At 57.5% G+C, this 115,343-nt stretch carries 96 protein-coding genes, 3 rRNA genes and 9 pseudogenes (1 of these 108 only partly in view); 60 read left to right on the top strand and 48 right to left on the bottom strand.

What is annotated here, in order from left to right; translation table 11 throughout:
- Positions 1-105 precede the first annotated feature (105 nt).
- Positions 106-579, bottom strand: a complete 474-nt coding sequence (locus tag ACODNH_RS20905) for an MOSC domain-containing protein (protein WP_434531480.1) — start codon at positions 577-579, stop codon at positions 106-108.
- Between the two features lie 855 nt (positions 580-1,434).
- Between ACODNH_RS20905 and ACODNH_RS20900 the strand changes: the two genes are divergently transcribed.
- The 3 genes from ACODNH_RS20900 (at position 1,435) to ACODNH_RS20890 (ending at position 2,716) form a co-directional block, all read left to right on the top strand.
- Entirely contained in the window at positions 1,435-1,692 is a 258-nt protein-coding gene (locus tag ACODNH_RS20900) for a hypothetical protein (protein WP_434531479.1), read from the top strand.
- Positions 1,693-1,986: 294 nt separating this feature from the next.
- Positions 1,987-2,310 (top strand): toxin-antitoxin system TumE family protein, encoded by a 324-nt coding sequence (locus ACODNH_RS20895; protein WP_434531478.1) that lies wholly within the window; start codon positions 1,987-1,989, stop codon positions 2,308-2,310.
- 244 nt (positions 2,311-2,554) lie between these two features.
- The gene (locus ACODNH_RS20890; protein WP_434531477.1) at positions 2,555-2,716 is read left to right on the top strand and encodes a hypothetical protein; all 162 of its coding nucleotides are present in this window, start codon (positions 2,555-2,557) and stop codon (positions 2,714-2,716) included.
- Between the two features lie 192 nt (positions 2,717-2,908).
- Here the strand turns inward: ACODNH_RS20890 and ACODNH_RS20885 are convergent, their stop codons facing one another.
- The 5 genes from ACODNH_RS20885 to ACODNH_RS20865 form a co-directional block, all read right to left on the bottom strand.
- Positions 2,909-3,298, bottom strand: a complete 390-nt coding sequence (locus ACODNH_RS20885; protein ID WP_434531476.1) for a hypothetical protein — start codon at positions 3,296-3,298, stop codon at positions 2,909-2,911.
- A complete protein-coding gene (locus ACODNH_RS20880) occupies positions 3,298-4,179 on the bottom strand; it encodes a ParA family protein (RefSeq protein WP_434531475.1) in 882 nt (293 codons plus the stop codon). Before ACODNH_RS20880 ends, ACODNH_RS20885 begins: the two co-directional genes overlap by 1 nt.
- A gap of 464 nt (positions 4,180-4,643) precedes the next feature.
- A 5S ribosomal RNA gene (gene rrf, locus ACODNH_RS20875) occupies positions 4,644-4,766 on the bottom strand.
- A 132-nt stretch (positions 4,767-4,898) separates the two neighbouring features.
- A 23S ribosomal RNA gene (locus tag ACODNH_RS20870) occupies positions 4,899-7,830 on the bottom strand.
- A gap of 369 nt (positions 7,831-8,199) precedes the next feature.
- A 16S ribosomal RNA gene (locus ACODNH_RS20865) occupies positions 8,200-9,671 on the bottom strand.
- Together the 16S, 23S and 5S rRNA genes form the textbook arrangement of a ribosomal RNA operon.
- Positions 9,672-10,791: 1,120 nt before the next feature.
- Here ACODNH_RS20865 and ACODNH_RS20860 point away from each other — a divergent pair.
- Positions 10,792-11,148 carry a nuclear transport factor 2 family protein gene (locus ACODNH_RS20860; RefSeq protein WP_434531474.1) on the top strand — a complete coding sequence of 119 codons (357 nt, stop codon included), beginning with the start codon at positions 10,792-10,794 and terminating at the stop codon, positions 11,146-11,148.
- Between the two features lie 731 nt (positions 11,149-11,879).
- On the opposite strand, the gene ACODNH_RS20855 is transcribed toward ACODNH_RS20860, so the two are convergent.
- Positions 11,880-12,980 carry an ABC transporter substrate-binding protein gene (locus ACODNH_RS20855; RefSeq protein ID WP_434531473.1) on the bottom strand — a complete coding sequence of 367 codons (1,101 nt, stop codon included), beginning with the start codon at positions 12,978-12,980 and terminating at the stop codon, positions 11,880-11,882.
- Between the two features lie 161 nt (positions 12,981-13,141).
- Between ACODNH_RS20855 and ACODNH_RS20850 the strand changes: the two genes are divergently transcribed.
- Positions 13,142-14,377: an ABC transporter substrate-binding protein gene (locus tag ACODNH_RS20850; protein ID WP_434531472.1), complete on the top strand. Its 1,236-nt coding sequence runs from the start codon at positions 13,142-13,144 to the stop codon at positions 14,375-14,377.
- Positions 14,378-14,473: 96 nt separating this feature from the next.
- Here the strand turns inward: ACODNH_RS20850 and ACODNH_RS20845 are convergent, their stop codons facing one another.
- The 3 genes from ACODNH_RS20845 to ACODNH_RS20835 form a co-directional block, all read right to left on the bottom strand.
- On the bottom strand, positions 14,474-15,031 hold the full coding sequence (locus ACODNH_RS20845) for a GNAT family N-acetyltransferase (RefSeq protein ID WP_434531471.1): 558 nt from the start codon (positions 15,029-15,031) through the stop codon (positions 14,474-14,476).
- Positions 15,032-15,404: 373 nt separating this feature from the next.
- Complete coding sequence (locus ACODNH_RS20840; RefSeq protein WP_434531470.1) at positions 15,405-15,545, bottom strand: hypothetical protein; 141 nt, start codon at positions 15,543-15,545, stop codon at positions 15,405-15,407.
- A 76-nt stretch (positions 15,546-15,621) separates the two neighbouring features.
- Complete coding sequence (locus tag ACODNH_RS20835; RefSeq protein ID WP_434531469.1) at positions 15,622-16,038, bottom strand: DUF7475 family protein; 417 nt, start codon at positions 16,036-16,038, stop codon at positions 15,622-15,624.
- Positions 16,039-16,531: 493 nt separating this feature from the next.
- Here ACODNH_RS20835 and ACODNH_RS20830 point away from each other — a divergent pair, with 493 nt between their 5' ends.
- Together ACODNH_RS20830 and ACODNH_RS20825 are read left to right on the top strand one after the other, a co-directional pair.
- Positions 16,532-18,097, top strand: a complete 1,566-nt coding sequence (locus ACODNH_RS20830) for an ABC1 kinase family protein (protein ID WP_434531468.1) — start codon at positions 16,532-16,534, stop codon at positions 18,095-18,097.
- Between the two features lie 150 nt (positions 18,098-18,247).
- Positions 18,248-19,486, top strand: a complete 1,239-nt coding sequence (locus tag ACODNH_RS20825; protein WP_434531467.1) for an MgtC/SapB family protein — start codon at positions 18,248-18,250, stop codon at positions 19,484-19,486.
- Positions 19,487-19,934: 448 nt separating this feature from the next.
- On the opposite strand, the gene ACODNH_RS20820 is transcribed toward ACODNH_RS20825, so the two are convergent.
- Positions 19,935-21,122, bottom strand: a complete 1,188-nt coding sequence (locus tag ACODNH_RS20820; RefSeq protein ID WP_306711683.1) for an orc1/cdc6 family replication initiation protein — start codon at positions 21,120-21,122, stop codon at positions 19,935-19,937.
- 882 nt (positions 21,123-22,004) lie between these two features.
- Between ACODNH_RS20820 and ACODNH_RS20815 the strand changes: the two genes are divergently transcribed.
- The 8 genes and pseudogenes from ACODNH_RS20815 (at position 22,005) to ACODNH_RS20780 (ending at position 32,444) form a co-directional block, all read left to right on the top strand.
- Positions 22,005-22,499: a ubiD operon protein gene (locus ACODNH_RS20815; RefSeq protein WP_434531466.1), complete on the top strand. Its 495-nt coding sequence runs from the start codon at positions 22,005-22,007 to the stop codon at positions 22,497-22,499.
- A 3-nt stretch (positions 22,500-22,502) separates the two neighbouring features.
- Positions 22,503-24,008, top strand: a complete 1,506-nt coding sequence (locus tag ACODNH_RS20810; RefSeq protein WP_434531465.1) for a UbiD family decarboxylase — start codon at positions 22,503-22,505, stop codon at positions 24,006-24,008.
- Positions 24,005-25,408 carry a prenyl carboxy-lyase gene (locus ACODNH_RS20805; protein WP_434531464.1) on the top strand — a complete coding sequence of 468 codons (1,404 nt, stop codon included), beginning with the start codon at positions 24,005-24,007 and terminating at the stop codon, positions 25,406-25,408. Before ACODNH_RS20810 ends, ACODNH_RS20805 begins: the two co-directional genes overlap by 4 nt.
- Positions 25,409-25,578: 170 nt before the next feature.
- Positions 25,579-27,259, top strand: a pseudogene (locus tag ACODNH_RS20800) (acyl-CoA synthetase).
- A gap of 45 nt (positions 27,260-27,304) precedes the next feature.
- On the top strand, positions 27,305-28,471 hold the full coding sequence (locus tag ACODNH_RS20795; RefSeq protein WP_434531463.1) for an acyl-CoA dehydrogenase family protein: 1,167 nt from the start codon (positions 27,305-27,307) through the stop codon (positions 28,469-28,471).
- The gene (locus ACODNH_RS20790; protein WP_434531462.1) at positions 28,471-30,255 is read left to right on the top strand and encodes an acetyl/propionyl/methylcrotonyl-CoA carboxylase subunit alpha; all 1,785 of its coding nucleotides are present in this window, start codon (positions 28,471-28,473) and stop codon (positions 30,253-30,255) included. Before ACODNH_RS20795 ends, ACODNH_RS20790 begins: the two co-directional genes overlap by 1 nt.
- A gap of 2 nt (positions 30,256-30,257) precedes the next feature.
- Positions 30,258-31,976 (top strand): acyl-CoA carboxylase subunit beta, encoded by a 1,719-nt coding sequence (locus tag ACODNH_RS20785; RefSeq protein ID WP_434531461.1) that lies wholly within the window; start codon positions 30,258-30,260, stop codon positions 31,974-31,976.
- A 3-nt stretch (positions 31,977-31,979) separates the two neighbouring features.
- Complete coding sequence (locus ACODNH_RS20780) at positions 31,980-32,444, top strand: MaoC family dehydratase (RefSeq protein WP_434531460.1); 465 nt, start codon at positions 31,980-31,982, stop codon at positions 32,442-32,444.
- A gap of 41 nt (positions 32,445-32,485) precedes the next feature.
- Here ACODNH_RS20780 and ACODNH_RS20775 read toward each other — a convergent pair whose 3' ends face one another.
- Together ACODNH_RS20775 and ACODNH_RS20770 are read right to left on the bottom strand one after the other, a co-directional pair.
- Entirely contained in the window at positions 32,486-33,208 is a 723-nt protein-coding gene (locus ACODNH_RS20775; RefSeq protein ID WP_434531459.1) for a class I SAM-dependent methyltransferase, read from the bottom strand.
- Between the two features lie 42 nt (positions 33,209-33,250).
- A complete protein-coding gene (locus ACODNH_RS20770; protein ID WP_434531458.1) occupies positions 33,251-34,084 on the bottom strand; it encodes an HpcH/HpaI aldolase/citrate lyase family protein in 834 nt (277 codons plus the stop codon).
- Positions 34,085-34,298: 214 nt separating this feature from the next.
- Between ACODNH_RS20770 and ACODNH_RS20765 the strand changes: the two genes are divergently transcribed.
- On the top strand, positions 34,299-35,174 hold the full coding sequence (locus ACODNH_RS20765) for an amidohydrolase family protein (RefSeq protein ID WP_434531457.1): 876 nt from the start codon (positions 34,299-34,301) through the stop codon (positions 35,172-35,174).
- Here the strand turns inward: ACODNH_RS20765 and ACODNH_RS20760 are convergent.
- Positions 35,171-35,932 carry an enoyl-CoA hydratase/isomerase family protein gene (locus ACODNH_RS20760; protein WP_434531456.1) on the bottom strand — a complete coding sequence of 254 codons (762 nt, stop codon included), beginning with the start codon at positions 35,930-35,932 and terminating at the stop codon, positions 35,171-35,173. The two genes, ACODNH_RS20765 and ACODNH_RS20760, sit on opposite strands and share 4 nt — an antisense overlap.
- 93 nt (positions 35,933-36,025) lie before the next feature.
- A complete protein-coding gene (locus ACODNH_RS20755; protein ID WP_434531748.1) occupies positions 36,026-36,682 on the bottom strand; it encodes a helix-turn-helix domain-containing protein in 657 nt (218 codons plus the stop codon).
- Positions 36,683-36,788: 106 nt separating this feature from the next.
- Here ACODNH_RS20755 and paaA point away from each other — a divergent pair, with 106 nt between their 5' ends.
- The 6 genes and pseudogenes from paaA to paaE all read left to right on the top strand — a co-directional run bounded on the left by paaA (position 36,789) and on the right by paaE (position 39,687).
- A complete protein-coding gene (paaA, locus tag ACODNH_RS20750; protein ID WP_306711656.1) occupies positions 36,789-37,730 on the top strand; it encodes a 1,2-phenylacetyl-CoA epoxidase subunit PaaA in 942 nt (313 codons plus the stop codon).
- Positions 37,731-37,735: 5 nt separating this feature from the next.
- Positions 37,736-37,915 (top strand): annotated as a pseudogene (locus ACODNH_RS20745) (PacF protein); the annotation flags it as partial.
- A 48-nt stretch (positions 37,916-37,963) separates the two neighbouring features.
- A pseudogene (locus ACODNH_RS20740) lies at positions 37,964-38,263 on the top strand (PacF protein); the annotation flags it as partial.
- Positions 38,263-39,096 (top strand): 1,2-phenylacetyl-CoA epoxidase subunit PaaC, encoded by an 834-nt coding sequence (gene paaC / locus ACODNH_RS20735; RefSeq protein WP_434531455.1) that lies wholly within the window; start codon positions 38,263-38,265, stop codon positions 39,094-39,096. The pseudogene ACODNH_RS20740 and the gene paaC, both read left to right, overlap by 1 nt.
- Complete coding sequence (paaD, locus tag ACODNH_RS20730) at positions 39,089-39,523, top strand: 1,2-phenylacetyl-CoA epoxidase subunit PaaD (RefSeq protein ID WP_434531454.1); 435 nt, start codon at positions 39,089-39,091, stop codon at positions 39,521-39,523. Before paaC ends, paaD begins: the two co-directional genes overlap by 8 nt.
- Positions 39,520-39,687 (top strand): 1,2-phenylacetyl-CoA epoxidase subunit PaaE, encoded by a 168-nt coding sequence (paaE, locus tag ACODNH_RS20725; protein WP_004594293.1) that lies wholly within the window; start codon positions 39,520-39,522, stop codon positions 39,685-39,687. The genes paaD and paaE overlap by 4 nt, the downstream gene beginning before the upstream one ends.
- A 110-nt stretch (positions 39,688-39,797) precedes the next feature.
- Here paaE and ACODNH_RS20720 read toward each other — a convergent pair whose 3' ends face one another.
- Complete coding sequence (locus ACODNH_RS20720) at positions 39,798-41,249, bottom strand: aldehyde dehydrogenase family protein (protein WP_434531731.1); 1,452 nt, start codon at positions 41,247-41,249, stop codon at positions 39,798-39,800.
- Between the two features lie 147 nt (positions 41,250-41,396).
- Entirely contained in the window at positions 41,397-41,855 is a 459-nt protein-coding gene (locus ACODNH_RS20715; RefSeq protein WP_434531730.1) for a MaoC/PaaZ C-terminal domain-containing protein, read from the bottom strand.
- Positions 41,856-41,953: 98 nt separating this feature from the next.
- Here ACODNH_RS20715 and paaI point away from each other — a divergent pair, with 98 nt between their 5' ends.
- Positions 41,954-42,349, top strand: coding sequence for a hydroxyphenylacetyl-CoA thioesterase PaaI (paaI, locus tag ACODNH_RS20710; RefSeq protein WP_434531729.1), 396 nt, complete (start codon positions 41,954-41,956; stop codon positions 42,347-42,349).
- Between the two features lie 3 nt (positions 42,350-42,352).
- Here paaI and paaK (ACODNH_RS20705) read toward each other — a convergent pair whose 3' ends face one another.
- Positions 42,353-43,642 carry a phenylacetate--CoA ligase PaaK gene (paaK, locus tag ACODNH_RS20705; protein ID WP_434531728.1) on the bottom strand — a complete coding sequence of 430 codons (1,290 nt, stop codon included), beginning with the start codon at positions 43,640-43,642 and terminating at the stop codon, positions 42,353-42,355.
- A gap of 132 nt (positions 43,643-43,774) precedes the next feature.
- On the opposite strand from paaK (ACODNH_RS20705), the gene ACODNH_RS20700 reads away from it, so the two are divergent.
- Positions 43,775-44,947 (top strand): thiolase domain-containing protein, encoded by a 1,173-nt coding sequence (locus ACODNH_RS20700; RefSeq protein WP_434531727.1) that lies wholly within the window; start codon positions 43,775-43,777, stop codon positions 44,945-44,947.
- A complete protein-coding gene (locus ACODNH_RS20695; RefSeq protein WP_434531726.1) occupies positions 44,944-46,380 on the top strand; it encodes a zinc ribbon domain-containing protein in 1,437 nt (478 codons plus the stop codon). The genes ACODNH_RS20700 and ACODNH_RS20695 overlap by 4 nt, the downstream gene beginning before the upstream one ends.
- A gap of 9 nt (positions 46,381-46,389) precedes the next feature.
- Here the strand turns inward: ACODNH_RS20695 and ACODNH_RS20690 are convergent, their stop codons facing one another.
- A complete protein-coding gene (locus ACODNH_RS20690; protein WP_434531725.1) occupies positions 46,390-47,532 on the bottom strand; it encodes a thiolase family protein in 1,143 nt (380 codons plus the stop codon).
- Positions 47,533-47,630: 98 nt separating this feature from the next.
- Between ACODNH_RS20690 and ACODNH_RS20685 the strand changes: the two genes are divergently transcribed.
- Positions 47,631-48,515 (top strand): 3-hydroxyacyl-CoA dehydrogenase family protein, encoded by an 885-nt coding sequence (locus tag ACODNH_RS20685; RefSeq protein ID WP_434531724.1) that lies wholly within the window; start codon positions 47,631-47,633, stop codon positions 48,513-48,515.
- Positions 48,512-49,324, top strand: a complete 813-nt coding sequence (locus ACODNH_RS20680) for an enoyl-CoA hydratase/isomerase family protein (protein WP_434531723.1) — start codon at positions 48,512-48,514, stop codon at positions 49,322-49,324. The genes ACODNH_RS20685 and ACODNH_RS20680 overlap by 4 nt, the downstream gene beginning before the upstream one ends.
- A 105-nt stretch (positions 49,325-49,429) precedes the next feature.
- On the opposite strand, the gene ACODNH_RS20675 is transcribed toward ACODNH_RS20680, so the two are convergent.
- On the bottom strand, positions 49,430-50,200 hold the full coding sequence (locus ACODNH_RS20675) for an IclR family transcriptional regulator (RefSeq protein WP_306711623.1): 771 nt from the start codon (positions 50,198-50,200) through the stop codon (positions 49,430-49,432).
- A 112-nt stretch (positions 50,201-50,312) separates the two neighbouring features.
- On the opposite strand from ACODNH_RS20675, the gene ACODNH_RS20670 reads away from it, so the two are divergent.
- On the top strand, positions 50,313-50,639 hold the full coding sequence (locus ACODNH_RS20670) for an EthD domain-containing protein (protein WP_004966576.1): 327 nt from the start codon (positions 50,313-50,315) through the stop codon (positions 50,637-50,639).
- 57 nt (positions 50,640-50,696) lie between these two features.
- Here ACODNH_RS20670 and ACODNH_RS20665 read toward each other — a convergent pair whose 3' ends face one another.
- Positions 50,697-51,167: a VOC family protein gene (locus ACODNH_RS20665; RefSeq protein WP_434531722.1), complete on the bottom strand. Its 471-nt coding sequence runs from the start codon at positions 51,165-51,167 to the stop codon at positions 50,697-50,699.
- Positions 51,168-51,381: 214 nt separating this feature from the next.
- On the opposite strand from ACODNH_RS20665, the gene paaK (ACODNH_RS20660) reads away from it, so the two are divergent.
- The 6 genes from paaK (ACODNH_RS20660) (at position 51,382) to ACODNH_RS20635 (ending at position 60,614) form a co-directional block, all read left to right on the top strand.
- Entirely contained in the window at positions 51,382-52,668 is a 1,287-nt protein-coding gene (paaK, locus tag ACODNH_RS20660) for a phenylacetate--CoA ligase PaaK (RefSeq protein ID WP_434531721.1), read from the top strand.
- A 210-nt stretch (positions 52,669-52,878) separates the two neighbouring features.
- Entirely contained in the window at positions 52,879-55,752 is a 2,874-nt protein-coding gene (locus tag ACODNH_RS20655) for a penicillin acylase family protein (RefSeq protein ID WP_434531720.1), read from the top strand.
- Between the two features lie 105 nt (positions 55,753-55,857).
- Positions 55,858-57,105, top strand: a complete 1,248-nt coding sequence (locus ACODNH_RS20650; RefSeq protein WP_434531719.1) for an ABC transporter substrate-binding protein — start codon at positions 55,858-55,860, stop codon at positions 57,103-57,105.
- A gap of 8 nt (positions 57,106-57,113) precedes the next feature.
- Complete coding sequence (locus ACODNH_RS20645) at positions 57,114-59,138, top strand: ABC transporter permease (protein WP_434531718.1); 2,025 nt, start codon at positions 57,114-57,116, stop codon at positions 59,136-59,138.
- A complete protein-coding gene (locus ACODNH_RS20640) occupies positions 59,131-59,895 on the top strand; it encodes an ABC transporter ATP-binding protein (RefSeq protein WP_434531717.1) in 765 nt (254 codons plus the stop codon). Before ACODNH_RS20645 ends, ACODNH_RS20640 begins: the two co-directional genes overlap by 8 nt.
- Complete coding sequence (locus tag ACODNH_RS20635) at positions 59,892-60,614, top strand: ABC transporter ATP-binding protein (protein WP_306711607.1); 723 nt, start codon at positions 59,892-59,894, stop codon at positions 60,612-60,614. The genes ACODNH_RS20640 and ACODNH_RS20635 overlap by 4 nt, the downstream gene beginning before the upstream one ends.
- Before the next feature lie 259 nt (positions 60,615-60,873).
- Here ACODNH_RS20635 and ACODNH_RS20630 read toward each other — a convergent pair whose 3' ends face one another.
- Together ACODNH_RS20630 and ACODNH_RS20625 are read right to left on the bottom strand one after the other, a co-directional pair.
- Complete coding sequence (locus tag ACODNH_RS20630; RefSeq protein WP_434531716.1) at positions 60,874-61,626, bottom strand: IclR family transcriptional regulator; 753 nt, start codon at positions 61,624-61,626, stop codon at positions 60,874-60,876.
- A 1,074-nt stretch (positions 61,627-62,700) separates the two neighbouring features.
- Positions 62,701-63,832: pseudogene (locus tag ACODNH_RS20625) on the bottom strand (ABC transporter ATP-binding protein).
- A gap of 131 nt (positions 63,833-63,963) precedes the next feature.
- Between ACODNH_RS20625 and ACODNH_RS20620 the strand changes: the two are divergent.
- The gene (locus ACODNH_RS20620) at positions 63,964-65,181 is read left to right on the top strand and encodes an aminotransferase class V-fold PLP-dependent enzyme (protein ID WP_434531715.1); all 1,218 of its coding nucleotides are present in this window, start codon (positions 63,964-63,966) and stop codon (positions 65,179-65,181) included.
- A 103-nt stretch (positions 65,182-65,284) separates the two neighbouring features.
- The gene (locus ACODNH_RS20615) at positions 65,285-65,929 is read left to right on the top strand and encodes a PIG-L deacetylase family protein (RefSeq protein WP_434531747.1); all 645 of its coding nucleotides are present in this window, start codon (positions 65,285-65,287) and stop codon (positions 65,927-65,929) included.
- Positions 65,930-65,968: 39 nt separating this feature from the next.
- Here ACODNH_RS20615 and nagZ read toward each other — a convergent pair.
- From nagZ to ACODNH_RS20595, 4 genes and pseudogenes are all read right to left on the bottom strand, one after another.
- Positions 65,969-67,537: pseudogene (nagZ, locus tag ACODNH_RS20610) on the bottom strand (beta-N-acetylhexosaminidase).
- Positions 67,538-67,612: 75 nt separating this feature from the next.
- Positions 67,613-68,530, bottom strand: coding sequence for a carbohydrate ABC transporter permease (locus ACODNH_RS20605; protein ID WP_434531714.1), 918 nt, complete (start codon positions 68,528-68,530; stop codon positions 67,613-67,615).
- A gap of 1 nt (position 68,531) precedes the next feature.
- Positions 68,532-69,392 carry a carbohydrate ABC transporter permease gene (locus ACODNH_RS20600; RefSeq protein ID WP_373567987.1) on the bottom strand — a complete coding sequence of 287 codons (861 nt, stop codon included), beginning with the start codon at positions 69,390-69,392 and terminating at the stop codon, positions 68,532-68,534.
- A 250-nt stretch (positions 69,393-69,642) separates the two neighbouring features.
- A complete protein-coding gene (locus tag ACODNH_RS20595) occupies positions 69,643-71,010 on the bottom strand; it encodes an ABC transporter substrate-binding protein (protein WP_434531713.1) in 1,368 nt (455 codons plus the stop codon).
- A 246-nt stretch (positions 71,011-71,256) separates the two neighbouring features.
- Here ACODNH_RS20595 and ACODNH_RS20590 point away from each other — a divergent pair, with 246 nt between their 5' ends.
- The 4 genes from ACODNH_RS20590 (at position 71,257) to ACODNH_RS20575 (ending at position 75,893) form a co-directional block, all read left to right on the top strand.
- Positions 71,257-72,264: an SIS domain-containing protein gene (locus tag ACODNH_RS20590; RefSeq protein WP_434531712.1), complete on the top strand. Its 1,008-nt coding sequence runs from the start codon at positions 71,257-71,259 to the stop codon at positions 72,262-72,264.
- 168 nt (positions 72,265-72,432) lie between these two features.
- The gene (gene dgoD, locus ACODNH_RS20585; protein ID WP_434531711.1) at positions 72,433-73,581 is read left to right on the top strand and encodes a galactonate dehydratase; all 1,149 of its coding nucleotides are present in this window, start codon (positions 72,433-72,435) and stop codon (positions 73,579-73,581) included.
- A gap of 52 nt (positions 73,582-73,633) precedes the next feature.
- The gene (locus ACODNH_RS20580; protein WP_434531710.1) at positions 73,634-74,380 is read left to right on the top strand and encodes an IclR family transcriptional regulator; all 747 of its coding nucleotides are present in this window, start codon (positions 73,634-73,636) and stop codon (positions 74,378-74,380) included.
- 454 nt (positions 74,381-74,834) lie between these two features.
- Positions 74,835-75,893: a glucose 1-dehydrogenase gene (locus ACODNH_RS20575; RefSeq protein ID WP_434531709.1), complete on the top strand. Its 1,059-nt coding sequence runs from the start codon at positions 74,835-74,837 to the stop codon at positions 75,891-75,893.
- Between the two features lie 385 nt (positions 75,894-76,278).
- Here ACODNH_RS20575 and ACODNH_RS20570 read toward each other — a convergent pair whose 3' ends face one another.
- Together ACODNH_RS20570 and ACODNH_RS20565 are read right to left on the bottom strand one after the other, a co-directional pair.
- Positions 76,279-76,863 carry an HD domain-containing protein gene (locus ACODNH_RS20570; RefSeq protein WP_434531708.1) on the bottom strand — a complete coding sequence of 195 codons (585 nt, stop codon included), beginning with the start codon at positions 76,861-76,863 and terminating at the stop codon, positions 76,279-76,281.
- Position 76,864: 1 nt separating this feature from the next.
- Positions 76,865-77,584, bottom strand: a complete 720-nt coding sequence (locus tag ACODNH_RS20565; protein WP_434531707.1) for an EthD family reductase — start codon at positions 77,582-77,584, stop codon at positions 76,865-76,867.
- Positions 77,585-77,688: 104 nt separating this feature from the next.
- On the opposite strand from ACODNH_RS20565, the gene ACODNH_RS20560 reads away from it, so the two are divergent.
- Together ACODNH_RS20560 and npdG are read left to right on the top strand one after the other, a co-directional pair.
- Entirely contained in the window at positions 77,689-79,050 is a 1,362-nt protein-coding gene (locus tag ACODNH_RS20560) for an NAD-dependent succinate-semialdehyde dehydrogenase (RefSeq protein WP_434531706.1), read from the top strand.
- Between the two features lie 133 nt (positions 79,051-79,183).
- A complete protein-coding gene (npdG, locus tag ACODNH_RS20555; protein ID WP_434531705.1) occupies positions 79,184-79,855 on the top strand; it encodes an NADPH-dependent F420 reductase in 672 nt (223 codons plus the stop codon).
- A 113-nt stretch (positions 79,856-79,968) separates the two neighbouring features.
- Here the strand turns inward: npdG and ACODNH_RS20550 are convergent.
- The 6 genes and pseudogenes from ACODNH_RS20550 to ACODNH_RS20525 form a co-directional block, all read right to left on the bottom strand.
- Positions 79,969-81,970 (bottom strand): annotated as a pseudogene (locus tag ACODNH_RS20550) (AMP-binding protein).
- A 53-nt stretch (positions 81,971-82,023) separates the two neighbouring features.
- Positions 82,024-82,407, bottom strand: coding sequence for a PaaI family thioesterase (locus ACODNH_RS20545; RefSeq protein WP_434531746.1), 384 nt, complete (start codon positions 82,405-82,407; stop codon positions 82,024-82,026).
- A gap of 165 nt (positions 82,408-82,572) precedes the next feature.
- Positions 82,573-83,577 (bottom strand): LLM class flavin-dependent oxidoreductase, encoded by a 1,005-nt coding sequence (locus tag ACODNH_RS20540; RefSeq protein WP_434531704.1) that lies wholly within the window; start codon positions 83,575-83,577, stop codon positions 82,573-82,575.
- Between the two features lie 91 nt (positions 83,578-83,668).
- The gene (locus ACODNH_RS20535) at positions 83,669-84,937 is read right to left on the bottom strand and encodes a M24 family metallopeptidase (RefSeq protein WP_434531703.1); all 1,269 of its coding nucleotides are present in this window, start codon (positions 84,935-84,937) and stop codon (positions 83,669-83,671) included.
- A 114-nt stretch (positions 84,938-85,051) separates the two neighbouring features.
- Positions 85,052-86,014: an NAD-dependent epimerase/dehydratase family protein gene (locus ACODNH_RS20530; RefSeq protein ID WP_434531702.1), complete on the bottom strand. Its 963-nt coding sequence runs from the start codon at positions 86,012-86,014 to the stop codon at positions 85,052-85,054.
- 61 nt (positions 86,015-86,075) lie between these two features.
- The gene (locus tag ACODNH_RS20525; protein WP_434531701.1) at positions 86,076-87,779 is read right to left on the bottom strand and encodes a thiamine pyrophosphate-binding protein; all 1,704 of its coding nucleotides are present in this window, start codon (positions 87,777-87,779) and stop codon (positions 86,076-86,078) included.
- A 1,258-nt stretch (positions 87,780-89,037) separates the two neighbouring features.
- Between ACODNH_RS20525 and ACODNH_RS20520 the strand changes: the two genes are divergently transcribed.
- The 10 genes and pseudogenes from ACODNH_RS20520 (at position 89,038) to lpdA (ending at position 101,546) form a co-directional block, all read left to right on the top strand.
- A complete protein-coding gene (locus tag ACODNH_RS20520; protein ID WP_434531745.1) occupies positions 89,038-90,237 on the top strand; it encodes an ABC transporter substrate-binding protein in 1,200 nt (399 codons plus the stop codon).
- Positions 90,238-90,421: 184 nt separating this feature from the next.
- Entirely contained in the window at positions 90,422-91,540 is a 1,119-nt protein-coding gene (locus tag ACODNH_RS20515) for a pyridoxal phosphate-dependent aminotransferase (RefSeq protein WP_434531700.1), read from the top strand.
- A 293-nt stretch (positions 91,541-91,833) separates the two neighbouring features.
- Complete coding sequence (locus tag ACODNH_RS20510; protein ID WP_434531699.1) at positions 91,834-92,931, top strand: branched-chain amino acid ABC transporter permease; 1,098 nt, start codon at positions 91,834-91,836, stop codon at positions 92,929-92,931.
- A complete protein-coding gene (locus ACODNH_RS20505; RefSeq protein WP_434531698.1) occupies positions 92,928-94,235 on the top strand; it encodes a branched-chain amino acid ABC transporter permease in 1,308 nt (435 codons plus the stop codon). The genes ACODNH_RS20510 and ACODNH_RS20505 overlap by 4 nt, the downstream gene beginning before the upstream one ends.
- Positions 94,228-95,054, top strand: a pseudogene (locus tag ACODNH_RS20500) (ABC transporter ATP-binding protein). Before ACODNH_RS20505 ends, ACODNH_RS20500 begins: the two are co-directional and overlap by 8 nt.
- Positions 95,051-95,755, top strand: coding sequence for an ABC transporter ATP-binding protein (locus ACODNH_RS20495; RefSeq protein WP_306711558.1), 705 nt, complete (start codon positions 95,051-95,053; stop codon positions 95,753-95,755). The pseudogene ACODNH_RS20500 and the gene ACODNH_RS20495 overlap by 4 nt, the downstream one beginning before the upstream one ends.
- 664 nt (positions 95,756-96,419) lie before the next feature.
- Positions 96,420-97,568 carry a pyruvate dehydrogenase (acetyl-transferring) E1 component subunit alpha gene (gene pdhA, locus ACODNH_RS20490; RefSeq protein ID WP_306711556.1) on the top strand — a complete coding sequence of 383 codons (1,149 nt, stop codon included), beginning with the start codon at positions 96,420-96,422 and terminating at the stop codon, positions 97,566-97,568.
- Entirely contained in the window at positions 97,565-98,581 is a 1,017-nt protein-coding gene (locus ACODNH_RS20485; RefSeq protein ID WP_434531697.1) for an alpha-ketoacid dehydrogenase subunit beta, read from the top strand. Before pdhA ends, ACODNH_RS20485 begins: the two co-directional genes overlap by 4 nt.
- Position 98,582: 1 nt before the next feature.
- A pseudogene (locus ACODNH_RS20480) lies at positions 98,583-100,113 on the top strand (dihydrolipoamide acetyltransferase family protein).
- A complete protein-coding gene (gene lpdA / locus ACODNH_RS20475) occupies positions 100,113-101,546 on the top strand; it encodes a dihydrolipoyl dehydrogenase (protein WP_434531696.1) in 1,434 nt (477 codons plus the stop codon). The pseudogene ACODNH_RS20480 and the gene lpdA overlap by 1 nt, the downstream one beginning before the upstream one ends.
- Before the next feature lie 197 nt (positions 101,547-101,743).
- Here lpdA and ACODNH_RS20470 read toward each other — a convergent pair whose 3' ends face one another.
- Positions 101,744-101,878 (bottom strand): hypothetical protein, encoded by a 135-nt coding sequence (locus tag ACODNH_RS20470; protein WP_434531695.1) that lies wholly within the window; start codon positions 101,876-101,878, stop codon positions 101,744-101,746.
- A 1,245-nt stretch (positions 101,879-103,123) separates the two neighbouring features.
- Between ACODNH_RS20470 and ACODNH_RS20465 the strand changes: the two genes are divergently transcribed.
- Entirely contained in the window at positions 103,124-103,402 is a 279-nt protein-coding gene (locus tag ACODNH_RS20465) for a DUF7576 family protein (protein ID WP_434531744.1), read from the top strand.
- A gap of 85 nt (positions 103,403-103,487) precedes the next feature.
- Here ACODNH_RS20465 and rdfA read toward each other — a convergent pair whose 3' ends face one another.
- Positions 103,488-104,024, bottom strand: coding sequence for a rod-determining factor RdfA (gene rdfA, locus ACODNH_RS20460; RefSeq protein WP_434531694.1), 537 nt, complete (start codon positions 104,022-104,024; stop codon positions 103,488-103,490).
- 204 nt (positions 104,025-104,228) lie between these two features.
- Positions 104,229-105,113: a universal stress protein gene (locus tag ACODNH_RS20455; RefSeq protein WP_434531693.1), complete on the bottom strand. Its 885-nt coding sequence runs from the start codon at positions 105,111-105,113 to the stop codon at positions 104,229-104,231.
- A 358-nt stretch (positions 105,114-105,471) separates the two neighbouring features.
- Between ACODNH_RS20455 and ACODNH_RS20450 the strand changes: the two genes are divergently transcribed.
- From ACODNH_RS20450 to ACODNH_RS20440, 3 genes are all read left to right on the top strand, one after another.
- On the top strand, positions 105,472-105,762 hold the full coding sequence (locus ACODNH_RS20450) for a DUF211 domain-containing protein (protein ID WP_434531692.1): 291 nt from the start codon (positions 105,472-105,474) through the stop codon (positions 105,760-105,762).
- Between the two features lie 6 nt (positions 105,763-105,768).
- On the top strand, positions 105,769-106,350 hold the full coding sequence (locus ACODNH_RS20445) for a VIT1/CCC1 transporter family protein (RefSeq protein ID WP_434531691.1): 582 nt from the start codon (positions 105,769-105,771) through the stop codon (positions 106,348-106,350).
- Between the two features lie 75 nt (positions 106,351-106,425).
- Positions 106,426-106,815, top strand: a complete 390-nt coding sequence (locus ACODNH_RS20440) for a DoxX family protein (protein ID WP_306711540.1) — start codon at positions 106,426-106,428, stop codon at positions 106,813-106,815.
- A 432-nt stretch (positions 106,816-107,247) separates the two neighbouring features.
- Here ACODNH_RS20440 and ACODNH_RS20435 read toward each other — a convergent pair whose 3' ends face one another.
- The 4 genes from ACODNH_RS20435 to ACODNH_RS20420 form a co-directional block, all read right to left on the bottom strand.
- Entirely contained in the window at positions 107,248-108,468 is a 1,221-nt protein-coding gene (locus ACODNH_RS20435) for a Tm-1-like ATP-binding domain-containing protein (protein WP_434531690.1), read from the bottom strand.
- Positions 108,468-108,896, bottom strand: a complete 429-nt coding sequence (locus ACODNH_RS20430) for a cupin domain-containing protein (protein ID WP_434531689.1) — start codon at positions 108,894-108,896, stop codon at positions 108,468-108,470. Before ACODNH_RS20430 ends, ACODNH_RS20435 begins: the two co-directional genes overlap by 1 nt.
- Positions 108,893-109,729 carry a phosphoenolpyruvate hydrolase family protein gene (locus ACODNH_RS20425; RefSeq protein WP_434531688.1) on the bottom strand — a complete coding sequence of 279 codons (837 nt, stop codon included), beginning with the start codon at positions 109,727-109,729 and terminating at the stop codon, positions 108,893-108,895. Before ACODNH_RS20425 ends, ACODNH_RS20430 begins: the two co-directional genes overlap by 4 nt.
- Positions 109,730-109,907: 178 nt before the next feature.
- Entirely contained in the window at positions 109,908-110,102 is a 195-nt protein-coding gene (locus tag ACODNH_RS20420) for a hypothetical protein (protein ID WP_434531687.1), read from the bottom strand.
- 104 nt (positions 110,103-110,206) lie between these two features.
- Between ACODNH_RS20420 and ACODNH_RS20415 the strand changes: the two genes are divergently transcribed.
- The 3 genes and pseudogenes from ACODNH_RS20415 (at position 110,207) to ACODNH_RS20405 (ending at position 111,144) form a co-directional block, all read left to right on the top strand.
- Entirely contained in the window at positions 110,207-110,362 is a 156-nt protein-coding gene (locus tag ACODNH_RS20415; protein ID WP_434531686.1) for a hypothetical protein, read from the top strand.
- A gap of 79 nt (positions 110,363-110,441) precedes the next feature.
- Positions 110,442-110,721: pseudogene (locus ACODNH_RS20410) on the top strand (transposase); the annotation flags it as partial.
- Positions 110,722-110,919: 198 nt separating this feature from the next.
- The gene (locus ACODNH_RS20405; RefSeq protein WP_306711528.1) at positions 110,920-111,144 is read left to right on the top strand and encodes a YgaP family membrane protein; all 225 of its coding nucleotides are present in this window, start codon (positions 110,920-110,922) and stop codon (positions 111,142-111,144) included.
- A 124-nt stretch (positions 111,145-111,268) separates the two neighbouring features.
- On the opposite strand, the gene ACODNH_RS20400 is transcribed toward ACODNH_RS20405, so the two are convergent.
- The 6 genes from ACODNH_RS20400 to ACODNH_RS20375 all read right to left on the bottom strand — a co-directional run bounded on the left by ACODNH_RS20400 (position 111,269) and on the right by ACODNH_RS20375 (position 114,964).
- Positions 111,269-111,667, bottom strand: a complete 399-nt coding sequence (locus ACODNH_RS20400) for a hypothetical protein (protein WP_306711526.1) — start codon at positions 111,665-111,667, stop codon at positions 111,269-111,271.
- An 11-nt stretch (positions 111,668-111,678) separates the two neighbouring features.
- A complete protein-coding gene (locus ACODNH_RS20395; RefSeq protein ID WP_434531685.1) occupies positions 111,679-112,824 on the bottom strand; it encodes an NAD(P)/FAD-dependent oxidoreductase in 1,146 nt (381 codons plus the stop codon).
- A complete protein-coding gene (locus ACODNH_RS20390; protein ID WP_306711522.1) occupies positions 112,821-113,069 on the bottom strand; it encodes a sulfurtransferase TusA family protein in 249 nt (82 codons plus the stop codon). Before ACODNH_RS20390 ends, ACODNH_RS20395 begins: the two co-directional genes overlap by 4 nt.
- Before the next feature lie 323 nt (positions 113,070-113,392).
- Positions 113,393-114,103: a type 1 glutamine amidotransferase gene (locus ACODNH_RS20385; RefSeq protein ID WP_434531684.1), complete on the bottom strand. Its 711-nt coding sequence runs from the start codon at positions 114,101-114,103 to the stop codon at positions 113,393-113,395.
- A 41-nt stretch (positions 114,104-114,144) separates the two neighbouring features.
- A complete protein-coding gene (locus tag ACODNH_RS20380; RefSeq protein WP_434531683.1) occupies positions 114,145-114,717 on the bottom strand; it encodes a DsrE/DsrF/DrsH-like family protein in 573 nt (190 codons plus the stop codon).
- Position 114,718: 1 nt separating this feature from the next.
- Positions 114,719-114,964 (bottom strand): sulfurtransferase TusA family protein, encoded by a 246-nt coding sequence (locus ACODNH_RS20375; protein WP_434531682.1) that lies wholly within the window; start codon positions 114,962-114,964, stop codon positions 114,719-114,721.
- 248 nt (positions 114,965-115,212) lie between these two features.
- On the opposite strand from ACODNH_RS20375, the gene ACODNH_RS20370 reads away from it, so the two are divergent.
- Positions 115,213-115,343 carry the 5' portion of an MBL fold metallo-hydrolase gene (locus ACODNH_RS20370; RefSeq protein WP_434531681.1) on the top strand. Its footprint extends 1,063 nt past the window's final position, so the window shows 131 of its 1,194 coding nt (coding positions 1-131); its start codon is at positions 115,213-115,215; the stop codon falls past the right edge of the window.

The raw sequence follows: 115,343 nt of genomic DNA, 5'->3' as shown, positions 1-115,343 counted from the left end.
AGACTGATTTTGATGCGTGCCGTCGATTCTGATTGAGTACCATCGAAAAAACCGCGTCGTCAGAAATCGGTCAGAATATCAGCCAACTATGGACAGTTCCGCTTTCTACCAAATGACGTCGTCACCGACACTAATCTCCCCAGATTCGATGATCCGTGCGTCAAGACCCCCACGGTGTGTGAGTGCCTCCGCAGCGTTGGGTTGGTCAGCGAGAGACTCCATGTAGCCGCAGGGCTCACACAGACCAGTTCCCTCAAGCACTGCCTCGCCGACTTGGAAGCGTTCCCCAACGAGGTGGTTGAGTGGGACCCCTCGCGTCGTGATATTCCGACGGTGTGCGCCGGGTTCGAAGTCTACGTCGTAATCTTCAGCCGCGGCGTCCAGTGCTTCAGCCTCGATAAGGGTGATGTCACTCGGTTCAAGCTCCTCTCGTTCGTTGTAGATTCCATCGCCCTTGAAATATCGATCCCCTTTGAGACCCCGGCCTGCGACAGCTTCGACGGAATCTCGTGATTTCGGGCCTCCACCCGTTTTCGGGGCTGTATGGATATGCTTGACTGAACCAACCAAGTTTCCCATAGTTGATGGCTGTCCTTCTTGACTCATATCTACTGCTACTTCTTAGGGGAGATCGGTCTCCCTCGATTGAAGAATGCAGCCCTCGTCGAAAAACTATAGCGCATAGACGGGGCGGTTGGCTGAACACACTCTCTGTATTGGCCATAATCGGGCTAGGACTTGCTACCCGCTGAGAAGTTCAACAGAGCTCAACGACGACAAGCGAAATAGCGGGCAACAGCCATCCGGATGAAGTCCCTGAAAGGCACGTCCCCTTCGGACGCCGGGTGTACTATCTGCGAGAATTCTGACCAGTCGCTTGAGCAGAAATAGCGCTGGTTTGTGACCGGCCTTGATCGCGGCCCACGTGGCTAACCAACACAACCGACTACCGGGCGTGTGTTGGTTAGCGTATGTCTGACTGCTCCCATGCCAAGACGGCACTCGAAACGGGGGAGTGTGGATTGGATAATTTGCCTCCCTCTCGTCTCGAGTAATTCACTTGTTTCGCGAAATGATCATCTCTACAGAACTACTGCTGTTATGCGAACCAACGCTCCGGTAACTGCTCTGGTCTGGTGGTTAGCTTTCAGTGAACCCGTGCGAGGCAGCTTTCATTTGCTGCTTGTTCTGTTCGGGCGACGGGTCAGTTGCATCTACAAGCAGGGGCTGACCGATCAAGATATCGAGATACCATCCAACAAGATTGATCTGTTTATAGCCAGTTGTAAAATCTCTAAAGAATTTTGAGCCGGTTTCTCACCGTCGTAAAAAGTGCTAAACTATCCGGCAGACAGTGAAGTGAATCAAATATACGCTGATGGTCTGCGCTTTATATGGGGATGCCAGTGCATTAGAGTAGTACGCGAAACTCCAATGTCGACCTCCGATTCCTCTCTCCCACGCCCACCTGCTATCGAATCGAACTTCCGACCACCGTTGGCGATGCTCGTCGAAACAATCGTCTCCGTCTTCCAGGGAATCGCCTTCTGGGCGAGTATCCCACTCCCATTTGTTATTGTGGGCACACTCGCGACGGACATTGTTGCAGCACAGCCTCTACTGACCGGTGCACTGACTGTATTGAATATCGTCTGTGCTGTCCTCGGCCACACCTACTCCCCGACCGCATGACCTTCTCGATACCCCGCACCAGCGACTCTAACCAGCAATTTTCAAAAACAGCGCTGTTTTGCCCAACCTGCGAGCACGCCAGCCCGATTGACGGAGACTGGATCATGGACGATTCAGTCCACTCCGACCGCCTGCTCTGTCCCCGCTGTAGCACTGTCGTCATTGACCAACCCAAACTGTAGCGCTGGTGTCTCCGCCGTGCTCAGCACTGTGATGACCGCACTCTCGCTTGGGTTGAACCCGGCATCGGAGACTGCGAAAGTGTCACAGATAGTTAACGATTAGTGATGTGTGGTGCGTACCAACACCTGTGACAGGGGAGACGATGCACAGCAAATTATCAACGTCACGCGGGATTTCGACGAGCGCTCCGCTGAGATCACTGCCTATCAGGTCCCCATATCCGACTGCTATCCAGAGGGCATCAAGTACTCGATGCAGTACGGAAACGCAGCCGGCGAGACCATCATCCTGTATAATAACCTTCCCAACCATCCCGATGCAGCACACCATCACAAGCATCGTGCTGATAGCACGGTTGTCGACGTCAAGTTTGATGGCCTCCAACCACTCTTCCAGCAGTTCAAATCAGAGGGGGTTGATCAGGGCCACACCTAGTAATTCCAACACGACCGACCGCACGCTCCATATCCGATTTCAAGAGAGCAGTGACGACGATCTTGAAGATACCCTCGCTGCACTCGATCGAGGCGAAACGCCTGACCCACATCTCGAAGTCGTGTATCACGACCCAGCTGATGTCCATCGAGTCACTCGACCAAAGTCACTCAAGCTCTTGCGAGCGATTGTCCAGCACGACCCTGGCAGCATCCGCGAGACAGCTCGCCTCGTTGAGTGAGATGTGAGTCAGGTTCACCGAAACCTGACCGAACTTGAAGAACTTCACTTAGTTGAGCTCGTCGACGACGGCGAATCGAAGCGATCGTCGGTTTGGTACGAGGCAATTGATATCGGTTTGCCACTCGTGACACCGGATGTCGGGTCGGACGAAGCGACGGCATAGTTGCTAGTACTGGCACTCTGTTTTGGCTGGCTTCATCAATTCAAATCGCATCCGTGCGGGTACTTACTGGGGCGGTATCCTGAGATTCGGGAGTCATATTTCTGGCGCAGCGGGTTCAGGAAAGTCGGGTACTACGTGGAACAGCGAGTGTGGTGTCGGAAGAAATAGCTGAGCGGCATATCGAGGTGGGGCTCACTTTTTCCGTCCGTTTTTGACCAGTTCAGCGAGCCGTTGTGGGTGTTCCATAGCGAGTTTGAGGAGTGCCTCGTGATACTCCCGCTTCGGGATATCCCGCAGGCCAGCGTCGCGGAGTTCGCGCTTCACTTCGAAGTCAAGCGTATCCTCGAACTCGTCCCACGTATCCGAGCGTGGGTAAATAGCCTCCTGAGAAGCATCGTCATAGGGAAACGCCGGTCGACGTTTCCAATCGTCACTGTTGTCTGTAGACTGTTCGGACTGTCGGCGGTCGGCCTGAGTCGTATCTGGCATCGCTCTTGATTCTGCCTCAACCACATCGTCAGCAGTGTCGGCATTGTCACCGTCCTGCTCGGCCGCAGCATCTTCGAGATCGTCGAAACCCATCAGCGACGCACCTCCCCGGTTTCGACGATTTGTGCGAGTTCGTCGTAGCACTGGAGTTGATCACACTCGGCATCGTAGTCACGCAATGGCACGCCCTCGTCGTTTGCATTGTCGATGGCCGCGCGGTGGCGGATACCCGGCAAATCGCCATCATATGAGCCGTTGTCGATGGCGTCCCAGTCCTCCGGTGGAATGTACGCGTAGTTGGGAACGTGCTTTGCGACGGCTTCACGGGTCGTCATCTCTCGCAGAAGTTGGCGGTCACGTGTCTCTTGGTCGATGCGGCCGCTGAGGTCTGTCGGCGTGACGGCGAGGATGTCGAGGTCGAAGTACTCACGAGCCTCGATGACTAGGCGCTGGACCGTATTCGTGAGGCCGGTCTCGTAGCCGTTCTCCGGCCGCAATGGAATGATGATGTTCCCCGTTGCGTACATCGCGTTATCGTTGAGTTTCCCGCGGTTCGCTGGACAGTCGATGATTATGTAGTCGTAGGTTTCGCCAAGCAATTCGCTGACGAGTTCTTCTTTCAGGCGTGTCGTCCCCATTGTTGCCTCCTTGAGCCCGGACTGGACATCCTCCAGGTCGACGTGCGCAGGGAACAAATCGAGACCATCGCTCACCTGCGTAATGTAATCGTGTGGGTCCGCGCCGTCGAGTAGTACATCAGCGGCGTGGTTTGTGTTCCAGCGTTCACCCCGATACGCGTCGTCGTGACCGAGGATGAGCGTCATATGGCCGTTATCATCAAGATCGACCAGCAGCGCGCGCTCGTTCCGGTGTGCAAGTTCGCGCGCTAGGTTGATTGCTGTCGTAGTCTTGCCGAAACCGCCTTTGAGGACGCCGACGCTGACTGCACGTGGCGTCATTGCATCACCACTCATAGCTAACTGAACTACCTTAGGTGACTTAGCTATTTTGCCTTATTTACCTGAGTTGCCTCAGGTGCCTGAGTTTGGCGGCGTAGATTAGGTCGAAGTATACAATGATACCGACAGATAATCTAACCAACACAGTCCCCATGTTACCCCGAAATGGTGATCAGTGAATGAACGATGAGGATTACGCCCCGGGACTCTGTCAGCGCTGGAACGCATCGCCAGCAATGGCCAAGACCAGAACGCTCGCTGATGATCCGATGCTTGTCGTGTGAACTGGTACTGCATCGAAACCCAGCATTTGATCTGTTATATGATGCATCAGAAGAGTAGCAACGTAGCAGAGATCGGAACAATCGTCGCTCACAGATTACGAGAACCAGCCGGTCTTGAGTGATTCAGTTCCATATAAATACGGAAAGCCCACTCGGGAGAGATGACTCTCCAGAGTGGGCTGTGATAGGTATGAATGGTGGCGGCGAACCGGATTTCCCAGAGGCTCGCGCACTCCAGTACTCCCCGGAACGCTGGTGGGCTTATCTTCCGTGTTCGGGATGGGTACGGGAGGCAACCCCACCGCTGTGGCCGCCTAACGTCGAGTCGTGGAATCGAACCACGAGAGTACCAGTCTCGATCGGTCTCCACCGTGTGCTCGTGCGATCCAGTTTGCGCCTGGACTCGTTCAGCGACGAGTTAAATCGTCGGTGAATGAGTCACAGTGCGTATGAATGATGGCTTTGGTCTGTTAGTGCTCGTGGGCTTAACGTCTCGTTACCTCGACGCGCACACCCCGAGTCTATCGACCGCGTCTTATACGCGGGACCTCGGCGGTGTCTCTTTTCCAAGTGGGTTTCGAGCTTAGATGCGTTCAGCTCTTACCCCGTGTGGCGTGGCTACCCGGCACGTGCTCTCTCGAACAACCGGTACACCAGTGGCCACCAACCGTAGTTCCTCTCGTACTATACGGTCGTTCTTGTCAGACACCATAACACACCCAGTAGATAGCAGCCGACCTGTCTCACGACGGTCTAAACCCAGCTCACGACCTCCTTTAATAGGCGAACAACCTCACCCTTGCCCGCTTCTGCACGGGCAGGATGGAGGGAACCGACATCGAGGTAGCAAGCCACTCGGTCGATATGTGCTCTTGCGAGTGACGACTCTGTTATCCCTAGGGTAGCTTTTCTGTCATCAATTGCCCGCATCAAGCAGGCTAATTGGTTCGCTAGACCACGCTTTCGCGTCAGCGTTCCTCGTTGGGAAGAACACTGTCAAGCTATCTTTTGCTCTTGCACTCTTCGCCGGGTCTCTGTCCCGGCTGAGATAGCCATAGGGCGCGCTCGATATCTTTTCGAGCGCGTACCGCCCCAGTCAAACTGCCCGGCTATCGGTGTCCTCCTCCCGGAGTGAGAGTCGCAGTCACCGACGGGTAGTATTTCACTGATGACTCGGTGACCCGCTAGCGCGGGTACCTCTGTAACGTCTCCTACCTATGCTGCACATCGGCGACCACGTCTCAGCGACAGCCTGCAGTAAAGCTCCATAGGGTCTTCGCTTCCCCCTGGGTGTCTCCAGACTCCGCACTGGAATGTACAGTTCACCGGGCCCAACGTTGGGACAGTGAAGCTCTGGTTAATCCATTCATGCAAGCCGCTACTGATGCGGCAAGGTACTACGCTACCTTAAGAGGGTCATAGTTACCCCCGCCGTTGACAGGTCCTTCGTCCTCTTGTACGAGGTGTTCAGATACCTGCACTGGGCAGGATTCAGTGACTGTACGAGTCCTTGCGGATTTGCAGTCACCTATGTTGTTACGTAGACAGTCCGAGCTTCCGAGTCACTGCGACCTGCTCCGTTCCGGAGCAGGCATCCCTTCTTCCGAAGGTACGGGACTAACTTGCCGAATTCCCTAACGTTGGTTGCTCCCGACAGGCCTTGGCTTTCGCCGCCATGGACACCTGTGTCGGTTCTCGGTACGGACATCATGCTCGTCTTTTCATGGGCCCCAGGTTGAATCACGTTTCCCTATACCGCCGTTCGTCCGCTTCGTGCCATTACGGCTTCCACGGAGTTGGACGGTTCGACCGGGCGAATGCCCGGCGTGATCGACCCCAGGGCGTCAACTTTCACTGCATGATGGCACGGGAATATTAACCCGTTTCCCATTTCGTCTCAGTCGAGTTGCGGTGAGACTTAGGACCGGCTAACCCTCAGCTGATCAGCAGTGCTGAGGAACCCTTATCCATTAGGCCGTCGGGGTTCTCACCCGACTATCGCTGCTACTATGGCCAGGATTTTCGTCACTTATCGGTCCACAGGAGCTCTCGCCCCCGCTTCCATCCAATAAGAGCGCCAATCTACTCGATTACCAGTATGAGTGGTACGGACAGGTCTCGGTGGTGGATTTGAGTCCCGATCATTTTGGGCGCCTCAAACCTCGGCCGGTAAGCTGTTACGCTTTTCTTAGAGGGTAGCTGCTTCTAAGCTCACCTCCCGGCTGTCTAGGGCTCGAGACCACCTTCAGAGGATTACACTTAATCCACACTTGGGGACCTTAACCTATCTCTGGGTTGTTCCCCTCCTGGTACACAGGCTTACCCCGCGCACCGGAATCCCCGCGTCAAACAGCGTCTGTAAGTTTGGAGTTTGACAGGTGTGCCGACTCCTCTCGGAGGCGGACACACCAATCGGTCGCTCTACCTCACAGACTACCTCGGCGGAGGTCATGCTTCGACATGTTTCGATTGGAACCAGCTGTTGCCGGACTCGATGGGCCTTTCACCCCTACACATAGATCACGAGAGGGTATTGTAGGACACCAACTCTAACAGACTTCCACGTGCCTTTCGGCACGCTTCATCTTGTCCATGCGTAGATCGTCCGGATTCGGGTCGTGTCCGAATGGCTCCCCGCCCTTGAAGACGGCGGCCCTCGGGCAAAGCCCTGCGGCCATGTCGGTTTCCCTGTGCCTCCCCGGATACTCCGGTTAGACTTGCCATACAGACACACTCCCTGGCTCGTTTTTCAAAACGTACGACAGAACATCGGCTTCCCGTGAGTCTTACTGGAGACTCGCGTCTCGGTCATTCGTCATGGGACCTTGTATGCCCTGTCGCTCGATCGCCAACTGATTTCATGCTCTATTTCGCCTCCCTTCTGAGGGTACTTTGCAGCGTTCGTTCACACTACTTGTTCACTATCGGTCTCAGGTTGTGTTTAGCCTTCGCAGTCGATGCCTGCGTTATTCGCGAGGGATATCCAACCCCCGCTACTCTGGCACTACCGCACGTCGTACTGGTCTCGAGTACGGGGTTGTCACCCTGTATCACGCTCTATTCCAAGAGACTTCGTCGAGACGGTCGGACGATGAGAGGTAGCCCTGACACCACATTGCCCGTGAGGGCTTCGGTTTGGGCTGTATCGCGTTCACTCGCGGTTACTAACGACATCACGTTGCGTTTTCTGTTCCTCCCGATACTGAGATGTTTCAGTTCTCGGGGTTCCTCATTGCGCGAAGCAATTGTTAGAGAGATTCTCATTCGGAAATCTGTGGTTCTTCGCCTCCGTGCGGCTCCCCACAGCTTATCGCAGCTTGGCACGTCCTTCATCAGCGCCTGAGCCGAGCAATCCACCAGCTGGCATAGTAGCCAACGTCGTTGTGACTCGTTCAACTGAACGAGTCCAGTGGACGCCTGGATCGCACGTACACACGGTTTCATATTCGCCCCCAAGGTGGAGATGGTGGGCGAATCGACCCTTCCCAAGCGCGGTTTTACCCGGCTTGGTGCATCTGTCGTCGTACCACAGTCGAACGCCGTCCCACACTTAAGGGGACGGATTCGTCCGTGATACGAAGTACGGACCCGTCGGGAGTTGCACCCGACATCCCCGTGAGGGGATATCCGCCTCGGATAGGTCTTGTGAGCCCAGCGGGCCCATGCAGTAGTCGGCGCTTGCCGACTCGCGGTGACTTGTGGTCACCAGTCAGTGTAGGTGGGTCAGGGCAGAGCCCTGATCCCGGTCAGTAGGAGGTGATCCAGCCGCAGATTCCTCTACGGCTACCTTGTTACGACTTAAGCCCCCTTGCGGAGCCCAGATTCGACCGTCGCATGACGGCCTCATCCGGACCCCACTCGGGTGCTTTGACGGGCGGTGTGTGCAAGGAGCAGGGACGTATTCACCGCGCGCTTCTGACACGCGATTACTACCGAATCCAGCTTCATGCGGGCGGGTTTCAGCCCGCAATCCGAACTACGACTACGTTTGGAGATTAGCTTCGCCTCTCGGCGTTGCATCCCACTGTCATAGCCATTGTAGCCCGCGTGTTGCCCGGTCCATTCGGGGCATACTGACCTACCGTTGCCCATTCCTTCCTCCATTTTAGCAATGGCAGTCCTCCTAGTGTACCCAACCACCGCAGGGGTGTTGCTGGCAACTAGAAGTGTGGGTCTCGCTCGTTGCCTGACTTAACAGGACGCCTCACGGTACGAGCTGACGGCGGCCATGCACCTCCTCTCAGTAGCGTCGAGTAAAGTCGTCAACCTGACTGTCATTACTACTGTCGGGACCGGTGAGATGTCCGGCGTTGAGTCCAATTAAACCGCAGGCTCCTCCGGTTGTGGTGCTCCCCCGCCAATTCCTTTAAGTTTCATCCTTGCGGACGTACTTCCCAGGCGGCTCGCTTATCGTCTTCACTACGGCACATCACGTGCTCATGGCGCGTGACATACCTAGCGAGCATTGTTTACGGCCAGGACTACCCGGGTATCTAATCCGGTTCGAGACCCTGGCTTTCGTCCCTCACTGTCGGGTCCGGTCTCTCAACGTGGTTTCCCCATTGGTGGTCCGTCCAGGATTATAGGATTTCACTCCTACCCCGGACGTACCCGTTGAGTCTCTCGGCCCCAAGCTGTGTAGTTTCCACCGGACGTCGACCAGTTGAGCTGGTCGATTTCCCAATGGACTTACACAGCAAGCTACGGACGCTTTAGGCCCAATAATATCGGCCATCACTTGGACTGCCGGTATTACCGCGGCGGCTGGCACCGGTCTTGCCCAGTCCTTATTCTTGTACCACCTTACGGTACAGAAAAGCGAGGGCTATATGCCCTCACACTCGGAGTCCCCCTATCGCACTGTCGTGCAGTGTAAAGGTTTCGCGCCTGCTGCGCCCCGTAGGGCCCGGTATCTTGTCTCAGATACCGTCTCCAGGCTCTTGCTCTCACAACCTGTACCGATTATCGGCATGGTGGGCCGTTACCCCACCATCTACCTAATCGGCCGCAGCCACATCCTACAGCGCCGGAACGTTTCTAACTCTCTGCACTCCAGCATGAGAGTTATATCCGCTATTGGCCTCAGTTTCCCGAGGTTATTGCGGTCTGTAGGGTAGTTTGGCCACGTGTTACTGAGCTATATGCCACGAGTCTAAACTCGTGCGACTAGCATGGCTAAATCGGACTCCGATAGCAATGGCCTCCGGCAGGATCAACCGGAATGTGCTGATATACATCAGCGGCGGAAGTGGTTGCACTCCGTCGGAAGCAAACACATTGGTTCCTACACCAATGTTGACTACTGCATGGGTCCGTGGGCTCACATCAGATTCCATCTTAACGGCGGACCGCAGGGGTGGAATCCTCATACACGAACACGAAGCCTCGGTGGCCTCGCATTCTAAGCGAGTGACCCAATCCACCACGAGGGTGGCATTGGGGTGTCGTTCCGGGAACGCTGCCCGGCGCGACCTTCGCATTACATCCGATGGGAGGAGAGTATATAAATGGACGGTCTCAGACCCGCCGTGTTCAGGAACCACACGGCACACGTGTAGAATACACACGGATGGGGTTCCAGTAGTGAATTAGACCGAAAAAGTTGAGCGACAGTTAGAAAAGTGTAGTCAGAATTTGAGGAATATTATCTGGATATCGGTGGAGAGTTTCATTGCTCAGGTTAGCACAATCCGCGATTCAGAGGTGAGACCCAAATCAGTTGCGCGGAGGAGGGTTACTCTGTCACTGACGGGAACGGACTCATTACGCTCCAGAGCGGTTGCAGCGATTGCTACATCTTTGCCAATACTAGGTCCTGTACACCTTTCGCGTGTATGCGCGACCCTTCACAACGCTGTCCTCAATCCAATCACTAACGTAATGTTGGCCCTCAACACACATTCCTTCTCAACCGCCGCTTCGACATCGGCGACGATATCCAAAGTGAAGCTCGTATCGCCATCATTCGAATCGCTATGCGACATTACGGACTTCATTGCGGTCACCCTGACCAACTTGCCCGATGGCGTCTCGCATGTCGGCTACCTAGTTCTCATCGAACACACCGCGAAGGTCTCTGGGAGGGCACCCGCCGATGAGCCGTGCCACGGCGTCGCTGAACGACTTATCGTCCACTTGTTTCTTTGATTCGTTCGTAGACAGCGGTCTTAAGACGGATTTGATGGGGTATCTTGCTGACAGCGATAACGCCTGTCGGAATCAACATTTGGGTGTTACAAGTCTGGATATCGGAACTTCCAGCAGCGATCCTACTCTCTGATGTGTTTTATATCGCCCGCGGCCAGATGGGGAAGTATTTTTATTTTGAGGAGTATGTACCACTATGCCACAGACGAACGAAGATGCTGTCCGGACGTACTACACGGCGATCGATGCTGAAGAGTACGATACAGTGTTTGGTCTCTTTGATGAGAATATAGTCTATGAACGCCCTGGGCAAGAAAACATTCGTAATAAAGACGCTCTCAAGGAATTTTATATCAACCAACGACCGCTATCTAATGGGGCGCATGAAATTAGCTCGCTCATCAACGAAGGCGAGACTGTTGCGGTGAGAGGGACATTTAGCGGTATACAAGGTGATACCAAGGTCTCATTTGGGTTTGCCGACTTCTTTGTATTCAATGAGACTGGCCTTATTAAACGTCGGTATACCTACACAGACCGAGATACGGTTTAATTAGTCGCGGCCAGTGGTCATAACTGCGATCAATACGCAGGCCGCCTATTGACAGGAACGGGTACAGTAACTCTGTTAATTTATACAAATTCGAGTGAGGGTACAACAAAGCAGCCGATCCTCTTCGCGTTCGGACTCGTCGGTCTCTGGACGATCTTCGTCGGCCACCATGCCCAGCCGTTCGTCGGTGGCGTCTTCTTCAACAGGCTGTTCGCACCGATCGTAGGAACTGGAGCCATTTTCGTCTCTTTTGAGGTTATTCAGTTACTTTCCTACGAATACACCAACATCAAAGGCGTATCGACACCATAGAGAGATATTTACCCTTCGGTAGCCATATCGGCAGTTATCTACGGTTTCGTCGCGGTTGCCGCGCTGTTTTCGACAGCGTCGGCAATTAACGCCACGCTGTTCGGCACAGCACGACTCGCACATAAGGTAGCGAATGCGGGTGCCCTGCCACAGCTGTTCTCGTTCCGGAACGAGAAGGGGGTCCCTACGTGGAGTTTGCTCATCATCGCCGGCGAGCGCGTCAACCTCGGTGAGACACTCATCGCAGGGGTATGTCGCCACTATGGCGCGCGGATCGTTACGCGTGACAGGCACTTTGACCGCGTTCAGGGCCTAGAATTTCAACAGTACTGATGAGCGAAGATTTCTGACTTGGGGACGCTCTCGCTGCAGTCGCCATCGATGGCACTGATTTCGTAGCAGGCCGTCACCGGAGGCAGTCAGCTATCGCCGTTGATGATGTCCGCCACCCGTTGCCGGTCGAACAATGTCTCATCGGAAAATTCGTCGGAGTAAATCCGCTGGGCCGCGACTTCTGTCTGAAAGAGATTGATGATCGGCCCCTGATCGAGATAGCCACCACGGTAGACCGCGTCGTTCTGGACGGCGCTCAGTTCACTGGCGACAGGGTTGTTCCGTAGCGACTCAACGATAGTCTCCTCGAAAGTCGCCTGATCCTTTTCGACCTGCCCGCGGACCAGCAAGACATCCGGGTCAATATCCAGCAGCGTCTCGAAATCCACTTTGAGACTCGTGTTGCCCGAATAGTGTCCGACGTCGGTCCCCTCGAAAGCGTCCCGGAGCCGTAGATCACGCCAGTGTTTCTTTCCGACACCACCGTCGTAGAGCTGGTAGGGGTAGAACGTCTCCGGTGTCTCGTCTGCGGGGTAGAGCAGTGCCGCTTCTGGAGTCGTTTCGGGCAGTCGCTCCTGGAGGTTCGTCAGGAACTCTTCGTGGAACGACGCGAACTGCTGGTAGCGCTGCTCGCGGTCGAAGACCTGTGCAATCTTCTCGAAGGCCTCATACAGTGAGTAGTACGGGTAGTCGTGCCAGTCGTCGCTCCGCCGCCGGATGAAGTTCCCGAAGAAGGGACCGATGTTTTCTTTGACTTCCTGAATGTCTCGCTCGTCCCAGTCGTACCAGTTGCGTAGCTGGTTTGGTTCCATGAAGTGGACGTCGGCATCCATCTGGTAGAACCGCTCCTTGTCGACACCGTCCTGATTGAGTGTCATCACCGCATCGGGGTCGTAATCGACACCGGGAAGTTCTTCGTAAAACTCGGTGGCATACCGGTATGGCAACTGTATGCCGAGCGTCTGGCCTGCGTCAAGGGCCATTCCCATGTCGGCGTAGCTCGGGAGCAGTGCCACCCAATCTTCGGGAGGCCCATCGAAGGTTACGGGCCCCATAGGTTCCATCGAGACAGTGTAAGAGTCGGCCGCTTCGGGCGTTGACTCACTCTCACTGCTCCCACTACGACAGCCTGCCAGCAGACCACTTGCGATTACTGTTCCACTTGCGAGATAGGTTCGTCGTCGCATATTTTTAGGCCTGCCTAAAACAATAAAAGCCTATTGGAATGTGTCTCCAACTGAAATTAGTCTGCGCTGCTGTGCAGAACCACAGCATCCTCCGCCGGTTGTCGTGACTCCGGCGTGCCCGAAGCACAACGCTTATAATATTTAGGCCAGCCTAAAAATTTATGAATGGCAGCGAGGCGACATCGGTGACGAGGCGTCGCATCCTGCGAACGAGCGTCGGTGCTGTTGGGACGCTGGGGATAGCTGGTTGCCAGTCCGGGGCCGAAGAGGCGGCGTCCGCGACTGGAGATACGCCAGCAGAGAACGAGGGAACGGCGACAGTCACCGATGAGCAGGGGACTACGACCGGGGACGCGGCGACCGCGAGCGGTTCTTACTCGGTGTCGATGGAACCGGTTGGCGAGGTCACCTTCGAGTCCGTCCCCGACCGCTGGATGACCTACTACAGCACGTACGGGGATATAGGGATTGCCCTCGGCCAGCTCGACGGCCTCGGCGGGCTGTTCTACGTCGAGAACTGGCCGACCGTCTTCTACGACTGGCTCCCTGGCGTCGACGTCTCCTTCAAGGACGTCCAGAAGATCAGTGCGAGCGACGGTATCGACCGCGAGGTATTCTACGAGATGGACTACGATATCCATCTGATGGATCCAAATATGCTGACCTGGATCGACGACAACTGGAGCGAGTCCGATGTCGAGGACGTCCGCACCGAGGTCGGCCCCTTCGTGGGCAACCACATCCGTCGTCGCGGGTACGAATGGCATGATTACCGGCCGTACTCGTTGTACGAGGCCTTCGAGACCGTGGCCGAGGTGTTTCAGGAACGCGAGCGATACGATGTCTTGCGCGAGGTTCACGATAGGCTGCTCGCCGACCTGCAGGCGGGCCTCCCGCCGGAGGACGACCGCCCTTCGGTTGGCTTCCTTTCGGTCAACTCCGACATCGAGGCCGGGACGTTCTACGCCTATCCGCTCGGAGCAGGCAACGGCAAGAAACAGTACCGGGACCTCCGTATCGACGACGCCTTCGCGGACGACATTGACGGCGCGTTCGCCGAGTGGGACTACGAACAGTTGCTGTCGGCTGACCCTGATGCACTCGTATTCCTCTATGGTTTCTCACACACGAGCGCCGAGGACTTCGAGTCCGGCGTCGAGCAGTTGCGTGACGACCCGGTCGGAAGCCAGCTAACCGCCGTCGACGAGGACCGACTCTACCGCGGCGGCACCGAGTATCAGGGCCCAATCATCAACCTCTTCCAGACGGAGGCCGCCGCAAAGCAACTGTATCCCGACCAGTTCGGCGCGTGGAATGGCCTCGGGGAACCCCTGCCCGAAGCGGAGCGCCTGTTCGACTACCAGCGCGTTGCGGACGCGATCAACGGCCGGGTCTGAGGCGAAGCGACTGGCGCTGTGTCGGGGCCTACACCTCTTCTCGAGACAGCGATGTTTGGAGCGGTTCTCTGTGCGGTTGTTTCCGACGCGCTGCCCTCACTCGTGATCTCTCCGGTCTTCTACGCTGGCTACCATGTGATACTTTGTCCGCTCGAAACCGAGCTTCTCGTAGAAGGCGTTGGCTCGGTCGTTGTCTACGTGCGGGTCGAGACTGAACTCCTCACACCCGGCGTCGTGTGCCCAGTCTCTTGGACGGTCAAACAGGTCGTCTGCTAGTCCCGTGCCGCGGTATGGTTCGCCAACGTAGATGTCACAGATGAACATTCGGTCGGGGCGGTCAAAAACACTCGGCGCTTCGTCTATTTCGGCCGCGAGATACCCGGCAAACTCACCATCGGTATCGGCAAGCGGAATCCCGTCGGTGAATCCATCGATGGCGATCCATGTCCGATATTCCGCCGAATCGAGGCGGTCGACGCGGAACGGGAGTTCCGCTGTGACGAGGTCAACATCGTCGGCGAGTGAGAACGCATCGACGGTCGCTTCGAGCTCGCGGTAGTACGGGAGCCAGAGCTCCTTGATAAAGCGACGGACAGCAGCCTCCTTTGGGGGAGTTCCACAATCTCCATACCTGTCCGGACCAGTCTCCGGCACTTATTTCTGTTACTCTCGGCGTCGACGGTGGTTGACATGATACCCATATGCTACGTACGCGTCACCTCGAATTGGTGAGGCCACAATGTCACTCGATTGAGGACGACAAACGGTACTCAAGATCTGAACCAATCTATGGGTTGGGACCGATTCACAAATTCGCTGGTTGCCGTGCGGTACCCAGTGTGTCGTTGAACCACCCTCCGTCGTAGATCTCTATGCACAGCCAAGATAGTCGTCTCACGGAGCGGATGTTCTGTATAAGTGGCTCTGTTGAAACCCTAGTTTCGACACTTCTGACGCTGAAACAGCCGTGAGGTGGCTACTGGATATAATACAAAGCTTTCTAAGAAGAACCAATCAACAATATGAATCAATCGTCGTCTTCAATTATCTCCACCACGTTGTTAAGCGGTTCCAGAGCGTGTTCCAGTTCTTTATTCAGTTCAGGGTCGTCTATATCTTCCTTGACAATCCGAATCTGTTTTATTGCTTCCCCCAGTCTGTTTAGCATTTGTGCTTGACAAATCAAACTCCAATCATAATAATGTCTGTGTTTGCTGTATTCACTATAACCGGGTCAGGAATTGTCACCTGTTAAGGGTTTCAGCAGAGCCGTATAAGTAGATGGTACAGAGGGCGAGGGTAGCCTCAGCTGCCTTCGAGACGACAGCCAGCGGATTCAGGCTCCCCTGCATATAGAACGCGTCAAGGCTGAAACCCTGAAATGCAAACAGTGCGAGAATAGTGGCAATGGCATATCCCGCAGCGACAAGAAACAGTTCTGGTCGCCAGTATCGGCTACTGTACAGGAAGATCCCTCCAAGAAATCCAAGCCCATTCAGGATGAACAGCGACCCTAATGTCTGGCTGAATCCCATGACACGTGGACCAAGTAGTAAGTGGATACCAGCAGTGGTAAGCGTAGCTACGATTGCGAGGTACCCCACCGGATGCGATGGGAGCGTAAAAAACGAGTCTTGCCGTTGTGTCGATTGAGCAACCATAATTCAGAACTGTCACCGAAATGTATTAAATCTATGTGAGTTTCCCAACAGTACGGAATCAGGCAGAACGCATATCATCGGCTACGGTACTGGTTCAACACTGGGAGCGAGAAGTTATCAATCCAGACATTTACTGGATGACTATGTAGCTGGTACCCCCCTGCAGGAAGTCGCACCGTTTACCACACGGTGGATTCCATCCCAAGGATTATAAGACGAAATCAGAGACGCTCTATGTCGGTCTTTCGGTCTCTCTGATCGCTCCTATCGAGAGACATTCGATGCATGGGAATTATTGCTTCCGGCTCGTTATCTCCTTGTTCGACTGTCCCATCAGGTTCGGAGATATTCCAGTAAATCAGCACCCAATCCAACATCAAGAGACTGGTTATACGAGGGGCCGTAATTTTCCTCCACCTATATATGCCGCTTGATCGAAAGCAGGGTATGTACTGTCAGTTGACGCCACTCGACCGTTATTCACTCCGATAGAATGAGTGGGTTGTTTCGCCGATATCTAGTCGTTTTCATCCGGTTTCTACCCTTCGCGCTGGCATTTCTCCGCGATCGGCGGCGGTTCATCCTATTTGGCTCACGACGGCAGGTCCCGGACGAGAACCATCGACAACGGGCCGAGGAGATCCGGGACACAATGCTCGAACTCGGGCCGGCATTCATCAAAGTTGGGCAGGTACTCTCGACCCGCCCCGATATCGTCCCGCCGGTCTATGCCAACGTTTTCGGAACCCTCCAAGACGAGGTTCCCGAAGGCGCGGGGGGAGATCCAAAGCACGTCATTGCCGAAGAGCTTGGCGACGAACTCGATCAGTCGACACTCGAGCCGGTCGCTGGCGGGTCGCTCGCGTACGTCTATACCGCTGCCTACCGAGGTGAGCGAATCGCGCTGAAGGTGCGGCGTCCTGAATTGAAGCCCGTGATTACGCGTGACCTTCGAGTCGTCCGGGGACTGGTTCCACTGATTCGCCCCTTCGCTACCGAGCGCCAGCAGTATTCGATCGAAAACGCGGCTGACGATTTTGAGGACATAATCCTAGACGAACTGGATTTTGATCGGGAAGCGACGGTCATGGCTGATATCAGGGAGAATTTCGACGGCGATGAGCGAGTCGTCATCCCTGCCGTCTATGAAGACCTGTGCTCGGAACGGGTACTAGCGATGGAGTATCTGACCGGACAGAAGATAACCGACAGCGACGCCTTCGACGGTATCGACATGACGCCACACGAGATGGCGACACGGATGATCAATGTGTATCTAGAGATGGGGCTCATCGACGGTGTGTTCCACGCTGATCCCCATCCGGGTAACCTCGCCGTCACAGACGACGGCCGGCTGTTGCTCTTCGATTTCGGTATGAGCGAACGCCTTCCACCCACGGTTCAGGAAGATATTATCGCGCTCTATCGGGCACTCGTCCGTCGTGACGTGGACGACTTGGTAGACGCGCTCGTCGCGCTCGATGTCCTCGAGCCACACGTCAACCGTGCCGAGGTCGGTCGGGTGCTTGAACTCGTCATCGAGAACCTCGAAGGCCGCTCAGAGATTACCTGGCGGATGATCATTACGGAATTGACGACGAACCTCCGTGCGTTCCCATTTCGAATTCCGCCGGACGTAATGTTACTCATCCGGGTTGGGACCGTCGGTGAGGGTGTCTGTCGGCAGCTTGATCCGGAGTTTGACTTTCTCACCGCTGTGCGTTCATTCCTCGTCGACCAGGGGCTCATCGAGAGCGAGCTCGACGCACTCATCGAGGAAACGCGGGCAGATATTCGCCGGTCGCTCCCCGCACTGGCACGGGTCCCGTCCCGTGTCGATAGAACGTTGGCCCGGCTTGAGCGGGGCGAACTGGTCGTCCGGACAGACCCTGTCGAAGGACGCGGAACGGGTGAGCAAAAGCTTGGATACGCGGTGATCGCCGGCGCGCTCATCGTGGCCGCAGCGGTTCTGACATTCCATGAGCGCCCGTACGAGATTCCTGCAGTTGCCGTCGCAGCCGGCTTTCTCCTCGTCTATCTCGTCGATATCGAGTCATGACTCCCAGACTCACCGGTTCCCCAGAGGAACAGAGAGCAGCCCGACCTCCAAACAACTCAAACCGAGCACGGTCCCGTAGCAACCACAGCAGACAATTGATTCGGCCCTTACACCCGAAGTTTGACACCTTGGAGGATTGAACTCTAGAGAATGGTCGAGATCATCGACTCACTCCTTCTTCGTCTCCTCGTTGCATTCGGTATTGGCGCTCTCATCGGACTGGAACGGGAACAGGCGAAATCTGGAGGAACGTTTGCGGGCAGCCGGACATTTCCACTGTTTGCCCTCGTCGGCGCAACCGTTCAGGCGTTCTTTCCTGCTCTCTTCCCCGTCACAGTCCTCGCTATTGCGATCCCTCTAACCGTCGCGTATGCCGGGAAAGTTCTGACCGAAGGGGATATCGGACTCACAACGGTGACCGCTGCGTTGCTCACTGTCCTCCTAGGCGCGTTAGCAGTGTCCTCCGAACGAGGGACGCTCTTCGCGATCATTCTCGGCGGAGTTGTCACTGTCCTTTTGTCAGCGAAGCCGACGATCCACAGGTTCGTCGACCAGATTGACGAACGGGAGCGCCGTGCTTCCCTCAAATTCATCCTCGTCGTATTGGTCGTGCTGCCAATCCTGCCTGATCGTGAACTCGATATCCTGTACGGTCTCAATCCACGGTTCATCTGGGTAATGGTCGGCTTCGTCACCGGGCTGAGCTTCGTTGCCTACATTTTGAGCCGGGCTGTCGGAGCCAAGCGGGGAATCGCCCTCACGGGAATCCTTGGCGGATTCGTTTCTTCAACCGCGACGACGGTCTCCGTGGCCGAGCGAATCAGTGAAACTCCCGATCTCTACAGGATCGGCTCGTTTTCGATTGTTGTCGCATCTATCGTCATGTTTCCGCGCGCACTTCTCGAGGTCGCTGTCGTGAACCCGGCACTCCTTCCACAGGTCGCTGTGCCGCTCGGAGTGATGACTGGTGTCGGCGTGTGTATCGCCGGCATCGTCTACTGGCAATCGACCACAGAGTCGGCGGTCGAAAGCGATCTCAAGAACCCGTTTCGACTTCGACCGGCACTGTTTTTCGGCGCTGTCTTCGCGATTGTGCTTCTAGTGTCCGAGTCCGCAAATACCTGGTTTGGCGATTCGGGGATCTATGCAACTGCGTTTCTCTCGGGGCTCGCTGACGTCGATGCAATCACGCTTACGCTGAGCACACTCGAAGCGGACGGTGAGATCTCTGCCACAGTTGCGACTACCGGTATCGTCATCGGCGCTATCGCGAATACGCTCACGAAGGCCGGCCTCGCGTGGCTACTGGGGACGGTCGAACTGGGCCGGCGAGTAACGGTCGCTCTTGGGGCCGTCGCCGCCGCTGGCATTGTTGTCGTCATCCTGTGATTCGCTACACCATCGGAGCCACATCGGCCCGAAAACCGTGCCTGAAAGCCCCTATAGACTGCGGTCACACAGCTCTGGTGTCGAGAAGGTCTCAGAATAGTATGGACGTGAGTGACGGGGTAACGAAACGTCAGGCGTCGACTTGCCGGTCAGGCTTGATCCGTGACAGCCGCATCGCGTTTCCGGTGACGCCAAGGCTCATCCCCATATCGCCGAACGAGTTCTCGGATACGCATCGTATGGAGCGGTTCGATAAAACACGTCAGCACGGGACTGGCCAGCGATGGCGAAGGTCAGAGCACGCCATCGGTATCGGATAGGCCCTGTATTTGCTAGCTCTCGGTGGCGTGTTACCCGCTGTCAGGAATTACGTCAATATGGATAGTATACTCTTGCGCTCCGTCTAACAGCGGAACCAGTGGGGTAGCTAACAGCGGAACCGGTGGGGTTACGGGCTTTTTTTCAGGAGTTCTGACAGCCCTGTTTTGATCGAACTGATGGATTGCTCTAAGTCGAATTCCTTGTACTTGCCACCGCCTTTCCCTCGGTTGTATTCCGTTGAGGACACAATTCCGAGTTGTGTGAGTTCACCGAGATAGTCGCGGACCGAACGCTCTGAAACCGGGTCCAGACCCTCCTCACGTGCTAACTCCTGATACGCACCCAGGATATCTCGTGTCCGGGCCGGTGTGTCATCTTCTTCGGCGAGTCCAGTGAGTGCATAGAGAACGAGCTGGCCGTGATCAGAGTAGTTGCGGATCCCTTCGACGACCTGGTCAGTTTGAAGCCGTTGCCGGGCTTCGCGTACGTGGTGTTCAGTTACGAGCTCATCATCATACTCCCGGGCAAGGTCACCGGCCTCAAGGAGTAGGTCCAGCGCCTGGCGGGCGTCGCCGGAGTCCTTCGCACCGTACGCAGCACACATTTCTATGACGCCGTCATCGAGGACATCATCCTGAAAGGCGACGGCCTCACGCTGTTTCAGAACGAGCTGTAGCTCATTGGCGTTGTAGGCCGAGAACGACACTTCCTTTTCACAGAGACTCGACCGGACTTTCGAGGACAACTGGTTGCGGAAATCGAGATCGTTTGAGATACCGATGACACCAAGTTTCGCTTCGGAGATGTCACCATTCGATCTGGCACGGGGAAGTTTGTACAGTAGCGAATCGTCCTCAATGTGATCGACTTCGTCGAGGACGATAAGTACCGTTCCGCCCAGATCATCAAGTGCATCGAAGAGAAATTGATACACTGAAGCCTGTGGATACCCGGTATTTGAGATTTGATTCGCTGGGTCACGGAGTGTGTTGACGATTGCGACCGCGGCCTGATAGCTCGAATTGAGTCCATCGCAGTTGACTTCGACCGTACTGAGGTCCAGTCCGTCGACATCTGCTGCATCACGTTCTAGAGCGGAGAGAAGGTATCGAGTGGCAGCCGTCTTCCCGACTCCGCTTTTCCCGTACAGAAAGATGTTTGACGGAGTTTCGTTGTTGATGACTGGCTGGAGCGCAGCGTGATACTTCTGGAGCTCCTCGTCACGTCCGACAAGCTCCTCAGGGGTCCACTCTTCAAGTAATGCCTCGCGTCGTTCGAATATTGTGGATGTCGGCGAGAACGTAATATCGCTCATTTGCATGTAGTTGTAACACGAACTGTCTTAACCTTTGGTTCCGCTGCTTCCGCTGTTCGGTTGAGTATATAAATGATCTACCCCGCCACTTCCGCTGTTAGCTGAGAACTGGAATAGCTGCCCTGCTACACCCCCACCCCACTACTTCCGCTGTTAGAGTGGAAATGGAGTGGCTACCCTACGACACACCCACCCCACTGCTTCCGCTGTTAGGACGGTGGCCGGATGGTGCGTTCTTTGAGGAGCGGGACCGGATTAACTATGAGTGGACAGGGAATGGGAGTTCAGTAACAGAGCGACACACCCACCCCACCACTTCCGCTGTTAGCTCGATAATAATGGGAGTGGGTTTGACGCAGTCCGCTGTTTTTACACTCTACATAGGTCGAGCTCCGTGGGTATTGACTCCGAGACGGTTCACTGCCACCGCTGGAACGACTTTGTTGCATGAGGCTGCTGATATCTCAGAACCTCCACCGTGAATCAACAAGACAGAGTCTACTGTATGAGAGAGGACACACCCCACTGCTTCCGCTGTTAGAACTACCACCCAGCGGTGGCCCACTCCAACTACAGCCTCAATATTTCTAGAGCTAGTGAATAACTTCAAGTGTATCGGCAAAAAACCACAACCGTAACACGTTACCACAAAATAGCAAAACACCCCCTCCCATGGGGGTGGTGCCGTCTATTTATCTCCTAACAGCGGAAGCAGTGGGGTGGGGGTGTGAAGCCACTCCAACTACAGATGCCGGGCCCAATCCATTCGAATACACTTCGGAGGCCACTCCCAGCAACCCCAGAACAGTTCGACGACGGTACATATATGCTATTGGAACAAGAGGTTGCTAAGAACATCAGTAAACCAACTGAGGGCAGGTAATGTCGAGCCACTACATCACGTCAACAGACCATCTCCCTGAGGAAGCACAGACAGAAACCACACTACAGATCACGGATGCCAAGACGAAACGCATTTTCGAGGCACGCGTTCGCATCGCCAAGGACCCTGCTGAACTCACTGATCCAGAACCGCTGACAATCGTTGCCGGGCCACACGAGAGCGTTAGCGAGACCAGATACGTCGAACTACTCGATGAGACTGATGCGACCGGTATCGATCATGAGCTAGTGGCCCATCTGGCGGCCGAACAGGAGACGGCGTCGAATATCCTTAACACCCGGTCCGACGATCTGAAGGTACTCTTGCAGTATCTCGTCGAGACTGGCGAGTATAAGTCAACGTCCGATGCGCTTCGCGAGATCGCATTCGACCACCTCGCCACAGAGCGACCGGCCCTGCTTGACGCCTACGCGGAGGTCCGTCGCGAACGTGATGACGACCCACTCATGCGTGTGCTCGAAAAACAGGAGTGATAGATGGCCGTCAATTCGCTCCGCGAGTATCTCGATTTGCTCGACACGACTGGCTGGCTTCGGTCCTTCGACCAACCGGTGTCGTGGGACCTCGAAGCAAGTGCAGCCACAATGCTTGCCAACATCCGTGACGGCCCGATTCCGGTGTTCGAGTCCATCGCAGGGATAGAGACGGAGTCGAAACTGGTTGGCGACCCGTACCGCGGCTCCCAGACTCGTCCCTGGGATCACTTCGCTCAAGCGCTGGGATTCCCAAGTGGCCTTTCAGGCCGTACATACTACGATCGAGTGATTGATCGCCTCAACGCGCCGAAAGCGCCCCAGACCGTCGCAAATCGAAGGGCACCCTGTAAAGAAACAGTGCGGACGGGCAACGAGGTCGACCTCCTCTCGTTCCCGTGGCCGTATATCCACGAGGGCGACGGGGGGCGGTACTCGAATCACCACACCATCGTCGCACCGGACCCCGACACAGAGTGGGGGACTTGGTCGAGCCATCGAATGATGATCCACAACAGCTCTCAGGCCAGTCTGTTGCTACTGGCCGGTGAGCAGGTACCCAACCGCTACTACTACGACTACGAACCGCGGGACGAACCGATGCCAGTCGCGGTCGTTATCGGTGCGGAACCCACCGTCGAGAGTACTGCAGACATGTGGATCCCGACGGGGCGGAGCGAAGCGGCCTTCGCTGGCGGCTTGAAAAACGCGCCTGTGGAGCTTGTCCAGTGCGAAACCAATGATCTGTACGTCCCGGCGACGGCCGAGCTAGTGCTTGAAGGCCACGTTCGGCCTAACGACCGCCTGGATGAGGGACCGTTCGGAGACTACTTCGGATATATGAACGGCCCGCGGCGCTCCATGCCGGTGTTTGAGGTCGATGCGATCACCCACCGCCACGAACCGCGGCTACCGTTTTGCGTCGAGGGGAGCGGTGTCGGATACGGGCAGAACTCGACCAGTACGCTTCGGCTCGTCGCAGCCGGTCCCGACGCGACTGTCGGGCTCCGAGCCGCCGGGTTCGACGTTGCGATGGCGGTCCCATGGCGATTCACCTCCCGCACTGTCTGGGTCATCGCGACGGACCGACCGTATCCGGGGTATCTCCACGAACTGGCGAACTTTATTTTCACGACGTGGGGGATGCTCCACATCGACTTCTTCGTGTTTGTCGACGCTGCTGTCGACCCGCTTGATCCACGGGCAGTCTTGACAGCTATCGCGCTTGAGGCCGATCCAGACGCCGACTTCCACCAGTTCGGCGTCGAGCGGATGCCGAAAGTCCCGCTCAACATCTACCAGACGCCCGATGAGAAGGGAAGTGCAGATGTGGGAACGTCGAAGGCGAAGACGGCCAAAGCCTACATCGACGCAACGACCGACGGTGACGCGACGGACACGACGGCGACCACAGAAACACGGAAGCGAGCTCAGGAGCGGCTGGTCGAAGCGGGACTAGACACCGCGCGGTTCGACCGGCTTGACGAGCGGGAGGGGAAATCACAGTGATACCGTTCACGCAGTACGTCCGCGGACTGGCTGGCGACGACGACCTCGCCCGACTTGACGGCCCATTCGAGGTCTCGATTGACGTGCTTGCGGCGGAGGCCCTCCGCGCAAGTGGGCCGGCGCTTCGGTTCCAGCGACCCACGGGCATAGATCTAGTTAGCGGTGTGTTTAGCGGCCCGGACCAGACACAGCACCGCGAGGCTCGGCCGTGGTCGCGACTGGCGCTCGGCCTTGGACGTGATCCGGACGCCACGCTCGTTGATCTGCTAGAGACAATCAGTGATCTCGGTCCAACCGACGGGAATCCGGAGCCGACATATGCGGGGCAGGCGGCCTCGGGAACAGCCATCGAGGTACAGGACCTGCAGCTCCCGCAGGGCGAAACCGACACGTGGCCCGCAGTGACGCTTGGTGTCGCCTCGATCTCGACCGCTGACGGCACACACTGGGCACCGGTTCACGGCTCGGTTGTCGGCGGCGACACGCCTAGAGTGCGTGTTCCGGACGCGCTGTCGTCGCTTGTTGCTGACGGGACCACGATGACGATAGCGCTCGGTGTGCCACCGGCGGCAATCACGACGGCATACCTGCTCGCTGTCACCGAGCAAACTGCCACGCCGATCCAGTCCTGTGGGGTAACTGGAACTGTCCCGCTTGTCCCGACCAACGGCGGACTTGTCCCAAGTGCGTCGGAGGTCGTCGTCGAGACAACGGTTGTGGACCGTCAACCTGACTTCCGCTCCGACCGCCGAGAAGGCTGGGAGCACGTCGTTGCGAGCGGCCCGCTCTCGCTGTCGGTCGAGCGCGTTCGCGCTACTGAAACCCCAGTTATCCCCATCTCTCCAGTCGGCCGCCCACTCGCGGATGATATCCAACTCACAGGGCTTGCGACCGCCGCAACGCTCTATCACCGGGTCAACAACTACTGGGGCATCTCGCCGGTGGAGTGGGTTATGTTACCGGCAGAGGCTGAGCTCGGTATCTGTTTCGTGGCTAGTGACGTGCTGTATGGTGGCTTCGAGTGGCAGCTTGCGAATATCCTCTTTTCGTTCTCATCGCTTTTCGACACTGTGGTTATCGTCGACAAAGACGTTCCGCCGCAGGATTTCGGCCGCGTCCTGGCCGACGTCTGGCTAAAATCTCATCCGGCTCGCGACTGGACGTTCAGCGAACCGGACGCACCGGCGGCGACACGGCCACACTATCGACGGGACAACGAAACCGGTTCGCGCCTGTACGTGAACGCGGCATGGGACCCGCGTTGGAAGGAAACGTACATCGCGCCCCGAGTCACGTTCAAGAACTCCTTCCCGGACAGCGTCCGCGAAGTGGCGCGTGTTTTGTGGGACGAACCCCACACCGGTCCCGAAGACACGACTGAAAGTGGCTCACCCTACTGAATATGTCTCTCGTATGTATATAATTTCGAGCATGTTGTAATCAGATCTGTTTTCGCCACACAAAACCCAAATAGTACCCACAAAGGAATCCGAACAATGATTAATGCAATATATTATTCCGAAAAACCAACCGGTACAGTTATACGGGAAACCGGTATTCCGAGCGGTGTATGGTGACCAGCCACAACCTCCCGGACTACGACACAGCACGGCAAGAATTCTCTTGGGACGACATTTACGCGGAAGCGGACTGGGATGCACCGAATGACCTGAACATCGGGCACGAAGTCGCTGACCGACACGCGAGCGACCGGGGACAGGTCGCACTCTATCAGGTCGGGACTGACGGAGAACTGTCGAAAATGACGTTCTGGGAGCTTGCTGACCGCTCAAGCCAGTTCGCCAACGTCCTCGACGACCTTGGGGTTGCGCAGGGTGACCGGGTCTTCTCGTATATGCCCCGGATCCCCGAGCACTACGTGGCGCTGGTCGGAACGCTCAAACACGGTGCTGTCTGGGGAAGTGTCAACGAGCGCTTTGGGCCCGATGGCATCTCGTACCGTCTGGACGACTGTGACGCGAAGGTCGTCGTCACCACGACTGATAATCGAGACACGGTCGAAGACGCACTGGACGATGCGCCCACGGTCGAACATGTGATTACCGTTGACCGCGGCGGCGGCGCACCTGCCGATGACGTGGTTTTCAATACCGCGCTCGACGGCGCGAGCACTGCCTACGAGGTTGCCGAGACCAGCGGGGAAGACGACGCACTGCTGTACTACACCTCAGGGACGACCGGGCTGGCCAAAGGCGTCCTCCACAAACAGCGCTGGATCGCCGGTGTCGCGGCAACACAGAAGTACGCCGTGGATCTTCAGGACGGCGACCTGTACTGGTCGACCGGCGACCTCGGCTGGCTGACGGGTGCAATCAACACACTCGGTGCCTGGTTCTGGGGTGCGTCGCTGTTCACGTACGAGGGCGAGTTCGACACCGACGAGTGGGCCGACCTGCTCGACGAATACCCGATCAGCGTCCTGTTCTCGGTCCCGACGGCGTACCGGATGCTCCGAGAAAACGAAGAAGTGCTTGCCGATGTCGACCTCGATCTGCGTCATGCGCTCTCTATCGGCGAACCACTCAGCGCCGGCGTCGTCGAGTGGGGAAGACGAACTCGGCGTCACGATTCTCGACACATATGGGCAGACCGAGACCGGGAACATGATTATCAACAACTATCCCACGATGGAACTCAGGCCCGGATCGATGGGGAAACCACTCCCCGGAATCGAGGCCGATATCGTCGACCCACAGAGCGGTGAGGTCTTGGAACCCGGCGAAACGGGCGAGATCGCACAGCGGGGGGATTACCCGTGTTTCTTCGCCGAGTTCTGGAACAAGCCCGAGAAGACCCAGCGGGCATTTATCGACGGTCCAGACGGGAAATGGTATCTCTCGGGCGATCTGGCTCACAAAGACGAGAACGGCTATTTCTGGTTCGAGGGACGGGCAGACGACGTGATCCTTTCCTCCGGCTATCGCATCGGGCCGTTCGAGGTCGAGAGCTCGCTGGGCGAGCATGAAGCGGTCGCTGAGGCGGCCGTCGTTCCCAAGCCACACGAAGCGCGGGGCAACATCGTCAAGGCCTACGTTGTGCCGAGCGAGGACGCGGAGCCATCCGAGCCCCTCAAAGAAGACATCCAGAGCTACGTGAAAGAAGAGCTCTCAGCACACGAGTACCCACGCGAAATCGAGTTCCGCGAGGAACTGCCAAAAACCGTGACCGGGAAGATCCGCCGAACCGAACTGCACGACGACGCCGAAGCAGAAGCTGAAGTCGAACCCTGACATAAGTTATCAAGCACTACGAGTACAAACACATACACAACACCAATGAATTTCGAAGATACAGAGGAGCGTTCGATGATTCGGTCGACCGCAGCGGACGTGGCGGCCGAGTACGGACCGGAGTACTGGCGCGAGAAAGAGGAGGCAGGCGAGTTCGGAGAAGAATTCTGGGACGAACTGGCCGCGGCCGGCTTCCACGGCCTGCTGGTCCCGCCGGAGTACGAAGGGGCCGGGATGGGAATCCAGGAGATGGGGCTAGTCATGGAGACGCTCTGTGCCGAGGGCTGTGGCATGGCGGGCACCTGGTATCTGGTGCTCACCGCTGGTATGGCCGCTGCCGGTATCAAGGAGAGCGGAACAGAAGCGCAGAAACAGACCTACCTGCCGGACATCGCCAACGGCAAGCGAAACTTCTCTATCGGCATCACAGAGCCTGAAGCCGGGACGAACACGCTGAATGTCGCGACCCGTGCCGAGAAAGACGGTGACGAGTACGTGCTGAACGGGAACAAGGCCTGGATTACCTTCGCGGACCGGGCTGACAACATGATTCTCGTCACGCGCACGACCCCACGTGACGAGGTTGAGCGCGGGACTGACGGCATAAGCCTGTTCATCGTCGATATGGACGACCCCAACATCGACGTGTCCCCGATTCCCAAACACGGTATCAACTACTCGAAGTCCTGTGAAGTCTTCATCGAGGACGTTCGGGTCCCCGAGGAGAACCTCTTGGGCGAGGAAGACGATGGCTGGTGGACTCTGGTCGATATGCTGAACCCGGAACGCATCGGCTTTGCGGCCGCCGGAACCGGTATCGGCAAACTGGCCGCCGACACTGCTATCGAGTACGCTAGCGACCGGGAGGTGTTTGGCGCGCCCGTCGGGAGCCATCAGGCGGTCTCGTTCCCGATCACTAAGGCGTACGCCCGCATGGAAACAGCGGCACTCATGCGTGAGAAGGCGTCCTGGCTCTATGATCAGGGCGAGGAGTGTGGATACGAGACAAACGTCGCGAAGGCGACGGCCGTCAGTGCTGGTATCGAAGCAGTCAAACAATCGATGCAGGCGTTCGGCGGCTGGGGCTACGCGAAGGAGTACGACGTTGAGCGCTGGTGGCGTGAAATCAACCTGACACGGCTGGCCCCGGTTTCCCAGCAGATGGCGTACAACCATATCGGGCAGCACCTCGGCTTCCCCAGATCCTACTAATGTTCGAGAAAGTCCTTGTCGCAAACCGCGGCGAAATCGCGGTTCGTGTGATGGCTGCGTGTGAAGAGTTGGGTATCGAAACGGTCGCCGTCTACAGTGACGCCGACCGCAACGCCGGCCACGTCGAGTACGCCGATGACGCATACCACGTCGGCCCGGCACCTGCAAGCGAGTCGTATCTCGACCAGACCGCTATCCTCGATGTCGCTGAGCGAGCCGGGGCCGACGCAATTCATCCGGGGTACGGCTTCCTCGCGGAAAACGCCGAGTTCGCTACCCGCGTTGAGGATACCGACGGAATCACGTGGGTCGGCCCGCCAAGCGACGCGATGGAGACGCTGGGTGAAAAGACGAAAGCCCGGACAGTGATGCAGGAGGCTGGCGTCCCGGTCGTCCCTGGCACGACGGATCTGGTCGACGAGCCGGATGAAGTACGGGAATTGGGCGCAGAGTACGGCTACCCCATCGCGATAAAGGCCGAGGGCGGCGGTGGCGGTCGCGGCATGAAGATCGTCCGGAGCGAGGCCGAAGTCGCGGAAGCGCTCAAAAGCGCAAAACGCGAGGGGGAAGCGTATTTCGGCAACGACTCGGTGTACGTCGAAAAGTACCTCGAAGCCCCAAAACACGTCGAAGTGCAGGTGCTTGCGGACGAACACGGCAATGTCCGTCACCTCGGCGAGCGCGACTGCTCGCTGCAACGTCGCCACCAGAAGGTCATCGAGGAAGCCCCGAGTCCGGCGCTCGATGCCGAACTACGTACGGAGATCGGGGAGGCCGCCAGACGCGGTGTCAGTGAAGCCGGGTACACGAACGCCGGCACCGTAGAGTTCCTCGTCGAAGACGGGGAGTTCTATTTCATGGAGGTGAACACCCGAATCCAGGTCGAACACACCGTCACCGAAGCTGTGACCGGGATCGATATCGTTCGCTGGCAGCTCCGGGTCGCTGCGGGCGAGCAACTGGCCTTCACACAGGACGACGTGTCGATAGACGGGCACGCCGTCGAGTACCGAATCAACGCGGAGAACCCGGCGGAGGACTTCGCGCCGACGCCGGGACCGCTGACGACGTACGCGCCGCCAAGCAGTATCGGTGTCCGGCTCGACCACGCGGTCTCCCAGGGCGACGATATCGGGGGCGACTACGATTCGATGATCGCGAAGCTCATCGTCGCCGGTGAGGACCGGGAGCACTGTCTGGACCGGTCGGGGCGTGCGCTCGACCATTTCACTGTCGAGGGGGTCCATACGACCATCCCGTTCCATCTGTTGATGCTTGATGACGACACCTTCCGCGCCGGAACGCACACGACAAAATACCTCGATCAGAAACTCGCCGACGAGGCCCTTGACGAGGCTGTTGCACGATGGGGGACCGACGAGGTCGGCGGCGACGCCTCGGCGGCGTCGACGGATGAAATCGCTGTCGAAGTCGATGGGAAGCGCTTCGATGTGGTCGTTACGGACGGCCTACCCCGCGTATCCCGTGATGGCAACGCCAGTGGCGGCTCCGGCAGTAACGCTTCGGGCGGCAACTCATCCGGTGGCGGCACGGTGGACGTGACCACGTCGGGTGCAATTACGGCTGAGATGCAGGGAACCATTCTCTCGACCGAAGTCGCGCCCGGTGACAATATCGCTGCGGGCGATGTCGTCTGCGTGCTGGAGGCGATGAAAATGGAAAACGACGTGGTGGCATCCACGGGCGGCACTGTCGCGTCCGTCCCGATTGCGGAGGGCGACTCCGTAGACATGGGTGACACCCTGGTTGTACTGGAGGAGTAAGTATGCAAGTCAGAATTTCAGACGACGCGACCGAATCGGAAGCACAGGCCATTGCCGAGGCGCTGGCGACACACTTCGAGGATGACATTACCATCGTCGTCGACAGCGGCGAAGCAGTCAGCAGTGCCACGTACGACAGCGCTCGACGGGACGAAGCCACAGAACAAGTCGAAGACGACCTTGGTCCGACTGAACGCGAAGAGACCCTGCGCGAGGAGATTGAAGATATCCTCGAAGGCGGGCCGGAAAAGTACAAAGACCAGTTGCCTGAGGAGGGCAAGCTGTTTGTCCGGGACCGTATCGACCTGTGGTTCGGTGACGATTTCCTGTTCGAGGACGGGAAATTTGCGGAGTTCGACGCCGACGACCAGCTCCCAGCTGACGGGCTCATCACGGGGGCCGCGGAGTTCGAGGGCCGTGACCTGCATTTCATGGCCAACGATTACACGGTCAAACGCGGCAGCATGGCCGCAAAGGGTGTCGAGAAGTTCCTCCGGATGCAACAGCGGGCACTGAAAACCGGGCGACCGGTGCTGTATCTGATGGACTCCTCGGGCGGCCGTATCGACCAGCAGACGGGCTTTTTCGCCAACCGCGAAGGGATCGGGAAGTTCTACTACAACCACTCGATGCTCTCTGGGCGAGTCCCACAGATCTGTGTGCTGTACGGTCCCTGTATCGCCGGCGCGGCCTACACGCCAGTTTTCGCGGATTTCACCGTTATGGTCCGGGATATGAGTGCCATGGCGATCGCCAGCCCCCGGATGGTCGAAATGGTTACGGGCGAAGAGATCAGCCTCGAAGAGCTCGGCGGCCCTGACGTACACGCACAGCACTCCGGGAGTGCGGACCTCATCGCCGACGACGAGGAACACGCCCGCGAACTCGTCGCGAAACTCATTGGCTATCTGCCCGACAACGCTGACGAGGACCCACCACAGACCAGCGGGACGGCCCCGAAGCGTTCGCCGGAGGGTATCGATTCCGTCGTCCCGGAGAAACCCAACAAGGGCTACGATATGTTCGACGTGATCGAGCGGGTCGTCGATGCCGGATCGACGCTCGAACTCCGGCCCGAGTACGGCAGGGAGATCATCACGTCGTTTGCCCGGATAGACGGCCGTCCGGTTGGAGTCATCGCCAATCAGCCAGCCCAGCGAGCGGGGGCCATCTTCCCGGATGCGGCGGAGAAAGCCGCCCAGTTCATCTGGACCTGTGACGCCTACAACATCCCGCTGTTGTACCTCTGTGACACGCCAGGGTTCATGGCCGGGTCAGGCGTCGAGAAGGAGGGCATCCTCGAACAGGGCAAGAAGATGATCTACGCCACGTCTTCGGCGACAGTACCCAAGCAGTCCGTCGTTGTCAGGAAAGCCTACGGTGCGGGTATTTACGCGATGTCCGGTCCCGCGTACGACCCCGAGTCGACGATCGGCCTTCCGAGCGGGGAAATCGCAATCATGGGTCCCGAAGCGGCTATCAACGCCGTCTACGCCCGGAAGCTCTCCGAGATCGATGACGAGGACGAACGACAGCAAAAAGAGCAGGAACTCCGCGAAGCCTACCGTGAGGATATCGACATTCATCGAATGGCCAGCGAAGTTGTCGTTGACGACATTGTCCCGCCAAGCGACCTCAGAACGGAACTGGTGAACCGGTTCGCGTTCTACGAAACCGTCGAGAAAGACCTCCCGGACAAGAAACACGGAACCATCCTCTGAGCTATGTCAGGACTATACTACGAAGAGTTCGAGGTCGGTGAGACCATCGAACACGAGAAGCGCCGCACGATCAGCGAGCGCGACAATCAGCAGTTCTGCGATATGACGATGAACCAGCAACCGTTGCATCTGGACGCCGAGTTCGCGGCCGAGACGGAGTTCGGCGAGCGACTGGTCAACGGGCTCTACACGATGAGTTTAGCGGTCGGTCTGACCATTCCGGAAACGACCGACGGCACTATTGTCGCGAACCTCTCCTACGACAACGTCGAGCATCCGAACCCAGTGTTTCACGGCGATACCATCCGCGTGCAGTCGACTGTGACCGACAAACGCGAGACCAGCGACGGTGACCGTGGCATCGTTACGATGCACGTCGAGGTGTTCAAACTCACAGATGCGGACGACACCCTCGTCTGTGAGTTCGACCGCACCGTGCTGTCACTGCGACGCGATACTGCCGAGTGACGCCGGGACCGTTTGACGGACGAAGCGGAGGTCCCAGTCACCTATTCTGGGACACCGATGACCCATCGCCATCGTTGCTCGAACGTGCCATCGAGAGAGCTGAGGAGTTCACGGGCTCGCATAACCCGTTCTTCGGTGTCGAGTTTCGGATAGAGTCGTGCGGCCATCGCGGGAATCGCGTGGAACAACCTGATATTTTCGGCACTCGTCGAAAACTGCCACGTTCCTGTCGTCGTCGAGAACTCACCCGCGAGGGCGTCTTGGAGAGCCGATGTCTCGGCCGGGGAGCGTGACTCGCGCTCGAACTGTTCGAACACGTCCGTGCCGTCAGGACGGAACCAGCCCAGTGGTGCGACGGCCCCGACCACCCCGCCAGACCGGAGCACTCTGGCGGCTTCCCGTACTGCAGTCGCTGGGTCAGGGACCAGAAAGAGGGAGGCAGTAAACGCGACGCCGTCGACCGACCGGTCGCTGAGCGGCAGGTGGTCGAAATCGGCTTGCAGTCGGGCCGTGGACTCGATTTCCTGCAGCATCTCACGGCTGATGTCGAGTGCAATAGTATCCGCTGCCGTCTCGGCGAAAACGCGCGTGCTCACGCCAGTTCCTGCGCCCGCATCGAGTACTGTCCCGAGTCCGCTGTCAGTACGAGCGTTCATCTCAGCAGCGAGCAGACGAGCGAGCGAGGTGAACCGATTGGTCCGCCGCTCGTAGGTCGCGTAGGCGTCGACGCTGGCATCGAAGTTCTGCCGGACGACGTCTTTCATACACGACAGCACTGGCAGGTCCCCGATAGGTGTTGCCGTTGGCTACCGCTGACCGGCCTCGCGAGCACGTTCGAGGACACGCTCCGCCTGTGCGATGAGCGGTGCGTCGATCATCTCTCCGTCGACCTCGAAAACGCCGGCATCTGTCTCGTCAGCGGCCGTGACGACGCGTTCGGCCCATGCGATATCCTCGTCACTGGGGGTGAACGCGTCGTTGATGACCGCGACCTGATCCGGGTGGATCGCCATCTTCCCGTCGTACCCGAGCTGGGCAGCGAACTCAGTTGCGTCACGGAGGCCATCCAGATCGCCGTAGTCCGGGTAGATCGTGTCGATTGCGTCGATTCCCGCGGCACTGGCCGCAACGACGACCCGCTGGCGTGCGTAGAGTACCTCCCGCCCATCGCTGGTCCGACTGGCACCGATGTCGGCCGCGAGGTCTTCGGCTCCGAACAGGAGCGCATCGGTGGAATCAGCGGCTGCAATCTCAGCCGCGTGGAGGACGCCAGCGGCTGATTCGACCAGCGCAAGCACCGGGAGATCCGCGCTGTATTCATCGAGGAGCCGTCCTAATGCTGAGATGTCGTCAGCGGAACTGGCCTTCGGGAGCATCACACTGTCGGGACTGGTGTCTGTCAGTATCGCAGCGAGGTCGGCTGTGGCACTTACTCCTACTGGGTTGATACGAACGCAGATGTGGCTGTCCGAACTGACAGTCGAGAGTACCGACTGAACTGATTCACGCGCCCGCTCTTTATCGGCCGGTGCAACCGCATCCTCGAGGTCGAAGACGACGACATCAGCGTCGCCATCGGCCGCTTTCCGGATCAACTCCGCATTGTCACCCGGTGCAAACAGAACACTGCGACGAACCATAGCCGTGCCTTCACCCCCCAGCAGTAAGATGGTAGGGGATCGATGCCCGGCTACTCCCCAAGTGACCGTGCATCTGCCGACCCGTTCGCCTGTCGCAGTCAGCACTGACTCTTCTCGAATCAGCTATTTGTGTCACGATTCCATCCACTCTAGCGGGTCTGCTGCACGGCACAAACAGCATGGATTTTTATGACACTGGGTAAAATCTCTCTCTGTGACAACCGACCTCCCTGGTGTCGACGACAGGCAACTGTTCGACACGCACGCGCACCAACCGACCAGTGAGTTCCTCCACGACGCCGGCGGCGAAATGATGCAAGACGCCGCCGACCGGTTCGGCACTGACTTGGAGACGTGGGACTACGAGGAAATGCTCGCGGAGTACCACGAGGCGGGTGTCGGTGGCGCTGTCCTGCTTGGCTGGGACGCGGAGACGAACACCGGGAACCCACCCGTCCCGAACGACTACGTCGCCGAGGTTCGGGACGAGTATTCCGACTTCTTCGTCGGGTTCGGGAGCGTCGACCCACTGAAAGACGACTGCGTGCAGGAGGCGATCCGGTGCGTCGAGGATCTGGACCTTTCGGGGTTCAAGTTCCAGCAGATTGCACAGGGCTTTGACCCCTCGGACGAACGCCACGACCATCTGTGGAGTACCATCGAAGACCTCGGCGTCCCTGTTGTCTTCCACGGTGGGAACTCGACACTGGGGGCCTGTAGCGCCGGCGGCCGCGGCCTGAAAGTCAAGTACGGCAACCCGATGCTTATCGACGACGTGGCTGCTGCACATCCGGACCTTGACATCCTTATCGCCCATCCCGCCTTCCCCTGGGAGAAAGAGCAGTTGGCGATCTGTCAGCAGAAGGGCAACGTGTACATGGACCTCTCCGGCTGGGTGCCGAAGTATATCGACGATCAGGTACTCCATTATGCCGGCACGGTCCTCAAAGACAAGGTGATGTTCGGCACCGATTATCCGATGATTGACCCCGAAACGTGGCTCGAATCGTTCGCTCGCGACACTGATTTTGATACGGATGTCCAGCGGAAGATTCTGTTCGAAAACGCGCAGGAGTTTTTCGACCGCTAGTCGAAATCCGGGGTCCGTCCATCAAGAAACGCCTCGACACCACGCGAATGTGCTGGCGTATCGTAGGCCAGTGACTGGATGCGTGCTTCTCGACGCAGCCCGGTTTCTAGGGGCTGGCCAATGTTGTCGTGGATCGCTTCCTTCGCCAGCCCGAGGTTCTCCGTCGGCTGTGCCCGAAGCGTTTCGAGCAGGTCAGTTGTCCGTGCATCGAGTTCGGCCGGGTCGACAGCCTCGTTGATCAGATCCATTTCAGCGGCGCTCTCGGCATCGATCAGCTTCCCGGTGAACGCAAGCTCTTTCGTTTTCCTGAGACCGATCAGCCGGGGGAGGATGGCAGTTGCGCCCATGTCAGGCACGAGCCCGACGCTGATGAACGACGCACCGAACCGCGCGGATCTGGCGGCGTACGCGAAATCGGCAACAGCCACCAGCGACAGCCCGGCACCGACTGCATCACCGTTAACCTTCGCGACGACAGGCACGGGTGCCGAGAGGATATTGCTGGCGACCCGGCCCAGTGTTGTCCGGACTCGCTCGTAGGCTTCGGTTGTCGTCTCCTCACGCTTGCTCATCGCCTCGATATCCCCGCCGGCACTGAACGCATCACCGTCTCCAGTGAGGAGGACGGCGTCGTGTGTCGCCGGGTCGAGGTCGTCGAGCGCATCGGCTAACTCAGCTGCGACCGCCCCGGTCATCGCGTTTTTTACATCGGGACGATCGAATACGATCCGTCGAACAACGCCGTCTTCAATGCGCATGGTCGTACTCAGACGCGCGGGTACTTTACTCTCCGTCGTCGCTCGAACGGTCGTCGCCGTTACTCACCGCTGTCGCTTGAAAGGCCATCGCCGCTACTCTCCGCCGTCGCCTGGAGGGCCGTCGCCGACGCCGCCGAACAGCTGTGTGAACAACGAATGCTGTGCGCGGTGGAGTCGTTCGAGGAATGCAGACTTACTGATACCGAGTTCGGAAGCAACTTCGCTCGCAGTCGTCTGTCGTGGGACGACAAAGTAGCCCATCTCGACTGCGTATCGAAGACTCTCCTCCTGTGCCGGGGTCAGGTCCCACTGCTGTGCGATAGATGCGTCTTCTGTCGCACGCAGTGCGTACACCCGCTGTAGTTTCACACCGACAGTTTCACCGGCAGTCTCCATGACCGTCTGAAGAATCTCGTGGCCCACCACAGCGCCAGTTAAAATCGCGTTTCCGTCCCGATACGTTAGCGATTCTACCATGAAGCCTGCGCTGATAAGTTTATGGACGACACACTGCTGGAGCGACAGACACCGGTAGTTGTACCGACCCTCGGTAACTGACTGGTAGAGATAGCGGATCCGGTCATCCCCGTCGAGGTAGTCCCTGAGGTCGTCGCTCGCCTGTGCGCTGAACCGCAACAATACGTTACGGTCAGCCCGGAGGAGTGGCGGGGCCGCCTCGATGGGCGTGCCAGTGGCACTACTCGCATCTGCCAGTGGGCAGTCGTCACCCTCGATGCGAAATTCGACCATCAGACACTCCTCTATCATTACCTCGTATGTGTGCGAACGCCTTTATAAAACCCGTCTATATAGGGGCAAATTAGTAAGAACATTCCTCACGATTTATGAAATACATATGAACGTTGACGAAGTCAAAGCTCGCGCTGGACCCCGGGAATTCAGCCCGAAAGACGACCTTCCCGAGGAGTATCGGAAGGCAGCCACGCGGATGCTTGAATTCCACGCCAACAGCGAGATTATGGGGGCGTACCTCGAACGGCCCTTCATCAGAAAAGCCCCAAGTATCGAGCGAAAGATGGCCTTCAGCGCGAAGGTGCAGGACGAAATCGGACACGGACAGATGCTCTATCGAGCGGCGGAGTCGCTCGGGATCAAGACCCGCGACGAGATGCTCGACGATCTGGCGAACGGGGACGGAAAGTTCCTGAACTGCTTCCATTACCCGATGGAGAGCTACGTCGAGACGCCGATGATCGCCTTCTTCGTCGACGGGGCCGCAATGCGTCGTCAGGCAACCCTGAAAAAGTCTAGCTGGGAGCCATACGCCCACGCGATGGACAAGATCTGCTTCGAAGAGGGGATGCACGTCAAGCACGGTGAGTCGATCCTCCGCGAACTGATGAACGGCTCCCGGAAGGAACAGCGCATGACTCAGGAGGCCTTCGAGGAGTGGTGGCCACGAATCCTGCAGTTCTTCGGCCCGACCGACGACCAGAGCACCCATCACGACTTCGCCGCAGAAGTCGGGCTGAAGACGTGTACGAACGACGAACTTCGAAACGCGTTCCTCAACACGTACATCCCGAAGGCCAAGAAATACGGGCTGGAGATGCCCGATGAGCCACGCATCCGGGACAACGGTGACGGGACCTATGAGGTCGTTGAGGATGATCTTGACTGGGACGAGTTCTTTACTGTCTCACAAAACGAATACGATGGCAGCATTGAGCAGATTTCTGGCCGCCGGCAGGCTCAGGAAGCGGTTCAGTGGGTCCGGGACATGATGGACGACCAGACGACGACGAACAGCGGCCCGCAGTCACAGGCAGCGGACTGAGAACAATGATCTGGGAAGTATTCCGACAACAGAGTCCGGACACAGATTTCGTTCACTGCCGGGACGTCCACGCACCCGACCGGGAGATGGCGAAACAGTTCTCGGTCATCCAGCATGGACGGCGGAAGCCAACCCATGCACTCTGGGTTGCCCCGCAGGAGAAAATCACGCAGGTCGATCCCGACGCAGAGCGCCATGACGAGAGCGGAGACGGCGCCGAGAAACCGTGGGCCGTCTTCCGGCAGGACAAGCCTGGGGGGTATCACACGCACTGCGGTGATGTCGACGCTGCCAGCGCTGCCGACGCAGAAGCGACGGCGATCGCGGCGTTCACTGACGACGATCCGAACAGTCTCTGGGTCGTCCAGCACCAGTACATCGGCGAAGTCACAGCGGATGACGTAACGTTCGGTGGGACGACCAACAAGTCCTATCGGTTCGCACAGACGTACAACGTCAACCCGGCTGCTGAGGAGGTCGAAGCCTCCGAGTCTGAGCAGATCGAAGCGGAGAAACAGCGAGGTGAAATCTAATGGCAACAACAGAATCCGACCTCGGCGGTCCAACTGACCTTTCTGAGGAAGAACAGCGCGCAGTCGAGGCACAGCTGCTCCGGCTCGCTGACGACGAGTTGGTTCAGGCCGAACGTTACACGTTCTGGCAGGTGCGCGCACCGACACTGGAATCGGACCTCTCGATATCGAACAACGCACAGGACGAGCTGGGCCATGCACGGCTGTGGTACGATGCAGTGCAGCAACTGGGCTATTCCGAGGAATCGCTGATTTACGAGGGCGATCCCAGCGACTTCCAGCACAGTACGTTCGTTGAGCTACCGTTTGCGGAAGGCGACTGGGCTGACGCCATCGTCAGAGCGTACCTCTACGACGTTGCTGAAGACATCCGCCTCTCCGCGCTTGAGGACTCATCATACGAGATCATCCGGAACAGAACAAGCCGCATCCAGGGCGAGGAAGGCTATCATCTCGAACATGCCGAGAGCTGGCTAGACCGGATGGCACTGGACGAGGAAGCCAGCGAACGCGTCCAGGCGGCTATCGATGAACTCTATCCATACGCCCTCACGCTGTTCGAGCCCGTCGGCGACGTGGAGGCCGACATCGACCGGCTGGGCATCCGAACGATGACCCTCGACGAGATGCGTGCCGAGTGGGAGACTCGCGTCGAATCGTTCCTGACCGAACTGGGATTCGACGTGCCAACCGATGCTGCCCCCGCAACCCCGACGGGCCGGGACAACGAACACACTGACCACTGGCACGACCTGCACGAACAAATGACCTCCAGCTACCGGAATCTGGGACGCGACAAAGCGACGCTGATAATGGCGGACGACGATGAGTAGCGACTACGACCGGCCACGCGCAGACGCTGATGCCACCGCGTGTTCGTACACTGACTACGAGACCAAAGACCATGCGGCGGACGACGTGCCAGCCACGGGCGAAGACGCCGACGGCATCGAACGCGACGTGTGGGCGGCGCTGTATCAGGTCGAGGACCCGGAGATGCCGGTCAGCATTGTCGACCTGGGCCTCATATACGGCCTCGACGTGTCCGACGGCGAAGTCACGGTTGACATGACCCTCACCTACAGCGGCTGTCCGGCACGCGAAATCATCCTTGAGGAGGTCGAAGACGCCGCCGAGAGTGTCGACGGAATCGAGACCGCGTCGGTCCGACTGGTCTGGGCCCCGGACTGGTCGATTGATCTGGTCACCGAACAGGGCAAAGAAGCGCTGCGTGACTTCGGGATGAGTTTCGACGGATGAGTGAGCCGGACCCCAGCGTTACGACCAGCGGTGAACAGACAGGCGCGGAGTGCCCATACTGTGGCTCGACCGACACCGAACGGAAGCATCCACGCGGGCCGTCACGGTGTCAGTCGATCCATTACTGCAACGAGTGCCTGCAGCAGTTCAAGAAGTTCGAGTAAGCTGTTATTACTCGCTAGTTCTGGCGTCGCATTTCATACCGTGAAACAGAGCGTCGGTTCCATTGATGGCACTTGACTGGCGGCGTGACCACGGCGCGTCAGCGGGAGCTTCAGCCTAGATTGATGTGGACGTTTTTCACCTCGGTGTAGCTCTCGATGGCCTGCTCGCCCTGTGCGCGACCGTGACCGCTCTGTTTCGTGCCACCGAAGGGGGTCTGTGGCCACGTGTTGGGCGTTTCGTTGACCATCACCATCCCGTAGTCCAGTTTGTCCGTGACGGTGTGAGCGCGAGTCAGATCGTTTGTCCAGACACAGGCGGTGAGGCCGAACGGCGAGTCGTTCGCAACGTCAATGGCCGCTTCCTCGTCGCTAACTTCGATTGCAGTGAGAACGGGACCGAAGATTTCCTCCTGTGCAATCGTCATCTCGTTGTCCACGTCGGCAAAGACGGTCGGCTCGACGAAGTGGCCGGTTTCTTTGTCCGCAGGAACGCCACCGCCGGCCACAACAGTCGCCCCCTCTTCCTTACCGGTCTGGATATAATCGAGAATCTCCTGTTGCTGGCCTGCGCTGACGACCGGTCCCATCTGGCCATCGTCGTCGATACCGCCGCCAAGCGAGATGTTTTCGGCGATCTCAACCATTCGGGAGACCATCTCGTCGTAGACGTCTTCGTGGACAACAATACGCGAGTTCGCCCAGCACATCTGCCCAGCGTTCATGAAAATCCCGTACTGGATGCCACGGGCAGCGGCATCGAGGTCAGCGTCGGGGAACACGACTGCCGGACCTTTCCCGCCGAGTTCGAGTGTTACGTCGGCGACTGCATCGGCAGCAGTGCGCTGGACCGTCTTTCCGACACCGGTACTCCCGGTGAAAGTGACGTGATCGACGCCCTCGTGTCCGGTGAGTGCGTCGCCGGCCTCGGAGCCCTTCCCGGGAACGACGTTGACGACGCCATCCGGAAGACCCGCTTCTTCGGCGGCTTTTGCGTAGTACAGCGCCGACAGCGGCGTCATAGCGGACGGTTTGAGGATAACGCTGTTTCCTGTTGCTAGCGCTGGAGCCAGCCCGCGGCCGGCAAGCTGGAATGGATAGTTCCACGGCGCGATGTGTGCGGTCACGCCGACCGGCTCACGAGTGGTGTAATTGAGCCGGCCGTTCTCGACAGGAATCTCGTCACCGCGAATCTTGTCCGTCCAGCCGGCGTAATGGCGGAACGTGTCGGTGACCATGTCGATTTCTAGCCCGGCTTCGAACGGCGTTTTCCCGTTGTCGTGGGACTCAACCATGGACAGTTCGTCTTTCATCTCCTCGATGGCGTCGGCCATCGCATGGATCTTTTCTCGGCGCGTTCCGGGGTCCATCGTCGCCCACTCGGAACCGTCTTCGACGGCCGACTGTGCCGCCTGCACCGCGTCATCGATATCGGACGCCTCGGCCTTCTGTACCGATGCGTAGGGCTGTTCAGTCGCTGGGTCCTCCGTCTCAATACTGTCGCCGTTGGTCGCTTCTCGCCATTCTCCGCCGATATACAGGTCTGTCGGGCCGGTGTACTCCATTGCAATAACAGAGGGAGTGCGCGGCGTCTTAGTTGTTATTATTGATTATTAATGTCTGGACGACGAGAACGTTGTCTTCAAGCTTTAAGCCGCAAAATCGAGACGCTACCCGCTACCGATGCATCGCTTTCGGACGCGTCAGTGTACTCACTCGCGTTTCTTGATCAGGAACTTCATATCGCCCTTGAAGACGACGGTCCCGTCCTGGTTTTCCATTTCAGTGTCGAGGACGACTAGCCCGGCGTCGTCGCGCCCGACTTCTTTGGTGTTGTCAACGACAATCTCCAGTTGGAGTGTGTCGCCGATGTGGACCGGATTCGGGAGGTCCATGTAGTTCATCCCGAGGAACGCGAATGCGGTCCGCTCGACGATCCCGGTCCGGTAGACGAAGCCGGTCGCCTGCACGAACGTCATTGGGCCGTGTGCGATCCGCTCACCGAACTCCTGTTCTTCCGCGTATTCCTTGTTCGTATGCAGCTCTGTCCAGTCTCCTGACAAAGCAGAGTGCATGACGAAATCGGACTCGGTAACCGTCCGGCCAACACTGATAAAATCCTGTCCCTCTTCGAAGTCCTCGAAGTGGTGTGGCTCGTAGCTGTATGCCATAGTTTTTCATCTAATAGCAGCCATTTATATTTTTACGCTCCGTTGACAGCAGCAGTGACCGGTATATATTTATTATTAGTGATAGAACCACGACCCGTATGTCCGGTGTCGCCGACGAAGTCAGAGAGCGTATCGAATCGGACGCGTACTGTGAAACCCTGGGTATCGACGTCGTTGAAGTTGACTCGGGGTACGCCCAGACTGAACTGACGATTACCGAGGAGCTGCTGAACTTTCATGGGACACCCCATGGCGGGGCAATCTACTCACTTGCCGATGCGGCGTTCGCCGCGGCGTCGAATTCCCATGGCGAGGCGGCGGTTGCACTGGAGACCAACATCTCGTATTTAGACGCCGTCGACACCGGTGAGACGTTGTCTGCGACCGCTGAAGAAACACATCTCGCGGACAGCACCGCGGAGTACGAGGTAACGGTGACTGCACAGGATGGCGAGCGCATCGCGACGTTTCGTGGACGAGTCTACCGGCCCTGACAGTCAGTCACGGTGGTCGTAAACGCGTTTTACTTTGCCGACCTGCGTTCGTTCGATGCTACCGGGCGCAACGAGTTCGAGTTCGTCCGGGGTGAACGCGAGCACGTTTTCCAGGCGCTCGATGATTTCGTCTTCCAGCGCTTTATCGCCCGGCCCTTGCTCTGCAGTCCGTTCGATGGTGAGTTCCAGGATGTCGAGGTTGTCCTCTCTGTAGAGGTCGATCCGGTAATGCGGAGCAACGCCGTCGATATCCAATACGGCGTGTTCGATTTCGCTGGGATAGAGGTTCACGCCACGGACAATGAGGAGGTCGTCTGTCCGACCGGTGACGTTGTCCATCCGTACCATCGTCCGTCCACACGCGCACTCGTCGTAATTCAGCGTCGTGAGGTCGCCCGTTCGGTACCGGAAGACCGGCAACGCTTCCTTGGTGAGTGTTGTCAGAACGAGTTCACCCTCTTCGCCCTCCTCGACCGGTTCTTTCGTGTGTGGGTCGATGACTTCCGGGTAGAAGTGGTCCTCCCAGATGTGAAGCCCGTCCTGCGCTTCGTGACATTCACACGAGACGCCGGGACCGATGATCTCCGAGAGCCCGTAAACATCGATGCCGTCGACACCCAGCCGATCTTCGATTTCTGCCCGCATCGGATCGGTACACGGTTCCGCTCCGAAGATAATCGTCGAGATAGGCAGGTCGCTGGGGTCGTGTCCCATTTCCTCGGCCGTTTCGGCGAGGTACAGCGCATACGACGGGGTGCATGTGAACACATCGCTCTCCAGGTCGGTCATCAGCTCGACCTGTCGCTGGGTCTGGCCGCTCCCGATAGGGATAACTGTGGCCCCCAGCTCCTCGGCTCCGTCGTGGAGTCCCAATCCGCCGGTGAACAGTCCGTATCCGTAGGCGTTCTGGACGGTGTCGCCCGGTTCGGTCCCGCTCGCAGCCAGCGAACGTGCAACGACTTCACTCCAGTTGTCGAGGTCGTCATCCGTGTAGGAGACGATTTTCGGCTTCCCGGTCGTCCCGGACGACGCGTGGATCCGGGCGACCTCCTCATCGTCTACGGCGAACAGGCCGTCGGGGTACTCGTCGCGGAAATCCTCTTTCGTCGTCATCGGCAGTTTCGTGATGTCGTCGATACTCTGGATGTCTTGGGGCGAGACGCTCGCCTCGTCGAGCTTCTCCCGGTAAAACGGGACGTTCTCGTAGGCATGTGTGACAATTTCTTGCAATCGGTCAGTTTGCAACGCACGCAGCTCTGTCCGGTCAGACGCCTCCAGTGGCTTGTACACCATCTTCAATGATAGAGTTGAATGTTAGTGATAAAATGGTTTGGGATTGGTCACTGCGCCGCCAGTTGCGCGCTTGGCCTGTGGTTGTCAGCAAACGATGCAAAGCTATTTTTCAGTACCCTCAGAGTTCCATGTATGCGGGATGCGTATCTCATCGGCGCAGGGCAAACGCCGTTTGGCTCAATGCCCGAAGAGAGTTACAGATCACTGTTCGACCACGCAGTCAGTGAAGCCTTCGACAGTGTCGACCACGGTATCGACACGGAAGCGATAGATGAAGCGGTCGTTGGCTCACTCGGCGTGGGCGGTCGACAACTCGGTCTCTCGGGACCGGCAGCAACCGAACACGCCGGGCTGCACGGCGTCCCCAGCGTGCGCGTTGAAAACGCCTGTGCCGCGTCGGGCTACGCCGTCCGACAGGCAGTGCAGGCGGTCAAAAGCGGGATGGCCGACGTGGCGCTGGCTGGTGGCGTCGAAGTCATGACAGACATGAGCAGCGATGTGACGAAGTACTGGCTCGGTGTCTCCGGCGAAACAGAGTGGGAGCGGCTGACCGGGACAACATTTTCTGGCGTTTACGCACAGATGGCAAGTGCGTATCTACGGGAGTACGGGGCCAGTGAGGAGCACCTCTCGATGGTAGCGGTCAAGAACCATCGAAACGGCGCAAAGAACCCGAAGGCCCATCTAGGCTTCGAGTGTTCTCTCGAAGACGCCGTCGACGCCCCAGTTGTCGCAGACCCGCTGAACCTCTATCACTGCTGTCCGACCTCTGACGGCGCGGCGGTCGCACTCGTCGCCAGTGAGGATGTCGTCGAGCAGTACACTGACGATCCGATCCGGGTCGCTGGAGTCGGCGCAGCCAGCGACCGGGTCGGTCTGTTCCAGCGGGACAGCTACACTTCAATTTCTGCCTCGGAAATGGCCGCAGACACAGCCTATGACCGTGCCGGGGTCGGCCCTGACGACCTTGACTTCGCAGAGGTCCATGACTGCTTCACGATCGCCGAACTGCTTGCATACGAGGACCTCGGGTTCTGTGACCGCGGCGAGGCCCCACAGTTACTTGAACAGGGAACGACCGAAGCCGACGGAGCCATGCCGGTCAATCTCTCCGGCGGGCTGAAATCGAAGGGCCACCCCATCGGCGCAACCGGTGCCGGACAGATCGTCGAGGCGTTCAAACAACTCACCGGTGGCGCCGCGGACCGGCAGCTAGCGGCCCCGAAGTACGGGCTCACGCACAATGTGGGTGGGAGCGGCGGTAGCGCCGTTGTCCACATTCTCGAACGGGAGGCTGCACAATGACTGCGTCGGGGCTCGCGGCCATCGGCGCGTACGCACCTCGCCTGCGGATCGACGCCGCGGAGTTCGAAGCCGCGTGGGGTCGGTTCGATGCAGCAGGGATCGACGAGAAGGCGGTCCCCGACGCCGACGAGGACGCCGTCACGATGGGTGTCGAAGCGGCCCGCCGTGCGCTCACTGCGGCCGACGCGTCCGGCACGGATGTCGCGCATCTGGCCTTCGCGACGACGACACCGCCGATGGCCGAAGAGGACCTTGCAGCGAGACTCTGCAGTATTCTCAACGTCCCCGAGAATGCAAAGACGCAGACGATAACTGGCTCCACGCACGCCGGTGCGCAAGCACTGGACGCAACCATGGACGGTGGGCCGTTCGGTGACGACATCGGCCTCGTCATCATCAGCGACTGTCCGCGGGGCGATCCTGACAGCGGGGTTGAACACGCCGCCGGTGCTGGGAGTGTCGCGCTCGTTGTCGACGACGACGGTCCCGGAACTGTACTTGAGCGGGCATCACACACGGAGGCGTACCCCGGAACGCGTTTCAGAACCGGCGGGGACGACCGGACGACCGGTCTGGGCGTTACGCAGTACGACCGCGAGGCGTTCACGACCACACTCGGCAGTGCGGCGGACAGACTGGACGTGTCGACAGAGACAGTCGATGCGGCAGCAGTCCAGTCACCGGACGGAAAACTCCCGTATCGGACAACGGGTGCGCTCGGGGTTGACGCAGAGACTATCGCCGCCGCGGACACAGTCAGTACGCTCGGGGACACCGGCGCGGCAAGCGCATTTCTCGGGGCGGCAACAGCGTTTGCAGACGACGCCGAACGCGTGCTGATTGCTGCATACGGAAGCGGCGCGAGTGCGACGCTGTTCGTCGCCACTGGTCCCGTTCCGGTTGAAACCGCGCTGGACGGTACTGTCTCCCTGTCCTACGCCGAGTACCTCAGGCGGCGTGGCGAGATTACGCGCGACGAACCCGAAGGTGGCGGAGCCTACGTTAGCGTCCCGTCCTGGCAGCGGACGATTCCGCAACGCCATCGGCTCGTCGCCGGCCGGTGTTCCGCGTGTGGGGCGTTGAACTTCCCGCCGACCGGGGCCTGTACGGACTGTCACGAGCGCACCAGTGATTTCGAGGCTGTCGAACTACCTGGGACAGGGACGGTCGAGGCAGTGACGACTATCGAACAGGGCGGTGCGCCACCGGAGTTCGTCGCCCAGCAGTCCAGAAGCGGTCAGTTCGATAGTGCTATCGTCGCACTCGATAGTCAATCGGGCGAGCAGACCGTGAGCGCCCCTGCACAGGTGCTTGACACAACAGCCGAAGTCACGATAGGCACACCTGTCGTGCTGACGACGCGGCGCATCTACACGCAGGAGGGTGTCATCAGATACGGCTTCAAAGCACAGGTCGCCAGTCAGCGCCGGTAGCCGCCTCTGTCAGTCACGTTCGAACACAACCGCGACACCCTGACCGAAACCGACGCACATCGTCGCCAGTCCATGCGTCGCGTCCTGCCGTCGCATCTCGTGCAGCAACGTCGTCGTGATTCGTGCCCCCGAACAGCCAAGGGGATGTCCTAACGCGATAGCCCCGCCGTTGACGTTGAGCCGTTCGGCCGGAATCCCCAGTTCGCGCTTGCAGTGGAGACTCTGTGCGGCAAAGGCCTCGTTGAGTTCCACTAGATCGATATCGTCGATTGTCAGGCCGGCGTCGTCCAGTGCAGCACGCGTCGCCGGAATCGGTCCCCGCCCCATTACCAGTGGGTCGACACCGGCGACGGCCCGCGTCTCGATCCGGCCGAGAACATCGAGATCGTGCTGGTCCGCGTACGCCGCTGAGGTGACGAGCATCCCGGCGGCCCCGTCGGTCAGCGGTGACGCGTTCCCCGGCGTGACTGTCGCCGCCTCGTCGTCACGAAACACCGTTGGGAGTTCGTTCAACTGCCCGACTGACGTATCTGCCCGTGGTGTTTTGTCAGTCTCTATCGCTGTCTCGTCGGTGTGGACTGGCACGGTCTCTGCATCGAACCGCCCGCTTTCCATGGCAGCGACCGCACGCTCGTGTGACCGCAGCGCGAACTCGTCCTGGGCTTTACGGCTGATATCGTGGTCCCGTGCGATGGTTTCGGCCGTTTGCCCCATCGGCAGCCTGTCGGGGTCGTACCGCTGTTCGATAGCGGGATGCAGCCAGTCGGAGAAGGGGACGGTGCTCATGTGTTCGACGCCGGCGACCGGATACACTGCACCGTCGCCCGCCTCGATGGCGCGAGCGGCGTCAACGAGTGTTGTCAGTGACGAGCCACACAGCCGGGTCGTTGTCGCTCCGGGCACCGTCTCGGGGAACCCGCCGGCGAGTATCGACTGCCGGGCGAGGTTTCGTCCCTGCTCTGCCTCCTGATTTGCACACCCGAGCCGGAAGTCGTCCCACTCAACCGCTGGGACACCGGTCCGATCAACAAGTGCAGTGAGCACAGTGGTGACGAGGTCTTCGGGATGTGTCCCACCCAGTGCGCCATCCTTCGGTGCCTGTGGCGTTCGTACGGCGTCGACAACAACGGCTTGCGAGTCGGAAGCAGTCATCCTCACCGACTTCTATCGTAGCCGCTGTATTAAATGCAGGCCACGCCGGGGAGAGATGCAAGCAATGTTTTTATCCTTCGCTACTGTGCTGAGAAATGATGCACGTAGCTATCCCAGGCGCCGGTACCATGGGCCACGGTATCGCTCAGGTGTCGGCAATGGCTGGCCACGACGTCTCTCTCCGAGATATCGAGGCGGATATCGTCGATGACGGTTTGGCTGCCATCGAGTCGAATCTGGAAGAGGGTATTGCTCGGGAGAAAGTGTCAGAATCAACGGCCGAGGCAACGTTAGACCGCCTCACTGGAACAACGTCGCTGGAGGAAGCTGTGGCCGGGGCAGACCTTGTCGTGGAAGCAGTCCCCGAAGACATGGAGATCAAACACGAGACGCTCACTGCAGTCGAATCCCATGTCGACCCGGCGACGGTTATCGCGTCAAACACCTCATCGCTGTCACTGACTGAGATTGCGAGCGTCCTCGACTCTCCTGAACGAGCCATCGGCCTCCACTTCTTCAATCCGGTACACATCATGGCACTCGTCGAGATCGTCGTCGCGGAGCAGACGAGTGCCGAGACGGTTGCACGTGCCCGAGAGTTCGTTGATGGGATCGACAAAACACCGGTAGAGGTGGCCGATGCACCAGGCTTTGCCTCCTCCCGCCTTGGCGTCTCGCTGGGCGTCGAAGCGATGCGGATGGTGCAGGAGGGTGTTGCAACACCGCAGGACATCGATACTGCGATGGAACTCGGCTACAATCACCCGATGGGACCTATCGAACTCGGTGACGTCGTCGGTCTCGACGTCCGACTCGACATCCTCGAATACCTTCGTGAGGAACTCGGTGAACGGTTCCGCCCGCCACAGATCCTGAAACGGAAGGTCCGAGCCGGAAAGCTCGGCAAGAAATCCGGCGAGGGATTCTACGTCTGGGAGGACGGAGACATCGTCGGCACCAGCGGCGACTGGGGGGACGCATGACGGACCTCGTTGCCGCCGCGGCGGACTGTGAAACGGTTTCGGTGAGTGTCGGGGACCGCGTGGAGAACGTCGCCACCGTCGAATTACACCGCCCGGAGGCCCGAAACGCGCTCAACGCCCAGTTGCGGTCAGAGTTCAAACAGGTCTTCGATGCAATCCCGGACAGCGACGTTCGCGCCATCGTGTTGACTGGTGCGGCAGACACAGGCGCATTCGTTGCGGGTGCGGACGTGACGGAACTCCGCGAGCGGGATATGCTAGAGCAACGGGAGGCGAGTAAGCGACCACGGGTCTACGAATACGTCGACGAGTGCCCGATGCCGGTCATCGCCCGTATCAACGGGCACGCCCTCGGCGGCGGCTGTGAGCTGATTCAGGCGGCTGATATCCGGATCGCGCATACCGATGCGAAGTTCGGCCAGCCGGAAATCAACCTCGGAATCATGCCCGGTGGTGGCGGAACACAGCGACTGCCGCGTCTGGTCGGTGAGGGCCACGCAATGCGGCTTATCCTCACTGGCGAACTCATCGACGCGACGGAGGCCGCCGATATCGGCCTCGTTGACGAGGTCCACGATGACGATTCCTTCGATGAGCGGGTATACGACATCGCGTCGTCGATTGCAGAAAAAAGCCCAGCGGCGCTCGAACTCGCGAAGAAATCAGTCCGTGCCAGCTCCCGAATGGACCTCGAAGCCGGCATCGAGTACGAAGCTGAACTGTTCGCACAACTGTTCGCAACTGGTGACAAGGACGAAGGGATCGACGCGTTCCTCGAAGACAGAGAGCCGGAGTGGGCCAGCGAGTGACCTCACCTCGTCCCCAGAACGGGGGACCCCGTTCGGGCGCAGCCACACTCGGGGAAGTACAACTCGAAAACTGCCCGTTGCTCCGCTAGAACTGCGCTGGCGGCCTCATGGGTGGGCCATATTGATGCCGATCTCGTTGACAACACCCAGTAACAGCGTCGGTAGTTCGTCTCGGAGAATGGAGCCCTCAAGACGGCTCGCCGGACCGGAAACACTGATCGCCCCGATGGCAATGTCGTTTTCGTCTGTTATCGGCGCTCCGACCGCATGCAGACCCTCCACAGACTCCTCAAAGTTGAACGCGTATCCGCGGTCGCGTATCGTCTCGATTTCCTCCCAGAGTTCGTCTCTTTCGGTGATTGTCTGTGGCGTCTGGCCGGGCAAGCCGTGCCTGTCGATGGTCTCTGTGATCTGGCTATCGGGAAGGTGTGCCAATATTGCCTTCCCCGCGGCGTGCTGGTGGAGATAGTTCCGATGGCCAACCCGGGCGTACGTCTGCACCGAGTGTTTGCCCTGAGCGCCGTAGATGTGGACGCTCCGGCCGTGTTCTTCAACGGCACACCAGATTTTTTCCTCGGTTTCCTCCGCGAGTTCGTCGACCCGTGGCTTCGCCTCGTCGTAGAGCCGGTATTTGTTCCGTGCCACTTCGCCATAGTCCAGAAAGCGAATACCGAGCTGATACTCGTTGTCGTCCTCGATGAGGAGACTGTTTGCTGCGAGCGTCTTCAGGTATCTGTGTGTCGTACTCTTCGCACAGTCGAGGTGGTCTGTCATTTCTGACACCGTGGCCGTGTCGTTTTCCTTGAGATACTCCATGATCTCGATTGCTCTCTCGATCGTTCCGACCGGCCTGTTGACAGCGGGCGGGATTGCCATACGTACACACATGACTAATCGGCTTACAAGTGTTTTGTTCGAGTAGCTTGAATCTGTGGCGGCCCTGTCAGACCGGTAGGTAAAAATCAACCCGTGACAATATGGTGCACGTATGACAAAAATCGTTGATTTGCTCGTCCGGAGAGACGGTTACACGCATGAGGAGTTCGCTGACCGATGGCAAGGCGACCACTCGGAGCTAGCGAAGGATCTGCCGGGACTGCAACGCTACGTGACATCCGTACCAACGGACCCGGAGCGCGCAGCCTACGACGGTGTGCTTGAGCTATATTTCGAGGACATGGACGCACTCAGCGACGCGTTCGATTCAGACCTTGCCGAGACGGTCCAGGCCGACGCAGCTGAGTTTATCGATCTGGAGGCCGGCCCCCGGCTTATCGTCGAGGAAACGGTCCAGCTCGACGAAAGAGACGACTGATAACGATCCGCCTGTTTCCCGATCGACGCGTTTTCGGAGAGCGAACTGCGGCAGATCTCAGCCGTCAAGCCGGCTTCCATCGACGTAGAGCTTCCCAGTAGGTGGCCGATCAGCATCGTAGCTGTCGTGATACTCGAACAGTTGAAAGAGTGCCCCAGTCGGGTTCGATGGTGGCACAAACGCCTCGGTCCAGTCCTGATACTCGCGGTATTCGACGACGCTGTAGCCGTTGCGCTCCAGTACCGCTTTCACTGCGTCGACAGCAGCCACTTCGAGCGTGACGTGGTGTAGGCCCGGACCGTGGTTGTCGAGATACGACGTGAGGAACGTGTCCGATGCCTCCGGTGCGATGAGTTCTAGCCGTGACGCGTCCCGATTGAAGTCGTACTGCGCCCAGCGAAACCGCCCCTCGACAGACTCCTCAATGAGTTTCCGACAGCCGAGTGCGAACAGGAACGGTTCAGCGTCGCCGATGTCCTCGACAGCGATTCCGATGTGATCGACGCGGATCGGCGTCTCCTGAGACATGGCGAGGACTGCGGCAGGCTCCCAATTATATGCTTGGGTCGGGAGTACGGGCCGTTAGTACGGCTTCACCCGTGGCCGCCCTCGAAGTGGCGGAAAGCGCTACTGAACTGTGAGCTAGCCTTCAGCCGTCCTGTTTTGTGCAGTCACCGTATCAACAGTCATCTGCGCTGGTGGTCCCCGAACTTTTTCGGGGTGCTGGTCGAAACGGCTGCGTATGTACCACAGTAACGAGTGTCTCGACCGCGCCGAGCTTGGGAGCGTGCAGAGTGAGCGGCTTCAGTCAATCGTGAACTACGCATACGAGAACGTACCGTTCTACCGAGATCGATTCGATGCCGTGGGGATTTCCCCGACAGATATTGACGGGATTGCCGACATCAGTTCACTACCGATGACAACCAAGGAGGACTTCGAAGACCAATATCCAGACGGACTCTTCGCCGTTGACGACGACGAGGTCAGCCGTTTTCACGCCTCTTCCGGCACGACCGGGAAGCCCAAGATCGTCTCCTACACTGATGCTGATCTGGAGTTGTGGGGCAAGACGATGGCGCGGTCGCTGTCGGCTGCTGGTGTGGGACCTGACGATACGATTCAGAACGCCTACGGCTATGGCTTGTTCACCGGTGGGATGGGCTTTCATGAAGGCGCTGAAGAACTCGGAGCAACCGTCGTCCCGACCAGCAGTGGCGGCACGCAGCGGCAGGTCGAACTCGCCACTGACCTCGACAGCGACGTACTCGGCTGTACTCCGTCATACGCACTGTACCTCGCCGAAACGGCCGAGGAAATGGGATATGACCCGCAGGCCCTCCCGATTTCAGTTGTCACCTACGGCGCTGAGACGTGTACTGAGCCGATGCGAACGGAAATCAAGACCGCACTGGACGCCACCGGGATCAACAATTACGGGCTCTCAGAGATTATCGGCCCCGGTGTTGCTGCAGAATGTCACGAAGCGCAGGACGGACTCCACATCTGGGAAGACCACTTCTACCCGGAGGTTATCGACCCACACACGAAAGAGCCACTCGAAGAGGGCAAAGAGGGAGAACTCGTTCTCACAACGCTTACCAAGCAGGCACAGCCGGTGATACGATACCGAACGGGTGATCTGACGACGCTAAATTACGACGAGTGTGCGTGCGGGCGGACGATGGTACGGATGGACAACGTCACTGGTCGGACCGACGACCTTCTGATTGTCCGCGGTGTGAACCTCTATCCCAGTGAAATCGAACACGCTGTGCTTGACATCGACGGCGTCGCGCCATACTACCGGATCGACCTCTATGAGAAGGACAATCTCGACGTCATGGAACTCACTGTTGAGCGAGCCGAAGCGTCTAGCAAAGACCACAGCGAACTCCGTGACGACGTTCTGTCTCGCCTGCAATCCGTGCTTTCGTTCACTCCAGACCAGCTTGATCTCGTCGACCCCGGGACTGTTGAGCGAACCGAAGTCGGCAAGATACAGCGCGTATACGACCATCGCAACTGAGTGGCAGTTGCCGACAGCTGTCGTCTCGGTCACCCATTGCTACGGTATTTTGACACAGTCATTGGGAGAATAGCAGCCGCTGGGCGACTTGGTCCAGCGCGCCACTGGGTCGTGAAGCGGAAATCGATACCAGAACTGGAGAGCCGTGCCGTCGGTGTGGGCAGAAATGTCCCCAAATATTTATTAAATATCCAGACTGTCAACTACGGGATGCCAGCAGAGCACCAGCAATCGTGGCAGCACCTCTCGCGACGAACGCTTCTGAAGACAGGCGCGGCGGTTACCGGCATGACCGGTATCGGAGCCGTCGAGACGGAGTTGGCGTACGCACAGGAAGACGATGCCACGGTCACGATACGACGAGACGACTACGGCGTCCCACACATCTACGCCCGCGACGCTGACAGCCGCGCGCCGGTGTTCTACGGGTTCGGATACGCGACCGCGGCAGACCGGCTCTATCAGCTAGAACTGTACCGGCGGTACTATCACGGGACTGTCGCGGCGGTTCTCGGTTCAGGTGACGGGGACACTGACTGGGTCCAGTTCGATATGGAGGCGCGGCGTAACACCGCCGGCGAGCCGTCACTCGCCGAGCAGGCCGCTGAACAGTTGACGGCGGATCAGCGAGCGGTCCTGCAGGCGTTTACAGACGGTATCAACCGGTACATTACCGAAGTTCGTGACCGCGAGGAACTGGAATTCCATCAGGCATTTCAGGAGCACGGGTTCGAGCCTGAGGAGTTTACCACGACGGACGCCGCTGGGATGTTCGTCGCCAGTATGGCGTATTTCAGTGGCTTCCAGCTGGAGACGCTCGGTGCGACTGTTCTCGACGCACTCACGCAGGAAACCGGTAGCGAACAGCGTGCGATGGCGCTATTCGAGGACTTGCAGTGGGGCGACGACCCCGGCTGCCCGACCTCGACGGTCCAGTCATCGGATACCTACTCCCCTCCCTACACTGACGTGGGCGCAGGGCCAACACCCAACGTGGCTGGGGGCGAGCAGACAGACAGGGTAACGCGCGGGGCCAGCGGTCCGTCTGTGACACCGAGCAACTTGGTAACTGGCGGGGACTACACACCGCCAACTGACGCCGAAGGGATGCATGAAGGGGAGATAGAGCGGATGCGAACGCTCGCGTCCGGACTCGACAGCCTTGGCCTCCCGATCAAGTACGGCAGCAACGCTCTTGCTGTCCAGGGTGATATCACGGCCAGTGGCGATGCGCTACTGATGGGCGGACCGCAGATGGGGTTCAACACACCCTCGATAATGTACGAGGCGAGCCTGCATGGCCCGGACTTCGATGTCGCCGGTGTCACTGTTACGGGATACCCGTTCATCATGTTCGGCCACAATCGTAACGGGGCAATGACATCGACTGCTGGAATCGACAACTGCATCCAGATGTTCACGGAGTCGATCACGACCAACTCGTCCGGTCCGGACACGTACACCTTCCAGGGCGAGGAGTACGAGGTTGAGACGGCCGAGCAGACAATCACTGTCGCCGATGGCGAGGACGTGACGTACACTGAACGGTTCACACGCCACGGCGTTGTGACCCAGTGGGACCCCGACAACGGGGAAGCACTGGCACAGACGAAGTCATACGCCGGTCGGCACATGAACTGCTGGCGGGCCTTCTACGAGTGTCAGTTCGCAACGGATGCCGAGGAGTTCCGGGAGTCAGCAAAACGCTGTGACTACGCACTGAACTTCATGTGGGCCGACAAGGACGGTGACATCGCCTATGTGCATCTGGGTCGGTACCCGGATAGCGAAGCAGTCGACTGGGATACTCGGTTGCCAGCCGATGGAACACAATACGAACTCACATCGTCGGACTACCTTCGCGCGGCAGACGGTGATGTGCCCTATGCGATCAACCCCGACCCGGGATACTCAGCACAGTGGAACAACAAACCCGCGCCTGCGTGGAACAACGGCGATCTGAGCTATTCGTGGTCGACCGACCACCGCGTACAGCGGATCATCAATCTGGTCGAACAGCGGTTAGCACAGGAGGAGACAGTCGAATACGACTTCTTGAAGACTGTTATCTACGATATCTCCTTTACCGACCTGCGCTCGATTCGGTACAGAGACCACCTGCTTGATGCGCTTGCGGACGCAGACCTCTCCGATACCGAACAGCAAGCGCGCGACGAACTGGCCTCGTGGGACCACTTTGCACAGGCTGACGGCGAAGACAACGAAGGACGCCACTCTGCCGGATACACCATCTGGGACGCGACGTTCCCGTACATTCTGGAGGAGGTTTTCAGCGAGACGTTCGGGAGCGCCTACGGCCCGGCATCGTACTTCCTCGGCTACGACTACGGTCGCGGCACCCTGATGCGGGTCCTCAATCCGGCGGAGACAGCACTGGCGACGCAGGCCGAGTATGCCGATGGAGATGTCACGAACGCGCTGGTCAGCGCGTTCCAAACTGCCGTGAACGAACTCGACGAGCAATACGACGGTGACCCGGCAAGCTGGCGGCGTGAGGCGGCCCTGCACGAGTTCGATAACCTCGCGCTGTTCGGGATGCCTATCGGCGTCACGTCCGCTGGAAACACGGCGCTGATGAACCGCGGGACTGAGAACCACATCGTCCGGCTCAGCGACGACCCGAAGGCAGAGAACATCCTTCCGCCCGGAAACGACGGCTATGTCGCTCCAGACGGCACTACTGGCGAGCATTACGATGACCAGCTGGCGATGTTCGAGAATTTCGAGTACAAACAGCTGTTGTTCGCCGATGCAGATATTGAGTCCGCTACAGCCGAGACTCGAGCGCTGTCGATGCCAGCAAATCCAGCAGGCGCCGCTATCGGTGACACGCCGACGAGTGACGGCACTGAGACAGACGAGAGTACTGTGGCGAGCGGCGCGACAACGACCGAAGAAACAGCGAGCGCGGACACAGCGACGGAAGCGAACACCGGGACTGAGGCCAGTGGGCCCGGCTTCACGACACTGACTGGAGTGACCGCAGTACTCGGGACTGCGCTGGCGTGGCTGTACAGGCAGGACGACAACACTAGCTCAGATCACGCGGTGGTGGGAGCGTAAGCGAGAGGACGCAATAGCGCCCTACTGAACGCAGCGAACAGCGTGAGACGCGCCGATAGGGGGCAAGGCTTTAATACGATTTGCTTAACAATAGATAATGAACCTATGTCGAGCGAAGGTACCTCACCAGACAGTACTGTGGGAATCGACCGGTCACGGAGACAGTTCATCGCCGCTGCCGGGGCGGTCGGCGCGCTTGGCCTCGCTGGCTGTCAAGGCGGGTCAACAGGCGGCGAGGAGGCAGTAACTGTTGCGAGCCTGAACCCAATGACCGGCCCGTACAGCTCTCTCGGACCGGGCCAGCGCACTGGGGCTGAACTCGCTGTGACGGAGATAAACAACAACGACGACTACGACTTCGAGTTCGAGTTGGTGACGGGCGACACAGAAACCGAAGCTGGGGCCGCACAGTCAGAGGCTCAGCGTGTTGTTCAGGAGGATGGAGCAGAGTTCGTGTTCGGTGCGATTTCCAGTTCGGTTGCGCTTGGGCTGAATGACTTTGCCGCTCAGTCTGAGCATATCTACTTCCCCGGCGGTGCAGCGGTTCCGATCACCGGGTCTGCCTGCAACGAATGGGTGTTCCGTTTTGAGACGAATACTGCACAGATTGCCGAGGCGATATCGGCATACTCGGTCAACAATCTGGGGACCAATGTCTGGTTCCACTACGCGGACTACGCGTACGGCGACTCGGTGTACAACCGCACGAGCAGGCGCATGGAGAATGCCAGCGACGACTACACCGAGGTCGGAACATCAACGTCGGAGCTGGGTGCAAGCAACTACGGCTCGTTCATCACGCAGATCAGCAATTCCGAGGCTGACGTGGTCATGCTGGGGATGACCGGCGGTGATCTGGTGAATTTCACCAACCAGGCCGCAGACCAGGGCCTCACCGACCAGGTCGCTGTTGTCGGTCCGACCCAGACGTTCCAAAGCGTCCGTGCCGGGACCGGGTCGAACAGCGTTGGTACATTCGGTGGCGCTCGGTACGACCCCTCGATCGAAATGGGAGACAATCAGGCGTTCGTTGAGGCCTACTCCAGCGAGAACGACAGGGACCCCGGCAACTTCGCACGCGTCGGCTACGACTCGATTCGGCTGATGGCCAAGGGAATGCACGAGGCCGGGAGCACCGAACCGGGGGATGTCCGGGACGCCCTCGAAGGTGGCACGTTCACGACAGTACTTGGGGACATTACGCTTCGGGAGAGCGACCATCAGGCCACGAATCCAACGTGGATGGCTGAACTCGTCGAAGGCGATGGTGACTCAGCGGATGTCGAACTCTTAGAGCAGGTCCCGGGTTCGGAGACGCTGCCACCAGCCAGTGACCTCGGCTGTGAGATGTAGGTAGTACAATGGTTGCTGCCGATTTCATTGAACAACTGCTGAATGGCCTCACCTTGGGGATGGTTTATGTCCTGTTAGCCGCCGGACTGTCAGTCATCTTCGGCGTGATGGACGTGATCAACTTCTCCCATGGCGAACTGTTCGCACTCGGTGCGTATTTCTCTCTGAGCATCATTGCGCCGTTCGGTGCAGGGACTGGGTTCTGGATCGCGATAGTGGTTGCACCGGTTGTCGTCGGTCTCATCGGTGCCGCTATCGAACGAACGACTGTCCGGCCGCTGTATGGCCGCGACCCGCTGTATCATATTCTCCTGACGTTCGGACTTGTGCTCGTCATCAATGACGCGATCCGCCTTATTTGGGGGACACAGCAACGGCAGCTAGCTGTCCCGGAGTATCTGAGCCAACCAGTGTCTATACTGGGCGTCCAAGTGTCTGTGTATAATTATTTCATGATCGTCTTTGCAGCGTTACTCGCGGTAGTGGTGTGGTACCTGCTGAACCGGACAAAGTACGGGATGATCATCCGTGCCGGGTCGCAGGACCGCGAGATGGTTCGGAACGTCGGCATTGACATTGACCAGTACTACACGCTGGTCTTTGGCGTCGGTGCAGCGCTCGCTGCCGTCGCTGGGATTGTCCTTGGCGGCTACCAGAACGTGAACACTGGGATGGGGAACAGCGTCATTATTCCGGCATTCGTTGTCGTCGTCCTCGGTGGACTCGGTAGCTTCAGAGGGGCCGTCTTCGGTGGGTTGCTGGTCGGTGTCGTCCAGACACTGATGCGGGCCTACAGTGGGACTGTCTTGGCCACGTTCGGTGATACGACGCTAAGCGTCCCCAATCTCGAAGGCTTGACTGTGTACTTGCTAATGATTGCGGTGTTGCTCGTGAAACCGCAGGGATTGTTCGGAACGCGGGGTGAAGAGTCAGAAGGCGAGGGCGAGATTCTCGTCGGCGGGTACGGCGGGATACTGGCAGACAGCACACGGGTACGGCTCGGCGGCATCGCCGTTGTCGCGCTTGCACTTGCCCCAGTCGTGATTCTGTTCATGGGCGATCAGTACTACCTTGTCGTGCTTAATGAGATCCTCATCTGGGCCATCTTCGCACTGAGTCTGGATATCGTGATGGGATACGCTGGGCTGGTCCCGCTCGGCCACACGATGTTCTACGGCGTCGGCGCATACACTGCTGCGCTCGTCATGTTGCACTACTCACAGTCTGTTTTTGTCGTGTTACTCGGGGCTATTCTCATCTGTGCCGTTCTGGCCTGGATCGTCGGAAGCCTCTCGATTCGGGTTTCCGGCGTGTACTTCGCGATGATTACGCTGGCGTTTGCGGAGTTGCTCTACAGCGCTGTGTTCAAGTTCGACTTCACTGGCGGGAGCGACGGCCTGCTCGGCTTCGAGGCGTTCCTCGGACTCGGTAGTATCGGGGCGTCGCTCTCGAACATCGAGTTCGGGGTTCTCGGGTACGAAGTCGGACAGCAGTTCGTGTTCTACTATCTCGCCCTGTTCATTGCCGTGCTGTCGCTCCTGTTCGCTCGGCGCATGATGAACGCGCCGTTTGGCAGCGTCCTGCAGTCGATCCGGGAAAGCGAAGAGCGAGCGGAGTTCATCGGGTACGACGTCAACAGATACAAACGTCGAGCGTTTGTCATCAGCGGCGGCATGGCCGGACTGGCCGGCGGCCTCCTTGCCGTCAGTCCGTCGACTGTCATCATCTCACCGGACCAGACACTCAACTGGATCCACTCAGGCGAGGTCATTGTCATTGCGCTGTTCGGTGGGATGGGAACACTGTACGGTCCCATGATCGGCTCCGGTGTCTTCTTCGGTGCCGAGGAATTCCTCTCGTCGTACACCGACCAGTGGCGGCTTATTATCGGGACGATGTTTATCCTGTTCGTGCTGTTCGTTCCACGCGGTATCGTATCGATTCCGTCCCTCGTCGCACAGCGACTGGAGACGGCCAACAACGCGGATGGTACTGTAGATATGGATGAACCGGAGGTGAGAAGCGATGACTGAGACTGTACTCGAAACGGACGGACTGACGAAGCGGTTCGGCAAGCTCACCGCCGTTGACGACGTTTCACTGTCGGTTGCGGATGGTGAGTTCAGGAGCGTTATCGGGCCAAACGGGGCCGGGAAGACAACGACGTTTAATCTCATCACTGGCGCACTATCGCCGTCAGAAGGCGTCGTGCGGTTCAAAGGGGAGGATATTACTAACGTCGCACCACACGGACGGGTCGGCCGGGGACTGGGACGGTCGTTCCAGATTACGAATGTGTTCGGCGGCCTCACCGTCCGAGAAAACGTCCGTCTGGCAGCCCAGTCCGTCCACAGTGCCGAGATCAACCCCGGCGAGGCACTGTTCCGTGACAAGAACGGCTTCGACGCGATTGCGGAGGAAACTGCAACGGTGTTGGAGCAGATCGGCCTTCGAGATCGGGCTGATGAGCACGCAGAGGCTCTTGCGTACGGCGACCAGCGCCGACTCGAGCTGGGTCTCGTACTGGCGACAGACCCCGATCTTGTCATGCTTGATGAACCAACCGCCGGCATGAGTAGCGAGGAAACACAGGCCACAATGAATCTTATCGACGACGTCCTCTCAGACCGGTCGCTGATGCTCATTGAACACGATATCGACCTTGTGATGCGTGTCTCGGACCGGATTACCGTCCTTACTCGCGGCGAGGAACTCGCAAGCGGGACACCCGAAGAGATCGCAAAGAACGAGGATGTCCGCGATGCGTACCTCGGTGGTGTTCGAGAATGACTGACCCGCTACTCTCTCTCGAAGATGTCCGGGCCGGGTACGGGATGACTGAGGTACTGCAGGGCGTCTCGATGGATGTCGAACGTGGAAGCGTTGTGTCGCTGGTCGGGCGCAACGGGGTCGGCAAGACAACGACGCTCCGGTCGATTGTAGGCAATATTACCCCGAATGGAGGGTCAATAACGTTCAACGGCGAGGACATCACGACACGCAACTCCGAGACGACGATCCGGCGCGGTATCGGGTTCGTTCCTGAAGAGCGCCGGATCTTCCCCGAACTGACCGTTCGAGAGAACATCAGAATGGGTGAGATTGGCGCCGAGTCACCTGACGGGCCATCAGTCGACGATGTACTGGATATGTTCGAGAACCTCGCAGAGCGGGAACACAGAGATGGGTCAGTCCTTTCGGGTGGCGAACAGCAAATGCTCGCGGTCGGTCGTGCCCTGACTGCTGACCCGGATCTGTTGTTGCTTGACGAACCGACCGAAGGGCTTGCTCCCTATGTCGTCCGGCAGATAGAGGACCTCATCCTCGAATTGAACGAGCAAGGTATCACAGTGCTGGTCGTCGAGCAGAACATCCCGGTTGCACTCGAGGTCTCGGAGTATACGTACATTCTGGAAAAAGGCAAAATCGTCCACGAGGGAACTGCGGCGGAGATCCAGGACGACAAGGACGTACTCGACAGACACCTCGGCGTCGGTGTCACTGACTAATCTAGGCGACAATCAGCAGATATCGATCCAATCTCTGGTCATTAGCTCACATGGCGTAGGGGCCCGCCTGACACAAGACCAACCACCCATTGTTCGAGTTCCATGCACGAGCGGGAGTGGTTAAATAACTGTGAACACATCACACGGATCGTTCTATTCTCTTGAATGGGGGAGACTGTTGTGTCAGCGCCTTGCTGGGCGGGGAACAAACGGCCTCACGGAGAGACAGCCCAAATCAGTAGTGTTCGAGTCAGTAGAACTATTGATAGGAGAGATTCACCTGTAGCTCGCCGGAGATTCCACGGATGAGGTCGGTCAGTTCGTTCTCGATGCGTTCCGAGTCTAGCCTGTTCGCCGGCCCCGAGACACTGATAGCACCGTACGTGTTGCCGGCGTTGTCTACCAGCGGTGCACCGACACCGGCTACGCCTTCGAGGAACTGGTCAATGCCGTAGGCAACCCCGCGGTCCTGAATCTCGTCAAGTTCCGCTTCGAGTTCCTGCCGATTTCGACCGTCTGGAAGGGGGTAGTCGTAGCCGTCAACGATTGATTCTCGCCGGTGTTTCGGCAATACTGAGAGAATTGCCATTCCACCAGCCAGCCTGTACAGTTCGGTGTACTGGCCGATTTGTGAGTTTGTCTGAATCGCCCGACTGCCGAGTGATTTCGCCAGGAAGACTGCCTTGCCGTTCTCTTCGACGATCCACCACGCTTTTTCATCAGTTTCGTCGGCTATCTCGTTCAGTTTTGGAGCGACTTCTTGGTACATTTCCTGTCGCTCGCGGACTTTCATCCCAATATCCAGAAATCGTAAGCCCAGCCGATAGGCCTTGTTCTGGTCCTGTACGACGTAGCCTCGACTCTTGAGAGTTGAGAGATGAACGTGGACCGTGCTCTTGGGCATCCCCACCCGCTCTGCCAGTTCAGTGACGCCGAGTGCCTGCTCCGTTTTCAGTGCTTCAATAATATCGAGCACTCTTTCGGCGGACTCTATAGGATCCTGTCCTGTCATACACGCATATTTGGCTAAGTGGTTATAAAATTATTCAACCAAATTGAACTCTGTGTCCAAGGACTGTTCTGCCCGGTGTATTCTCAGTGGCGTCGCGGTGACTGTACTGTGACACGGTCTCTTCGCCTCGCCGATCCACTCCACTCCCTGAATTTCCGTTCTTTCGGTCCATATGCTTGGTAGCCACTGAAAAACGGAGGCGGGCAATCGTATATCGATGTCTAGTTCGACTGGTGTAGATATCGCACACTGGTACCCTTACTGCTCAATATTGCGTTCAATCTGATTGAATCTGATCTCAGTATACGAAATGCAGTGAAACCCTGGGAAAGATATCAGCGGCAACCGGGACAAATCTTGCCACCGTATCCCAATCCGCTCCGACTGGTCCTGTTCGTACTCCGCTCTCTCGCTGTACAACCGTCACTCCTCCATGTAGCAGTTTGATACTGGGTGTTACTACACTCCACCACTATAACCCGAAATTGGCGAGCCTCAGTGCGAGAACCGATACTACTAATAGACGTACACCTGTTATTTAGTGGTCGGCCCTCCGGAGGTTGCGAGCTACGGGTCCACAGTGCAACCATCAGGATATACTGTGGACTGTTCACTGCTGTTGAATCTCAGTCAGGGATGTGTCTGCCTCCCTGTTACTCTTGAGTGTTTGGTGAGAGATGTAGCCCGGCCGGATAATGTATGTACATCTGTTATCTGTCCGCTCTAAAGATGTCGCATTACGAAACAAAGCAGTGGTACTATCCTGATGCTCCGCAACTATAGCAGTTCATCTAGCGAGTGATTCCGCCTTGCTAGCTACTTCTAGTGGCTATCCGAATAATTTCATATTACGAAACAAACTCTCACACTCGCTTGTGGGGAGAGAATATTGAATACTAAGCAAGTACTTCTCGGATCATATCGTCAGCCAGCCCTGCGCTCAGTGTGCCGGCAATATGGGCCTGGCAGTGCTCGGTTTCCTTCGGTGGCCGACTGGGTATTCTCCCGGTCGTCACTACCACTGGCTGTCCTTCTCTCAAGTCACGTACTCTCGGGCGTTACCGGACAAGAAAATCAGGCGGCAACCGGACTCTCTTCGTCGATCTCCGTTTCACTGTTTTTGATTGCGGTGCCAGAGTCCGCATCAAAGAGATGGATGGCATCCTCTGGGAACTTCAATCCGACTCTGACCCCATTCCCGAGGTTTGTCCCATCCTCGACGGTGACCGTATACTGCTGCCCGTCAATAGTTACGTACACGTGAAATAGATCCCCAAGTGGCTCAACAACGTCGACGGTCGCGGTGACTGTCTGCTCCGGTCCCGTCGCGGTGCTGAGTTGAATATCCTCAGGTCGGACACCGAGAATGACTTTATCGTGCCCGTCAAGTTGGGCGGCGGTTTCGGCAGATAGCGCATAGGTAAACTCCTGATGTACCTAGTGATCCGTCCTCAACAGCGGCAGGAATGAAGTTCATCGACGGCGACCCGATAAATCCGGCGACAAACCGATTGGCTGGACGGTGATAACACTCCAGTGGCGTTCCAACCTGCTGTAATACGCCGTCGTCCAGAATAGCGATACGGTCGCCCATCGTCATTGCCTCCGTCTGATCGTGGGTGACATAGATGGTCGTAACATCGAGTTCGTTCTGGAGGCTCTTTAGTTCGGTCCGCATTTTCGTCCGGAGTTTGGCATCCAGATTGCTCAGCGGTTCGTCCATCAAGAACACTGCCGGGTCCCGGACAATTGCTCTTCCGAGCGCCACTCGCTGTTGTTGGCCGCCAGAGAGTTCCTTTGGCGGATCATCAAGCAGGTCCTCAATGCCCATCATCTCGGCTGTCTCGGTTACACGCTGTTCAATCGTCTCTGTATCCAGATCTGTCGTCATCTTCAACCCAAACGACATATTCTCCTTTGCGGTCATATGTGGATAGAGCGCGTAGTTCTGAAAGACCATCGCGATGTCGCGGTCACGGGGCTCGGTGCCGATAACGGATTCATCTCCGATCAAAATATCGCCCTCAGTTACCGTCTCAAGCCCGGCAACCATCCGCAAGGTTGTCGATTTTCCACAGCCGGATGGGCCGACCAGTACCAGAAATTCGCCGTCGTTCAGCGACATATCCACCGTATCGACAGCGACAACCTCATCGCTTCCGTCGGAGAACGTCTTGACAAGGTTATCGAGCGCTAACTGTGCCATGCGATATCTGTTATTGCTTCACAGAGATATATAATAGTTTGTGTTCTTCGATTATAGATGGGAACCTTTCATATACCTGGAGAAGGTTTGAGTTCGTATACAGGATTAGCGGTAGTGAAAAGAGCACAACTATGGTTCCATTCACAACAGAGTCAGAGTCAGTGTATCGTCAGTTAGGCGTCACGCCGGTCATCAATGCAGCGGGAACGAAAACGCGGATCGGTGGCAGCCTCATTCGGGAAGAAGCCGCGGACGCCATGCGCGCTGCTGCCGACGAATTCGTTCAGTTGAGTGATCTAGAAGCAAAGGCGTCCGAACAGATCGCTGAAATCGCTGGGGCGGAAGCCGGATACGTTTCGCCGGGCGCTGAAGCCGGTCTGTTGTTGGCCGCAGCTGCCGCGATCGCGGGGGACGACCCGAAGACTATGTCGGAGTTACCCCATCCGACAGACGCACCAAACGACATCGTGATGCCCCGGACTCACCGGACTGGATATGACCATGCATTGCGGGCGGCGGGCGCAAACATCGTCGATGTCGGGACAAACGATTACCACCTTGGAACCGGCGCAACAAACGTTGAACCTTGGGAAATCGAAAGCGCCATCGACGAAAACACTGCTGGGGTTGCGTACGTCCAGAAAACGTACACACAGCCCGAACTTTCTACTGTCTCGGAGATTGCACATCGACACGATGTGCCTGTGATTGTCGACGCTGCCGCCGAGGTTCCGCCCATTGAAAACCTCTCCCGTTTCGTCGAACAGGGAGCAGACATGGTGGTGTTCAGTGGTGGTAAAGGAATCCGTGGCCCGCAAACGACGGGTCTTATCGCCGGCAAACGTCGGTATATCCGCTCAATCGCGGCCCAGCATCAAGATATGCACGTCGACCGTCGAGTCTGGAACCCACCCAGTTCGCTTATCGATACGGAACGATTCGATGGTGTCCCCAGACAGGGTATCGGACGGTCGCTCAAGGTCGGGAAAGAGGAACTTGTCGGCCTCATTCGCGCGCTAGGACGATTCATCGAAGAGGATCAGGAAGCGCTTGTTGCCGAGTGGGAGAATCTCGCCCAGAGCATGGCAGGCCAGCTTGAGTCGGCGGGCGTGGCGACCACAGTTGTCGCTGGCGGTGAGCAGAGTGTGGCACCTCACGTCATTGTCGACATTCCCAGCTCCCAATCCACCTCCTCGGCAGCGACGCTGGTCTCAGAGCTTCAGCGGGAGGACCCCCGCGTGTATGTCGGTGAGGATCGTATCGACGAGGGGGAGATTGTTCTCAACCCAATGTGCCTTGATGAAGACGGTGCTGCGTACGTCGTTGACCGCCTGCTCACGCATCTGTGACAAAGAAAAGTATAAATAATAACTGACAATATCATAGCACAGCATGAATGTCCTCGTAGTAGTTGCCCACCCAGACGACGCAGATGTCTTCTGTGGCGGTACGATAGCAAAGCACGCTGAACGTGGTGATGAGGTTAGTATCGTACATATGACCCGGGGCGAATACGGCGGGCTACAAACGGACTCACAGGAAGCGGTCGGGCGAGTGCGTGAACAGGAGGCCCGCGGCTCGGGAGCCGTGTTAGGCGCGTCAGAAGTCGCTTTTCTCGATTTCAAGGACGGGCGAATCACTTACTCCCTAGAGCACCGTGTCGAGATAGTGGATGTAATCCGGGAGTATGAGCCGGACATCATCCTCACGCATTACAAAGACGATATGCATCCAGATCATCGGGCGACTTCACGGTTAGTTACGGACGCGTACTACATGGCGTCGCTGCCACTCGTTGAGACGGATTTCGAACCCTGCGATCCCGACAACATCTACTACTTCGGCAAGCCGACATCGGAGTTTACTCCATCCATGTTCATCGATATCGATGGGTATCTGGAACAAAAGGTCACAGCAATTGAGAAACACGAGTCACAGGTGGAGTTCCTCGTTGAGCACGGCGGCATCGATGCTGAGTTCGATAACCTCATTGATGGACTTCGCGCCGAGAATCTCGTGTTTGGCAAACAGGCTGGTGCCCGCAGTGCGGAGGGGTTCGTCCCGCTCCACGAGTCTGCACAGGAATTCCTCGGATAGCGCCGTGGGCGCTTGACAAGCGCCGTGTTTGAAGATCCCTCACTCGGGAATCGTGACCGGCAGCGTCCCTGTTGGTTTGACTGCCCCTGCCAGTGTTTTCGCCGCTGCCTGAATCGCACCCGGCGAGTAGTCGTATGTCGTCAAAAACGTCGCCGCGTCTGGACAGACAGCGAGGTCGTACGGGTTCCGAACGGCAAGGACAGCCACTTGGTCATGACGGGCAACGAGCGTCTGGAGTGTCTCTGCCTGTGCCTCGTTGGACAGGGCATCGTAACTGACGGCCACAATCTGCTCGCTTGCTGGCGTTATATCGACGGTCTCACCGCCAGCCATGGTACGTGTCGTAATTTCGAATCCGACCTCTCTGAGCGCAGCACCGACCACTTCTGGGTCGTATCGGTCGTCCTCGGCGGGCGACCCCCGCGTCCCGGTAAAGCTGACCACGTGCAGGTGACGTGACGTATCGAACGGCAGTGTCTCGTTGTCGTCCCTGACGAGTGTTATCCCACAGTTTGCGATTTCAGTTGCAAGCTGTTTCGACTCAGTCGCACAGCGATCCCACTCCGGCGCTTCGGCAGTCTCAGATTGACCCAGCCGTTGCTCTTTATAATGCTGGATGCGATGCAGCGACCGGTCGATTCGCTCCTCGGTAAGCCGTCCCGTCCGGACGGCAGTAAGAACGGCCTCAATCGCTGCGCGCTGTTGCTCAAGCGTGTGTGAAATAGTGACGATATCACAGCCGGCCTCTATTGCACGGACAGCCCCTTCGGCGGTGCCGACGCCTTCAGCAATCGCATCCATCTCGAGACAGTCCGTGACGAGTAACCCATCAAACCCGAACTGTTCTCGAAGAAGTGCTGTCTGGACTGCCGAAGATATCGTCGCTGGCAGTTCCGCATCGCCTGTTATCGCCGGAAAGGCGACGTGCGTGGTCATAATCGCGTCGATGCCGCCCTGTATCGCAGCTTCGAACGGGGAACTCAACGCGCTCCAGTCGGGGCCGCTCGTGGGCAACCACCGGCAGATCGAGATGAGAGTCGACTGCCGTGTCGCCATGACCGGGGAAATGTTTCCCGCAGGCAGCGACATCCACGGACTGGAGTCCCTGAGCCATGGCTGCGCCCAGTGCGCCCACACGCTCGGGGTCTTCTCCGAAGGACCTGACACCGATTACGGGATTCTCTGGGTTGTTATTGACATCGAGGACTGGCGCGAGATTCAGATTGATCCCGAGACTCCGCAGCTCCCGTCCGACGGTCACACCTGCTTTTCGAGCCATCGCGTCGTCATCACAGGCCCCGATGAGCATCTGACTCGGCAGCTGCGTGCCCCAATTAAGACGTGAGACGACACCCCCTCCTGATCGGTAGCGACGAACAGTGGGAGGCCAGCGCCGACCGCTGTAGCTTCTGACTGCAACTCCGCTGAAAGCGCTGCCACCTGCGATGGAGATGCGATATTTCTGGTGAAGTAAATAACGTTTCCGAGGTTGTACTCACGAATCAGTTCCCGCACCCCATCAGTCGGTTCAGAGCCATCGAAGCCAGCCATGAACAACTGGCCGACCTTCTGTTCCAATGGCATACTCGCTACTGTCTGCGTCGACATATAACAACATCCGAGGTGCTGGGGATATAAAACTACGTTTGCGATCACAAACCGCAACAAAACGGGACCCGAAGATTACTGCTTGACACTCCCGGAAGTTAGCCCGGAAACGATCTGGCGCTGGAACACGACGAAGATTGCGAGCAGTGGCACAGCGGCGAGGGTCGAGGCAGCCATCATCTGGCCCCACATCGTCTGATCCTGCTGCTGGAAGTTCTGGATCCCAATCGAAAACGGCGTCACGTTGTCAGTCGCCAGAACTGATGCGAACAGCACCTCATTGAATGCGAGCAGGAACACGAACATCCCAGTCGCGGCCAGGCCCGGTGCTGCAAGCGGCATCACGACGCGGAACAGGGCCTGTGTCCGCGTACAGCCATCGATTCGCGCGGCTTCCTCCAGTGCGGTCGGAATCGTATCGAAGTACCCACGAAGCATCCAGATGGTGAACGGGACGGTAAACGTCGTATAAAGGAATATCATCCCATGGTACGTGTCTTTCATCGGAATGTTCGCGGACTGGTCCATGACGATGAACAACAGAAACATCGGGATGAGGATGAGTACGCCAGGGATCATCTGCGTTGCGAGTGCCCCCATCTCGAACTTCTCCTTGCCGGGGAACTCGTATCGCGACAACGAGTAGGCGGCTAGTCCACCGATAAGCAACGAGAGGACGGTGGTCACACTCGAAATGATTAGGCTGTTAACGTAGTAGTCAACAAGCGGGAACCGCTGGAACATCAGGAAGTAGTTCTGGACATAGGGGTCCGCTGGGATTATATCGAGCCCGAGCTGCAACACTTCATCGCGGGTTTTGAACGATGTCGTGAACATCATCCAGACGGGGAATATCGCGAATATGAGAATGAGGATGAGCACGGACCGCCAGAGCAGTTGGTATACGAGCTCTTTCCCATCCGCAGTTAGCCGCATTTCGTCGGGCAACGTCGTACTTTCTGACCCAACCGCAGCGATGAGTGAACTGAGCATCTCAGATAGCACCTCCGTCGTAGCTAGAGGCCACAACGCGCTTGTAATAGACGTATGCAATGGTCATCGAGAACAGGAACAACATCGCGCTGAGTGCGGACCCGATTCCGTACGCACTCTGTTTGAAGCCAAAGGAGTAAATGAGCAACATTAGGACGTTCCCCGATTCGCTGGGTGACCCACCCAGCAAAATATACGGGACGGGGAAATTGATGAAGGTCCAGAGGATCAATAGCAGTAGAATGACGGCAGAGACGGGTTTCAACTGTGGCAGCGTGACGTACCGCAGTTTCCCCCATCTGCCGGCCCCATCGATCTCGGCAGCCTCGTACAACTGCTCAGGAATCGACTGCAATCCAGCGTACAACATGATTGCCGCATACGGGAAGTTCCGCCAGACGTTTGCGATGATTATCGCATACAGCGAGTTTGGACCCAGAAGCCAGAACAGGGAGCCCTCGATGAGTCCAGCCTGACGGAGTAACGCGTTGATGACTCCAGTATCGCTCCGGAACATCATCCGCCAGGTAAGCAGCGTGACGACAACCGGCGTCACATACGGAATCAGAATCACGGTTCTCGCGACAAGCTTGCCCCGGAACTGCTTATCGAGGGTGAGCGCGGTGACGAGCCCGAGACCGTACGTCCCTATCACCGACCCGACCGTATACAGAATGGTGACTTTGAGCGAGTTCCAGAACTGTGCGCCATAGATCGTATCTTTCTGGAACACCTTCGCGAAGTGGTCAAGCCCGACAAACGTCTCAGGGCGGAACCAGTCGGTGTATCTGAGCGACGGGAACTCATAGAAGCTCATAACGAACCCGAGAATGACCGGAATCCCGTGGACGAGAAGCATCATCGCCAGGGCCGGAGCAATGAGCTTGAGTCCGAACCGCTGGCTTGCAGGTAACGAGCTAACGTACGGGATATGGACTGCTGGGAGTCGACGTCTGACGCGCTGGTACGCGGACAAGAGCATACACAATCGATTATTATGCTATGTATTTAACCGTTCTGCACGACACTTGGGTACTACCGAACCGAGAAAGTGCACGTAGATATGCAACTGGACAAGCGGCGTAACGCACTGAAATGATCGTTTGCGGGGCTCAGCCCTGTAGCGCGTTCTCCGCCTGCATCGCAGCCTGCTGGAGTGCGGCCTCGGTATCGCCTTCGGACCAGGAGTTGGTTGCTGCCTTCGTGAGCACTTTCGTGACAGACCCTTTGATTGCTCCGGAGACATCACCCCATCCCACAACTTGTGGCGCTGTCTTGGCATTTGTACTGTTCAGCACGTCTTCACTGAAAGATTGATACAGCTCACCCTGGAAGGCTTCTTGCTCGAAGCTACTCTTGATAGTCGGCAGGAAGCCAGACCCCTTCGCGAGCTCTGCGTTGACCGCTGGCTGCATCAGATATTCGATGAACGTCGCGGCTGCGCCCTTCTTCTTCGTCCAGGGATGGATACCCATGAGATTCACTCCGAAGAAGGTCGACGACTCTCCCCGGGGACCAGCTGGTGGCTTGCCGACGCCGAGTTCGGCGTCAATATCGTTTGCAACTCTGAGCCCCTGCCACGTAGAGGCTATCCGCTTGCTGCTAAACGCGTTATTCCGTGCAACGCCGTTCCACTCGACTGACGCTTGTGGAGACGCCTTGTGCGTCGTCGACAGGTCCTTGTAGAAATTCAGCGCCTCCACCGCCGCATCACTGTCAAATGTCGGCTTGGACCCGTCAATCACGCTCCCACCGTTTTGCCAGATGAGCATCATATAGTACTGGACAACGGCCCAGTTGTTCGCACCAGGAATGCCAAACAGGTATCTCGTGTTGTAGCCCTCCTGCTCCCACTTTTCGGCCTGTTTATTGTATTTCGTCGCATCGTTCGCGAGTTCGTCCCAGGTCGATGGCGAGCCATCAATACCAGCTTCCTCGAACAGCGATTTATAATAAATATGCCCACGAGGTCCCCAGAACCAGGGGAATCCAGCCCGGACACCATCGAACTCGCCTATCTGAAGCGGGGACTCGTAGATATTGTCTGTCGGCATCGAGACGCCGGCCTCGCCGAGGTCCATCCAGCCGTCAGAATTGACCTGTTGTGGCATCCACGTCGATGCGATTTCTTCGACATCTGGACCGGTCCGGGTGGAAATACTGTTGTTTTGCTTCTTCCGAGCGACGCCCCAGCCCATCGTTTCGAAATCCACCTTGATCCCGTGTTCTTTCTTCAGTATCGGATTGTGTTTCTCGTAGAACGTCTCAATGTGGTCATTGACGAAGTGACGGACTGTGAGGGTGGTTATACTGTTCGACTGGTCCCCGGTGCTCGCGCCAGAATCGCCATCCCCACCATCTCCGGGAGTACTCTCTGAACTGTCACTGCCGCCACAGCCTGCGAGTAGCGTGACCGTTGCCGCGCCGGCGCTTTTGATGAAGCGACGTCGCTTGCCACTCCGCAAACTACTGTCTGACATATGGTATCACCAACGAACCAGCTAGTATATATAATTAATTGTTTGGGATGTTTTCGTCGGTAGTGTTGTCCAAGTTCCACCTGAGATACCTATCGTATGGTTTTATGTCCCACTGTGATCAACTCATAATCTAAGCGATCGCAGCGAAGCTCAACTCAGACAGAGAGCTGCCGGCTGACCAGAGCGCCTCTGTCGGCGCTGTCAGTAACACAACTGACCACGGTGGCTCCCCATGAACACCCAAATATGACCACACACGCAGTCTACAACGAGATCCGAACCGGTATCGACCGACTGAATGATTTCGAGATGAGTACGCATGACCTTTCCCAGCCACGCAAGCGTATTGCACACGCTGACAGAGTCCACTTCATCGGCTGTGGGTCTTCCTACTGGACAGGAGTGATCGGCCAGTATGCGTCGTTCCAGCGCGGTATCGACGCAACAGCGTACGCTGCGTCGGAATATCTGTTTACCGGCCCACCGATTACTGATCGAACGGTTGTCGTCGCCTACTCTCAGTCCGGTGAGACATCTGAAACTGTTACAGCCGCTCGACGGGCAAAGGAGCGGGGTGCGGTCGTTATCGGTATTACAAACAGCGACGATTCGTCACTCGGGTCAGTAGCAGACGAGGTCCTCGTCACGCCGGCGGGGACCGAGAAGGCAGTCCTTGCTACCAAAACAGTGGATGCCGCGGTGATGCTGACGCTTTCGTTGCTCGAAAGCAGATACAGTGAGCGCACACCGAGCGAGTTGCAACGCACGTGCCGGAACGTGATTACTCAGAATCTCCAGGCAGCCGTATCCGTCCTTGCGGAGGCCGAGACGCTCTACACGCTCGGCCGGGGGATCGAATATGGACTTGCGGGCGAGGCTGCGACGAAGTTCGGTGAGGGCGCACTGTTGCACACGACACCACTCCCGACACCCGAAATCAGCCACGGTCCCATCGCAAACGCCGCCGGTGAGCCCGCACTCATCATTGCTACCCAAGAATCGAAGTCATCATTGACCAGCGAGGTCGTTTCGAAGCTACGCGACGCCAGCGTGACCACAATTGTCCTGCGGCGGCCGACGAATGAGTACGGTGGCGACATCGCAATCGAACTCCCCGCTCAATCACCAGACCACCCCATCGTCCCGTTGAAAATCTTGCAATCGCTCACGTATAAGACGGCCGTGAAAAAGGGATACAATCCAGATGACCCACCAGAACTCTCGAAACATGTTGAGTGGAGTGCACTGGGATAGCGAGTCAGACCGGCAACCCAGGCGAATGACGCATCTCGATTGTCGATGAGAGGCCTGCGGTGACGGACATCAGGATACACAGGCGGACCACGATTTGATCGACGCAATAGCTGAAGTATGCCGGTTGTAGCATGAAGGTTAATCACAGTCCCGCTGCGAGACAGTAGTATGCAAATCACCGGATACGAACTGTTCGAAATCCCACCCCGCTGGGTTTTCTTGAAGCTAGAAACCAGCACCGGGCTTCTGGGCTGGGGTGAGCCTGTTATCGAGGGCAGAGCGAAAACAGTTCGGGCGGCAGTCGAGGAGATGCTGGACCAGTACCTCATCGGCAAGGATCCGTTTCGAATTGAGGACCACTGGCAAGCGCTGTATCGGGGCGGGTTCTATCGCGGCGGGCCGATCCTGATGTCCGCCATTGCTGGTATCAATCAGGCACTCTGGGACATCAAGGGGAAACATTTCGGTGCACCTGTGTATGAACTGCTGGGTGGGAAAAGCCGCGATAAGGTTAGAGTGTATAAATGGATCGGCGGCGACAGGCCGGAGGATGTCGCTACGGAAGCGACGCGGTTAGCTGAGGCTGGCTACACCGCGCTCAAAATGGATGCGACAAACCAGACTCGATTCATCGAAACAAGAGCGTCGCTCGATGAGATCACAGAACGAATTCAGCACGTTCGAACAGCGGTGGACGACCGAGTAGATATTGGGATCGATTTCAGAGGCCGAGTATCAAAATCGATGGCCAAGACCCTTGCTAACCGCCTCGAATCCGTCGAGCCGATGTTCATTGAAGAGCCAGTGCTTCCCGAAAATATCGAACACCTTCCGAACATCGCAGCCCAGACCCACGCACCTATCGCAGCAGGTGAGCGACTGTACTCGAGATGGGATTACAAAGACCTCCTGAAAACGGGAGCGATTGACGTGATTCAGCCCGATGTCTCGCACGCAGGCGGCATCTCGGAGATGGTTAAACTGGCAAACATGGCGGAATCACACGATGTCGCCATTGCACCGAACTGCCCGCTCGGGCCAATTGCGCTGGCTGCGTCGATCCAGGTCGATACGGTCGTTCCGAATCTGCTAGTACAAGATCAGGGGTTCGACGTTCACTCTGAGACGACCAGTCCCGCACACGACCTGCTGAATTCGAACCCGTTTGCGTTCGATGATGGCTACCTGAAGACGTTGGACGGCCCGGGACTGGGTATCGATGTAGCACTAGACGTAGTTCGGGAGAAGGCAGAAGCTGACCTCGACTGGCATAATCCAATATGGCGGCACGAGGATGGCAGCGTCGCCGACTGGTAACGACCGTTTCATAATAATAAAAACTTAAGATACAGACGGAATTAGCATTCCTATGACCGATAAAACTGAGACCGCGACACTCACAGCACCCATGAAGACGTTCGCCATTGTCGACGCGCTCAGAGATGCCGATGGGCCGCTTGGTGTCTCAGAGGTGGCCGAGCGACTCGGGTACACTCGGAGTACGACGTACAAGCACCTGAATACGCTGTTGCAATCTGGCTACGTGAGAAAGAGTACAGGGGACTATCAGTTGACGTTACAGTTTGCCGATATCGGCGAACACATCAAATCTCAGACACCCATCTATCACGACACAAAGCCCCAGATAGACCAGATATCAGCGACGACCGGCGAATCAGCCGGACTTGTTATCAAGTGCGAAAAGCAAATTGCTGATGTCTATCATACGGCTGCTGACGACTCTCCGAGACACGTAAACTCCCCGTGTTTTCACTACAGCGCTCCGGGAAAGGCAATCCTCGCAGCGACCGGTCCAGAGGAGGTCGATGCTATTTTAGACCACACTGGGCTGCCTGCAGCCACCGAAAACACGATTACGGACCGCCAGACGCTTACCGCCGAACTCGATAATATCCGGGACCGGGGTATCGCGTTCGAGCGTCGTGAGCAGTATCCGGACGTAAACTGCGTTGCGGTTCCGATTCGGGATCAGTCCACAACCGCCGCTGTGTACGTGGCGGGACACGCTGATCGGTTGAGCGGGAAGCGGTTACAGGAGGATGTCCCCGGGATGATACTGAGCGCTGTCAGACAGCTCAATGCGGAGCAGGTCTGACCTGATTGTTGTTGTCTCTTTATCGGTGCTGTCATGATACTCTAGACTTAGCAATGCGCGGTATACCTCGATCAACTGTGTTTCTATCCGACGCAAGATACTTTCAGTAACGCCGATACATGCCTCAACGAAAATTTTTATCCGAAATAGAGTATTTCCTTTAGTGAAATTCTTTCCTAGCGATCGGCAAATGGAATAACAGGAGTACACTTATTATCCGGGTTTGGTCTGGTGAATCCAGTCTTCTCCGGATATGCACAGATCGTAATATAGAGGAACTGTGCTGGTCCCATGCCATCCGATTGCCTTTCAGCACCACTGTCGTTCATCAGAGTTCCAGCACTCAATAACTTTTCATAATAAGAAACAAAACCGAAGAAGTGCCTCTGTCTACTGGTCGAAACATTCAAATGTTGATGGATGATGGGTTTCACTCACGAGGGTATCTATCACAATGGATGCAATCGCTGTCAAGCGGGGGAAGACTCGGCCAGAACGCATCGATATCGAGCGTCCGGAACCGGACGAGGGAGAAGTCCTCGTGAGGACCCTCCGAGTTGGCATCGACGGAACGGACTTTGAGGTACTATCGGGGTCACACGGTGGGTTTCCGGAGGGTAGTGATTACCAGATACTGGGGCACGAGGCCGTCGGTGTGGTTGAGTCCGCAAACGGGACCGCGCTGAACGAGGGAGAGATTGTTGTTCCAACGGTCCGGCGGCCCGCAGACATATCGAGCCGGTTTTTCGAGAACGATGAGCCTGATATGGCACCACCCGGTGAGTACGTCGAACGCGGGATTGCGGGGGCGCACGGCTATATGGCTGAGTACTTCACCACACCCGAATCGTTCCTCGTTTCAATCCCGGAGTCGCTTGCGGATGTCGGATTTCTGGTCGAACCGATCAGCAATGCCGAAAAGGCACTCGAGCTGGCACAGCGGTCTAGATCGACCTTCGAGTGGCAGGAGTCTGCCGGACTCGTCCTTGGAAACGGTCCGTTAGGACTGCTTACATTGGCAATGCTTGCAGACCGGTGTGAGCGAACGTACTGTCTCGGTCGTCGTGAACGGCCGGACCCGACCATCGACATCATTGAGGAACTGGGGGCCACGTACATCAACTCTCAACAGACGGCTGTGGATGAAATCCCTGCAGTTCACGAACCGATGGACCTGGTGTTTGAGGCGACGGGGCACGCAAAACACGCGTTTTCCACGATCGAAGCACTCGGTGCGAACGGGGTTGGCGTCCTCCTTGGCATCCCGGAGGACTGGGAATTCACTGTCAATGGCGGCGCTCTCCACAGACAGTTGGTCCTCCAGAACAAAGCGCTGCTCGGGAGTGTGAATTCAAATGTTCGGCATTATAAACGCGCTCGTAGCACACTTGCAGAATACCCGGACTGGTTCCTTGCATCTATTATGACGACTCAGTGCTCGGTGTCAGAGTTTGCAGATGCATTCGCGGAATCACCGGATACTATCAAATCGTACATTGAGTTTAGCACCTAAGTAACAGCGTACCCGCAATATACACGTATCTGGCTCAAAGAGTTGTATCCTCTCCCACACACGCGCATTAATAATAATTTTAATTTTCTTTTAGGTGTGTTTGAGTAGATATCACTGTTTTAGAGCTGTTTATGTCAATGGGTATTGTTTTATGGCGGCGTATCTTCTACGTTTAGACGCAAACATCTGCTAAACGAGTAGAAATAAACTGCTATACTCAAAATACGGGCGAGGGAAACCAGTGGGTAGTGTCTTCGGGTACTGACGATCTCGAAACTACCGACTGTCAACAAGGCGTTGGATTACGCAGTTACTATCCGTGCCTATGAAGGACTAACTCCGCCGATCGATTCTTCAGCAGGGGTGCTATCGTTTGCGCTAGTGGCTACGTCTGGGAGTACTCATCGACCCACTCCTGCAACGTGATACCCATCGTTGACTGCGTAATCGCGTTCGAGGACGCGGAGTTTGCACTCTTGACGAGTTCGGCTTCCAGTGTCCGCGTCGGGATTTCACCGATAAAGTGTGGAATCGCTCGCTGAACCGCCAGCGGACAGCCGACCTCGTGAGCAAGTGCATAGCCAGACAGGGAGTGTGGGATCTCTTCAGTTGCGTATCTGGGGTCCGGGTCGAGTAGCTTCTCGCCCTCGACAAAGTCAACGTACTCATAACATTTTCCGACATCGTGGAGTAATGTCGCCGCAATGATGACGTCGATATCGGGGTCGGCCCCGTGGAACTCCTGCTGCTCGATAGCGGATTCCCGTGCGATTCTGGTGACACCGCGGACGTGCCTGACGTTGGTCACCTCGTGGATATTCCAGGCGTAGGGAATATCGGTAATATCGCGCCAGCCGCCTCGGTCGAGCGCGAGTGTCCACGCTTCGATGACTTTGCTACGAAGGTCGTCCGATGAGATGTAGTCGAGTTCCGGGAACGCCTGCGTGACCTGCGCCTCGTAGTTAGGCATACTACCCCTCGTCCTTGACGAGCTGTTCCTGTCCGATAAACCGGGGCCGCTCGTCGATAGCCAGGAAGTTGTTCACGTCTTCGCGGGCCGCTTTCGCCTTGCCTCTGTCCGGCGCGTAGTCCCGTGAGCCTTCGCTGCCGAGCGCGTCGTATAGCTTCTCGATGTCGTCGAAGTAGAGTTCGGCGACACCGTCGAACTCGGCGTTTTCGGGGTCTGTTGGGATGACCGTATTGTACTTGACGACGCCCTCGATCTCACGGGCAATCGGCGTATGGTTGGTCTGCCAGTAGTCGACGAACTCCTCGTGGGTCATGTCGTCCTGCCGGACGAGAAACGCCGAGTGCTTGTAGAGGCCGTCAGTGTCACCGTCAACCTCGTCTTTCTGGACGATCTCTTCGCCGATAATACGCGGCCGCTCCTCGACAGCAAGGAAGTTGTTCACGTCCTCGCGAGCCTTTGCAGCTATCTCCTTGGTAGGGTCGTAATCCCGGGAGCCGGGACTGCCCAGCGCCTCGTGCAGGTCGTCAAGCGTCTCGAAGTACAGCTCCGCCAGTCCGTCAAATTCGGCGTGTGCTGGTTCTGTTGGAAGGACTTGCTGGTAGCGAACCACGCCCTCGATGTCCTTCGCGATCGGCGTGTGATTGGTCTGCCAGTAGTCAACGAACTCCTCGTGAGACATATCGTCCTGTCTGACTAACAGAGCTACGTGCTTGTACATCATCAGCATATTTCTGACCTATGAGTATAAAAGCTAACGTTATTTCCTGTCAGAGTGTTTAGGCCAGTAAAGATTAATGTATGCATGACGCCGAAGATTGAACCGATATGGAGGCAGTCAACCCGGCTACGGGCGAGCGGCTGGACGTGTACGACCCTGACGATGACGAGGCAGTCGAACGAAAACTGGACCGTGCCACGTCGACGTTCGAGGACTGGCGTGAGGTCCCGTTGCGCGACCGCGAGCAATTGCTGGTAAACGCCGGCGAGGTTCTACGGGAGAACAAACAGCGGTACGCTGAGCTGATGACCCGGGAAATGGGGAAACCAATCACGCAGGCTGTTGCTGAAGTCGAAAAGTGTGCCTGGGCGTGTGATCATTACGCCGAATACGCACACAAGTATCTCTCCGAGGAACACCACCCCAGTCCAGCGGGAACGGAAGTAAAGACGGTCCATGACCCGCTTGGACCAGTGCTTGCAGTGATGCCCTGGAACTATCCGTTCTGGCAGGTCATCCGCTTTGCCGCGCCCTATCTCACTGCCGGCAACGTTGGCCTCCTCAAACACGCCTCAAACGTCCCCGGCTGTGCGCTCGCACTCGAAGAAGTGTTTGCCGAAGCCGGCTATCCTGAGGGCGCGTTCCAGACGCTGATGGTTGGCTCCAGTAACGTTGACGGCATCCTCGCAGACGACCGTGTCCGTGCGGCAACGCTGACCGGAAGTGGTCCCGCTGGCCGTGCCGTCGCCGAAACCGCCGGCAAACATCTGAAAAAGACTGTGCTGGAACTCGGTGGGTCTGACCCGTTCATCGTCCTCGACGACGCAGACCTCGATGCGGCCCTCGAAACTGGGGTGCAAGCACGGACACTGAACGGCGGCCAGTCGTGTATCGCCGCCAAGCGCTTTATGATTCACACGGATGTCTATGAGGAGTACGTCGATGGCCTCGTCACTGCCTTCGAAGACCTCACTGTCGGTGACCCACTGTCCGACGAAACTGACGTCGGTCCACAGGCGGACCCTGACCTCATGGCCGAACTCCACGATCAGGTACAGGCCAGCGTCGACGCCGGTGCAACGCTGTTGACTGGAGGCGAGCCGCTTGACCGGCCCGGTGCCTTCTACCCACCGACAGTACTGACTGATGTTCCTTCGGGATGCCCTGCGGACACCGAGGAGACGTTCGGCCCAGTGGCGACCGTCTACGAGGTTGCCGATGCGGAGGAAGCGATTGAGGTCGCGAACGACACCCGGTTTGGCCTTGGTGCAAGCCTCTGGACAGCGGACCGGGAACGCGGTCAGCGTCTGGCACGGGACATTTCCGCAGGCTGTGTCTACATCAACGAAATGACCAAATCTGACCCGCGAGTCCCATTCGGCGGCATCAAGGACGCCGGGTACGGTCGTGAGCTCTCGGAGATGGGCATCAAAGAGTTCGTCAACAAAAAGACGGTCTGGATCGAATAACTGCCACAGGTGATACTAGGTGGTATTCTATTGCTAACGCGCCCGGTTTTCACGTGATGGCAGCAGCGTACGGTCGGTAGCGATTCGCGTGACAGGACAAAGCTTCTTGTTTCACGGGGCGTTATGCAGGTGCATGGAGTTAGCTATCCTAGGCGGTACTGGTGACATCGGTGAGGGACTTGCGATGCGGTTTGCCGCCGATACGGACCATGCGATTACGATCGGCTCGCGGGACGCTGCAAAAGCCAGCAAGCGAGCCAGAACGTATGAAGAACGGTTGTCCAATCACGGTGTCGAGACTGAAATCAACGGGACGGACAACAGTAGCGCCGCGGCCAGTGCAGACGTGGTTATCCTGGCCATTCCGCCACATCACGTCGGCGATACAGTTGAAGCACTGGCAGAAGATGATGTCCTCTCGGACCAACTGCTCATTAGCCCTGCCGTCGGAATGAACGGCGATGGGGATGGGCTTCACTACCAGCCACCGTCGACGGGAAGCGTTACCGAGTTCGTCGCGGAGCGGGCCCCTGAATCTGTTTCAGTGGCTGGAGCGTTCCACAACCTTGCAGCGGACCGGCTGGCGGATCTAGAGGCCACGCTCGATGTGGATACGCTGGTAGTCGCCGACGATCCGGCGGTCAGTGAACGAGTCGTGACGCTAACTGCTGACCTCGCGGGCGTCCGACCGATCCCTGCTGGCCCGCTTTCGAACGCCGCGGAAGTCGAGAGTCTGACGCCACTGCTCATCAACATCGCTCGATACAACGAGGATATGCACGACGTCGGTGTGAGCTTTACGTAGACTCCGACAGCGCTTCTGTCCTCCGCCGTGATTCAAATAGTATCGTAGCGAGATCGTCTACATCCTCGCTTTTGCCTGTATCCGCAAACAGTCACAACCAGACAGGAAGTATTTCACCGCGCGTTGTCGATTTCGTCGATCGCATCGGGGTTCTCGATACTCGAAAGATCCCCCAGTTCTGCGCCCTCGTAGACATTTTGAATGATGCGCCGAACAATTTTCCCCGACTGGGTCTCCGGGAACGCATCAACGAAGCTGACTTCACGCGGACGGAACGGTTTGCCAAGCGCTGTCCCGACCTGCGCGCGCAACGTCTCGCGAAGGTCATCTGACTCCTCGTATCCTTCGTTGAGGATGACATATGTGACAACCGCAGTCCCCTTCGTTTTGTCGTCCGCTCCGATCGCAACAGCGGCGTTGACCGCATCGTGTTCGATAAGTGAACTCTCGACCTCAGCCGGGCCGACCTTCCGGCCGGCGACGTTGAGGACATCGTCCGACCGACCGTGTAAGAACCAGAAGCCGTCCTCGTCTTTCTGTGCCCAGTCGCCGTGGTCCCACATATCGCCGAACCGTGACCAGTACTCTTCGAGGTACCGCTCGTCACCACTCCACAGCGATTTTGTCATCGATGGCGCTGACGACTGACAGACCAGATACCCCTTCTCGTTGTCTTCGGCAACGGATTCCCCCTGTGCATCGACGACATCGATGTCCATGCCGAGCGCCGGGCCACCAAGCGTCCCCGGCTTCAGCGAATGCAGTGGCGTCGGCTGCAGGAAACAGCCGAATATCTCCGTTCCGCCGGAGATGTTCATAATCGGTGTCGTGCCGTCGCCGACGTTTTCCAGAAACCACTCCCAGGAGTCCGGGTCCCACGGCTCGCCAGTCGACCCCAGCAGGCGCAACGTCGAAAGGTCGTGCCCATCCAGCCACTCGTCGCCGTGTTTCTGTAGCGCACGGATCGCTGTCGGTGAAATCCCGAACACCGACAGATTGTGGGTATCGATCATCTCCCAGAATCGGTCCGGCTCGGGATAGTCGGGTGCCCCTTCATACATGAAGACGGTGCCACCGTGGGCGTGATTGCCGATCAGCGTCCACGGTCCCATCATCCAGCCGATATCCGAGACCCAGAAAAAGCGGTCTGCAGGCTTGTGGTCGGAACGAAAAGAAGAGTTCTTTCGCCGGCTGGACGAGCCCGCCAGCGTGTGTGTGGACGATGCCCTTCGGTTTGCCTGTTGTCCCGGATGAGTACAGCAGCATCGACTCGTGGTCGGCGGGGAGCGACTTGGTCTCGTAGGTGTCAGACTGGGACCCGACTGCGTCTGCCCACCATTCGTCACGATCTGGGTCCCACGAGAGGGCAGACTCCGCAGAACCGAGCCGATTATACACAATGGTGTGTTCGACGTGGCCAGCCGCTTCGATAGCCTCGTCCGCGGCCGACTTCAGGTCGATTTCGCTCCCCCGGCGGTAGAAGCCATCACCGGTGAACAGGACTGAACACTCGGCGTCTTCGATGCGGGTTGCTGTCGCGTCGACCCCGAAACCGGAGAAAATAGGGACGGCAATCGCACCGACCTTGAAACAGCCATACAGCAATGGAACGATTTCCGGGACCATCGGCATATACAGTCCGACGGTGTCACCGGTTCCGATACCGCGCTCTTCCAGTGCATTGGCGACGCGATTGGCCTGTTGGTGGAGCTCGTGATAGGTTATTTCACGGACTGTCCCGTCCTCACCTTCCCAGATTGTCGCGACTGTATTTCGGTTCTCAGCGTCGGGGGCTGCATGACGGTCGACGACGTTGTGAGCGATGTTGAGTTCCCCACCGACGTACCAGTCCGTGAACTGCGGGCCATCTGTGTCATCGCGGACCTGTTCGTACTCCTCGTAAAACTCCAGGTCGAGATAATCGACTATCTCATCCCAGAACCAGTCCAGTCCGGATGCCGGTTCACCGTCGATGTCGGTGACCGTCCGCCTGTGAAGTTCTTCAAAGTCCTCGATGCCGTGCTTTTGCATGAACGCGTGGACGTTGCTCTCGGTCACGAACGTCTCGCTCGGCTCGTACCGTACCTCGTCGAGTGCTGTGAGTGAATCTGACATTGAGATTAGTGGCTGTGACGATGTCCAGAAGCTGTTCAGTTGCTGCAGTCGAGCTACCCTGTCTTGTAGACGCCGCGTGCATCCGCGACCTGTGTGCCGTCTTCGGCGTACACTTCCACACTGACGACGCCAACATCACCACCGTGACGAACCACGTCCGCTTCCGCTCGGAGGTCCCCTGTCCCGGCTTCGAGGTAATCGATGCGCATATCGATGGTCGGCACCGGCTGGTCGACGAGAGACACGAGAGCGGCCCCACCAACGGTATCAGCGAGGGTGAACGTAACGCCGCCGTGGGCCATTATCTGCTCCTCGTTCCACGACAGTTCTTCGCGCATTTGGATATGCCCTTCGGCGTGCCCGTTATCGACAGTCGTTATCTCGATATCGAGCAGGTCGGCAAACGGCATGTTCTGGAAGAATGCTTCGATGTCCATACTCATCAATTCGGTTCTTCACCTGGGGAAATAAGTATTGGTGTTCACAGGGGTCCGAAACCCACGGGCAGCATCTCAGCAAGTCACTAGCGCTCGTGGTGTCGCATCCCCTTCGGGTCAGACGGTATCTGATGTTCCAACAGTCACCGACATCATGTGCCAGTCTTAGCTGATCTTCGGCTGCACCTCTTCACCGAGCCGCCGGATGCACTCGGCCATCTCTTGCGTTCCGGTTCCAGGGTGGTACGTCCGGAAGATGAAATGAATGTCGTCGCCCAGCGCCTCGCGGTACGTTTCGAGTTCCTCCGTGACCTGGTCGGGTGTCCCGAAGATAGCCTGTTCTTTGAGTTCCTGCTTGCGTTCCTCGTCGAGTTCTGCAACCGTCTCGCCGGAGAATATCTCCTCGTACCGGCGCTGGATGTAGAGGTAGCCGTCACGCATCTGCTCCCATGCGTCCTCGCGGGAGTCACCGATGAACCCGTGCTGGAGGACATACACCTGAAAGTCGCCCTCGATATCCTCGTCGTCACGGACGTTTCGGATGTCCTCGACGCGCTTCCGGACGCCATTGACTGACAGCGACGACGGGGCGCACCATGCGTCAGCGGTCCGGGCGGCCCGCCGGACGGCAGGCCGCGAGGCCCCACCGAGCATGAGAGGAACGTCGTGTGCAGGTTTCGGTGTCACAGTGACGTCTGAAGAGATGTCGTGGAATTCCGGCTCGTAGTTGAGCGGCCCGTCAGACCAGGCACCGCGAAGCGTGTCGACCGTATCGGCTAGTCGTTCGGCCCGTTCGTCGTCGGGAATTCCGAAGGCGTCAAACTCTGAGACGTTAGATCCGATTGCCATCCCGAGCGTCGTTCGGCCATCGGCGATCTGGTCCACTGTCGCGATATCCTCAGCGAGCCGGATTGAATCATACAGCGGCGCGAGTGCGATACAGGACCCGATTTCGATGTCGTCGGTGACTGCAGCTAACGCCCCAAGCGCCGGTGTGACGCCTGATAGATAGTCGTCGTCAAGGAAGTGATGCTCTGAGACCCAGGCGCTATCGAGACCCGCGTTGTCGATAACTTCCCCCAGTTCGAGCATTTCGTCGTAAATCTCGCTGGTTTCGCGGTCATCGTCCGGGCGCTGCTGACAGGTAAACAGGCCTGTTCCCAGTTGCATAAATTTCCGTTACGGCGCGACCGACTTAACGGTAGTGGCACGCCAGCGACCAGACAATGCGTGAAATCGGCCAAGATGCCTGCCAGTCAGTTCAGTAGTTGATCCGCGTGATTTCCGAAACAGGCCACTCACTGAGTATCTCGACGCCGTTTTCGCGGACGACAACCATCTCTTCGACCCGGACGCCCTGCCGCTCCGCGGGTTGCATCGTCTCGACAGCCATCGTCATGCCCTCCTCGATTTCGATCGGGTGGTCCGGAGAGAGTCCGCGCCAGATGAGCGGCGTTTCGTAGAGCTGTAGCCCCAGCCCATGCGCCCAGTGGTTGGTTGTCATCTGCCAGAACTCGTCGGCGTCGTACCAGTCCATATGCTCACCCTCTCTGTCGGGGAAGCCCTTGCAGATCTCGTCGGTCGTGGCCCCCGGCTCGATCCGTTCGAGGACGTCATACAGGTCGTCACGGGCTTTTTCGTAGGCATCTTTCTGTGCCTGCGTCGGTTCGCCCATGCTGAACGTCCGGTAGTAACAGGAGCGGTAGCCCAGATAGCCGATGTTGTAGAAATCAGCGTACACGAGGTCATTCGGTCGAATCATCCGGTCGGTCGTGTTTGCCTGATGTTTCGGCCAGGTGTTCGGGCCGGAGGTAACGTAGCCGCCTTGGGCCATTGCGCCGTGCCCCCAGAGTTCGCCAACCGCATCGCCCCAGACTTCTGATTCACGCTTGCCTGGCTTGGCACTCTCCGTAATCTTCTGAAAGCCTGCCTCACAGATGGCAGCGACCTGTCGCAGACACTCTATCTCGTCGCGGGTTTTGGTCTTCCGCGCGTCGAGCATGATATCAGTCGCCGCGCTGGTATCAACATCGACGCCACGGTCCTCGAATTTCTCAATAAGCGCTCCGTTCCCTACGTCGATGCCCATCGGCTCCCGATCGACACCGTACTCCTCCATGGCCGTGTACACCGTCTCAGCCATCTTGTCTTTGAGCCAGTCACGCGCGGAAGCGCTGCCTGACGCCCGGGGAACGTTGCCGAGTCCCGGACAGGCATACCGGATGTCGTCGAGCCAAGGACAGTTGAACCGCTGGTTCGATGCGTGGTCCGCAGTGTCCCAGTGGACGACATCGCCGTCTTCGGTCAGGAGCGTGTAGTGGTCTGCCCCGCTCCCGCCAGTCATCGCCAGCCCAGTGACGTACCGGACATTCGGGTCGTTAATCAGCAACATCGACCCCAGTTCGGAGTCCTGCAATCGGTCGAGGGCTCGGTCTTTGCGCTCGCGTCGCATTCGCTTGACATCGATCCGTTCTTCCCAGTCGACGGCCATGGTGCCACGCGTTCCTTCCATGAAGTCGCGCTCGTACATCACCTATGCGTACAGGCAGGTCCCTAATCAAACACTGGGTTCACTCTGGTCCAATCAGCGAAAAACGCGAGTACCCACGGTATGTACGTCACATAGTGACGGCGGGCTGGTGTCTCAGAGCGATTCGAGCCCGTTCTCTTCCCGGAGGGTGTTGATGTAGGACCGGAACCCGGATTCGAGGTCGTACTCGACCTCGTAGCCGAGGTCTTCCTGCGCGGCGGTCATATCGAGGTTCTGGGTCCATGGGAGTTCGCCCTCATCAGAGACCTCAAGATCGGCATCCGGGACGATTTCTCGGACAGCGTTGGCGGCTTCACGGATCGTCGCGAGGACGCCGCGGACGTTGTAGATGCGCTGGCTGAGGTCGTCCTCGTCGACAAACGTTGCTTTCCGGAACGCCTGTGCGATATCACGGGCGTGTTGCCAGTCGATCACCTGATCGCCGTACTCGACGCTGAACGGTTCGCCGAGTGCCGGCTTCTCGATGATGTTTGCGAGGAACGCTGACCCGCCGGTCTCGCGGTAGGGGCCGTACGCCACAGTCGGGCGAAGTCCAACGTGGTCGACATCGTAATCCTCGTGGTAGACACGGGCCTGATGTTCGTTGTACTCTTTGGTCGCGCCGTAGAGCGTATCAGGATAGACCAGTTCGTCCTCGTCGACATACTCGGCGGCGTAGTTGTGTGGCGGCGCGTACACCGCCGCGCTGGAGGCCCAGGTAACGCGGTCGATCTGGTCGTCGAGAGTGCGTGCGGCCTCGAAGACGTTGTTCGTCCCCTTGATATTGACATCGAGGCCAGCCCGCGGGTTGTCCCGAGCTGTGTTCGTCAGCAGTGCCGCAAGGTGAACGATATGGGTCGTCCCCGTCTCTTTGACAGCACGAATCACGTCCGTCGCCTCAGAGACATCACCGCGCCGGATGGTCACATCGTCGGCGACACCCAACTTCGAGAGGATATGGTCGTCCGTCGAGAGGTCGTAGGCGATGACGTCGTGCCCGTGTTCGATGAGATCCTCGACGACATACGAGCCGAGGAAGCCGGTTCCGCCAGTGACGAGTACCGTCGTATCTGTCATTGTTGTATCAATGTGTGTTGCGTAGTTGATTTATATTCTTTGCTAAACCATGTCCGGGAGTTCATTCGTGCAGCCCGCCGACTTCTTTGTAGAACGACGACTGGAGGGACTCGACCATCTCTTCGTCACGGTCGATGCGAACATCGATGACGAATGGGACATCGGCGCTGGTCCCTTCCTCGAGTGCCGCCGCGAGTTCAGCAGGCGTTACTGCCCGCGTCGCTTCAGCGCCGAACGCCTCGGCTGCTTTCACGAAGTCGGTGTCGTGGAACTCGACGCCAGCGATGTCGCCCTCCTCGTGTTGCATCTGACGAACCATCCCCAGACTGGTGTCGTTGAGGACGACGAACGTGGGCGCGACGCCGTTCTCGACGGCTGTCTCGACACTGGTCATCGTCATCGTGAAGCCTCCGTCGCCGGCGACGGCGATGATATCTTTCTCCGTCGTGATAGCAGCTGACACCGCGGCTGGTGTTGCCCACCCCATCGCGCCGACGCCACCGCTGCCGTAGTAAGTCCTGGTGTCCGGTGTCTGAAGGTAGTTCAGCAACCAGAACCGATTGTTCCCGGAATCGGCGGTCACAATGGTCTCCGAATCAACGACAGCCTCGATTTCTTTGACTGCACTCTGTGGCTTAATCGGTGACGCATCCGACTCGCATACGGGTGCATAGAATGACTCCTGCGCTGCGGCCGCACGGTCACGTGCCCAGTCGTTTCCAGCGCTCTCGGGGAGGCTCGCTGCTAGGTCGTCGAGACTGTGTGCTGCATCACCGATAAGCGCGACATCTGCGGGGTAGACCCAGCCAGCGTTGCGTGTGTCGATGTCAGCATGGATGATGGTCTGCTCGTCGGGCCGGATGAACTCCGGGGACTGCCAGTTCGTGTCCATCGGGTTCATGCGACAGCCCACGACGAGGAGGACGTCCGCTTCGCTGACAACCTGGTTTGCGCCTTCGTGACCGAAGGAGCCGATAACACCTGCAGCCAGCTCGTGGGTTTCTGGGAACGTCGACTTGCCCAGATATGAGGTCGTAACGACCGCATCAGTCGCCTCCGCGACAGTTTCAAGCTGGTCGTAGGCGTCGGCGGCGTGAACGCCGTTGCCGGAGATGATAACCGGTCGGTCAGCCTCGCTTAGCGCTGTAATCGCTGTCTGAACATCCTCTTGGGCTGGTCGCGCTTCCCAGTTTTGCACTTGCTCATGGCCGTCCCAGACCGGTGGAATCGGGTCTTCGGGCATCTCCTCGGTGACGGCGTCGCCGTCGAGGATTAGTGCCGTTGGCCCGGGCCGGCCGGCAGTCGCGTGTTTGAACGCGAGCTGGAGGCTCCGTACCGTCTCCGTTGGTGAGCGCGGGAACCAGTTTTCCTTGGTGTAGGCATCGAGCGCTGACGGCAGATCCAGACCACCGTAGTCACCGCGAGCCTGCTGGTACGGCGCGAGCGTCGAATAGTCGCCACGCTCGCTGGCCTCGGTAATAACGACCATCGGTGACGAAGCGAGCTTTCCTTCCATCTGGCCGATTGCGCCGAGACTCCCGATCCAGGGGCCTTGCCCCGCGAGGACCCCGGGGTTGCCGGTGAGTCGTCCGTGCATCTCGGCCATGACGCTGGCTTCACGTTCATCGCGTGGTCGGACCATCTCAACGTCTGCATCCGGGACGTGATCAAGGATCTCGATGGCACGACCACCGGGATATCCGAAGACGTACTCGACGCCTTGCTCGTCCAGTTCTTCGACAAGGCGCTTTCCTGTTTCAGTCATGGGTAGTGAATTTAGGTGTCATTATTGATTGTGGCGTTACGTCCAACTGTGGGTAACTCCCAAGGTATAGAGTTTGGGGTGCAACGTTGTAGCAGCCACGGTTGCATAGGCGCCCACTCGGACGCCTGCGAAACCAACTGTCCCGCTGTGGTGTTCAAGTAAGCCGACTATGCTATAGCGCCTGTTTCGATCACTCTCAAGCGTTTTACTGTCTGAATTCCGTAGTTTCCTGTGTGAAACTCGTTCTAATAGTTGGGACGATATATATTCCAACACTTTTAGAATAATAATATATCTGATTGGATATGAAAACTCACTCACAAAGCTCTTAAAAAGCTCTTTGTCCGCTTTCTCGCCTTCTGGACGGGGAGGCTGCATCCTGCAAGCTCGGATACAGCCGACAATGGATTACAGCGTTACTGCTGTAACAGATATGAGCCTCGGCCGTGAAACTTGTTACACCTGTATGCTTGTAACAGAAATCCCACCCACAGACCAACTTATGTAATATTCACATTTTCTATTATATGTATTTACGAATACATGGTATCTGTGGTGGAACTTCTGTTCTTCAACACTGTAGCTGCAACAGCAGTTTTGGGGAGTCAATGGTAAGTGGCATTCCATGATCGAACTACACAGGGATGGCCGAAGTAGGCATCGCCACCTTCTCGTTCTAATAATTCGAACCACTATACTCTACAACTAGTTTATATATTAACGGAGTCTGACTGGTGGCCTGTCTGATCGGGAAGAGACAACGGAATCTCGGACCTGAGACTTTCTCCCGAGATGAGATCTGTCCTGAGCGCTTGGTATCGACAGTCCGGCGCTGGTGATTAGTCTGACGCCCGAAATCTGGATTCGTGTCTCGGATAATCGTGCCTATGCGGGTCAGAAGTGCCCTGTGCGGACTATAGGGTACTGAGGCTGCCCCGTCACCCACACCGTTCGTCTGATTCGAACACGTATCGGCACTGGCGCGGCACAGATACGACTTTGAGGAATATACAGGCACTTTAGATGAGAGTCGTCTGAATAACTGTGTGATTGGTGTCGGAGAGGGGTTCGACCGAGGTCAGCGACAATACAGTATCGTAAGCGGGGTAACCGGAGCGTTCCCTGCATCTGACTCAGACCTTCTCAGAGCCCGCTTCGTCTCTGCGCAAAACCGCTACGGCTCATAATAACGTTTATCACGAAAGATTGTGTCATGGGGAGTGTTGCGATGCACGATACAGTCAGCCGTCGAACTGTCATGAAGAGCATTGGTGCCGCAGGCGCTGTCGGACTTGCCGGCTGTTCGACAGACGGTGGTAGTAGTGGCAACACCATCAGCATGGGCATCCTAATGGGGGTAACGGGTGGTTTGTCCGAAGTGGGCCCCGCAATTCGGGATGCAGCAGAACTAGCTGTAAAGGAGGTCCGAGACGCGGACAACGGGTTCTCAGTCGATACGCAGTTTGAGAATACTGAGACCAAGCCGAGTCGGGGCGTGAGTGGCGCAGAAGCACTCGTGAACGCTGGCTATCCGATGATTTGCGGCGGATTAGCGTCATCAGTGACACTGCAGGTCGCAGAGAACGTCGGAATTCCGAATCAGACGGTGATGTGCTCACCATCGGCGACGTCACCTGACGTCTCCTCACTGGAAGATAACGACTTCGTGTACCGGACGCCGCCAACGGACAAGCTGCAGGGATCACTGCTGGCACAGATCGCGGCCGAGCGGCTTGAGAAAGAGAGCGCAGCTATCCTCTTTCTCAATAACGCGTACGGGAACGGCCTGTCAAACGGCTTCACGAAGACGTTTGAGGGAGAATACAGTGGTGAAGTCCTGAATCAGGTCTCATACTCGGCGGGTCGCTCCTCATACACGTCACAGTTGCAAAACGCCCTTGACGGTGACCCGGAGACGCTCGTGATTATCGGCTACCCCGAAAGCGGGAACAAAATCTTCCGGAACTTCTACGGGAACTTCGATAGAGCGGACATGGATATTCTGGTCCCAGACGGACTCAGGGCCGATGACTTGCCCGGAAACGTGGGACACGACATGACGAACGTTCGCGGGACCAATCCATCCTCAGCCGGACCGGGAATCGAGTACTTCAAATCTGCGTACCAAGACGAGTATGGCTCTGCACCGGGGCCGTTCAATCAGCAGTCGTTCGATGCTGCGGCAGTCCTCATGCTGGCACGCGCGGCAGCCGGTGAAGATGACGGGACTGCAATCCGCGACCAGATGCGGGCGGTCACAGACCCTGGCGGTGAGGCAGTCGGACCTGAAAACCTGGGAGAAGGCGTTTCGCTGGCGGCCGACGGGAACGAAATCAATTACCAGGGCGTCTCGGGCCCAGTTGAGTTTGACGACAATGGGGATCTGGCGAGTGCCGTGTACAATTACTTCAGGTATACAGAGAACGGCACGGAGAATATCGAGCAGGTGGAAGTGTAACGAGAACACCGCGGGCTTCCCCACTCCGGAGTACGATACCCTGAAGGTACGGCAAACTGTATGGCTTTTGTGCCACACCGTAACTCAGAGAGACGATTCGTCATATTGTCCGGCTGGGCCGATGTCATAGTTATTATCACACAACCCAAAGACTATAATCAAATACTGTTATAGTTGTGAACTGATGTCTCAGTACGCAGCACGCGTCGAAGAGATGGATATCAGTGGCATCCGAGAAGTCTTCGAGGCGGCAGGCGAAGACGCAATAAATCTGGGTCTCGGTCAGCCTGACTTCCCAACTCCAGAACACGCGCGAGAGGCCGCGATGAGTGCGATTCAGGATGGGATGGGTGATTCATATACGTCAAACAAGGGGATTCCAGAACTCAGAGAAGCCATCAGTGACCGCTATGCTACCGACAATGGACAGGACATCCCGCCCGAAAACATCATTGCCACCGCCGGCGCAAGCGAGGCGATTCACGTCGCGATCGAAGCCCACGTCCAGCCAGGCGACGAAGTGCTCTGCCCTGACCCCGGGTTTCTGGCCTATGAACAACTGGTGCTACTCGCCGGCGGCGAACCAAAGCGGGTCGAACTCAGGGACGACCTGACCCTTGACCCCGCTGCTGTCGAGAACGCTATCACTGATAACACGTCACTGTTTATCGTTAACAGTCCTGCGAACCCCACCGGTGCAGTGCAATCGAAGCGAGATATGGCAGAGTTCGCGCGAATTGCGGATGAGCACGAAGTCATTTGCCTCTCCGATGAGGTCTACGAGAAGATCGTCTTCGATGGGGAACACCACTCGCCGGCGGAATTCGCTACCTCTGATCGGGTGATTCAGGCCAGCGCGTGCTCGAAAACGTACTCAATGACAGGGTGGCGGCTCGGGTGGGTGGCGGCCAGTTCGGAGCGAATCGAACGGATGCTCCGGGTGCACCAGTACGTGCAGGCGTGTGCCAGTGCCCCATCACAGTACGCTGCCGAAGCGGCGCTCACCGGTCCACAGGAACCGGTGAGAGAGATGGTGTCGGCCTTCGAGGAGCGCCGAGACGTCCTTCTCGATGGGTTAGAGGACATCGGCCTCGACACGCCAGTGCCGAAGGGCGCGTTCTACGCGATGCCCCACGTCCCGGACGGATGGACTCAGAAGATGCTGGACAACGATGTTATTGTGGTCCCCGGCGAAGCGTTCGGGCCGAGTGGCAAGGGGCAGGCGCGCATTTCGTATGCTACGAGTACAGCTGAACTGAAAGAGGCGCTGGAAGTTATGCGAACAGTCACGAACTCTCTGTAGCGTACCAGCAGTGACTCGCGACTGACTGTGTCATTCGGTAAGTGGGATCATATCTGCCGTCCGGTACGCGATTTTACATCCCCTATTATGGGCGTATGCGTTCGCGATTATATATCGAATCCTGCTTTCGATACCTGCGGTTGCAAAGTCCGTCTGATCTAGCTGTCACGTCTGGTATTGTCAAACGATACCGTGTGTAGTACTAGCATGAATGCGGCACATATCTTCGGTTTCGCGGTATCTATGACTATTTTACATCAAGATTTTTAAGACTGGGTACAGAGCACCAAAGTATGGCGGCACGAGACTACTACAGCCGTGGACAGAATCTGGTATACAACCGTCCAGTACTCGTTATATTGGCAGTTATCGGCGTGTTTTTCGTATTCGATATCCTTCGACAGTTAGGCACTGGAACAGTTGCCGTCACAGATCTTCTGAGTTATCTCTGGAATGGACTGGTGCTTGGAATGTCACTTGGATTGGCCGGTGTCGGTCTCTCGATGACATACAGTATCCTCAATTTCGCGAACTTTGCCCACGGTGATCTGATTACGAGCGGTGCGTTCGCCGGCTGGGCGACGGCGTTTCTGATTGCCGGGCTGGGAGAGTTCTCTGTCGAATCGCTCATTCTTATCGGCGGACCAATCGCAGTCGGTTCGAATGAGCTTGGCATCAATGTCGTCAATACCCCACTGGCGCTTCTGGCTGGCTTACTCGTCGCCGCGGTCCTGACAGCCGCTCTTTCGCTTTTGCTGGATCGAATCGTGTTCAGACCGATGCGCAGTGCCGATGGTGTGACGCTGATGATTGCCAGCGTCGGCGTCGCACTGTTCCTTCGTAATTTCCTCACCTTTTCGTTCCTGACCGACAGTCGCGGGCTGACAGGCGGCAATATCCCCCAGTTTACCGTCGCGGGCGTCACGTTCGGCGGACACCAGATTACGCTGGTTGTCGTCGCCGCACTCCTGATGCTTGGCACTCACATTCTGCTCCAGTACACAAAGATCGGTATGGCGATGCGTGCAATGGCCGCGAACAAGGACCTCGCAAAGGTCACTGGCATCCCAACGGAGCGCGTTGTCAAGCTTACGTGGATTATCGGCGGCGGGCTTACCGGGTGTGCAGGCTTTCTTATCGCATTACAGCAGGGGACGCTCACAGTGACAATGGGGTGGGACCTGCTGTTACTGGTGTTCGCAGCGGTCATCCTCGGCGGTGTCGGTTCGATCTACGGCGCCATGGTCGGCGGCGTCATTCTCGGTATCGCGAGCCGACTTGCGCTTGTCTGGATTCCAGCCAGCTTCCTTCTGGTTGCGGCATTCGTTATCATGATCGTCATGCTGCTCGTGCGTCCGTCGGGGCTGTTCAGTGGGAGGACGACGGCATGAGTACTGGCTCTATCCAGGCGCGGGCTGAGGGCTGGCTTGGCAACAACGACGTACGCTTGCTTATCGCCCTGGCACTCGCGATCGGGGGTTTGTACGCGCTTTTCAGTGTCGTCCTTGGGTTCCAGTTGAATGGCACAGTCAACACGCTTCGTCGTGTCGCGTTCCTCTCGGTAATTTATGCCATGTTAGCGCTCGCACTAAACCTTCAGTGGGGGTATGCAGGCCTGTTCAATCTCGGTGCGGCCGGGTTCATGGCCATCGGTGTGTACACGATGGGGATACTGGCTGCTCCAGTGACGGCCAGTCCGCCTGGTTTCGGGCTGCCACTTCCGGTCGCGATTGTAGGTGCTATCCTCGTGACTGGGGTCATCGGCGGCCTCGCTGCGTTACCTGCGATCCGACTTCGTGCGGATTATCTTGCGATCGTTACTGTTGCATTCTCGGAAATCGTTCGCCTCACACTTCGTGCACCGGAGTTCGCGAATACTCGCGTTGCTGGCGTTGCATTTGGGACGGGCGGTGCGACGGGGCTGTCGCTGCCATCGAATCCGATCCGGATTCTATTTTACACAGACCCGGCCGCAACAGCCCCAGCACCCAATGCTCTGGGTGCGGCGATATTCAGCGCTGTGGAACCGCTGGGGATTGAGGAGACGCTGGTCATCGGCTGGGCGTACGTAGTTATGTTATGCCTCTGCCTCGGCCTCCTGTACTGGCTGATGGTCCGCATTGGGAAGTCTCCCTTCGGGCGGGTCCTCAAGAGTATCCGCGAGGATCAGCAGGTCACGCAGGCGCTGGGGAAAGATACGCGCCTGTTCAAAATCAAGACATTCGCGCTTGGTTGTGCGCTTATGGGCCTGATTGCCATCCTCTGGCGTCTTTCCGGAAGCTATGCATCGCCACGGATGTTCAAGCCGATACAGACGTTCTACATCTTCATTGCGCTGTTTATCGGCGGGACTGGCTCGCCCACGGGGAGTATTGTTGGCGGTGCCCTGTTCGCGAGTCTGCTTTTCGAAGGCCCCTCGTTCATCCGCCGGGTCGTGGCAGAGTACCTCCAACTCAGCAACGCTCCCGATACGCTTGTCGGTGCGCTTGCCGAGCTGGGGACTCTTGATGTCACGCCGCTGCTGGCGTACTCCGTGCAGGACGTGAGTATTTCGGCTCTCAGATTGATGTTGTTAGGCATCGTTCTGGTGTACCTCATGCAACGGCACCCGGATGGGCTGCTTGGCCATCGAAAAGCAATCGCATCGAGCGTTGATCTCTCACAACAGGCGACTCGCGAGAACGACAATGAGTAAGAACGTACAATCAGCACGGAGCGACCAGACCCAGAACGGACAGCAAGAGCAGATACTCAAAGTGGAGAATCTACGAAAGACGTTCGGCGGTATTACGGCTGTCGCTGATGTCTCTTTCCACGTCGAAAAGGGGTCGATAACCGGTCTGATTGGTCCAAACGGTGCTGGCAAGTCGACGACGTTCGACCTGATTACCGGTGTGCAACGTCCAGACGGGGCGCAGTCGAATTCAACGATACGGAGATAACGGGATATCGGTCAGATCAGGTCGCAAATCAGGGACTCGTCCGGACCTTCCAGATAGCACGAGAGCTCTCAGAGATGACCGTGCTCGAAAACCTCATGCTAGCACCACAGAACCAGGCCGGCGAAGCACTCTGGCGAACGGTCCTCCCGCGAGCCAGAACACAGGTCGTCGAACAGGAAAAAGAACTCCGAGAACAGGCCTGGGAGATGCTCGAACTGTTTGAGATTGAGCACGTCGCGCACGAATCCGCCGGCAATCTCTCGGGGGGCCAACGGAAACTGCTGGAGATGGCGCGTGTACTCATGACCGACCCCGAGATGGTACTGCTGGACGAACCACTTGCAGGAGTCAATCCGACGCTAGAGGAGAAACTCATCGACCGGTTACATACGCTCAAAGAGCAGGGCTACACCTTCCTCTTCGTCGAACACGACATGGACGTTATCATGAACAACTGCGATACGGTCATCGTGATGCATCAGGGAAGTGTGCTCACAGAGGGGCAACCGGACGCAGTGAAAAATAACGAGAAAGTGCTTGACGCATATCTTGGGGAAGAGGTGAAAATATGAGTCTGCTGTCAGTACAGCAACTGGACGCCGGGTACGGTGATCTGCAGATCCTCACAGATGTCGACATGGAAGTCGGACAGAGTGAGTACATCACCATTGTCGGCCCGAACGGTGCGGGCAAGTCCACTGTAATGAAATCTGTGTTCGGACTGACGACGTACATGGGGGGTAAAATCGTATTCAATGACAGGGATATCGCTGGCGAACAACCGGAAGATATCATCTCATATGGGTTGAGCTTCGTCCCCCAGAGCAACAACGTGTTTGAGCCACTGACAGTCACAGAGAACCTCAAGATGGGTGCATACACGCTGGACCAGTTCCCGGAAGACCGGCTACAAGCGGTTTACAACCGGTTCCCGATACTGGAGACTCGGTCGGAGCAGAAGGCAGGCACACTTTCAGGGGGCCAACAACAGATGCTGGCGATGGGCCGTGCGCTCATGCTCGATCCAGATCTGTTACTCCTTGACGAGCCCAGTGCAGGCCTTGCACCAGACCTCGTCGATGAGATGTTTGACCGCATTGACGAGATCAACGACGCCGGTACTGCTGTTCTCCTCGTCGAGCAAAACGCCAAGGAGGCATTGCGGCGGTGTGATCGCGGCTATGTCCTTGTGCAGGGGCAGAACCGACACGAGAACAGTGGTGAGGCACTTCTCAACGACCAACAAGTTCGGGAGGACTTCCTCGGCGGGTAGCTCCTGTGCCCACCACTGGCTTGGTGACTACGCTTTGCAACGGGCATACCATCTACGTGTGATACTGTACAGGCCGTTGAGTCCGTGACGGTGACCATAGTCAGCGAACATCTTTCCACACTGCAACCCGACTCCAGCGAAGTTACTGATAGTTAAATACATATAGTTCTTAATAGCTACTCGTAATATCTTTCCGCCGGCAGAAATGTCTGAAAGTCGACTGTCTCGACATCTTTTCAAAACATATAATATAGATATAGTAACAAAACAAATGTCACTTACTGCTGCACTCATGCCGCTTTGGGCCAGTAGCTGTCACCGTTACCACAGACTAGCTACTGTGGCGTGTGAACGGCTGTCGCACAAACAATAAGTATCTACCATGTTAGTTTCGATGTATGCATCCGGGCTTGAACCCTATCGCCTGCCCTGCAGGTCAGCTGTCCCGGCAGTTAATGGATTGGGCACTGCCCTCTTCCACAGCTACATTCTTTACATTTTCGACATTTAAACTGGCGTAGACTGCCAGCGCACAGTTCGCCCCTGTGCCTGGTGGAAAACGCCAGCCTTGAACACGCTCGGGGAGCCGTAACCAGCGGCTGTTCGGGTTATCAGGGTCTGCTGAGGGAGCGTCTGTCGAATACAAAAAACATCATCGAAAACAATGAATATGAAAAACGAAGCAGGAAGCAAAGACGTGCCAGCGGCCGTCAGAGAAGACTCGGAGCTGGTCCAGATACTGGATGCTGAAGGCAACGTACTGCCACAGGCGTCTGTCCCGGATATTTCAGATAGGCAGTTACTTGAGCTGTATGAGACAATCAAGCTCGCTCGGCACTTCGACCAGCGGGCGATCAGCTTCCAGCGACAGGGGCGGCTCGCGACGTATGCACCAATGACCGGACAAGAAGGGTCACAGGTCGCTACGAGCTTGGCACTTGCCGAGCAAGACTGGTTGTTCCCGACCTACAGAGAGCACGCGGCGAAGTACGCTCATGGGATGGATCTGGTATCCCTTTTCGAGCCACTGCGAGGCTATAGAGACGGATACGCGATCCCGGACGACGTCAACGTGATGCCGGAGTATATTCCGATTGCGACCCAGGTTCCACAGGCTATGGGAATGGCGTGGGGACACAAGCTACAGGGAAAGACCGATACGGCCGTCCTGTGTCACCTCGGTGATGGTGCGACCTCCGAAGGAGATTTCCACGAAGGGCTGAATTTCGCCGGGGTGTTCGATGTCCCCGCTGTATTCGTCTGTAACAACAATCAATGGGCGATTTCGGTCCCTCGAGAGCGACAGACCGCGAGCGAAACCATTGCTGAAAAGGCACAGGCATATGGCATTGACGGCGTTCGAGTTGACGGACTGGACCCGCTGGCGGTGTATAAAGTCGCTAGTGAGGCACTGGCGAAAGCCCGGAATCCGGGCCCTGGAGAGCGACGCCCAACGCTTATCGAGTCTGTCCAGTATCGCTTCGGTGCACACACCACTGCGGATGATCCGTCCGTTTACAGAGACGAATCAGAAGAGGAGGCCTGGCGGGACCGCGACCCTGTAGACCGTATTGAAACGTATCTGTACAACGAGGGCATCCTCGATTCCGCCCTCGAGAGTGAGATTCAAGACAGTATCGAACAAGAAGTCAGCGAGGCGATAGAAACGGCAGAGCAGACAGAGGCGAGTCCGGACAACATCGTTGAGCATGTGTACGAGGACGTTCCAGCGCGACTCGAAGAACAGCGGGACGAATTGAACCGGCTGCGCGAGAAGTATGACGAGGGCGCGTTCTCGGAGGTGCTGGAATGAGTTCGACAGCCAGCACGCAGACGCAGCAAAACGCACAGAGTCTCACCCTCGTGGAGGCGATACAGGATGGCCTGTACACAGAGATGGCACAGGACGACAGCGTCGTCGTTCTGGGTGAAGATGTCGGGAAAAACGGTGGTGTCTTCAGAGCAACCGACCAGCTATACGAAGAGTTCGGCGAAGACCGCGTTATCGACACGCCACTGGCAGAAGCCGGAATCATCGGAGCTTCGATTGGACTCGCCCAGACCGGGATGAAGCCTGTTCCTGAGATGCAGTTCATGGGCTTCATGTATCCTGCCTTCGACCAGATCGTCAGTCACGCTGCACGCCTCCGGAGCCGCAGTCAGGGGCAGTACTCGGTGCCGATGGTGATACGAGCGCCATATGGTGGCGGCATCCGAGCCCCAGAACATCACTCCGAGTCAAAGGAAGCGTTCTTCGTGCACGAGCCCGGGCTCAAAGTCGTCTCGCCGAGCACGCCATACGATGCGAAGGGGCTCCTAGCGGCGTCCATCCATGACCCGGATCCAGTTATTTTCCTGGAGCCGAAGTTAATCTACCGTGCCTTCCGTGAAGATGTCCCGACGAAACCGTATGAAGTGTCGTTGAATGAGGCCGCTATCCGGCGTGAAGGGAGCGATATCTCAGTCTACACTTGGGGCGCGATGACTCGGCCGGCGCTAATCGCTGCGGAGAACCTTCACCAGTCACATGACATCGACGTCGAAGTCATCGACCTGCGAACCCTGTCTCCCCTCGATATAGAGACGATCACTGAATCGTTCAAAAAGACCGGGAGAGCCGCAATTGTCCACGAAGCACCGAAGACTGGTGGATTAGGGGCGGAAATCGCAACGACGATTCAGGAAGAAGCGCTCGTTCATCAGGAGGCGCCAATCAAACGAATTGCTGGGTTCGATGCTCCCATGCCACTCCATTCGCTGGAGGATTACTACCTGCCACAGGCGGTCCGTATTCAGGACGGAATCCGCGACACAGTCGATTTCTAACATGGTACGCGAATTTGAACTACCTGATGTCGGTGAAGGTGTCGCTGAGGGCGAACTCCTTCGATGGCGGGTTGCGCCGGGCGACTCAGTTTCCGAAGACCAACCGGTAGCGGAAGTCGAGACTGACAAAGCTGTCGTTGACGTCCCATCTCCGGTAAACGGTGTCGTTGAAGAACTTCGTGCCACGGAAGGAGAAATAGTCCCAGTCGGTGATGTGATTATCGTCTTCCGGGTTGAGGGTGAAGACGAACCGGAGAGAACTGAAACAGCGCCGACAGACGACACTACTGCGGACAGTGGCCAGCAACCCGACGTCGGAGCCACAGCACAGCCAGCCGAAGATCCGCAGTCAGAACCAGCGGTGACAGAGCGGGTCCAGGTCCCCGCCCCGCCGTCTGTGCGGCGTCTCGCCCGCGAACTGGGCGTCGATATTTCCAGCATTGCGGACTCATCTCCGGGGCGTATAACGGAGTCAGATGTTCGCGCGTACGCGAGTGCGGAATCTTCGACTCAGGAGCGTTCAAATCAGCAGACCGCTGCTGCGGAGCAACCAGAACAGCAGGCAGCCCCGGAGCAGTCTGTCAGTCCGGTACAGACGAGAGAAACGGCGGACCGGGAGACGACGGTGGCCGTCCCGAAAACAAGGCACATTGCAGCCGAAGAAGGGATTGATCTCGATACTGTCCCCACTGATGAACAAAAAGACGGAGAACCCTTTGTCACGCTCGAAACGGTCCAGGAGTATGCACAGGCACAGCAGCAGGCACAGAAAGCGGATCGAGAAGCGGTAGCTGAGGGGACAACGGCAGACGAGCCAGCGCGCCCCGAGTCTCGGAAGCCGTACAACGGGATCAGGCAGACGATTGGATCGGCGATGACGTCGTCGAAATACACGGCCCCGCACGTCACTCATCAGGACGAGGTCGATGTTACTGCGCTGGTCGACGCTCGTTCAACGCTCAGACAGGAGGCCGAGGAACATGATACCCGACTGACGTACATGCCGTTCGTTATGAAAGCGTGTGCCGCGGCTCTGCAAGAGAATCCACAGGTGAATATCTCCCTCGACGAAGCAAACGAAAGAGATTGTGGAAAAGCAGTATTACAACATCGGTGTCGCAACAGCAACTGATGACGGACTGCTGGTTCCCGTTGTTGAGGATGTAGATGCGAAAGGCCTGCTCGAAGTCGCATCGGAAACCAATGAAAAAACCCAGAGGGCGAGAGAGCGCAGTCTTTCGCCCGAGGAAATGCGTGGCGGGACATTTACTATCTCGAACATCGGCGGGATTGGCGGGGAGTACGGAACGCCAATCATCAACCAACCGGAGAGCGCCATCCTGGCACTGGGAGAGATCAAAAAGAAGCCACGGGTTGTCGAAGCTGATGGTGAAGAGACGATAGAACCTCGTCACATCATGACACTATCCCTGTCGTTCGATCATCGAGTGCTTGACGGCGCAGACGCCGCACGGTTCACAAACTCCATACAGAAGTACCTGCGAAATCCAAACCTGCTACTACTAGAATAATGGTTGTCGGAGATGTAACTACGTCGACTGACGTACTGGTTATTGGCGCGGGCCCCGGCGGATACGTCGCCGCAATCCGTGCTTCACAGCTTGGCCTTGATGTCACGCTCGTTGAAAAGGGGGTGTATGGGGGAGCCTGTCTCAATCGTGGTTGTATCCCCTCCAAGGCCCTGATAAACGGTTCAAAACTGGCATCGGAGGCGGGCCATGCGGAAGAACTGGGGATTTACGCAGACCCAACAGTTGCGCTTGACGAGATGATTAGCTGGAAAGATGGTGTCGTCGACCAGTTAACGAGCGGTATCGAGCAACTGTGTACGGCGGCTGGCGTGAACCTGTTGCAAGGGACTGCCGAATTCGCTGATGAAAACAAAATCAGAATCGTCCATCAGGGTGAGGGACAGGGGTCTGAGTCGCTGAAATTCGAAAACTGCATCATCGCAACGGGGTCCAGACCGATTGAAATTCCGGAGTTCGACTTTGCTGACGAGCGTATCGTCTCGTCAGACGGCGCTCTGAACTTCGAAACAGTGCCCGACGAGCTCGTAATCGTTGGAGCCGGGTACATCGGCATGGAGCTAGCGACTGTCTATAGCCGACTTGGGAGCGACGTATCGGTAATTGAGATGCTAGAGCAGGTGCTTCCTAGCTATCAGGAAGACATTGCCTCGATAGTCAGGAAGCGAGCGGAACGTCTCGGTGTGGATTTCCACTTCGGGTACACCGCAGACAACTGGGCAGAGTCGGACGGTGAGGCTGTCCTGACTGCTGTCCCCGTAGACGAGGCGGCGCATGATAGCGAGATAGAACTCACTGCCGACAGAATACTTGTTGCCGTCGGCAGACGCCCGGTGACTGACACGCTCAGTATCGACGATGCCGGCGTCGAAACCAATGCTCAGGGATTCATTCCAACGGATAGCAGATGTCGGACGAACAAGGAGCATATTTTCGCGGTCGGTGACGTTGCAGGTGAACCGATGCTCGCACACAAGGGATCGAAAGAAGGGGAAGTTGCAGCGGAAGTGATTGCCGGTGAGCCCGCTGCAGTCGATTATCAGGCACTCCCGGCTGCTGTGTTTACCGATCCGGAAATCGGAACGGTCGGGTTGACAGAGAACGAAGCAGCGAACGAGGGTATGACACCGCTCACAGGTGAGTTCCAGTTCCAGGCGTCTGGACGAGCGCTAACGGCAAACCGGACAGAAGGCTTCGTCCGAATTGTCGCCGCAAAAGAAACCGAGCGTGTGATTGGTGCACAGATTGTTGGTCCGGAGGCATCCGAGCTGATTGCAGAAATCGCAGCCATGATTGAAATGGGTGCAAAGCTTCAGGATATCGGCTCAACTGTTCACACACATCCAACATTAAGTGAAGCGATAATGGAAGCCGCACAGAATGCGAGAGGGAAGGCAATACACAGACGAAACTGACCGAACCATATTGACACCTCAGTCACTATATCCACAACCAAACCGCACAGATATCTACCCAGCTATCGTATATCCAATACTGTTTGCCGATTCGAAACCGCAGCTCCGGAACAAACAGTCTCTGAGGGGGTTCTATGATCTCTCTTCGGTGATGTATATTACGTTATCTCGCAGAGGCTGCCGACTACGATCCAGATTTAGTCGTTAGCGACCGTCTGGGTTGCGCCACCGTCACTGGCACTCAGCTTGTTCTCCTCCTCTTCTTCCGGTCTCGGTACATCTGTTGGAAGGTTTTCGTATAGAATTCCCTTGCTTGCGTTATAGCATGTCATACGATGGCATGGCTGATGAAAACATATAAACTCGTCCCTTATTCTGTACAACTGAGTATTAATATTTCGAGAATATTTATATATCGGACAATGTCTCAGAACAGGATAATAGCGTATCTGTTTAGATTCAGTAAAAATTTAGATACGCACGGACTGTTTTTTGCGTTGAAGATTTAGTCGTTGTATCGTGTGCCGGTACTTCTTATCATTTCGTTTTCCGTAATGCCGAAGCTAACCCGAAGATCTTGGATTATATACTCTCTCGTTGTAAATCCAAGATTGGTTCTGCTCCCAGTCCAAACAGATTTGCTATATGTTGGGATATTGCGATGTCATACATTCTTCTTCACAGAAGAAATGCTCTGTTATCCCTCCGTCTGAGTCGCGTATCGTAACTCCGCTGTACTTCATCTGCTCGTTGATCACCTGGCCGCAGTAATCACAACGGTAGTTCGGTGACCCACCGACCAAGGTCCGCGTTGACTTGTTCTGGATATTTAGTTCGGCAGCGGCTGTGTTGCCGCTGGCTTCCATAGCACAGCGAGCAGTTGTTAGTGATTGCTCCGCCTCAGATTGTCCATTCATTGTTTGCCTCGATTTATTGTTGACAGCGGTCTACTCGTTCTGTCTACTGTTACACATGACTCTGGTGCCGCTATGGTCGTTTCACCGACGTTTTCCACCTGTGCCGGGTTACTGCCCGGACTGTAGTGGTCTACGCAGGTTACCGGGTAGGAAGTGTAAAAAACGGATAGCCAATCGCTACAGCCACTGATCGAGTCGTTTTCCGGGACGCTTCTACCGTCTGGATACCCGGGTTCATACCTCTCTATACTAAACTATTGTATTTAATCATTTGGATAACCGCCATCAGTTCCGCCACTGAGATGGGACTTCTCACTCACTCGAATAACTGTCGAGTGTGAACACCACTCACATAATCATTAAGTGTACATCCATTAAAGATAGGACTATGAATCTGGGCGTCGACTGTACGGCTTGGGAAGCAAGCCCCTTGTCCCAGCACTTGATCGGTGCAGACCGTTCTACATCCGGTTTTACATTTTTTACATTTTTCAAATTGTAAACTGACGTAGACCACCACAGTGCGGGCAAGCGTCGGCACACAGGTGGAAAACGTCAGTCCTGGCTGGTCCCAAAGCACCAGCCGACGATTTTCGGGTCGTGACGGCCCATCTCACGAAGCGCTGCGACACCAACTACACAATCATAATCAGCGACATCATGAACGCACAAAACACCCAGAAGTACCGTAGCCAACAATCAGCAGACATCGCAAACGCAGACCAAGCGCGGAGGGCAGTCCCTGAAAGCGTTGAGAGCCAGTCTATCAGGGTCGTAATTAGCTCAATTGCAACGCGACACTGCGATCACTGTGGAACGCCGATCGGCGACAACGTCCGGTATCGAAATGTCACCACCAGAGATAGTGCTGGCAACGTCACGGAATACGCGTTCTGCGATGTCGATTGTAAGACCGCCCGATTCCCGAGGCTCGGCTGACCGATTGCTGTCGTGGGGGTAGTGTCTGCCTACAGGGTCGCCGGCTGGGCTATTAGCTTCCTTTTGACAATACGGACAGCTGACCTCATGTGGTTTGGCAGTCGCAGCCACCCTGCTCCAGAAACGCGACAATATCGTAGCTACGGCCGCAGTCCTCACACAACACCTGTACTTCGTTGATAATGCTGAAATCGCCTGCTGAAATAGCGTCGTTTTTTTCCAGACTCTCAATTGTTTGTCTCGTTACAGCGGTTGTTCGGCCCCGGAGACGCTGTATTGAATCAATAGCGTTTTCTTTCCGTTCTGCGGGCGTCTGCTCGGGTCGGGCCGCGCCACGGTCGTTCTTGAGATAGCGATACACCGTCTGGTGGGAAATAAAATCAGCCATCACAGATTCGACATCGACTCCGCTCTGTTCGAGGCGGGAGCGTATGAGCGGGGCGTCGGCGTCATCCTCGCGAAGTGACTGATAGACCTGCTCGATGTCGCCGCTCAATGTTGGCGCGTCACTCCCCTCGATGGCGGACTCAAGCACCGATCGGTTGAAATAGTCAGCAAGGTCGCGAGTACTTTCTTCCGCCCCGTCAGCACCAACCCACCGATTCTCAAGCTCTGCACCCATCCCGACAAGGTCATATTTTTGAATTACGGCATCGACCTTGCTCGTTCCCCACCGGACTGTGAGTCGTCTGTGGTCATGCTCCGATTTACGTGAGCCCCATAGTTACTAAACACTCTCGCATATCGGGAGTACTGCCGAGCCTCCTCACACGCAGAGCTTTATCGACTTGTGCGCTAGTATGAGTTGATCGATTCACGAACCGACCTACTCATCTGATGCGGATTCAGGCTCGCGAACCCACGTTACCGGGACTGGGGACTTTCGGACGATTTTGGCGCTGACGCCACCCATGACGTACCTGCTGAAATCAGTTTGTCCGTGTGTCCCCATAACCGCGAGATCGACTTCATTCTCGTCGATGTAGTCGCAAATCACCTTCGAGGGGTCACCGTGCTCAATGACGCTGGTTATCGTGTCAAGCAATGTGTCGTCGATCTTCTCGGTCGCTTCAGCGATAATCTCATCCGCCCGCTCGGCCAACTCCCCCTCTTTCAGCAAGGAGCGTGCATCGGGCCCGAGACCGCTGGTCTCGACAACGTGAAGCAGATGGAGTGTTGCGCCCGTCGCCCTCGCGACAGCAATCCCTTCTGCCAGTGCGAGATCTGCACCACGGCTTCCATCTGTTGGGACGAGGACGTGCTGTGGCGGATACACGAGTGACCGATCTCTGTCAGGGTTGACCGCAGTGACAGGAACTTCTGCTGTGTTGATGACACGCTCAGTCACGCTTCCGAGCAGTATTCGCTTGATCCCACGCTGTCCGTGAGTCGGCATAACGATGCAATCACTGTCGGACTGTTGGCTGTAGTCGACTATCGTCTTGTGCGGGTCACCCTGGAGGACCGCAGAGACGACGGGAACGCCGGCGTCTTTCGCATATTGTGCGGCTTCCGCCACGATGCGCTCGCCTTCTGTTTCGAGCACGTCAATGACCTCGCCACGAATCGTGGTGACGCTGTCTCGGCCAGTGTCGGCGACGTTGAGGATGTGTATCGTCGCCTCATGTTCGGCTGCGATCTGTAGCGCGTATTCAAGGACCGATTCTGCGGCGTCGCTTCCATCGGTCGGGAACAGGATGGTGTCGTACATACTGGTAGTCGCGTGTTTGCATGCCAGTCAGCTATCTGGGCAACGGAGGGCGTAGCGCGGTACTCAGAGACGGGTCCCTACTTGCCCCTCGTTGAGTGTGGCTTCTGCGTCTCTGCTGTGTCATTGTCTGCGTCTCAAACTGTTCGCATCGATGTGTTCTCAGATGCATGGTACTTCAGAGACGCTGTTTGAAGAACTACACACGGGCATCTAATGACATCTCGCCTGCTAGAGTGTTTGTTCATCTGTATCCGGATAGCGAACGGATAGCACCGTCGTTAGGTGCCTCGATACGTTTCGTGCGGTGCCTGTGTGGTGTTGGCACACATTTTTACTATAACCCCTCGCGTGTTGTGATATGGCAGCAGTCCGACGCCTTGTCATCGATGTACTGAAACCACACGACCCGCCGCTACTGACGTTCACCAACCAACTGGCCGAAATTGAGAGCGTCGAGGGCGTAACGTCGTCTCTGATCGAACTAGATCAGGAAGTGCAAAACATCAAGCTCACCTTTGAGAGCGATGATCTGGACTTCGAGGCGATTGATGAAACAATCGAAAACCTCGGCGGGTCCGTACACTCTGTGGATCAGGTTGCCTGCGGTGATTCCGTTGTTACGGATAGACGGACGTTACAGGATGGCTGAGACGTCGTGGCGTCCATTCGACAACTCTTCAGACGGCTTCTTGAGAAGGAAGATGTCCTTGCAATCTCCCGTCGGTATTTCGTCTCAAACGGCTTCGACGGGACGCTCACAAGCATTGGCATCATCGTTGGCGCTGTTCTCTCGGGAGTTCCGGACGGGTACACCGTCATCAAAATCGGACTGGGCGCGGCAGTCGGGCTCGGAACTTCTGCGGTCTGGAGCGTCTGGGAAATCGAACGTGCTGAAACCCGGGCGGAAATCAGGCGTATCGAGCAGGCGATGCTCACGGATCTTGATGATACCCGCGTTCAGCAGAACCAGCGCGGTGCTCGCTTCGTCCACGCTACGATGAGCGGGCTGGGGCCACTTATCGGGATTCTGATTCCACTGGCCCCATTTCTTGTAGCAGGGTCCGTCGTCACAATGGCAGAGGCGGCACTCATTGCAGTCGGTCTGGGTATCGGTGTGTTAGGTGTGTTCGGCGCCTACATGGGATCGATTTCGGGCCAGCGGTGGTACGTTGCCGCCGTCCGGATGGGACTTGCCGGATTGGTCGTCGCAATTCTCAATCTCTTTCTTCCAGGGTGAGCAGCCGCCACTCTGTTTCAGTTCTGGAACACAAATCCCAACTTGCTTTCCACTGGCCGTCATATCCGGTGGTAGATGCGTGTTGGCTTGCGGCAGTTCAAACGGCCGTTGTGCTACGTGATGGCGCTCCTGTATGTCGTTGCTGGGATATTACATTTCGTCGTACCGGAACTATACGTCCAGATCGTCCCACCGGTCTTGCCGGCGCCGCTTGCGCTGGTGTATCTGTCCGGCGTCGCCGAAATCGCTGTCGGGCTTGGTCTGCTGGTCCCTCGGACGCGCTCGTACGCTGCCTGGGCGACGATCGCATTGCTCGTCGCGATCTTTCCCGCCAACGTGTATATGGCTGTCTCCATGGTCACCATTGAGGGGACGGGTGGCGGCGATCCATCTGCACTGGTCCGCTGGGCACGGCTGCCCGTTCAGGGCGTGTTGATCCTCTGGGCGTACTGGTACACTGACTGAGCGGGGGAATCCCCGGGGCGATCGGGATCTGTTTTACTTCCGCGACAGCACCGACGGGATTGTTCGGGTTCTGGAAAGCGATGGAACCGAGCGGGACGCGTTCGGGTACACCTTGTCCAATGGGTGTAAAATCTACACGTTGCTTTCGAGTAGCGCGACTGCTCTCGGTGTGACGATAGTTGTGGGATACCAGCCGCCACATCACGGGAGACGCTGTGACAACACGAGATCGATCTCAACGAACGGGCAGTCGGTGGACCTGTAGCCAAGTGGCGGTAGCGGGGAGAGAACCCGCGGTGGCAGCCGTCAGAAAGCTGCTGTCCCGATACTTGCCCTGACACGATCAGGTGGGGGCAGCCCTTCCTTTCGACGGGCCGCCAGTATGCGGATTCTGGCAAGGCTCGAACGTCGAGCATGTAGTATTGGGTTCTCTCAGGGACCGACACCGGCGGCACGCATGTACTCGTCCAGTTTCTCCGCCAGCGCCCGTGCAAACGCCTCGTCGTTGATGGGGACCTCCATTTCGAACAGTTCGACAGCTGGATCGATGTGCTCGCGGATGGTTCCGAACAGCGCGGTATCCGCCTCAGGGTCGTAGAAGTCTTCTCCCTCGACATCGAGCATCGAGATCCCGCCGAGCGGGAGTGCCACTGCCGCTGGGCCAGTCGCGGCATTCAGCTTTGTTGCGAGGATTTCGCCCAGCTCCGCACATTCCTCGGGCGTGGTCCGCATCAGCGTCACCTGTGGGTTGTGGACGTGGAACTGCCGCCCCTCGAACTCGTCGGGGACCGAATCACGCGGGCCGAAGTTTACCATGTCGAGCGCCCCCGTTGAGACAACCTGTGGAACGCCCGTCTGGGCTGCGGCGTCTAATCGCTCCGGCCCAGCGCTGAGCACACCGCCGACGAGTTCGTCCGCCCACTCGGTTGTCGTTATGTCAAGCACGCCGTCGATGATACCTTCCCGGATCAGCCGCTCCATCGCCTGCCCGCCAGTGCCGGTGGCGTGGAAGACGATGGTCTCGTACCCCGCTTCTTCGAGGTGTTCTCTGGCCGCCTGAACGCAGGGCGTAGTGACGCCAAACATCGTGATACCGACGGTTGGACGGTCCTCGACCGTCACGTCTGACTCTGTAGTTCCCATCCCGACCATCGCCAGCGCGGCGTTCGAGATGACCTGCCGTGAGAGCTGGTTGAGTCCCTCAATGTCGGCGACTGAGTACATCATCGCGATGTCAGTCGAGCCGACGTACGGCTCGGTGTCACCCGAAGCCATCGTCGAGACCATCAGCTTGGGCACGCCCACTGGGAGTGCCCGCATCGCCCTTGTCGCGATCGACGTATTCCCGGAGCCGCCGAGTCCAAGGACGCCCGCCAGCTCCCCCGACTCGAAGAGGTCGGTGACGACGGCAGCGGCTCCTTCACCCATCGCTGTCATCGCCTCTCCCCGATCGCTATCTGCACGTAACTCGTCGAGGGTCGTCCCGGCAGCTTCGGCCACCTCGGCGGCGGTCGTGTCTGGCTCAAACCCGGCGTCGTCTAACACGCCAACGTCAATGACGTGTACGTCGACGCCCTGTCCCTCAATGACATCGCGGGCGAAGGCGAACTCCTCGCCTTTTGTATCGAGCGTCCCCACGAGAACGATCGCCATCACTTCGCCTCCGGGTCGACGTTTTCCGGCGTCGGCAGTTTGCCGGCTGGAACAATCTCACACTCCGGGAGGTCACGAAGCACGTCTTCCGGTCCCGGCGGCGCGTAGACCGCAAACAGGACGAGCGGTTCCCACCCGGTGTTGACCGTCCCGTGTTCGACGCCCTCAGGAATGAACACCATATCGCCGGTGGCAATATCGCGAGTTTCGTCGTCGACCTCCTGTTCGCCCTCGCCGCGAACGACGTACAGGATCTCGTCGCTCTCGGGGTGGGTGTGTCGCTCGTGGCCCTTGCCGGGTTCGAGCTTCACGACACCGGCGCTGAACCGCTCTCCGTCAGTGACCCCGGGCGTGCTCATCCACTTGAGTGCGCCCCGATCGAACAGTTGACTCTCCACGTCGTCGGGGGCGACGAAGTAGTCGCTCATTGGACATCGATTCCCTTGAACTCGCGAGCCTGGTTCTCGATGGCTTCCTCTGTCGGCAGCCGCTCAATGCTGGAGGCTCCGAAGAAGCCAACGACGCCGTCGGTATGTTCGAGGACGTACGCAGCGTCATCGGGCCACGCAATCGGGCCGCCGTGACAGATAACGAGGACGTCTTCGTTCACGTCCTTCGCAGCATCGTGATGGGCCTGTACCCGCTCGGCTGCCGCTTCCAAATCGAGTGCTGTCTCCGCACCGATGTCGCCGGATGTCGTCAGCCCCATGTGTGAGACGATGACGTCAGCGCCCGCCTCGGCCATCTCACGGGCCTGTGTCTCGCTGAACACGTACGGGCAGGTGAGCATGTCCTGACTGGCCGCCTCTCGGATCATGTCAACTTCCTTGTCGTAGCCCATCCCGGTCTCCTCGAGGTTCTGCCGGAACCCGCTGTCCTCGTCGATGAGGCCGACTGTCGGGAAGTTCTGCACTCCGGAGAACCCTCGCCGTTTTAGATCGTCGATGAACACGTCCATTTGCCGAAACGGATCAGTGCCGTTGACGCCCGCAAGCACCGGCGTGTCTTCGACGACTGGGATGACCTCGTGGCCCATTTCACAAACGATCTCGTTTGCGTCACCGTACGGGAGTAGCCCGGCGAGTGACCCGCGCCCATTCATTCGGTAGCGGCCGGAGTTATAAATGATGAGCAGGTCGACACCGCCGCGCTCGGCGAACTTCGCGGAGATTCCCGTCCCCGCACCGGCACCGATTATCGGCTCTCCTTGTTCCACTGTCTCTCGAAGTCGCAAGAGCGACTCCTCACGTGTGTATTCCATGTGTGAGATTTTACAATAGTCTGGTAGTGTCATTAATATTTCTCCAGAATACCGGGGCGTTTGATGATGAGCGGTCCCACGCCCGCCTCTAGTCTGGGTGGATACCGGCTCAGAATACTGTCATACGCCACACACTGCTTGATATGTGAGGCTCACCCACACTAGTTCGACTACCGATTCAGTCGAGAAGTATGACCGGAAGAATCACCAACAGTGCAAGCAACAGACCCGCTCCGACAATAGCAAACACCATCTCTGGGAGTCCCGCCGTCGTCACGTAACCGTACGACAAAACAACGGCCGTGGTGGCTGAGACCGCTATAAAAAGCAACTGGCGCACCTCAGAAGACAACTGTCTGGAGGGCAGATTCATATCATTTGATACAACGACCACCGGTAAATATCTAACCGGAGTAATTACCGGACACGTAAACTGACTATGGTCTTTTATTAGGTAGACGTGGCAGACGTAGCATAATGGTTCTTGAACTCCTCTTTCCCGGCCTGATCGGATTCATGTTTGTGATGATTGCAGCCTATGCTGGCTCACTTCGGGCTCTGGAGGTCTATTTCGACCCGGAGCAAGACAGTATCTTTCTCTCAGATGACTACGAACCGCCAGGTGAGCAGTAGCGACATTGTCTCGGCCATGGTCGAGGCTTGTGCTGAAAGCTGGAGGCGGATGTCCCGACCCTTCGCCTCGCTGGTAGAGGTGTTCATGACGAGTCGGGGGGTAGGAACCTCACGGAGTGTGGCTACAGGTGGGAAACTGAGAGTGGCTACAGGTCTATCAAGCGGTTCGTGGCCGCGACGGCGTCTAGGGATTTCGGCTACAGTTCTTCTACTTTGCATTTGCCTGCCTGTTGTACTCGATCTGGCGAACGATGGGCTTGCTTGTGCAGGTCGAGTTGACCGGTAAGTCCGAACATTCGCCGCTGACTACAGTGGACAATATGCTGACGCTGCCTAAGAAGGCGACAAGGATTGGGTAGTGTTGCTCTGTTCGGGTTAGCGCGCAGTCTGAGTGGCTACATGCTGAAAGTCTCGAAAATTCGCTCATATCATTGCTAGGATAATGAGTATTCTGTCTGGAATCAACATCCTTACTGTCTTGAACAGGTCCAATGAAACGCTATTGCTTATATTGCACAATCAAAGAGTTATTACCTCTGGGGAACTAAGCATCTTGCATGGATCGTAACGTCGGTTCGACGGACAAGACTGCCAGAATCCTTATCGGTGCGCTTGCAGGATTGGTATCGCTCGGTATCCTCGCCAGCGCCGTTCCGTTGCCGGCGATACTTGCGCCCGTGCTCGGGCTCGCCTCGGTGTTGCTACTCGTCACCGGATTCACTGGATTCTGCGGGCTGTACGGACTCCTAGGCGTCGACACCTGTTCTGTCGATACCCGGTGAACAGTCGGGACCTAATTGGTTTCACACCGGCAGCAACTGATTCTTCTGGATGTAGATAGTGGTCAGCCTATCTATCAGCTGGTTCTTTCCTCTTGCCCGCGCGAGTACCGAGAAAAATCTGATTTCACTGGTTTTGGACCGTACGACCGAGAGACCGGACAATCGCGAGCACGTATTGGATGCCGGTGAGAATCTCGCCGCTTCGAATCCCGTTCCAGAGGTCGTGTAGATCGACTGGCCCGCTGGAGTTCGCGTCGCCGAGTGCGTCAAGGACGGTCTGTAGCGCGCCCCGGGTGTCATCGCTGGCGGCCGTATCCGCGAGTTCGCCGAGCGAGGCCCCGGTCCCAGCGAGGGAGGTGACCATCTCGTCGTCCATCGCGGCGGTCCCGAGTTCGGCTACTTCGACCAGTTCGTTGACCGTATCGAGATTGCGGACGAACGTGGTGAAAGCCTCGGGATTCTCCTCGATGGCGGTGGTCAGTTCCTCTGTCAGATCGTCGGCCGATGGTTGTTGGTCACTCATTGGTGATCACCTCAGAGAAGCCCCCGCGCTGTGAGCCAGTAGGACTCGTTGTACGCAAGTTTCGACCAGTGCATGGCCTGACTCGGCTCACTCGGCTCCGGCGGGCGCTCGTAGTCGAACTCAACGAACGTTGCGTCGTCCATCCCGGTCTCGATGAAGCAAACGGTCTTGCCGCCGTAGACGGCTGTCGCTGGCTGGCCGCGGACCTCACTCGCGAGTCGCTGAGCGACGACGTGGGCCTGATAGTGCGCCGCGCTCCCGGCCTTTGGGACTCCGGTCTGAGCGGCATCGCCGATGGCGTACACGTCGTCGAAGCCGGTCGCTTTGAGTGTGTGCTTGTCGACGTCTACCCATCCCCCATCGCCGAGCCCGGCCGATTCGACGAAGTCACTGCCAGTGTGTGGCGGGATAGCGACGAGGAGGTCGTAGTCCAACTCTGTCCCTTCCATCGACGTAATCGTCTCCGTCTCGGGGTCGACCGCCTCGGCGTTGAACATCGTCTCGATGCCGATGTCGCGCTCCCGGAGTCGCGGGTCGGCCCACTCCGCGATGTGTTCGTTCCCGTGGACCCGCATGATGGGATAGGTGTACGTGATGTCGAACGCGTCCCGACGGCCGCGTTCTCGAAGCCAGTCGTCGACCATGAACGTGAACTCGAGCGGTGCAGCCGGACACATATGTGGCGTCCCGACGACGCTCAGGACGATGTGGCCGCCGTCCATTTTCAAGAGTTCGTCACGGAGGGCTTGGGAACCGTCTTCGCCGTAGAAGTGGTGCCCGCCCTCGGCGAGGCCGGGGACTCGTTCCGGTTCGAGCTGTGCCCCCGTTGCGACGACGAGTTTGTCGTACGGCGCGGGGTTAACGGCGTCGACAAGTTCGAGTTCCTTGCGCTCGTGGTTGACGTCAACGACGTAGTCATGCTGGATGGTGACGCGGTCGTCGACGACCTCTCGAAGGGGCCGCCGGCCATCTGTGGGTTCGCGCTGTCCGAAAGCGACGTAGAGCCACACCGGCTTGTAGACGTGGTCCTCGCTGTCGTTAAACAGCGTGATCTCGACCTCGCCGGTGGCTAGCTCTGCGTCGAGTTTCTCCGCGAGGGTGTTCGCCAGTACGGTCCCACCAGTGCCGCCACCGACGATTGCGATGTGTTCGGTCATAGTTTCTTCACGTGAATCCTGTAGTGGTCGCCTTCATCGGCGATGTCAAGGACTTCGTTGCCAGACTCGTCGGCCCATTCCCGGACCTCTGTCGGCGACTTCTCGGCGTCGCTCAACAGGGCAATAACGGTGCCAGTGTCGACGGCCCGAACCTCCGAGATGAGGTCCATCAGCGGACCCGGACAGGTCGCGCCCCGAGCGTCCACGGTCGTGTCAGCCTCAGTGTGACTTTGATTGGTGGTCATACCTTCTCGTCTGTTCGTAGGCAAGCTATGCATTTAGTAATGTATGGCTATTCCAAGACTGTGGGAAAGTAATTTGTCTATGCTCAAAAACCCTCGATGATCGCGCACCAGTTTAGGGAAAGTTCGGGGCGAAAGTTTCGCCCTTCAGAGTGGAGGGGATGGCAAGAATTCGGTGGGCCGAACAGCGACTGGGAGATGCGGGTATCGGCATCTGTTTGCTGCCCGAACCGTCAGCGGTGCGGGCTTTGATACAGGCGATCAATACCGAGCGATAAGTCGGCCGGCTTGCAACCACACTGACGGTAGAATTCTGAAGTACCAAATCAGTCGAACCGACCCGGCCGCCGCTGATGGGTGGCGACCAGTCTGACGAAGTTCTCGAACACTGTCGTCGCCTCTTGGGCGGCCGCGACCGACTCGTCGGTGATCGTTGCCGTTACTGCCTCCCGCCGTTCGTCGGTGAGGTCCTTGTTGCCGATGACCCATTCAGCTGTCTCGCGGTCGTACTCGGGGTGGAACTGGACGCCGTAGCGTGTCCCAAGTCGGAACGCCTGTATGCCGTACTCGTTTCGTGCCAGTTCCACCGCGTCCGCGGGCAGCTCGGCGACGCGGTCGGAGTGTGTCTGGAACGCGGTGAATGACGACGATATGTCGGCAAACAGCGGGTCCTCGTCTCGCCGGTGAACTGTTCGGTACCCGAGTTCGTATTCATTCATGTCGACCACGCGCCCACCGAGAGACTGTGCGAGGAACTGGTGGCCCCAGCAGATCCCCAAGGTCGGTACGCCTGCCCGGTGGACATCTCGGACCCACGACGTGAGGTCATGCATCCAGTCGTGGTCGTCGTACACCGAGGTCTGTGACCCGCTGATAACCACGCCGTCGTACCGCCAGTCGCCGCCAGCGGGCACCGGTGGGAGACGCTCGTCGCTGACTTTGTACACCGTCGTCTCGGCGTCAAGCGACCGGGTCAGGTTTCGTTCGGCGGGCGTCTCACCGACTGATGCATCGACGATTGCGATTGTCTGGTTCATGTTTGGGGGTCCGCGAAAAGCCGCTCAGTGGCTGTCCTCGCTCAGACGAGCAGTTGGATGTCGGACTCGGCCATGTGCTGGAGCGCGGTAGCCGCGCCGACGCCGACAGTGACGTCGTCGTAGAAGTCGTCCTCATCGTAGTCCATCAGTTCGATGGTCATCTGACAGGCCTGCAGTTCGACGCCCTGGTCCAGCGACAGCTCGATGAGTTCGTCGATCGTCGCCGTCCCGTTGTCGTCGATGCGCTTTTCCATCATCCGCGTCGCCATGCGGTCCATGCCAGGCAGCGCCGCGAGCGCGTTCGGCATCGGCATGTTCGGGTTGCCGACGGCCGACAGCTGGAGGTTCTCGGACTTCTCCTCGTGGAGGATATCCAGCCCCCAGAACGTGTGGAACACGACAACGTCCCAGCCGAACGCGGCCGCAGTGCTGGCGAGAATGAGCGGCGGATACGCCATGTCAAACGAGCCTTGCGTCGCCACGATGGTCATCTTCTTTTGCTCGTCGTCGGCTTTCAGGTCGGCAACGGTCTCTTCGAGCTCTTCGATCCGAGCCTGCAGCTCCGCCTCGGTCATCGAATCGCCGTCGCCCGCCGATGATGTGTCCGTGCTCATTTTAGTCCGTCTTCTCGACGTAGTGTTTGTACACGTCGCCCTCGTCGACCTGTTCGAGTAGTGCCACGCCATTCGTCCCGTCGGCCCAGCCCTCGATGTCACTCATACTGCCGCTGTCGGTCGCGATGACCTCCAGTACTGACCCCTCTTCGAGGTCGTCTATCGCCTGTTTCGTCTTGACGACCGGCATTGGGCACGATGCACCTTTCACGTCGAGCGTCTCCGCGATGTCGAATGCTTCACTCATTGTTGGAAGGACTCCAGCTACTGTATTGGAGCTACTACACAATATCGGCCCGATAGTTAAAAGAATGTCGATTATTGCACTATCCTAGCACTACCGAATCTGGATAGGACTCTCTAAGAGCACTCTAGAGCCGCTAATTCGACATCGCTATATTTGAAACGGAAATGCTGATGAAATAGTATTGTGTAAATTAGGAATTTCTATACAAACTCTTTTATGCCTCAACCCTGTAGCAAGGAGTGTACTACATGAACGCTGAAGACTTCCCGACGCCGGACGCAGATGTCGAATCGGTCACGCCCGAAACGCTGAAATCGCGCATCGACGACGGAGAGTCGGTCACGATTCTTGACGCGCGTATGTCCGGTGACTACGAAGA

This window comes from Haloarcula sp. NS06 (assembly GCF_051122755.1).
In the GTDB taxonomy this organism is placed as follows: domain Archaea; phylum Halobacteriota; class Halobacteria; order Halobacteriales; family Haloarculaceae; genus Haloarcula.
Note: the sequence above shows the minus strand (reverse complement) of the source record. Positions and strands in the feature narration are given on the sequence as shown.

Coding starts and splice junctions, on each gene's coding strand:
- ACODNH_RS20810 (WP_434531465.1), top strand. CDS start 22,503: ATGGCCGTCAATTCGCTCCGCGAGTATCTCGATTTGCTCGACACGACT.
- ACODNH_RS20495 (WP_306711558.1), top strand. CDS start 95,051: ATGAGTCTGCTGTCAGTACAGCAACTGGACGCCGGGTACGGTGATCTG.
- npdG (WP_434531705.1), top strand. CDS start 79,184: ATGGAGTTAGCTATCCTAGGCGGTACTGGTGACATCGGTGAGGGACTT.
- ACODNH_RS20795 (WP_434531463.1), top strand. CDS start 27,305: ATGAATTTCGAAGATACAGAGGAGCGTTCGATGATTCGGTCGACCGCA.
- ACODNH_RS20785 (WP_434531461.1), top strand. CDS start 30,258: ATGCAAGTCAGAATTTCAGACGACGCGACCGAATCGGAAGCACAGGCC.
- paaI (WP_434531729.1), top strand. CDS start 41,954: ATGTCCGGTGTCGCCGACGAAGTCAGAGAGCGTATCGAATCGGACGCG.
- ACODNH_RS20850 (WP_434531472.1), top strand. CDS start 13,142: ATGAATGGCAGCGAGGCGACATCGGTGACGAGGCGTCGCATCCTGCGA.
- ACODNH_RS20755 (WP_434531748.1), bottom strand. CDS start 36,682: ATGGTCGAATTTCGCATCGAGGGTGACGACTGCCCACTGGCAGATGCG.
- ACODNH_RS20780 (WP_434531460.1), top strand. CDS start 31,980: ATGTCAGGACTATACTACGAAGAGTTCGAGGTCGGTGAGACCATCGAA.
- ACODNH_RS20425 (WP_434531688.1), bottom strand. CDS start 109,729: ATGGAATACACACGTGAGGAGTCGCTCTTGCGACTTCGAGAGACAGTG.
- ACODNH_RS20455 (WP_434531693.1), bottom strand. CDS start 105,113: ATGTACGACACCATCCTGTTCCCGACCGATGGAAGCGACGCCGCAGAA.
- ACODNH_RS20465 (WP_434531744.1), top strand. CDS start 103,124: ATGAACGCACAAAACACCCAGAAGTACCGTAGCCAACAATCAGCAGAC.
- paaA (WP_306711656.1), top strand. CDS start 36,789: ATGAACGTTGACGAAGTCAAAGCTCGCGCTGGACCCCGGGAATTCAGC.
- ACODNH_RS20840 (WP_434531470.1), bottom strand. CDS start 15,545: ATGCTAAACAGACTGGGGGAAGCAATAAAACAGATTCGGATTGTCAAG.
- ACODNH_RS20675 (WP_306711623.1), bottom strand. CDS start 50,200: ATGGCAATCCCGCCCGCTGTCAACAGGCCGGTCGGAACGATCGAGAGA.
- rdfA (WP_434531694.1), bottom strand. CDS start 104,024: ATGGGTGCAGAGCTTGAGAATCGGTGGGTTGGTGCTGACGGGGCGGAA.
- ACODNH_RS20515 (WP_434531700.1), top strand. CDS start 90,422: ATGTCTCAGTACGCAGCACGCGTCGAAGAGATGGATATCAGTGGCATC.
- paaK (WP_434531728.1), bottom strand. CDS start 43,642: ATGGTGTACAAGCCACTGGAGGCGTCTGACCGGACAGAGCTGCGTGCG.
- ACODNH_RS20670 (WP_004966576.1), top strand. CDS start 50,313: ATGACAAAAATCGTTGATTTGCTCGTCCGGAGAGACGGTTACACGCAT.
- ACODNH_RS20830 (WP_434531468.1), top strand. CDS start 16,532: ATGAGTGGGTTGTTTCGCCGATATCTAGTCGTTTTCATCCGGTTTCTA.
- ACODNH_RS20700 (WP_434531727.1), top strand. CDS start 43,775: ATGCGGGATGCGTATCTCATCGGCGCAGGGCAAACGCCGTTTGGCTCA.
- ACODNH_RS20430 (WP_434531689.1), bottom strand. CDS start 108,896: ATGAGCGACTACTTCGTCGCCCCCGACGACGTGGAGAGTCAACTGTTC.
- ACODNH_RS20885 (WP_434531476.1), bottom strand. CDS start 3,298: ATGGGTTTCGACGATCTCGAAGATGCTGCGGCCGAGCAGGACGGTGAC.
- ACODNH_RS20665 (WP_434531722.1), bottom strand. CDS start 51,167: ATGTCTCAGGAGACGCCGATCCGCGTCGATCACATCGGAATCGCTGTC.
- ACODNH_RS20630 (WP_434531716.1), bottom strand. CDS start 61,626: ATGACAGGACAGGATCCTATAGAGTCCGCCGAAAGAGTGCTCGATATT.
- ACODNH_RS20565 (WP_434531707.1), bottom strand. CDS start 77,584: ATGATGTACAAGCACGTAGCTCTGTTAGTCAGACAGGACGATATGTCT.
- ACODNH_RS20575 (WP_434531709.1), top strand. CDS start 74,835: ATGGATGCAATCGCTGTCAAGCGGGGGAAGACTCGGCCAGAACGCATC.
- ACODNH_RS20380 (WP_434531683.1), bottom strand. CDS start 114,717: ATGAGCACGGACACATCATCGGCGGGCGACGGCGATTCGATGACCGAG.
- ACODNH_RS20535 (WP_434531703.1), bottom strand. CDS start 84,937: ATGTACGAGCGCGACTTCATGGAAGGAACGCGTGGCACCATGGCCGTC.
- ACODNH_RS20405 (WP_306711528.1), top strand. CDS start 110,920: ATGGATCGTAACGTCGGTTCGACGGACAAGACTGCCAGAATCCTTATC.
- ACODNH_RS20695 (WP_434531726.1), top strand. CDS start 44,944: ATGACTGCGTCGGGGCTCGCGGCCATCGGCGCGTACGCACCTCGCCTG.
- ACODNH_RS20415 (WP_434531686.1), top strand. CDS start 110,207: ATGGTTCTTGAACTCCTCTTTCCCGGCCTGATCGGATTCATGTTTGTG.
- ACODNH_RS20620 (WP_434531715.1), top strand. CDS start 63,964: ATGGTTCCATTCACAACAGAGTCAGAGTCAGTGTATCGTCAGTTAGGC.
- ACODNH_RS20450 (WP_434531692.1), top strand. CDS start 105,472: ATGGCAGCAGTCCGACGCCTTGTCATCGATGTACTGAAACCACACGAC.
- ACODNH_RS20470 (WP_434531695.1), bottom strand. CDS start 101,878: ATGACATGCTATAACGCAAGCAAGGGAATTCTATACGAAAACCTTCCA.
- ACODNH_RS20520 (WP_434531745.1), top strand. CDS start 89,038: ATGAAGAGCATTGGTGCCGCAGGCGCTGTCGGACTTGCCGGCTGTTCG.
- ACODNH_RS20645 (WP_434531718.1), top strand. CDS start 57,114: ATGGTTGCTGCCGATTTCATTGAACAACTGCTGAATGGCCTCACCTTG.
- ACODNH_RS20400 (WP_306711526.1), bottom strand. CDS start 111,667: ATGAGTGACCAACAACCATCGGCCGACGATCTGACAGAGGAACTGACC.
- ACODNH_RS20420 (WP_434531687.1), bottom strand. CDS start 110,102: ATGAATCTGCCCTCCAGACAGTTGTCTTCTGAGGTGCGCCAGTTGCTT.
- ACODNH_RS20545 (WP_434531746.1), bottom strand. CDS start 82,407: ATGGACATCGAAGCATTCTTCCAGAACATGCCGTTTGCCGACCTGCTC.
- ACODNH_RS20595 (WP_434531713.1), bottom strand. CDS start 71,010: ATGTCAGACAGTAGTTTGCGGAGTGGCAAGCGACGTCGCTTCATCAAA.
- ACODNH_RS20435 (WP_434531690.1), bottom strand. CDS start 108,468: ATGGCGATCGTTCTCGTGGGGACGCTCGATACAAAAGGCGAGGAGTTC.
- lpdA (WP_434531696.1), top strand. CDS start 100,113: ATGGTTGTCGGAGATGTAACTACGTCGACTGACGTACTGGTTATTGGC.
- ACODNH_RS20650 (WP_434531719.1), top strand. CDS start 55,858: ATGTCGAGCGAAGGTACCTCACCAGACAGTACTGTGGGAATCGACCGG.
- ACODNH_RS20505 (WP_434531698.1), top strand. CDS start 92,928: ATGAGTACTGGCTCTATCCAGGCGCGGGCTGAGGGCTGGCTTGGCAAC.
- ACODNH_RS20770 (WP_434531458.1), bottom strand. CDS start 34,084: ATGGTTCGTCGCAGTGTTCTGTTTGCACCGGGTGACAATGCGGAGTTG.
- ACODNH_RS20440 (WP_306711540.1), top strand. CDS start 106,426: ATGCGTGTTGGCTTGCGGCAGTTCAAACGGCCGTTGTGCTACGTGATG.
- dgoD (WP_434531711.1), top strand. CDS start 72,433: ATGCAAATCACCGGATACGAACTGTTCGAAATCCCACCCCGCTGGGTT.
- ACODNH_RS20835 (WP_434531469.1), bottom strand. CDS start 16,038: ATGGTTGCTCAATCGACACAACGGCAAGACTCGTTTTTTACGCTCCCA.
- paaE (WP_004594293.1), top strand. CDS start 39,520: ATGAGTGAGCCGGACCCCAGCGTTACGACCAGCGGTGAACAGACAGGC.
- ACODNH_RS20530 (WP_434531702.1), bottom strand. CDS start 86,014: ATGACAGATACGACGGTACTCGTCACTGGCGGAACCGGCTTCCTCGGC.
- ACODNH_RS20715 (WP_434531730.1), bottom strand. CDS start 41,855: ATGGCATACAGCTACGAGCCACACCACTTCGAGGACTTCGAAGAGGGA.
- ACODNH_RS20880 (WP_434531475.1), bottom strand. CDS start 4,179: ATGAGTGGTGATGCAATGACGCCACGTGCAGTCAGCGTCGGCGTCCTC.
- ACODNH_RS20815 (WP_434531466.1), top strand. CDS start 22,005: ATGTCGAGCCACTACATCACGTCAACAGACCATCTCCCTGAGGAAGCA.
- paaD (WP_434531454.1), top strand. CDS start 39,089: ATGAGTAGCGACTACGACCGGCCACGCGCAGACGCTGATGCCACCGCG.
- ACODNH_RS20540 (WP_434531704.1), bottom strand. CDS start 83,577: ATGCAACTGGGAACAGGCCTGTTTACCTGTCAGCAGCGCCCGGACGAT.
- ACODNH_RS20820 (WP_306711683.1), bottom strand. CDS start 21,122: ATGAGCGATATTACGTTCTCGCCGACATCCACAATATTCGAACGACGC.
- ACODNH_RS20640 (WP_434531717.1), top strand. CDS start 59,131: ATGACTGAGACTGTACTCGAAACGGACGGACTGACGAAGCGGTTCGGC.
- ACODNH_RS20590 (WP_434531712.1), top strand. CDS start 71,257: ATGACCACACACGCAGTCTACAACGAGATCCGAACCGGTATCGACCGA.
- ACODNH_RS20685 (WP_434531724.1), top strand. CDS start 47,631: ATGCACGTAGCTATCCCAGGCGCCGGTACCATGGGCCACGGTATCGCT.
- ACODNH_RS20860 (WP_434531474.1), top strand. CDS start 10,792: ATGCCACAGACGAACGAAGATGCTGTCCGGACGTACTACACGGCGATC.
- ACODNH_RS20720 (WP_434531731.1), bottom strand. CDS start 41,249: ATGGAGTACACCGGCCCGACAGACCTGTATATCGGCGGAGAATGGCGA.
- ACODNH_RS20510 (WP_434531699.1), top strand. CDS start 91,834: ATGGCGGCACGAGACTACTACAGCCGTGGACAGAATCTGGTATACAAC.
- ACODNH_RS20690 (WP_434531725.1), bottom strand. CDS start 47,532: ATGACTGCTTCCGACTCGCAAGCCGTTGTTGTCGACGCCGTACGAACG.
- ACODNH_RS20905 (WP_434531480.1), bottom strand. CDS start 579: ATGGGAAACTTGGTTGGTTCAGTCAAGCATATCCATACAGCCCCGAAA.
- ACODNH_RS20605 (WP_434531714.1), bottom strand. CDS start 68,530: ATGCTCAGTTCACTCATCGCTGCGGTTGGGTCAGAAAGTACGACGTTG.
- paaC (WP_434531455.1), top strand. CDS start 38,263: ATGGCAACAACAGAATCCGACCTCGGCGGTCCAACTGACCTTTCTGAG.
- ACODNH_RS20525 (WP_434531701.1), bottom strand. CDS start 87,779: ATGACTGAAACAGGAAAGCGCCTTGTCGAAGAACTGGACGAGCAAGGC.
- ACODNH_RS20775 (WP_434531459.1), bottom strand. CDS start 33,208: ATGAAAGACGTCGTCCGGCAGAACTTCGATGCCAGCGTCGACGCCTAC.
- pdhA (WP_306711556.1), top strand. CDS start 96,420: ATGAATATGAAAAACGAAGCAGGAAGCAAAGACGTGCCAGCGGCCGTC.
- ACODNH_RS20570 (WP_434531708.1), bottom strand. CDS start 76,863: ATGCCTAACTACGAGGCGCAGGTCACGCAGGCGTTCCCGGAACTCGAC.
- ACODNH_RS20395 (WP_434531685.1), bottom strand. CDS start 112,824: ATGACCGAACACATCGCAATCGTCGGTGGCGGCACTGGTGGGACCGTA.
- ACODNH_RS20825 (WP_434531467.1), top strand. CDS start 18,248: ATGGTCGAGATCATCGACTCACTCCTTCTTCGTCTCCTCGTTGCATTC.
- ACODNH_RS20560 (WP_434531706.1), top strand. CDS start 77,689: ATGGAGGCAGTCAACCCGGCTACGGGCGAGCGGCTGGACGTGTACGAC.
- ACODNH_RS20385 (WP_434531684.1), bottom strand. CDS start 114,103: ATGAACCAGACAATCGCAATCGTCGATGCATCAGTCGGTGAGACGCCC.
- ACODNH_RS20390 (WP_306711522.1), bottom strand. CDS start 113,069: ATGACCACCAATCAAAGTCACACTGAGGCTGACACGACCGTGGACGCT.
- ACODNH_RS20680 (WP_434531723.1), top strand. CDS start 48,512: ATGACGGACCTCGTTGCCGCCGCGGCGGACTGTGAAACGGTTTCGGTG.
- ACODNH_RS20760 (WP_434531456.1), bottom strand. CDS start 35,932: ATGCGCATTGAAGACGGCGTTGTTCGACGGATCGTATTCGATCGTCCC.
- ACODNH_RS20580 (WP_434531710.1), top strand. CDS start 73,634: ATGACCGATAAAACTGAGACCGCGACACTCACAGCACCCATGAAGACG.
- ACODNH_RS20855 (WP_434531473.1), bottom strand. CDS start 12,980: ATGCGACGACGAACCTATCTCGCAAGTGGAACAGTAATCGCAAGTGGT.
- ACODNH_RS20900 (WP_434531479.1), top strand. CDS start 1,435: ATGTCGACCTCCGATTCCTCTCTCCCACGCCCACCTGCTATCGAATCG.
- paaK (WP_434531721.1), top strand. CDS start 51,382: ATGTACCACAGTAACGAGTGTCTCGACCGCGCCGAGCTTGGGAGCGTG.
- ACODNH_RS20600 (WP_373567987.1), bottom strand. CDS start 69,392: ATGATGCTTCTCGTCCACGGGATTCCGGTCATTCTCGGGTTCGTTATG.
- ACODNH_RS20790 (WP_434531462.1), top strand. CDS start 28,471: ATGTTCGAGAAAGTCCTTGTCGCAAACCGCGGCGAAATCGCGGTTCGT.
- ACODNH_RS20375 (WP_434531682.1), bottom strand. CDS start 114,964: ATGAGTGAAGCATTCGACATCGCGGAGACGCTCGACGTGAAAGGTGCA.
- ACODNH_RS20635 (WP_306711607.1), top strand. CDS start 59,892: ATGACTGACCCGCTACTCTCTCTCGAAGATGTCCGGGCCGGGTACGGG.
- ACODNH_RS20655 (WP_434531720.1), top strand. CDS start 52,879: ATGCCAGCAGAGCACCAGCAATCGTGGCAGCACCTCTCGCGACGAACG.
- ACODNH_RS20485 (WP_434531697.1), top strand. CDS start 97,565: ATGAGTTCGACAGCCAGCACGCAGACGCAGCAAAACGCACAGAGTCTC.